The following is a 102,781-nucleotide window of genomic DNA, read 5'->3' as shown; positions in this document are numbered from 1 at the left end:
GCGGGATGGAGCAGCCCGGTAGCTCGTCAGGCTCATAACCTGAAGGTCGCAGGTTCAAATCCTGCTCCCGCAACCAAACTCAAAAAACTAAACTACAGCCCGAAAACCTAAACGGCCAACGGGAATGAAGTAAGATATGCGCGTAGTCAACGCGCGAAAAGTGCAGCGCGCCGCCGAAGAAATCTTAGAATTTTTCGAAACCCTCGTCAGCTCCGCGGCTCTTGGCACACCCGTCACAGTAACCAAAATATCGGTGTCTGCCCTCGGAACGGGACAGTCCGATCACAAGCCGATGGGTGAAAGTAGACCCTGATGATCTGTCGCTATCGGCAGCCGATCCGCCCGATAGGCCGATTGCTAGGACCGGGACTCAGCTGGTGCCTTCCGTGTGGGCCAGCATTTCCTTGCCGACCCGCCGATAGTTCACGAAGGAATTGGCGCTCATGACGACAAAGAAGCTGTCCATATCAATCATGACATAGCCCATTTCCAGAAGTTCGCGTGTCAGAGCCGTGATGTCCTCCTGGTACAGCCTTCTCCGGCCACACAGTTCACGCAGCAGCTTCTGCGGGATGCGATACCGGCCCGAGGCCTTTCCTCCGAATTCCCGGGTATAGAGCCCGGCCAGGGTTTCTGCGGCATTCGTGAAGTCAGACATTCTATATCTCACATATTTTTGTCTATAGACAAAAAATTATCACCTATATAAAGGAACGACAACCCAATTGAATGGCTAAGGCATGGACGGAAACGTAGACATTCCCTCAACCGACGAAGAGCTTTCGGTTCGGATCAAGGAAGCGGTCGAGCAGTCCAATGCGTCCGAGCTTGAGGCGCTTCTGGAACCGCTGACCAGCAGCGAAGCCCTGCGCGAAGTTCTTCAGCTGACACCGGCTGAGCGCGATACCGTTCTGGAGATCGTGCCCGTTGGGCTTGCCGCGGAACTGGTCGAAGAAGCGCCTAACGAGATGGCGGTCGAGCTTGTGGAACGCCTCAAGCCCGAGCGTGCTGCCGAGATCATCGAACAGCTGGATTCGGACATTCAGGCCGACGTTATCGGCGAGTTGGATACGCCGGATGCCGAGGCTATCCTGTCCGAAATGGACGCCGAAGAGGCTGCGGATGTCCGCCTGCTCAGCACGTTCGAGGATGATACCGCCGGCGGTCTGATGATGACCGAGGTGTTCAAGTTCCGCGACACGCAGACCGTTGGCAATGTCCTGCGCGAACTTGCTTCGGACGACGAGGATTTTGAAAGGTACCGCGGGCAGCACCCCTATATTGTCGATTCCGAGGGGCGCGCGGTGGGCGTGGTATCGCTGCGCAGCCTGCTGACCGCCAAGCGCAGCGAAAAGTTGACAAGCATCATGGTTCCACCACTGACCGTGACCGTGGATACCCCGTTGGAACAGCTGGAAGACGTGTTCAACGATCATCCTTTCCTGGGGGTGCCGGTGGTTTATGCCGACGGAGTCCTGGCGGGTGTCGTGTCCCGCACGGCGGTGGCAGAAGCCACTCTGGAACGCTCGGAAAGTGAAAGCCTCAAACGTCAGGGTGTGGTTGGCGACGAGTTGCGCTCGATGCCTTTGTCGGTGCGGTCCCGTCGCCGGCTGGCCTGGCTTGCGGCCAACATCGTACTCAACATCATCGCGGCCAGCGTGATCTCGGCCTACGAAGAAACACTGGCCGCCGTGATTGCGCTGGCCATCTTCCTGCCGATGGTATCTGACATGAGCGGCTGTTCCGGCAACCAGGCCGTTGGCGTCACCATGCGCGAACTGAGCCTTGGATTGGTGCGGCCGCAAGATGCCGTGCGGGTCTGGATCAAGGAAATTTCGGTCGGGGTCATCAACGGGATCGCGCTAGGTATTCTGATCGGGCTGGTCGCGTGGTTCTGGAAAGGCAATCCGGCCCTGGGTTTGGTGATTGGTACTGCGCTGGCACTCAACACGATGCTGGCGGTATCCATCGGCGGCGTTGTTCCTCTGCTGCTGAAGCGGATCGGACAGGACCCGGCCGCCGCAAGTGGCCCGCTGTTGACCACGATTACGGACATGGCCGGTTTCTTCTTCGTGCTGAGCCTTGCAACCCTTATGATGCCCTGGCTGGTGTGATCATGGCAAACGTATCGGACAAGGGTCAGCCGCAGATGCCGAAAGTCATTGGTTGGATGGAATACATCGACCTTCCCGACCTGCCATTGAAAGACATCAAGGCCAAGATCGACACCGGCGCCCGCACGTCAGCGCTGCATGCAACCGACATTCGGCGGTTTCAGCGGGACGGACATCACTGGGTGTCCTTCCTGACGGAGGTGCCGGGCGGAGAAGGCATGATCCGTATCGAGGCTCCGATCAAGGAACGGCGCAACATCAAGAACACCAGCGGAATTCCTGAAAACAGGATCGTCATCCGAACCACCATCCGGTTGGGCGACGAAACCTGGCCGCTGGACCTGTCTCTGACCGATCGCACGAACATGACCTTTCAGATGATCGTAGGCCGCGCGGCGCTGAAGAACCACGCAATCGCCGTTCACACCAAGCGCGCGCATCTTTTGCGCGGCAAACCAAAACACCAGGACAAAGGGGATTTGTCATGAAGATTGCCATGCTGGCGCGCAATGCCAACCTGTACACGCACCGCCGCCTCAAGGAAGCGGCCGAGGAGCGTGGGCATCAGCTCGACATCATCGACACCCTGCGGTGCTACATGAACATCGCAACCCGTCGCCCCGAGATCTACTACAACGGCGAAAAGCTGACGGGGTATGACGCGGTGATTCCGCGGATCGGTGCCTCGGTCACCTTCTACGGAACCGCAGTGCTGCGTCAGTTCGAAATGATGGGTGTCTACCCGTTGAACGAAAGCGTCGCCATCGGTCGGTCGCGCGACAAGCTGCGGTCGATGCAGTTGCTGGCCCGCGACGGTGTCGGCCTGCCTGTCACAACCTTTGCCCACGACCCCAAACAGACCGACGAGGTGCTGAGACTGGCCGGTGGCGCGCCCATCGTCATCAAGCTGCTGGAAGGGACGCAAGGCATCGGTGTGGTTCTGGCCGATACGGACCGGTCCGCCAAATCGGTTGTCGAGGCGTTCCGCGGCGCGGGTGTGAACATCCTGCTGCAGGAGTTCATCAAGGAAGCCGGCGGAACCGACATCCGGGCCATCGTGGTGGGCGGCAAGGTTGTCGCTGCGATGAAACGCACCGGTGCCGAGGGCGATTTCCGTTCGAACCTGCACCGTGGCGGTTCGGCCAAGGTGGTCAAGCTGACACCGGAAGAGCGTGCAACGGCCGTTCGCGCGGCCAAGTCGATGGGCCTGAATGCCTGCGGCGTCGACATGCTGCGCGCCAACCACGGCGCTGTGGTGATGGAGGTCAATTCCTCGCCGGGTCTGGAGGGCGTGGAAAAAGCCACGGGTCTGGATATTGCCGGAAAGATGATCGAGTTCCTGGAAAAGAACGCAAAAGCCGGAGCCACCAAGACCAAGGGCAAAGGGTAACGGCATGGCAAAGCGGCAGCCATTCACGATTGGCCACGCCACGGTGGCGCCGGGATCGCGGCTTACCGTGGATCTGCCGGTCAGCGTTCTGTCGGACCATACCCCAGTGACCATGTCCGCGCATGTGGTGCATGGTCGACAGGACGGGCCCACCGTCTTTGTCAGCGGTGGGGTGCATGGTGATGAGGTGATCGGCGTCGAGATCATTCGCCGTCTGTTGCGTGCGCCCAACCTGGCGACATTGAAAGGCACGCTGATCGCGGTGCCGATCGTGAATGCGTTCGGCTTCATCAACCATTCCCGCTATCTGCCCGACCGTCGCGACCTGAACCGGGTGTTTCCCGGCAGCGAGAACGGGTCGCTGGCCTCGCGGCTGGCGCATCTGTTCATGACCGAAATCGTCGCCCGCTCGGATCTGGGGATCGATCTGCATTCGGCGGCGATACATCGCACGAACTATCCGCAGATCCGGATCTCGCCCCACAACCCTCGGACCAAGGAACTGGCCAGCGTTTTCGGAGCACCGATCGTCATCCAATCGCCCCTGCGCGACGGATCATTGCGTGGCGCGGCGAAGGCGCAGGGTAAAGATATCCTGTTGTACGAAGCGGGCGAGGGTCTTCGCCTGGATGAACTGTCGATCCGCGCGGGCCTTGCGGGCATTCTGCGGGTACTGAGGCACATGGGGATGGTTCCCGCCAAGCGGATCTCCAAGCCCAAAGCGGCACCGCAGTTCTGTTCGTCCAGCAAGTGGTTGCGCGCCCCGATGGGCGGAATCCTCCGGATCTATAAAGCGGACGGTGAATTGGTTCGCAAAGGTGATCTGTTGGGTGCCGTATCGGACCCGTTCGGCGAAGCCAGCGAGGACATCATCGCTCCGTTCGACGGCTTGATCGTCGGGCGTGCGGTCATGCCTGTGGTGAATGAGGGCGATGCCGTTTTTCACCTGGGGCGGGTCGGGTCCGTGGAAAAGGCCGAAGACTCGATGGAAGACATCAACGCGCAGCTGGAAGATGATCCCATGTTCGACGAGGACGAGATCATCTGAACGGTCCGACACGGATAGGAGACTGGCAATCCAGACACTTGGGGCGGCCTTGGTCGCCCCTCTATTATCCCAGGCGTTTCTTGAACCTGAGCGTCGCAGCCAGCATCCCAAGGACGGCAAACCCGATCATCCACAGGATGTCACCGCGCAGAGCGTAAAGCGTTGCATCCCGCAGAACCACGCCGCGGATCATGTCCATGAAATGGGTGGCCGGCAGCACTTGGGCGATCACCTGAACCGGCTTGGGCATCCCGTCGAACGGGAACATGAATCCCGACATCAGGATCGAGGGCAGCAGAACGAAAATCGTCATCTGCATGGACTGCAGCTGGTTCTGGGCCAGTGTCGAGATCACTAGGCCAAGCGACAGGCTGGCGATGATGAACAGAAGCGTTACCACCAGCAGCGGGATCATCCCTCCGTTTATGGGGACGTCGAACAGGAAATGTCCCAGCCCGAGGATAATCGCGACCTGCAGCAAGCCCAAGAAGATGTAGGGAATGATCTTGCCGATCATCAGTTCGATGGATTTGACCGGGGTGTTGATCAGCATCTCCATGTTCCCCCGCTCGCGCTCTCGGACAATGGCGGCCGAGGTGAACAGGATCATGGTCATGGTCAGGATGACACCCACAAGCCCGGGCACGATGTTCACCGCCGATCGTTGCTCGGGATTGAAATACAGCGTGACCTCGAAGGTCGGGACCTGACGGTTTGGCGGCTGTCGCAGCAATTCGGTCAGTGGCATGCTGCGCAGGGATTTGATGGCGCTGGCCACCATGGTGTCCGACCCGTCCACGATCCAATGAGCCAAGGGGCGGCTGGATGTCTGGTTGGTGGCGTTGGGCAGGCCCAATCCGATGGACGGGCTTCGGGCAAGCCGGTCATCGACGTCGGGCGGAATGATGAACGCGGCACGCACGGTGGACTCGGTGATCGCCTGTTCGGCTTCTTCCGGGGTCGAGAAGACCTCGGTGATGGTCACGACCTGCGTGGCTTGAACGATCTGAGCCAAGGTCCGGGACAGCGACGAATCGGCCTGATCCACGATCCCGACCGGTATATGGCGGATGTTGGTGTTGATTGCGTATCCGAACAACAGCAGCTGGATCAGCGGGATCATGACGACCATGGCAAAGGTCATCCGGTCGCGCCGCAGTTGCAGCAGCTCTTTCTTGAGAACGGCGGTGATGCGGCGGAGCGGTTTCATTGGGCGGGCCCCTTCGTCGCGCTGACGAACACGTCTTCCAGATTGGGGCGCTGCACCGACATCGTCACGTTGGAAAAGTCCGAAAGGCGCGACGTGATCATCGCCATCGGTTCGGTTTCCGACTTGTCCACCAGAACGCGCAATCGGGCACCCACCTGCGCCGTCGACAGCACCTTGGGCGTGTCGTCCAGAAGGTGTTTGACCTGCCGCAGACCCTCGCCTTCGACCTCGATCACGGTGGCGTTCAGGTCTTCCATCAGTTGCCGGGGCGATCCATCCGCCTTTTTCACCCCATGCTCGAGAATGGCCAGCTTGTGACACCGTTCCGCCTCGTCCATGAAATGCGTGGACACGATCATCGTCGCGCCCTGATCGACCAAGTCGAACAGCTGTTCCCAGAAAGACCGGCGGGTTTCGGGGTCGACGGCCGATGTCGGCTCGTCCAGAAACAACAGCTTGGGGCCGTGCAGCACCGTGGCCGCCAGCGCCAGTTTCTGCCGCTGCCCGCCGCTCATGCTGCCGCTCAGTTGATTGGCGTTTTCGGTCAGGTCGTAGGTTGTCAGCAGTTCGTCGATCCGGTCGGCAGATTTGCGGCGCGGCATCCCATAGATCTCGGCGGCAAAGCGCAGGTTCTCAAGCACCGTCATGTCGCGGTAATACGAAAAGATCTGGGTCATGTATCCGATTTCATTCTTCAGCGGTTCGGCGTATTGCGGCATCGGCCGGCCCAGCACCGAGACGGATCCGCTGCTGGGCGTCAGCAGTCCGGTCAGCATTCGCATCGTCGTTGTCTTGCCGCAGCCGTTCGGGCCCAGAAACCCATAGATCTGACCCTGGCGTATCTCCAGGTCCAGGTTGCTGACGGCTGTCTTCTCTTTGAACCGGCGCGTCAGACCCTGGGTCGAGACCACCAGATCGCTCATGGCATCTTCACCTGAACGGGAACGCCCGCGGGCAGATCTCGGGCGGTTTCCGGCAGGTCGATTTCTGCCAGATAGACCAACCGCGTCCGATCATCCGTGTTCAACCCGTAGTAGGGGGTGAAGGACGGGTCGTCGCTGACCCATCGCACGGTGCCCGTCAGAGGTTGGTCCAGCCCATCGATCCGAACCTCGAGAGAGTCTCCGGGCGCGATGTCCACCCGGCTGGGTTCGGGGACATAGACGCGGGCGTAAGGGGCCGCGCCGGACACCAGCACCGCGACCGGGCTGCCCTGGGCGACCCGTTCCCCCAGGTTCCAGGGTAGGGAATCCAGGATGCCGTCCCGTGTCGCAACAACCGTTAGGTCATCAAGAACGGTCTGCTCGGCGGCAACCGCCGCTTCAGCCGCGCGCACATTGGCCCGGGCCACCGACAGATCTTCGGGGCGGGTTCCGTTTTCCAGTTCTTTCAGGGACTCCCGAGCGCTTTCCAGTGCCGCCCGAGCGGAATCGCGTGCGGCAATATCCTGGTCCAGGCGCGCCTGGCTGACGACCGAGTTGACGACCAACTGGGAATTTCTCTGATACACGGCCTCTGCGTCCAGCAGACGCGCCTCGGCGCCGGCGACGTTGGCGCGCGCGATCGCAATCTCTTCCACGCGCGGGCCGACTTCCAGTTTCAGCAGCGTGGCCTGCGATTTTTCCAGTTCCGCCTGCGCGAGGTTCAGCTTCGCGGTCTGCAGATCCGTGTCGAACCTGACCAGCACGTCGCCGACCTTGACCGGAGACCCTTCTGCAACAGGCAGTTCCACGATGATCTCATTGGCCGTCGCCGTCAGCGCCACCCGGTCCCGCGCCAGAACTCCCAGCGCGGTGCCGGTGTTCTGGCCCGAACATCGGTCCAGCAACGCAGCAGGGAAAATGGCCATGACCAGCAGCGGAATCGGCAGGGACAAATTCATCAAATCATCGTCTCCTTGGTCGGGGCGGTTTGGTATCGGTGTCAATTTCTGCCCCGGCTCAAAGGTTTAACAGACGACGGAGAAATCACAAAAGCCGAACCGAATGGGCCAATACCAAGCCATCCAAGGACGCCCAGGCAGCAAATTCAAAGGATTGGCCCCGCCCACGAACGGCTGAGTGCCGTCCTGACCGCGTTGCAGTGTTGGGCCAGAACACGGGCGCGCACAGGCCGCAAATAATCCTTGCAACCGGTTGCAAAAAAGAACATGCTCCCGCCAGAAATATACCCAGAGGTCACAATGCTCAGAATCGGATTGCTTGGAGCAGGGCGCATCGGAACCGTCCACGCGCAAGCCATTTCGGACCACCCGGACAGCACGCTTGTTGCGGTTTCGGACGCAATGGCAGACGCCGCTGCACGTCTGGCGCAAGCTCATGGTGCTGTGGCGCGCACGTCGGAGGACATCATCGCCGACCCGGATATCGACGCGGTGCTGATCGCCACGCCGACGGATACGCATTCGGACCTAATCGAGGCGGCGACGGCCGCGCGCAAGGCCGTTCTGTGCGAAAAGCCGGTCGATCTGGACCTGAACCGCGCCCTGGCCTGCCAGCAAGCCGTGGCAGGTACCGGTCAACCGGTCATGATCGGGTTCAACCGGCGTTTCGATCCGGGCTTCGGCGCATTGAAATCCGCCGTTCAGTCTGGCGAGATCGGAAGCCCGGAATTGCTGTCGATCACCTCGTTTGATCCGGCCCCGCCGCCGATTTCCTATGTCAAAGTCTCGGGCGGATTATTTCGGGACATGACGATACATGATTTCGACCTCGCCAATTTCATCATGGGTGACGTACCAGTCACTGTTTCGGCCGTTGGCACATCGACCGTGGACCCGGCCATCGCCGAGGCGGGGGATGTGGACACAGCCGTCGTCACCATGACCTACAAGGATGGTCGGATCGCCGTCATCAAGAATTCTCGCCGGGCCGTATACGGCTATGACCAACGGGTCGAGGTGTTGGGGTCCGGCGGGCTGCTGCAGGCGCGCAACGTGCTCGAGAACAACCTGGTGAAATCCACGTCCGATGGCGTGATCAGTGCTAAGCCGACCTACTTCTTCCTCGAACGCTACATGCCTGCCTATCGGGCGGAATGGGATGCGTTCGTGACTGCGGTCAAGACCGGATCCGCTGTGCCGGTGACGCTGGAAGACGGCGTCGCAGCGCTGGCCCTGGCCGAAGCTGCGACCCGGTCGGCCCGGACGGGTATTCCGGTAAAGCTGGAGGAAATTTTGAAACCGGTTGCAAAATGACGTGAAGTATTGAAACTGAAACGGCCCCGATGCGTATCGGAGCGACAGAGATTCGGCCTTGCCGGATGAATGGGTCCAGGACCCGGACAAGACAAAAATCTGTCCTAGTGGGAGGAAACGTAATGAACAAATTTTTCAAAGGTGCTTTGGCCGCCGGCGCGCTGGCGCTGGCCACTCCGGCCTTTGCGCAGGACATCGTCGTGGTATCGCACGGTCAGGCGAATGACGCGTTCTGGAACGTGGTCAAGAACGGGGTCGAGCAAGCCGGCACGGATATGGGCGTGAACGTCGAGTACCGTGCGCCCGAAACCTTCGACATGGTTGCCATGTCGCAGTTGATCGACGCTGCCGTAAACCAGGAGCCCGACGGGCTGATCGTCTCGATCCCTGACGCCGACGCGCTTGGCCCCTCGATCGAACGCGCGGTTGCCGCGGGTATCCCGGTGATCTCGATGAACTCGGGCTCGGACGTGTCCAAGGAGCTGGGCGCGGCGCTGCATGTCGGTCAGGATGAGTTCGACGCCGGCAAGGCCGCCGGTGAGAAGCTGGCCGAAATGGGCGGCAAGAATGCGATCTGTGTGAACCACGAGGTCGGCAATGTCGCGCTGGACCTGCGCTGTGCGGGCTTTGCTGAAGGCTTTGGCGGCAATGTGACCGTTCTGCCGACGTCCAACGATCCGTCCGAGATTGAGTCGAAAGTGTCGGCGGCTCTGGCTTCGGATGAAAGCGTCGATACCGTGATGGCGCTGGGCGCAAGCTCGGCCGGTGAGCCCACCGTGGCCGCCGTCAAAGGGTCGGGGCGCGACGTGAACGTGGCCTCGTTCGACCTGTCGGCCAACTTCCTGCAGTCGATCGTCGATGGTGACGCGGCCTTTGCGGTGGACCAGCAGCAGTATCTGCAGGGTTATCTGCCGGTCGTGTTCATGGCGCTGAACGCCAAGTACGGCCTGATGCCGGGCGGCAACGTGCCCTCGGGTCCGAACCTGATCACCGCCGACAAGGCCGGTCAGGTGGTCGAGCTGTCCGCTGAGGGCATCCGCTGATACCGGCGGGCTGAAAATCGGGGCGGCGTCAGGGCGCCGCCCCTGCCAAACGGGAGGAAACCATGACCGAGTCTGCACAAGTGGCGGTGGACGAACGGATCAAGAAGGAGCCGTTCCTGACCAAGCTGATGAAGCGGCCCGAACTGGGGGCCATCGCAGGGGCGATCCTTGTCTTCATCTTCTTCGCCATCACGGCCGATGAATCGATGTTCACGCTTGCCGGCATCATGAACTTCATGACCCCGGCCGCCCAACTGGGTATTCTGGCCATCGGCGCGGCGCTGCTGATGATCGGGGGCGAGTTTGACCTGTCGATTGGCTCCATGGTGGCCTTTGCCGGCCTGTTCTTCGGGGTCTGCGTGGTGACCTGGCAACTGCCCTTGGTGGCCGCGATCCCGATGACTTTTGTCTTTGCCGCCTTTGTCGGGGCAATCAACGGCACCATCGTCATCCGCTCGGGTTTGCCATCCTTCATCGTGACGCTGGCGTTTCTGTTCATTCTGCGCGGCTTGTCCCTGGTGGGGCTCAAGGCGGCAACCGGCGGGTCGACCCAGCTGCGCGGCGTGCGCGATCAGGTCGAAAATGACTGGCTCGCGCCGTTCTTTTCCGGCGAAGCCTTCGGCAGCCTGTTCAGCTGGCTGGCCGAAAAGGGCCTAATCGACACGTTCAAAAGTGGCGCGCCCAAAGTGCCGGGTGTCCCGGTTGAAATCCTGTGGTTCGTGGCCTTCGCCATTGCCGCCACCTATGTTCTGCTGCGTACCCCGGCCGGCAACTGGATCTTCGCCTCGGGCGGCGACCGGGTTGCGGCGTCGAACTCGGGCGTGCCGGTGAACCGGGTCAAGATTTCACTGTTCATGCTGACCGCCTGCTGTGCCGCGCTGGTGGCGATCATCACTGTGATCGATGCAGGCTCGACCGATGCGCGGCGCGGCTTCCAGAAGGAGTTCGAGGCGATCATCGCCGCAGTGATCGGCGGCTGTTTGCTGACCGGCGGGTATGGTTCGGCCATCGGGGCATTCTTCGGGGCGATTATCTTCGGCATGGTGGTCATCGGCCTGACCTATACCGATTTCGATCAGGACTGGTTCCAGGTGTTCCTGGGGGCGATGCTGCTGATCGCCGTTCTGTTCAACAACGCGATCCGCAAACGCGTAACCGGGGAGCGCTGACATGACCGAAGATACCAAGTTCCATCACGGCGATGCGGTCAAAGACGTGGCCCCGGTCGTCGAAATGAAAGAGATCGAAAAGCATTTCGGCAACATCATCGCGTTGGCGGGCGTCAGTTTCGACGTCAAGCCGGGTGAATGCCACTGCCTGCTGGGTGACAACGGGGCGGGCAAATCGACCTTCATCAAGACGATGTCGGGGGTGCACAAACCCACCAAGGGCGAGATCTATTTCGAAGGAAAACCGATGTCCTTCGACACGCCCCGCGACGCGATGGAGGCAGGCATCGCCACCGTGTTCCAGGACCTGGCGATGATCCCGCTGATGAGCGTCACCCGCAATTTCTTCATGGGGCGCGAGCCGACCAAGGGGAAGGGTCTGCTGAAACGGTTCGACATCGAACACGCCAACCAGGTCTGCATGGAAGAGATGCGAAAGATGGGCATCAACCTGCGCGGCCCCGATCAGGCGGTAGGCACCTTGTCGGGGGGCGAGCGTCAGACCGTGGCGATTGCCCGCGCGGTCTATTTCGGCGCCAAGATCCTGATCCTGGACGAACCGACCTCGGCGCTGGGCGTGCGGCAGACATCGAACGTGCTGGCCACCATCGACAAGGTGCGCCACCAGGGCATCGGCGTGGTCTTCATCAGCCACAACGTCCGGCACGCACTGGCCGTGGGCGACCGGTTCACGGTTCTGAACCGCGGCAAGACGCTGGGCACCGCCCGGCGCGGCGAGATCTCGCCCGAAGAGCTGCAGGACATGATGGCCGGCGGGCAGGAGATGGCCGAGCTGGAAGGGTCGCTAGGCGGTACCGTCTGAAGGTTTCTCCCCGGTGTCCCGCATCATGCGGGGCACCAAAATCACCAGGGTCCGGCAGGCCGGGCCACCCGGTCAGGGTGGTGGGCGTGTCGGATCCTTTCACGACAGAATGATTGCAACGGATTGCCCACAGCGGCCTCGTTCTGAAAGGGATCATGATGAGCAAGACAATCCGACTGACCGCGGCGCAGGCCCTGGTGCGTTACCTTGGCGCGCAGATGAACGAAGACGGCGAACCCTTCATCGCCGGTGTCTGGGCGATATTCGGCCATGGCAACGTGGCCGGTCTGGGCGAGGCGCTGCATGGAGTGCGCGACAGCCTGCCCACCTATCGCGGTCACAATGAACAGACCATGGCCCATTGCGCCATCGCCTATGCCAAGCAGATGCGGCGCAGCCGCGCCATGGCGGTCACCTCGTCGATCGGGCCCGGGGCGACCAACATGGTCACCGCCGCCGCGCTGGCGCATGTGAACCGCCTGCCGGTGCTGCTGTTGCCGGGGGACGTTTTCGCCACCCGCGGCCCCGACCCGGTGCTGCAACAGACCGAGGATTTCACCGACGGCACCGTCAGCGCCAATGACTGTTTCCGCCCGGTCAGCCGCTATTTCGACCGGATCACCCGGCCCGAACACCTGCTGACCGCCCTGCCGCGCGCCTTCCGCACCATGACCGACCCGGCTGATTGCGGGCCGGTGACCCTGGGCTTTTGCCAGGACGTGCAGGCCGAGGCCTATGACTATCCGCTCAGCTTCTTCGAGCCGCGCATCTGGCACCAGCGCCGCATCCGCCCTGACGCAGCCGAGCTGGCCCGCGCGGCCGAGGCCATCCGGTCAGCCAAACGCCCGATCATCGTGGCCGGCGGCGGTGTCCATTACTCCGGCGCGACCGACGCGCTGCAGGCCTTTGCCGAGACCCACAACATTCCCGTGGCCGAAACGCAGGCCGGCAAATCGGCCTTGGCCTGGGATCACCCGCTGAACCTGGGCCCCGTCGGCGTGACCGGGGGCGAACCCGCCAACGCCGTGTGCGCCGAGGCGGATCTGATCCTGGGCATCGGCACGCGGTTTCAGGACTTCACAACCGGGTCCTGGGGGCTGTTTTCCAACCCCGAGCGCAAGATGGTCTGCCTGAACACCGCCGCCTATGACGCCGCAAAACATGGCGCGATGCCGCTGCTGGCCGACGCACGGGTCGGGATCGAGGAATTGGGCGCAGCCCTGCAGGGCTATCGCGCCGACCCGGTGGCCGACACGCTCAAGGCCGAGTGGTTTGCCAAGGTCGATGCGCTGACCGATGCGCCGGGCGACGCCAACGCGCTGCCCACCGACATGCAGGTGGTGGGCGCGGTGCAGCGCGCGGCACATGACGACACGGTGGTGATGTGCGCGGCCGGCACCATGCCGGGCGAGCTGCACAAGCTGTGGAAGGCGCCGCGTCCGGGGGCCTATCACATGGAATACGGCTTCAGCTGCATGGGTTACGAGATCGCCGGTGCCATGGGCATCAAGATGGCCCAGCCCGACCGCGACGTGATCTGTTTCACCGGGGACGGCACCTACATGATGGCCAACTCGGAAATGGCGACGGCGGCGATGATGGGCGTGTCCTTCACCGTGGTGATCACCGACAACCGGGGCTTTGGCTGCATCAACCGGCTGCAGATGGGCACCGGCGGGGCCGAGTTCAACAACCTGCTGGACCATGCGGTGCACGAGACGCCCTCGGCCATCGACTTTGCGGCCCACGCGGCGGCGATGGGGGCGACCTCGGTCAAGGTCGCCTCGATCGCCGAGCTGGAAGAGGCGCTGGCCAAACGTGGCGAAGTCAAAGGCCCCTATGTGATTGTCATCGACACCGACCCGTACCCCTCGACCGAATATGGCGGCACATGGTGGGAAGTGGCGGTGCCCGAGGTCAGCACCCGCCCCGAAGTGAATGAAAAACGCGCGGCCTACGAGGCTGCCATCAAGGAAAGAAACACCAAATGAGCGTGAAGATCGGCATCTCTCCGATTGCGTGGCAAAATGACGACCTGCCGGACCTGACGGCGGCGTACACGATGGAACAGGCCCTGAAAGAGGCGCGTCAGATCGGTTATACCGGGGTCGAGCGTGGGCAGCGCATGCCTGCCGATACCGAAGGCCTGCGCGCCTATCTGGAAGAAAATGACCTTGCCCTGTGCGGCGGCTGGTGTTCGGGCAATTCGCTGGTCAATGACTTCGCCGCCGAACGCGACGCGGTGCGCGCACAGGTCGAACAGTTCGTGGCGCTGAACAGCCCCTGCATCGTCTATGCCGAATGCTCGAACACGGTTCAGGGCCAGATCGGCACCCCGGTCAATGACCGCCCGCAACTGTCGAAGGATGAGATCAGGGCCTATGGCGCCAGGATCACCGAACTGGCCAAGTGGATGGCCGATCAGGGCATGCCAATGGCCTATCACCACCACATGGGCACGATCATCGAAAGCGAAGATGACGTGAACTGGCTGATGGACGGATCCGGGCCGGAGGTGAAGCTGTGCTTTGACACCGGGCATCTGCTGTTTGGCGGCGGTGATGTGCTGGCCACGCTGAACCGCTGGGGCGACCGGGTGCATCATGTGCATTTCAAGAATATCCGCCCCGGCATCGTGCGCGACACCCGCGGCAACCGGCGCAGTTTCCTGGATGCGGTGATCGCAGGGGCCTTCACGGTGCCCGGCGATGGCTGCATCGACTTTCAGGAGGTCGCCCATGCGTTGAAAGCCCTGGATTACGAGGGCTGGATCGTGGTCGAGGCCGAGCAGGACCCGGCCAAGGCGCCGCCCTATGAATACTCGAAGATGGGCTATGACCACATCGTCGAGGTCTGCGGTCAGGCCGGATTGACGATCACGGCTTGATCTTTCGCCCCCCGGGGCGCCGCCATGGGAAAGGAGCGTTTCATGGTTCGTCAGCAACCCGGTTTCGCCGGCTATTTCGGCCCCGAGTCCTGTGATCTGGATGAATTCACGGTGCTGACCTCGCAGAGTCTGCGGCCCGAGCAGGTGCCCCACGCTGCCGCGGTGGAAAAGAACGTGCCGATCTATGACATGCACGCGCTGCGCCCCGCCTTGGAAACGCCCGACGCCCGGCGCGCCCTGCTGGCCGAATGGGGTTGGGTTCTGGGCCGATCGGCCGGGGTGATCGCGCTGAAAGGCGCCTATGCCGATGCCGCGGTCATCGACCGGGCGACCGAGGTGTTTCGCCGGATCATCGAAGATGAGCGTCAGGCCGGGGGCGGCGAAGGTGATCACTTTGCGGCTTCGGGCGCGAATGACCGGGTGTGGAACGCGCTTCAAAAGCAATGCCTGCGCGACCCCGAGGGTTTTGCGCTCTATTTCGGCAATACGGCGATTGCCGCCGCCTGCGAGGCCTGGCTGGGCCCCGATTATCAAATGACCGCGCAGATCAACCAGGTGCGGCCGGGCGGTAAGGCGCAGCAGGCGCATCGCGACTATCACCTGGGGTTCCAGACCGCGGACAGGGCGGCCCAGTTCCCGGCGCATGCCCATATGGTCACCGCCGCGCTGACCCTGCAGGGCGCGGTTGCCCATTGCGACATGCCCGTTGAGAGCGGCCCGACCAAACTGTTGCCCTTCTCGCAGCTGTATGGCCCGGGCTATGTCGCCTTTCATGACGATGCATATCGGGCGCATTTCGAACAGGCCTGCATCCAGTTGCCGCTGGCCAAGGGCGATGCGGTGTTCTTCAACCCGGCGCTGTTCCATGCCGCCGGCGAAAACAGCAGCGCCGACATCCACCGGATGGCAAACCTGCTGCAGGTTTCGTCGGCCTTCGGGCGCGCGATGGAGGCTGTGGACCGCAAGGCGATGTGTCTGGCCGTATTCCCGGCACTGATGGCGCTGAAACAGCGTGGCAATCTGGATGATGCCCGGATCGACGCCGCAATCGCGGCCACCGCCGAATGCTATCCCTTTCCGACCAATCTGGACACCGATCCGCCCGTGGGCGGAAACGCTCCGCCCAGCCAGGCCGACATCCTGCGCCGGGCGGTGTCGGAAAGTTGGACGCTGGCGCAGCTGGAACAGGCGCTGAACGCGCTGCGGTCGCGGCAGGCGGCATGACGGAACCCGGGCGGCCGGTGCTGCCCCAACACAGGTGAAACCGATGGCAGAACTGCTGAGAAAACCGTTCGGAACCCATGGCAAGGTGCATGACATCACGCCGGCCAGTGCCGGCTGGCGCTATGTGGGCTTTGGCCTTTATCACCTGCGGGCCGGCGAGCGCGCCGCCGAGGTCACCGGCGACCGCGAGGTCATTCTGGTGATGGTCGAGGGCAAGGCCCGGATCACCGGCGCCGGGCAGGATTGGGGCGTGTTGGGCGACCGGATGAACGTGTTCGAAAAGTCCCCGCCCCATTGCCTGTACCTGCCCAACGGCACCGACTGGGAGGCTACGGCCGAAACCGATTGCGTGATCGCCGTGTGCTCGGCCCCGGGCAAGGGCGGCCATGCCCCGCGCCGGATCGGGCCCGAGGGCATCACCCTGACCGAGCGCGGCAAGGGAACGAACACGCGCTATATCAACAACATCGCTATGGAGGCCGAGGACTACGCCGACAGCCTTCTGGTGACCGAAGTCTTCACCCCCAGCGGTCATTGGTCATCCTACCCCAGCCACCGGCATGACGAGGATGACTATCCCCGAATCACCTATCTGGAAGAGACCTATTACCACCGCCTGAACCCGGCCAGCGGCTTTGGCATCCAGAGGGTCTATACCGATGATGGCCAGTTGGACGAAACCATGGCCGTGTCCGATGGCGATGTGGTACTGGTGCCGCGCGGGCACCACCCTTGCGGGGCGCCCTACGGGTTCGAGATGTATTACCTGAACGTCATGGCCGGGCCGCTGCGCAAATGGCGTTTCGTTCCGGCGCCCGAAGTGGAATGGATCATGGAGCGCGACAAATGACCAAGGCCTTTGCCATCTATCCCGGCCTGAAAGGGCGCACCGTGTTCGTGACCGGCGGGGCCTCGGGCATCGGGCGCGAGATCGTGCGCGGCTTTGCCGAGCAGGGGGCCAAGGTCGGCTTTGTCGACATCAACGCCGAGGGCGGCAACACGCTGCTGGCCGAACTGGACGGAACCCACGCCTTTGCCGCCTGCGACCTGCGCGACATCGCGGCGCTGCGATCCGCTTTTGACAAATTGGCGGGTGCGCTGGGCGCGGCGGACGTTCTGGTCAACAACGCCGCGCATGACGACCGGCACGACTGGCGCGAGGTAACGCCAGACTACTGGGATGAGCGCATGGCGACCAACATCCGCCACATGTTTTTTGCCATCCAGTCCGTGGCGCCCGGCATGATCGACAAGGGCGCCGGGTCGATCATCAATATCGGCTCGAACTCGTGGTGGGAGGCCGGCGCGGGCTTTCCCGCCTATGCCACCGCGAAATCCGCTGTGCACGGCCTGACGCGCACCATGGCGCGCGAGCTGGGCGATCACCGGATCCGGGTCAACACGGTCGTGCCCGGCTGGATCATGACCCAGCGCCAGAAAGACCTGTGGGTCACCCCCGAGGCGCTGGCCAAACAGATCGACCGCCAATGCCTGCCCGACCCGATCGACCCGGTCTATGTGGCGCGGATGGTGCTGTTTCTGGCCTCGGACGACGCGGCCATGTGCAGTGCCGGGAACTTCATGGTCGAGGGCGGCTCGATCTGACGACCTTGGGGTCTTCCCTACCCGGAATCGACGTGCGCCGATGTGCTGGTGCCGGTTGACGGATCGACACCCTGCAAGGGAAGATGCGGCATGATTTCCTATGTCACGGTCGGCGCGGACGACATCGCGCGTGCAAAACGGTTTTACTGCGCCTTTCTGCCGGATCTCGGCTATGCGCTGGAGGAAGGCCCAGAAGGGCTGAGTTTCGCCCTGCCGGTGCCGCCGGGCCAGCAGCCGGTTCTGCCGGAATTTTATGTCAAACCGCCTTTTGACGGGGCCGCGGCCTCGGCCGGGAATGGTGCGATGGTCGCGTTCGAGGCGCGCAATCAGCAGCAGGTGTGCGACCTGCACGCCGCCGCGCTGCGGGCCGGCGGGTCTGACGAAGGCCAGCCGGGCTTTCGCGCCATGTACGGGCCGCGTTTCTATGTCGGCTATCTGCGGGACCCACAGGGCAACAAGATCGCCCTGTTTTCCAGCAATCCAAACGAACCGGGGCGCGACGACTAGGGCCCGCCAGCGCATTTTTCGGTATGGCATAGGTCGGAGCGGTTAGCGCTGCGGCGGCGCACCAAAGGCGCGGATCACGGTGCGGGCGGCGGCCTCAACCGGGTCATGGGTTTCCTTCAGGATCGTCACCCGGTCGAACCGGTCGGGGTCACGGTTGACGGCCTCGCGTAGGGCGGCGCCGAAGGCCATGCGCAGCTCGGTCCCGATGTTGAACTTGCAGATCGCGGTTTCACGCGCCAGCCGCGCGCGCTGTTCCACGGGCACGCCCGAACCGCCATGGATTACCAGCGGCACGTTGGTCACGGCCTGAATCCGGCGGATGCGGTCCTCGTCCAGTCCACCTTCCTTGTTCTGCTGCAGGTGGACGTTTCCGACCGAGATCGCCATCGCGTCCACGCCGGTCTGGGCGGCGAAGGTGGCTGCCTCGTCCGGATCGGTCCCGGCCGAGCCTTCGCCCCCGGAATAGCCGACGAAGCCGATCTCGCCTTCGCACGAAATCCCGGAGGCATGGGCCATTTCGGCAATCGCGGCGGTCTCGTCGATATTTTGCTGCAAGGGCTTGCGCGACCCGTCGAACATCAGCGAGGTGAACCCGCTGTCCAGCGCGATCTTGCACTCCTCGAAGGTATAGCCGTGGTCCAGGTGCGCCACGACGGGCACCGAGGCGTTTTCGGCCAGATACCGGAACATCTTGCCCAGGATCGGCAGCGGTGTGTGCTCGCGGCAGCTGGGTCCGGCCTGCAGGATCACCGGGGCGTTCTCGGCCTCGGCCGCGCCGACATAGGCGCGCATATCCTCCCAGCCCAGCGTCACCAGACCGCCGACGGCATAGCCCTGTTCATAGGCGGGTTGCAGGACGTCTTTGAGCGTAACGAGGGTCATTTGAACTTGGCGATCATGTCTTTGATGCCCGGGATCGTCTCGATCTGATAGGCATGGGTGGGTTGGAAATACTGTACCAGCGACCGCTGGGTTAGCCCGCCGAGGATGGTGAAGTAATACATCTCGTATCCCGGCAGCACGCAGCAGGGGTGATAGCCCTTGTCGATACAGATCGTCGAGCCATCGACGATGTGATAGGCATCGCCCGACTCGTTGTCCTCGCGCTGCAACATCTGTAGGCCCGAGCCCCAGTTGGGCTTGAAGCGGAAATTGTAGGTCTCGTCATGCCGGGTCTCGTCCGGCAGGCGGTTGGTGTCGTGCTTGTGGCTGGGAAAGCCTGACCAGCCGCCCTGACCCACGGTGAACAGCTCGCTCACCAGCAGGCGGCCGACCTCGTCATGCTGTTTCTGGCCCAGGATATGCTTGATCTTGCGATGGGTCTTGGTGTCGTCGCTGCCATATTGCACCAGATCGTGCTCGCGCACGTCGAACGGATCCAGCACCTTGTCATACTTTGCGCCGGCCACGAACACCTCGGCCGTCTCCGACACGCAGACCATCTGCGCCCTGGCCCCCGACGGGACATAGGCGCCCTCGGGCTCGCCATCCCAGACATCCTCGCCCCGGTTGCCCAGATGGGCAAAGCGCACGCCCTCGACATCCACGTCAACGCTGCCGGTGGCGGGCACGATGCAGGTCTCGTACCCCGGGACCTGGTATTCGAAGGCTTCGCCGCGCTTCAACTTGACGATGTTGAAATAGTTCAGCGGCACGGTCGGGTCATCGACATCGACGATGGGTTTGTTCTGGTTGTCGAACGGGGGGATGTGCATCGGGCTCTCCTATCCGGCCGCGGTGGGGCCGGGGTGGGACGCCAGGAAAGCGTCCAGATCTTCGGTGGTTGGCATGGCGGGCGCGCAGCCCGGTTTGGACACGACGATCGAGGCGCAGGCCGATCCGCGCAACACCGCCTGTTCCAGCGAATGGCCCGCGGCGATCGAGGCCAGCAGCCCGGCCATGAAACTGTCGCCCGCGCCGTTGGGTTTGACGGCGGTGACCGGGTAGATGCCGGTGTGGATCTCTTGCCCATCGGTCAGGGTGACGGCGCCCTTTTCGCCCATCTTGTAGATGACGATGCGGCCGGGTTTCTCGGCCAGATCGCAGGCTTTATGGAAGCCTTTCTCGATCCCGCCGGCCATGAAGCCGAATTCTTCGTCATTGCCGACGATCATGTCGCTGGCCTCGCCCGCGCGCGACAGCACGTCGGCCGCGACCTGCGCCGAGGGCCAGCTGTAGGGCCGGTAGTCGATGTCGAAGATCACCGGCAGACCGGCCTTGCGCGCATTGTCGAAGGCGCGGAAGGTGGCGCTGCGCGACGGTTCGGCGGCAAACACGGTTCCGGCCGAGATCGCCGCGCTGAAGCGGCCATAGTCGACACGGTCCATGTCGTCTTCGGTGACCTGAAAATCGACGGCGCCGTTGCGGTAGATGACGTTCTGAAAGTCCTCGATGCAGCTTTCATAGACCGCCAAGGACATGCGGTATTCACCGCCGACGACGCGAATGAAAGAGGTGTCGACACCATAGTGATGCAACTTGTTGAGGCAGAACCGCCCTACCGCGTCATCCGAGACGGAAGTGATCAGCGACGCCTGGCTGCCCAGCTTGACCAGACCCGCGCAGATATTCGCGGACGAACCGCCCAAGTCCGCGCGGAACATGTCGGCATGTTCGCTTTTGACACCGACCGGATCGGCGAACAGGTCCATGCCGGCGCGGCCGAAAACGGCAAACCGGTTTCCTTTGATGCCGTCGATCAAGTGACTCAAACTGTTCCTCCCAGGCATTTTGATCCCATCGATCCGATGGACCTTGCATTGGATCGATTCTCACGATACTGATTTTGCAACCGGTTGCAATCAGTATGTTCGGAGCCGCCCAAAATGCCAGAAATCGGAATTGGAATCGTCGGAGGCGGCTATATGGGCAAGGCCCATTCGGTGGCCATGTCCGCCGTGGGCGCCGTGTTCGACACCGCGCTCAGACCGCGGCTCGAGATGATCTGCGCCTCAAGCCCCGAAAGCGCCGAACGCTACCGCGCCGCCTACGGGTTCCGCCGTGCCACCGCCGACTGGCAGGCCTTGATCAAAGATCCGGCGGTCGAGGCCGTCGTGATTGCATCGCCCCAGTCCACCCACCGGCAGATCGCCGAGGCGGCGCTGGCGCTGGGCAAGCCGGTGCTGTGCGAAAAACCGCTGGGCGCGTCGCTCGAGGACAGCCGTGCCATGGTGGCGGCGGCCGAGGCCTCGGGCACCGTCAACATGGTTGGGTTCAACTATATCCGCACCCCGGCCAGCCAGTTTGCCCGCCAGCTGATCGCCGACGGCGCGATTGGCGACATCACATGGTTCCGCGGTGAACATACCGAGGATTTCTATGCCGACCCCGAGGCCCCGGCGACCTGGCGCACGACCGGCATGGCCAACGGCACTATCGGCGATCTGGCGCCGCACATGGTCAATGGCGCGCTAGCTTTGGTGGGACCGATCGCGCAGGTCATGGCCGATGTGGAAACCGTGCATCGCTCCCGTCCGGGCGGCGCGGTGACCAATGACGACCACGCCCAGATGATGTGCCGGTTTGAAAACGGCGTCATGGGGAACCTCTATTTCAGCCGCATCGCGACCGGGCGCAAGATGGGTTATGCCTATGAGATCTCGGGTACCAAGGGCGCGATCCGTTTTGACCAGGAGGATCAGAATGCCCTGTGGCTCTATCGCCGCGAAGGCCCCGAGGCCCAGCGCGGTTTCACCAAGATCCTGACCGGTCCGGCGCATCCCGACTATGAGCCCTTTTGCCAGGGTCCCGGCCACGGCACCGGTTATCAGGATCAGATCATCATCGAGGCCAAGGATTTTCTGACCGCCATTCACTCCGGCCGGAACATCTGGCCGACCTTCCGGGATGGGCACGAGGTCAACCGGGTGCTGGCGGCGGCGCTGGCTTCGGCCGACAGTCGCGGCTGGCAGGAAGTCAGCGTGTTCTAGCCCGGCACGTTTTCCAACATTGTTCGCAGAGAGACCAAGACCATGGCAAAGTTGAAATGGGGCATGATCGGGGGCGGAGAAGGCAGCCAGATCGGGCCCGCCCACCGTCTGGGCGCACAGGCCGACGGCCTGTTCGAATTCACCGCCGGCGCGCTGGATCACCGGCCCGAAGAGGGGCGCGCCTATGCGCAGCGGCTGGGTGTGCCCGCCGACCGCGCCTATGGCGACTGGCAGGAGATGCTGGCCGGCGAAAAGGACCGGCCCGACCGGATCGACCTTGTGACCATCGCCACCCCGAACGCGACCCATTTCGAGATCGCCAAGGCGTATCTCGAGGCCGGGTTCAACGTGCTGTGCGAAAAGCCCATGACCATGACCGTGGAAGAGGGCGAAGAGATCGTGCGCGTGGCCCGGGCCTCGGGTAAGATCTGCGCGGTCAACTACTGCTATTCGGCCTATCCGATGGTGCGGCAGGCCCGCGCCATGGTCCGCGCAGGAGAGATCGGCAAGGTGCGTCTGGTCGTCACCAATTTCAGCCACGGCCACCATGGGGATGCCACTGACGCGGACAATCCGCGCGTGCGCTGGCGCTATGATCCGGCCATGGCGGGCGTGTCGGGGCAATTCGCCGATTGCGGCATCCACGCGCTGCACATGGCCAGCTTCATCTGCGATGACGAGGTCGCGACGCTGTCGGCCGACATGGCCTCGACCATTCCCAGCCGCCAGCTGGAGGACGACGCGATGGTCATTTTTCGCATGGAGGGCGGCACCGTGGGCCGGCTGTGGACCTCGTCCGTGGCGATCGGGCGGCAACACGGGTTCGACATCCAGGTGTTCGGCGAAACCGGTGGGCTGCGCTGGGCCTCCGAACACCCCAACCAGCTGATCTACACCCCGGTCGGTGGACGAACCCAGATCATCGAAAAGGGCGAGGGCGGCTTGCATGAAGACGCGATGCGCCTGTCGCGCGTGGCGATTGCCCATCCCGAGGGCTTTCCGCTGGCCGTGGCCAATATCTATTGCGATCTGGCCGACGCGATCCGGGGTGAGCCGCGCGATGGGCTGCCCGATGCCGCCGATGGCGTCCGCTCGATTGCCGCGGTGCACGCAGCGGTGGCCTCGGCCCGGGCCGAGGGCACCTGGCAGGACGCGCGCCCGCCGATGTTCCGCTGATCAGGGGCGGGGCCGCAACGTGCCCCGCTCGATCACCCGACAGGGGAAGATCCGCGCCTCGGGGTAGCGATCCGGTGTCTTCAGCATCTCTTCGACCAGATCGACCGACGAGGTGATGATCTGCTTGATCGGCTGATGGATGGTCGTCAGGTTGATGTATTCCCAGCGCGACATTTCCATGTCGTTCAGGCCGATGATCCCGATGTCAGAACCCGGTTTCAGCCCGTGGTCGGCCAGCGCCGACAGCGCCCCGATCGACAGGATGTCGTCGCCGCAGAAATAGGCCTGCGCCGGGTCACCCGCCAGCAGGCGCAGCATCTCGGCCCGGCCGGCCTCGAAGGAGTAGGCCCCAGCGAAGGAGTGGCTGACGGGAACCTGCGGGTGGTTTGCCATTTCCTCGGTAAAGCCCCGTTGCCGGTCCCGCGCCGAGGTCGCATCGACCGGCCCGCCCAGATAGCCCACGCTGGCATAGCCCCGCGCGACCAGCTCGCGCGCGGCCATGCGTCCGCATTCGACGTTGTCGATTCCGACCACATGCACCTCGGGCGAAGTCGCCGAGCGCCCGAAGGTGTGCACCACCGGGACCCCTGCATCGTGGAACGCCTTGGCAAAGCTGGGTGGCAAGGTCGACGAGGCGACGATCACCGCATCCACCGAATACTGCCGCAGCATGCGCACGGAATTGGCGGGCTCGGTCTCGTCGGTCAGGTTCACGATCAGCGGGCGCAGCCCGCGTTCCTGCAGGGCGCGGGTGAACTGGTCGAAAACCTCAAGAAAGATGGGATTGTGGAAGTTGTTCGAGATCAGCCCGATCAGCTTGGTCCGCCCCGTCGTCAACGACGAGGCCAGCGCGTTGGGGCTGTAGCCCAGTTCCTTGGCGGCCTTTTCCACTTTGGCGCGGGTCTTGGCCGAGACCGAGGCGCCCGGCGTGAAGGTGCGCGATACGGCCGACCGCGACACCCCGGCCAAGGCCGCAACTTCCTTCAGCGTAACGCCCACCTGCCTGGTCTCCTTTGCGCGGTCGATCGGGTCTGTTGAATGTCGCATCATTGCAAAAATGGTGCAATCGGTTGCAAAGCATTTCCACCACTGACGTCAGGTTCCGAAGCGCTGCGGGCTGTGATCTGACATTGTGATTCAACTTTCGTCAATATGACGGAAAAGCTGCCCGTTTCGTCAACTCGATTGCTGTGCCCGGACGGCGGCGCGGTCATACTGGAACCAGAGCAGAGGAGGAGGCGCGCAATGAGTTGGAAAATCTGCGTCGTCGGGGCCGGAAAGATCGGACAGATGATCGCCGCCCTGTTGAAGAAATCGCACAACTATACCGTAACCGTGGCCGACCATGACCTGACGGCATTGTCGGCGTTGAACAGGCAGGGCATCACCACCCGGCAGATCGACGCGGGCGACGAAACCGGGCTGGCACAGGGGCTTGCGGGGTTCGACGCGGTGATCTCGGCCGCACCGTTTTTCCTGACGCCTGCCATCGCCAAGGCGGCCAAGGCCGCGGGTGCGCATTATTTTGACCTGACCGAGGATGTCGCCGCCACCAACGCCGTGCGCGAACTGGCCCGCGACAGTGACACCGCCTTCATGCCGCAATGCGGGTTGGCACCGGGTTTTGTCGGCATCGCGGGGGCCGCGCTGGCGGACGAATTCGACACGCTGGACAGCCTGCACATGCGGGTGGGCGCGCTGCCTCTCTATCCGACCAATGCGCTGAAATACAATCTGACCTGGTCCACTGACGGGCTGATCAACGAATACTGCAACCCCTGCGACGCCATCGTGAATGGCGAACGGGTCAAGACCGCGCCGCTCGAGGATCACGAGATCATCGGCCATGACGGTGTGGAATACGAATGCTTCAACACGTCGGGCGGCTTGGGCACCTTGCCCGAGACGCTGGCCGGCAAGGCGCGGGCGGTGTCCTATCGCTCGATCCGCTATCCCGGCCATCGCGACATCCTGAAACTGCTGTTGACCGACCTGGGCCTGGGTCAGCGCCGCGACCTGTTGAAGGACATCTTTGAAACCGCGCTGCCGCGCACCGATCAGGACGTGGTTCTGGTCTATTGCACGGCCAAGGGCATGATCGACGGGGCGCTGCGCGAGAAATCACTGATCAACAAATCCTTTGCGCGGACCATCGACGGCCAGATCTGGAGCGCGATCCAAATCACCACCGCCGCCGGCGTTCTGGGTGTGGTCGACCTGATGCGCACCGGCGCGCTGCCCACCCGGGGTTTCGTCCGGCAAGAGCAGGTCAGGCTGGATGACTTCCTGAACACCGAATTCGGCCAGCTGTACCGCGCTGGCGAAGTGACCCCCCAGAACAAGGCGGCCTGAACATGAAAGACGTAGTCATGACTGCAGAACACACACTCGAAAAACTGGGCCTGACGGCGGCCGAGCTGACCGGCGGGACGCTAGAGGTCCGCTCGCCCATCGACGGCCACGTGCTGGCGCGGGTGCATGAAACGCCCGTTGCCGACATGGACGCGGTCTTTGCCCGCGCCACGGCGGCCTTCAAGGCCTGGCGCACCGTGCCCGCCCCGCGCCGGGGCGAATTGATCCGCCTGCTGGGCGAGGAGCTGCGCGCGGCCAAGGAGGACCTGGGCGCGCTGGTCAGCTGGGAGGCCGGCAAGATCACCTCGGAAGGTCTGGGCGAAGTGCAGGAGATGATCGACATCTGCGACTTTGCCGTGGGTCTGTCACGGCAGCTGTACGGCCTGACCATCGCCTCGGAACGCCCCGGCCACCGGATGATGGAGACCTGGCACCCGGCCGGTCCGGTCGGCGTGATCTCGGCCTTCAACTTCCCGGTTGCGGTCTGGTCGTGGAACGCGGCGCTGGCGCTGGTCTGCGGCGATCCGGTGATCTGGAAACCGTCCGAGAAAACGCCCCTGACCGCGATGGGCTGTCAGAAGATCTTTGAAAAGGCCGTGGCCCGGTTCGGCGACGCGCCCGAGGGGCTGCTGCAACTGCTGATCGGCGGTGCCGATCTGGGCAAGGCGCTTGTGGCCAGCGAGGCGGTGCCGATCATTTCGGCCACCGGCTCGACCCGGATGGGCCGCGCGGTCGCGCCGATCGTGGCGCAGCGGTTCGGCAAGTGTATCCTGGAACTGGGCGGCAACAACGCCATGATCGTGGGCTCCTCGGCCGATCTGGAAATGGCGGTACGGGCCATCGTGTTCTCGGCCGTAGGGACAGCCGGTCAGCGCTGCACCACGCTGCGACGGCTGATCGTGCACAACTCGATCCGTGCCGATCTGGTTGCGCGGCTGAAAAAGGCCTATGCCGGTCTGCCCATCGGTGACCCGCTGGCCGAAGGCACCTTGGTCGGGCCGCTGGTGGACGAGGCTTCGGGGCAGGCGATGGAGGCCGCGCTGAAGGCGGCCGAGGCCGAGGGCGGCACCGTCTTCCGCGGCAAGCGCGTGACCGATGGCGTGCCCGAGGGCGGTGTCTACATGCAGCCCGCGATCGTCGAAATGCCGGACCAGACCGAGATCGTAAAGACCGAAACCTTTGCGCCGATCCTCTATGTGATGGGCTATGACGGTTTCGACGAGGCGCTTGAGATGCAGAACGACGTGCCGCAGGGCCTGTCGTCTTGCGTGTTCACGCTGAACATGCGCGAGGCGGAACAGTTCCTGTCGCCCGCCGGGTCCGATTGCGGCATCGCCAACGTGAATATCGGCCCCTCGGGCGCCGAGATCGGCGGCGCGTTCGGCGGTGAGAAGGAAACCGGTGGCGGACGCGAAAGCGGCTCGGATGCCTGGAAGGGCTATATGCGGCGCCAGACGAACACCGTGAACTACTCGGCCGAATTGCCGTTGGCGCAGGGCGTGAAGTTCGACATCTGAAAACCTGGCCCGGCGGCCTAGTGCGGCCGGGCCAACACTTGCGTTCAGTCCGTGAACAGGTAATCAAGCTGCATGATCGACTGGGCGGTTTCTTCGGAAACCCCTAGGAATCCTGCGATCGCGGCTACGTTATCGGCCGGGTCAGCGGTTTCTCGCAATCGGAAGAACCTCTCGATCCCGGCACCGCGCAGCCGTTCGGATTCATAGGCCAGATCGCTGCGAATCGTCGGCAAGAGGCGTTCGACGGTTGCGGCTGGGCTGTTTTCTCCGGCCAACCCGACCCGGTGGGCGTGGCCGACAAGATACGCGTCCGAATAGGTGCACTCGATTTCAAGAACATGGGTGCGCGCCTTGTCCGAGCAGAAATCCTGTACGATATCCAGACTGGCGGGATCGAGGCAGATCAGCATCCGGTCGGTCCCGAAGTGATCGTACAGCATCCGGGTGACCGCCCTGCGATGCCGGGATCGTTTGACCAGCGTGGTCTCCAAGCCCCCCAGATCGGGCAGCGGGGCGGCTTCCTCGTTAAACAGGTACTCGATGCAGGGCAGGTTGGTCTCAGAGGCGATCTGGTCGATCAGCCGCTTGGCTACATGCCACTTCTTGCAGACGACCATGTACAGATCGCGATCGGCGCCCAGCGTGTTGGCCGTCTCCCAGAAGCGGGGCGCATACCGGCGTCCCACGCGGCCACGGCCGGTCAGAAATCCGTGCAGATTCCGTCCCTCGTTCGATATCTGGAATTCGACCCCTTCGCTGGCATAGAGCGCACCCAATTTCTGCTTTAGCAACTGCGCCTCGGGGCTGATCTTGCGGGCGAACAGGTAATCTTGCGTCAGCAGAAGGTCGTAGTGATCGTTGTAAAACGTCACCGGCATCCCGTAGTCCGAGAACATCAGGAAAGTCAGCGTGCGGTTTTCGATTTCGGTTATGGGGATCAGGTGGCGCACGAGGGTCTGAAAGAACGTCTCGTCCGGAATCCAGGTGGTCGAGAAAAAACGGACCACGTCCCGACGCTGGCCCAGGAAATCCAGGATCATCTCGATTGTCCGGCGGCGCAGGCACCACCACTGGCTGCCGATCATGATCTGGAGATCCTCGGGGATCTCGCGGGTCAGGCCGAGACGTTTCTGGGCTTCGTAGGCGGCATAGAACAGTTTGCTCTGCGTGCGCTCGTTGAAATAGTGACGGTAGATCAGCCGGTCTTCCTTCATTCCGGTCTTGATCCAGTCGCTTTCGAAAAAGTCGTGGCTTTCGATGAAATCCTTGTCGGTTTCATCCAGAAACCGATGCGCATATTCCGCGGTCTTTATCGCCATGCAGTCGCCTGACAGCATGTAGAAATGGGTGGCTCGCGGGAAGGCCTCGACTGCGGCGTGCACCGCGTTCAGTGTGGCCTGCACCAGCGACCATTCCCCCCAACCACATTTGATCCGCCTGGCCGCGAAGATCACATTGGGATTGCTTTTCAGGGCCGTCTGGATCCGGTCAAAATCCCGGGCGGATGCGCTGGCATCGAAATGGATGGCCATGCAGTCCCCTGCGGCCGTCAGCCGTTCGGCCTGTGCGATAATCGCATCAGGGTCTTTGTGACACAGCAGAATGTAGGCGATCTTGGCCATTGGCGTTGCATGAAGTCCGTTACTGCCCGGTTCCAACCGTGATACTGAGGATGAGCGATTGAATAAACAGAATATTTTTGCTTCTCTGGCGTCAAAAGCTGGCGCATCACCTTGAGACTCGGCCGGCTAAGGAGGCATGGCAGATGGGATTTCCCGGTACATGGATGACCGAAAGCGAAAGCATGGTCTATCGCGTGGTGCCCAAATGCGCCTGCTCGACCATCGGGCAGATCATGTATTACTCCGATCACGGTCGGTTCTTTGACGGCGATATCCACGACGCCAAAGACGGGATGCACAAATGGGCGTTTGACCACAGCCAGGATGTGATCTCGGCCAATGTGCGCGGACACAAGTCGTTCGCGTTCACCTGCGTGCGCAACCCCTACACGCGGATCCTCAGCTCGTTCTTCGACAAGATCTGCGGGATCCAGCGCAACGGGAAACGGTACCGTGGCAATCTGGTGCCGACGCTGATCTACAATTACGGGATCGAGGTCGGGGGCGAGGATGGCAAGGGCGAATTCGACCAGATTGCCAGCTTCCGCCGGTTTCTTCTGTTTGCCCGCGACACGATCCGTTGGCGGCGGCCGATGGACCCGGACATTCACTGGTCGGCCATGTCGGGGCATGTGTCGACCTTCATCGTGAATGGCGGACGCTATGACCGGGTTTTCTGGACCGAGAAATTCAACGACGGGATGCAAGGCGTGCTGGACGCGCTGGAAACCCCGCATCCCGTGACCCTGTCCGAAATTCCGCGCTTCAACGAATCCGAGGGCCACGGCCCCAAACGTGCGCACCCGGTCGAGGACTATTTCGACGACCTGTCGATGCATCTGGTCTATGAGATCTACAAACAGGATTTCGAACTGTTCAAATACGATTTCGAGAACCCGGCCAACAAGATGCCGACAGGTGAAATCGACCTGGATGAGATTCACGCCAAGCTGGGTGATTGATCCCACAGGCAGGGGCGCTCCCGCCCATCGTCGAGGTCTCTGGCGAGACATCTCCTCTGGTTGGGCCGGGCGCCGCGCACAGCGCGGCGCCCGGCCCAAGACTGAAGGAGGCAGCGGCGCAGCCGATGGGTCCTGTCAGGCGCGGGAGCACTTCGGTTTCAGGCAACGGACCGGCCCGCATGACGCGGGCCGTCAGCGTTCAGACCTGACGCACCGCGCCTTTTGCAGCGCTGGTGGCCAGCTTGGCATAGGCCTTCAGTGCTGTGGACACCTTGCGCTTGCGCGGTGCAGCGGGAACCCAGCCTTTTTCGTCCTGGACTTCCCGGCGGGCTGCCAGCTCTTCGTCGGACACGGCCAGGTGGATCGAGCGGTTTGGGATGTCGATTTCGATCGTGTCCCCGTTCTGCACCAGGCCGATCTCGCCGCCTTCGGCCGCCTCGGGCGAGACGTGCCCGATCGACAGACCCGAAGTGCCGCCCGAGAAGCGACCGTCGGTCAGCAGCGCGCAGGCTTTGCCCAGACCTTTGGATTTCAGGTACGAGGTCGGGTACAGCATCTCTTGCATACCAGGCCCGCCGCGTGGGCCTTCATACCGGATCACGACCACGTCGCCTTCCTTGACCTTGCCAGTCAGGATGTCGTTCACCGCCTGGTCCTGACTTTCGCAGACATAGGCGGTGCCGGTGAATTTCAGGATGTTCTCATCCACACCTGCGGTCTTCACGATGCAGCCGTCGCGCGCGATGTTGCCGAACAGAACGGCCAGACCGCCATCCTGGCTGAACGCATGGTCCTTGGATCGGATCACGCCGTTTGCCCGGTCGGTGTCCAGTTCCTTGTAGCGGTTCGACTGGCTGAACGCCTGGGTCGTGCGCACGCCACCGGGGGCGGCCTTGAACAGCTCTTGCGCTTTGGGGTTGTTGGTCACCGTGATGTCCCAGTTGGCGATGGCCTCGGCCATGGTGGCCGAATGCACCGTGCAGCAGTCGTCATGCAGCAGACCGGCGCGGCTCAACTCGCCCAGGATCGAGAAGATGCCGCCGGCGCGATGCACATCCTCCATGTGGACATTCTCGGTGTTGGGCGCGACCTTGCACAGGCAGGGCACCTTGCGGCTCAGCCGGTCCATGTCGGACATTGTGAAATCCACCCCGCCCTCATGCGCGATGGCCAGCAGGTGCAGCACCGTGTTGGTCGAGCCGCCCATGGCGATGTCCAGGCTCATGGCGTTTTCGAAGGCCTCAAAGGTCGCGATCTCGCGCGGGAGGAAGCCTTTCTCGTTCAGCTCATAGTGACGCTTGGTAATCTCGACGATGCGGCGGCCGGCCTCCAGGAACAGCTCCTTGCGGTCGGCATGGGTGGCCAGGGTCGAGCCATTGCCCGGCAGCGCCAGACCCAGCGCCTCGGCCAGGCAGTTCATCGAGTTCGCAGTGAACATGCCCGAGCACGATCCGCAGGTGGGGCAGGCGTTTTCCTCGATATGTTTGACCTGCTCGTCGGTGTATTTGTCATCGGCGGCGGCGATCATGGCATCGACCAGGTCGATCTTCTTCACGTCCAGATCGGCGATGTCGATCTTGCCGGCCTCCATCGGCCCGCCCGAGACGAAGATGGCCGGGATGTTCAGCCGCATCGCCGCCATCAGCATGCCCGGGGTGATCTTGTCGCAGTTCGAGATGCAGACCATCGCGTCAGCGCAATGGGCGTTGACCATATATTCGACGCTGTCGGCGATGATCTCGCGCGATGGCAGCGAATACAGCATCCCGTCATGGCCCATGGCGATGCCGTCATCGACGGCGATGGTGTTGAACTCTTTGGCTACACCGCCGGCAGCCTCGACCTCGCGGGCGACCATCTGACCCAGATCCTTGAGGTGGACGTGCCCCGGTACGAATTGCGTGAACGAGTTGACGATGGCGATGATCGGCTTGCCGAAATCGTCGTCGCCCATCCCGGTGGCGCGCCACAGGCCGCGGGCACCGGCCATGTTGCGGCCATGGGTCGAGGTTCTGGATCGGTACATTGGCATGATGCTGTTTCCCTTTTGCCCGGTTGCAAAACCGGGGGTGCGTGCGTTATAGCGCACGTAGCACATGTGCGTTATAACGCACAAGGTAAATCGCGGGACGTGGCCATGGATTCGGACGACATCACCCTGAAACTCAGAGACGTCCGGGCAGCATCGGGGCTGAGCCTGGCCAAAGCGGCCGAGTTGACCGGAGTCAGCAAGGCGATGCTGGGCCAGATCGAACGCGGCGAATCAAGCCCCACCATCGCGACGCTGTGGAAGATCGCCAAGGGGTTCCAGATGCCGCTGAGCGCGCTGATCGGAACCAGCGCCCTGCGCGATCCGGCGGATGCGGCCCGGTTCCGCACCGTGACCTTTCCCGGCAGTCTGAAGGTCAAGATCGTCTTTCCCTTCGACCCGGTTCTGGGGGCCGAGACCTTTCACGTCGAACTGGACCGCAACCAATGCCACGAATCCCCTGCCCATGCCGCCGGCGTGACCGAGGAAGTCTTTGTGCTGAGCGGCGCGCTCGAGGTGCTGCGGAACGGCGAATGGGTGCCGTTGAACGCGGGCCAGGGGTTGCGCTTTTCGGCCGATCTGCCGCATGGCTATCGCGCCGGGCCCGAGGGCGCGGCGTTTCTGAACATGCATCACTACGGACACCGGTCCGCGACCGCCGCGGCCGGTTGATACGGCAGAAGGAGATGACCCGATGACGGAATTCCTTAACGGCCTGACGTTGGCCGATGGCATCGGGTCCTTCGGGGCGCTGATCGTGGTCGCGGCTTATTTCGCCACCCAGATGCGGATGATGAATTCCGACGATCTGGCGTTTCCGGTCGTCAACCTGGTGGGGTCGGTTCTGATCGTCTATTCGCTGCTGCAGAACTTCAACCTGGCCTCGATGCTGATCGAAAGTTTCTGGATCGCCATCAGCGTGATCGGCATCATCCAGCATTTCCGCCTGCGACGGGCGCGATAGGGCCGCAGGGACCCGATCCAGCCTTGAACCCGCACCCTTGCGCGTATAGGGAAATCCCTGCGCGTAAAGGGGAGGCTTTGATGCTGGACGATCCAAAAACCCTGGTTTCCACCGAGTGGCTTGCCGCCCACCTCAAGGACCCGGATCTGCGGATCCTCGACGCCTCGTGGTACCTGCCGCAGCAGGGGTGCGACGCCCGCGCCGAATACGAGGCCGGACATATTCCCGGCGCAAGGTTCTTCGATATCGACGAGATATCGGACCACCGCTCGGACCTGCCGCACATGGCGCCTCCGGTCGAGAAATTCATGTCGCGCCTGCGGGTCATGGGCGTGGGCGACGGCCATCAGGTCGTGGTCTATGACGGCGCGGGCCTGTTTTCGGCCGCACGGGTCTGGTGGCTGTTCCGCCTGATGGGGCAGGAAAACATCGCCGTTCTGGACGGCGGCCTTCCCAAATGGGTCGCCGAAGGACGCGAAATCGAGGATCTGCCCCCTGTCATCCGCGATCGCCACATGACCGTGCGCGTGCAGAACCACCTGGTCCGCGACGTGACCCAGGTCTCAGCCGCCGCCAAGCTGGCCGATCACGAAATCATCGATGCCCGCGCCGCCGACCGATTTGCCGGATCCCAGCCTGAACCGCGCGAGGGTTTGCGGGCGGGGCACATCCCCGGTTCGCGCAACGTGCCGTTCGGACAGTTGCTGAACCCCGATGGCACCATGAAATCGCCCGAGGACTGCCGCGCGGTGTTCGAAGCCGCAGGCGTCGATCTGTCGAAACCCGCCATCACCACCTGCGGGTCGGGCGTGACCGCCGCGATCCTCAGCCTTGCGCTCGAGCGCATGGGCAAGAAAGACCATTCGCTTTATGACGGCAGCTGGGCCGAATGGGGCGCCTTCCCGACCCTGCCCGTCGCAACCGGAGACTCCTGATGTTTGAAAACCTCAAGCCGCAGCCAGCCGACAAGATCCTGGCCCTGATGCAGATGTATCGCGAGGACCCGCGCGAGCAGAAGATTGATTTGGGTGTCGGCGTCTACAAAGACGCCAATGGGGTGACCCCAGTGATGCGGGCGGTCAAGGCCGCCGAGCAGCGGATCTGGGAAGAGCAGGACTCAAAGGCCTATACCGGGCTGGCCGGTGATCCGGTCTATGCCGATGCGATGATCACGCTGATTCTGGGCACCAGCGTCCCGCGCGCCAACATCGCCGCCGTGGCCACGCCGGGCGGCACCGGCGCCTGCCGTCAGGCGTTCGAGCTGATCCGCATGGCCAACCCCTCGGCCCGGGTGTTCGTGTCGAACCCGACCTGGCCGAACCACATCTCGATCTTGAACTACCTGGGCATCGAAACCGTCGCTTACCGCTATTTCGACGAGGAAACCCGTGGCGTCGATTTCGACGGCATGATCGAGGACCTCAAGACCGCCAAAGCGGGCGACTTGGTGCTGCTGCATGGCTGCTGCCACAACCCGACCGGCGCCAACCTGAACATGGTCCAGTGGCAAGAGGTGGTGAACCTGATCAACGACCGCGGCTTGGTGGCGATGATCGACATCGCCTATCAGGGCTTTGGCGACGGTCTGAACGAGGATGCGCAGGCGACCCGGCTTGTCGCTTCGTCGGTCAAGGAATGCCTGATCGCGGCGTCCTGCTCGAAGAATTTCGGTGTCTATCGCGAGCGGACCGGCCTGTTGATGGCCATAAGCGCCGATGCGGGCCAGACTGCGCTGAACCAGGGCACGCTGGCGTTTCTGAACCGCCAGAACTACTCGTTCCCGCCGGATCACGGCGCGCGCGTGGTGACCACGATCCTGATGGATGAGGGCCTGCGCGCCGATTGGATGGCCGAACTTGAGGAGGTGCGCCTGTCGATGCTGGGCCTGCGCCGCCAACTGGCGGACGAGCTGCAGCGGCTGAGCGGATCGGACCGGTTCGGCTTCCTTGCCCAGCATCGCGGCATGTTCTCGCGCCTGGGCGCCGCGCCCGAACTGGTCCAGAAACTGCGGGTTGAGCACGGCATCTACATGGTCGGCGACAGCCGTATGAACATTGCCGGGTTGAACGAGGCCACCGTGCCGATCCTGGCCAAGGCCATCATCGACGTCGGCGTCTGAGGTCAGGCATTTCAAAAAAAGAAACCCGGGCACGAATGCCCGGGTTTTTTGTTTGGATTGAAAGGGGCTCAGCCCTTCGAGAACTCGGGATAGGCTTCCATGCCCAGCTCGCCCATGTCGAGGCCGTTGATCTCTTCTTCCTCGCCAACCCGCAGGCCGACGGTGGCTTTGAGGATCGAGAACAGGATGTAGCTGACCACGAAGACGAAGATCCCGATGGCCGCAAAGCCGATGATCTGGGTCACGAAGGACGCGTCGCCGTTGGTCCAGGCCACGATGAAGGTGCCCCAGAAGCCCGCGATCAGGTGAACCGGGATGGCGCCGACCACGTCGTCGATCTTCATCTTGTCCAGCAGCGGCACGGTGTAGACCACGATCACGCCGCCGATGCCGCCGATGATCAGTGCCTGGAACAGCGACGGTGCCAGCGGTTCGGCGGTGATCGAGACCAGCCCGGCCAGCGCACCGTTCAGCACCATGGTCAGGTCGACCTTGCCATACATCACCTGGGTCAGGATCAGGGCAGCGACGGCGCCGGAGGCTGCGGCCATGTTGGTGTTGGCGAAGATGCGGCTGATGTCAGCCATGTCGCCGATCGTGCCCATGGCCAGCTGCGAGCCGCCATTGAAGCCGAACCAGCCCAGCCACAGGATGAACGTACCCAGGGTGGCAAGCGCCAGGTTCGAGCCGGGGATCGGAACGACCTTGCCGTCCTTGCTGTACTTGCCGATCCGGGGGCCCAGCACGATGGCACCGGCCAGCGCGGCAAAGCCACCTGCGGCGTGCACCAGGGTCGAGCCTGCGAAATCGCTGAAGCCCATATCGGACAGCCAGCCGCCGCCCCACTGCCACGATGCTTCGATCGGGTAGATGACACCGGTCAGGACGATCACGAAGATGAAGAAGGGCCACAGCTTGACCCGCTCGGCCATGGTGCCCGACACGATCGAGGCAGTGGTGGCGCAGAACATCAGCTGGAAGAAGAAGTCCGAACCGACCGACGCATAGGACAGATCGGTTTCGACGCCATCAAGGCCGACCGGTTCCAGCGAGGTGGGCGAGAAGGCGCCCAGAATGTTGGTGATGGTCCAGCCGTCGCCCGGATACATCAGGTTGAAGCCAACCAGCCAGTACATGATGGCGGCAAAGGAAAACAGGCCGATGTTCTTGACCAGCTGCATGGCCACGTTCTTGGAGCGCACCAGACCGGCCTCGAGCATGGCAAAGCCCGCGGCCATCCAGAACACCAGGAAGCCGCCCATCAGGAACAGCAGCGAGGTCAGTATGTATTGCGTATGCTGCGCGGTTTCGCCGGTTGCGGCGGCCTCCTGCGCCAGGCCCATCTGCGGCAGCGCGACGATCGCGGCGGCAGGGATGAGTGATTTCATCAGGTTCATGTTCAGTCCTCGAATGATTGTCGGTCGCGGCGCCTTACAGCGCCTCCTCGTTGAGTTCCCCGGTCCGCACGCGCAGGGCCTGCTCGACATCGAGGACAAAGATCTTGCCGTCGCCGATCTTGCCGGTCTTGGCGGTTTTGGTGATGGTTTCGACGATCTGGTCGGTCATCGCGGCGGGCACCACGATTTCCAGCTTGATCTTGGGCACGAAGTTCACCGCGTATTCGGCGCCCCGATAGATTTCGGTGTGACCGGATTGCGAGCCGAAGCCCTTGATCTCGGTCACCATCATGCCGCGCACGCCCGCCTCGGTCAGTGCCTCGCGCACCTCCTCGAGCTTGAACGGCTTGATTGTCGCAATGATCAGTTTCACGTCTTTCCCCTCTTCTGTTCCGGTGGGTCCGGCTTTGCACCTGCAGAAAAAGAGCCCGACATGGCCGCTCAAGGAACGATTTCGGCAAAAAGACGCTGGGGAAGAGGGGCAAAGTTGCACATTTTTTGCACAAAAGCGGCAAAGTGATTAAAAAATACGCAAGTGTGAGAGGGAAATTCGCGCTATTTCACACCTCTACATAGGCGCGACAGCACGGTATGGTGCCACAAAAGCAAAAACGGGCAGAGTTTGAGCATGACTGAGTCCAAGCGTCGAAAACCGCTGGTGGCGGACAAACGGTATCCGTCCGGAGGCCGCAAGACCTCGTCTGCCAAGCGGACGGCGAAACCGGCGGGCAAGAAGGCGACGGCGCGCAAGACTACGACCCGAAAGACCAGCCGCAAGCCCCGGCGCAAACGTTCGGGAGGCGGGCAGGGCGGCTTCTTTCGTCGGCTGTTCCGCTGGATATGGCACCTGATCTGGGGGCTGACCTGGCGGGTGGGTGCGATAGCCGCTCTGCTGCTGGCGCTTGCCGTTGGGGTTGTCTACTCCACCTTGCCCGAGGTCGATGCCCTGCTGGACGGGCGCGCGCGCGGGTCGGTCACCCTGCTGGACCGGGACGGCAAGGTCTTTGCATGGCGGGGTGATCAGTTCGGCGGCGTTATCACCACCGACACCGTGTCGCCGCATCTGAAGAATGCGGTAGTCGCGACCGAGGACAAGCGATTTTATCGTCACTTCGGCGTAAGCCCGCGCGGCATTGCCAGTGCGGTGAAGATCAACCTGTCCGAGGGGCGTGGCCCACTGTCGGGGCATGGCGGTTCGACCATCACCCAGCAAACGGCCAAGCTGCTGTGTCTGGGCGTGCCGTACGATCCGACCGAGTGGGAATCGGAAGCGGCGTACGAGGCTGACTGTCGTCAGGGCTCGCTGTGGCGCAAGGCCAAGGAAGCGATCTACGCGATGGCGATGGAGGCCAAATACTCCAAGGACGAGATCCTGACCATCTATCTGAACCGGGCGTTTCTGGGGGCCGGGGCCCGCGGGTTCGAAGCGGCCAGCCAGCGCTATTTCGGCAAGTCCGCAGCCGAGGTGGACCCGGCCGAGGCGGCGATGCTGGCGGGGCTGCTGGTTGCGCCCACGCGCTATGCACCCACCAACAACCTGCAACGCTCGCAGGACCGGGCCAAGGTGGTCATCAGCCTGATGGAGGATCAGGGTTACCTGACCACGTCACAGGCAACTGCGGCCCGCAACAACCCGGCCGAGCTGTCCGAGGCCGCCGCCGCCCGCGCCGGGGGCTATTTTGCCGACTGGGTCATGGCCAGCGGCCCCGAGTTCTTTACCCGCAACACCACCGAGGACGTGGTTATCAAGACCACGCTGGACCAGCGGATCCAGCAGGCGGCCGAGGCGGCGCTGAAACAGGTGTTCGACGAAAAGGTCAGCGAAGGCTCGAAAGCGCAGGCCGCGATCGTGGTGATGTCGGCCGATGGTGCGGTCCGGGCCATGGTGGGCGGACGCAAGACCAAGGTGTCGGGCGCGTTCAACCGCGCGACGCAGGCGCTGCGCCAGACCGGGTCTTCGTTCAAGCCCTTCGTCTATGCCACCGCTCTGGAACTGGGCTATTCGCCATTGGCCACGGTGGTGGACGAACCCTATTGCATCGACATCCCGGGGTCCGGCCAGTGGTGCCCCAAGAACTATACCAACAAGTTCTACGGCCGCGTGACCCTGGCGGATGCGCTCAAGAGCTCGCTGAACATCCCAGCCGTCAAGGTGGCCGAGGTTGCCGGGCTGGACAATGTGCGCACGGTGGCCAGCGGGTTCGGCATCGAAAGCGATCTGGCGGCGGGTCCTGCGCTGGCGCTGGGCGCGTCGGAAAGCACGCTGATCGAAATGACTGGCGCCTATGCCGGTATCCTGAATGGTGGCTCGTCCGTGGAGCCGTACGGCCTGACCGAGTTGAAACTGCTGGGTGATGATGCCCCGATGATGGTGACAACGACCGGGATTGGCGAGCGAGTGATCCGAGACGAAGCTGCCAAGCAACTGACCTGGATGATGGAACGCGTGGTATCCGAGGGAACTGGACAACGCGCCAAGTTGCCGGGATGGCAGGTTGCAGGCAAAACAGGCACGACCCAGGCCGCCCGGGATGCGTGGTTCATCGGCTTTACCGCGGACTATGTGGCCGGTGTCTGGATGGGCTATGACGACAACACACCGTTGTCGGGCGTGACCGGCGGTGGGCTGCCAGCCGAGATTTGGAAGGAAACCATGGTGCGGGTCACCGAAGGTATGACGCCGACACCGCTGCCGATGCTGGCTCCGGCCGCTCCGGTCCAGACGACTCAGCAATCCCAGCCACGCCGCAGGCAGCAGGGTGGCTTTGCCAAGGCCGTCGACAGTCTGTTGAAGGATCTCTTTGGCGGCAACTAGACCGCAGATGATCAGACGGGCGGCGCTGGGCGCCGCCCGGATCGGTCGTTACAGGCTTTCGTCCAGCGCGGCGACGATCGCATCGCCCATTTCGCTGGTCGAAACCGGCTGAACGCCTTCTTCGGCCAGCAGATCAGCCGTGCGGACACCATCGGCCAGAACCTTTTCGACCGCAGCTTCCAGGCGATCGGCCTCGGCGCCTTGGTCAAAGCTGTAGCGCAGCGCCATCGCAAAGCTGAGGATACAGGCGATCGGGTTGGCCTTGCCCTGGCCGGCGATGTCGGGGGCCGAGCCGTGGACGGGCTCGTACAGCGCCTTGGGCCGGCCATTGGCCATCGGTGCGCCCAGCGAGGCCGAGGGCAGCATGCCCAGCGATCCGGTCAGCATTGCAGCGCAATCCGACAGGATGTCGCCGAACAGGTTGTCGGTCAGGATTACGTCGAACTGCTTGGGCGCGCGCACTAGCTGCATGGCGCCGTTGTCGGCATACATATGGCTCAGCTCGACCTCGGGATAGTCCTGGCCCACGCGGGTCACCACCTCGCGCCACAGGATGCCCGATTCCATCACGTTGGCCTTCTCCATCGAGCACAGCTTCTTGTTGCGGCGCATCGCCAGTTCAAAGGCCGAACGCGCGGCGCGTTCGATCTCGGATTCGGTGTAGCGCTGGGTGTTGATGCCCACGCGCTCGTTGCCTTCCTCGAAGATGCCGCGCGGCTCGCCGAAATAGACGCCCGAGGTCAGTTCGCGCACGATCATGATATCGAGGCCGGCAACCACGTCCTTTTTCAGCGACGAGAAATCGGCCAGCGCGTCAAAGCACTGTGCCGGGCGCAGGTTGGAATACAGGTCCATTTCCTTGCGCAGGCGCAGCAGGCCGCGCTCGGGCTTCACGCTGAAATCCAGATCGTCGTATTTCGGGCCGCCCACGGCGCCCAGCAGAACCGCGTCGACCTCTTGCGCCTTGGCCATCGTCTCGTCCGACAGGGGCTTGCCGTGCACGTCATAGGCGGCACCGCCGACCAGATCCTCGCTCACGTCGAATTCAAGGCCGCGCTTGGCGCCGAACCAGCCGATGATCTTGCGCACTTCGGCCATGACTTCGGGGCCAATTCCGTCTCCGGGCAGGATGAGGAGCGAGGGGTTGGACATGAACGGTCTCCTTGCGTTTTTCAGCATCGGGCCTAGCGTTTGCGGTGCATCTGGTCAATGAGGCGATCTGGTCAAAATGCGCGGATTCTGGGCCGTACGGCGCGAAAAACGCCGCTGAACATGCGCCTGGCACCCGATCTGGGTTACAAGCTGGCTTTCAGCCCTTCTGCCAGCAGGTCCCAGACCCGGCGAATGCGCGGTGTCTGCCGCATGGCCTGCGGCGCAGCCAGCCAGACCGGCAGGACCGGGATGTCCACACCCAACGGGAGAATTTCGACCGCAGGATCAGCCTCGGCCACTTGAACCTGGCTGAAACCGATGCCGCAACCCGCACGGATCAACTCCCAATAGGCGCTTTGAAGATCGCAACGGGTGGCAAAGTTTTCCTTGCTGGCAGGCCAACCCTTGGCCTGCATCTTCGCGATGATCAGGTCGTTGGAGTCGAATCCCACCAGGTCATGCTGAAACAACTCTTCGGGGGTGGTTGGACGACCGGCGCGATCCAGATACGACCGGGCTGCGCAGAAACACAACGGTACGTCGCCCAGATGCCGGGTCACGATATCGACCTGCTCGGGGCGGTACATGCGAACTGCGATATCAGCTTCGCGGAACAACAGGTTCTCGCTGATGTCGGTGGCGACCAGTTCCAACTGGATCGAAGGTTCTTGCCTGCGGATGTCCGCCAGAATGGGCGGCAGGATATGGTGCGATGCGAAGACCGACGCGGTGATGCGGACCGTACCGCCCAGCTGTTGCGACTGCCCGGCGGCGGCCAGGCTCAGCTGACGCATGGCCGCGTGCATCTGTTGCGCCATCGGCAGCAATTGCTGGCCGGCGGCGCTGAGCTTCAGGCCTCGCGCATGGCGATCGAACAGCGACACGCCCAAATCCGTCTCGAGCGCCTGCACCTGGCGACCAAGCGTCGGTTGACTGCGCCCCAGTTCCCGCGCGGCCGCCGACAACGATCCCGTTTCCGCAACTGCCAGAAAGCTCTGCACCAAAGACCAATCAGAAAGAGCCAAGGTTTTATCCATGCGCAGATGAATACATGCTCTGCGTTTTTCGGCAATTCCCAAAGGTGCATGAATGGATATCTTTTGTTCAACCGCCAGGGCTGACAGGAGGTTGCGATGACGGGAAAGGTGCTGATCCTGGGATCTTCGGGGCGTTTTGGCCGCAATGCCGCAGACGCGTTTCAAGCGGCCGGATGGACGGTGCGGGGATTTGACCGCGCGAGGGATGATCTGTCCACCGCCGCCAGAGGCACGGATGTCATCGTGAATGGCTGGAACCCGCCATACACCGAGTGGGCGCGGCAGGTGCCGGAGTTGCATGCTCAGGTCATCGGTGCGGCACAGGCAACCGGGGCGACCGTGATCGTGCCCGGGAACGTCTATGTTTTCGGGGCCGATACGCCCGGGCCGTGGGCGGCAGATACGCCGCATCTTGCAACCAACCCTCTGGGCCAGATTCGGATCCGGATGGAGGAGGCCTATCGGTCGTCGGGCGTGCGCATTGTGATACTGCGCGCCGGGGATTTCCTCGACACGCAAGCCTCTGGCAATTGGTTCGACCAGATCATGATCAAGCCGCTGGCCAAGGGGCGTTTCGTCTATCCCGGTGACCCTGACATTGCCCATGCCTGGGCCTACCTGCCGGATCTGGCCCGCGCTGCGGTTCTGTTGGCCGAGATGCGGGATGACTTGCCGCGCTATTGCGACATTCCTTTTGCCGGATACACGCTGACCGGCCGGCAATTGGCACAGGCCTTGACGGAAGTGACCGGGGCTCCGCTGCGCCTGAAGCAGATGAACTGGTGGCCAATTGTTCTGGCACAGCCGTTCTGGAAACTGGCCCCGCATTTGCTTGAGATGCGCTATCTGTGGGACACGCCGCACCGCTTGGATGGCTCGTTCTTCGATTCTTTGGTCAGCGATTTCGCATCCACGCCGCTGCACGAGGCTTTGAAAACCGCTGTGCTGTCCGTGTGGCATGATAGCCCGCGAACCACAGACGTGGATCGAGTTCAGGGCCTGTCATAGGCCCGGCCGCATGTCCGGGTGTGACAGGTCAACCCAAATCAGACGATGTCGGCTGGCCTTGCGGGCCGCGGCAAGGGGCACACCGTTGGCGTCGGTCCAGTGGATGCCGGCGTCTTCAACCACCCAGTCGGCCGATGGCAGCAGATAGTCAACACGCCGTTCGCCCACCGCTTTCCAAACCACCGTTACAGCCGAGCCTGCGCCATCCACGGGTTGCGGATCCTGCAGGCTGGGGTGCTGTAACAGATCGCGTATGGCTTCATTGCGCCCCTCGCCCAGGTTCGGGTCAAGATTGGCGTCCCCGGCAATGATGAAACGACTTTTCGGGGTTGGACCCAGCCCGCCGTCAAGCAACACCGACCACAGCCGGATCTCATCGCGATTGCGCAATCCGTTGCGATCCTCAGGCCCGTCAAAGACAGGAGGGGTGGCGTGAAAGGTCATCAGGTTCAGGCTGCCTTGAGGCGTCTCCACCGGAACGATCCAATGGGCGGTCGAAGACAGGCGCTGAACCGCGCGGGCCTGTTCAGACGGGAAGGGCAACCCGCCACGGGTGGGTAGCGTCGCGCCGGGCAGGTCCTTCCACAGCAGCGTCGAAAGGTCACGAACCTGATCCTTTGCGATCGGATAACGGGACAGCACGGCCAGCCCGCCATTCCCGGTAAAACGGCCCCATCCCTGAGCGTCCCCGGGTCCGCCCCGTTCTCCGTCCCCGTCCAGATCAAGCGATGTCATCAGCCCCGAGTTGGGCTGGCCAGCGAAGAGATGCGGGTAATCCAGCCCTGCCGCGCGCAACCGATCAGCCAGAGCGGACAGGGCCAGGTTGTCATGGTCCCAGTCGATACCTTGCAAGGCCAGAACATCGGGGGCAGTGGCGGTCAGAACGTCAATCACGGCCTGCACCTGGGGATCATCACGCCGAAGATCACGCAGCAGCAGGCCCGGACCTTTCCGGCCTAGCTCAGCATTGAAGCTGGCAACGCGCACTGGCTCTGCTTGCGCCGCAAACGGCAGCAACAGCAGAACAAGAATACGGATCATGCGGTTTGGGTCGTCTCGGCGGTCGAGTAGGCGCGGCGTTTTTCCACGATCAGCCCGGCAATGCGCAGGGTTGCCATCCCGCGCATGATCATGCTGGCCGGCAGGAAGGCCCACGCGCTCATGGTCCAGATCAGCGTCTGCGGATTGGACAACGACAGCGGATCAATGAAATCCGTGAGCAGCTTGATCAGGGCCGGAATCAGGAACGGCAGGAGAACGCCGACCGAGATGTTCAGTCGACCGTCGCGCTGCAGGCGGGTCACCACGTCTCCACCCTTGGTGGGGTCGAACAGGGGCAGGTTGGTCCAGACATTGAACGCCCCATTGCCAGTGGGCCATCCACGCAGTTTGACCGCGTAGGCGAAGCTGGCGATCGTGACCAAAGCGGCGACATAGGCGACACTTGCCGTTATGCGCACCAACTCGACCAGGGGTTGGCTCGCGTCAGCAGGCAGCATCAACACCACCAGGCGGACAGGCGAATAGGGGAAGTCGACGACATTCGCGACGGCCAGGCCGACCGAATACACGGTGCTGGTCAGTTCCGTCGGCGCATAGGCGTTCTTGCAGATCAAGGTCAGGAACGAGATCATCGACATCAGGCCGACAAAGCGCAGTCTGTTCACGGGCGGCGCATCGCGGAATTCGATAAAGCTGGGAAAGGCCGAGTTGTATTCGGCGAATGTTAGGATGAATGCCAGGATTGCCAGAAAGACAACGATCTCGGTCCCGTTGGACGTAGATGCGGGCAGATACAATGCGGGTGTCAGCACCAGAAGTGCCACCAACAATCCCCGTATCGCAGCCCCTGTTGTGCGAGCAATCACTATCCGAACCCTTTCCAAACCGGACCAGTCGATTCTTTGCCGACTTGGTTCCAACTTGATGCCCGCCAATCTCGATATTTGGCGGATGCCCCTTTAGCGCCATCATTGGCGATAAGCGGCATTTCGCTCAAGCCGAGGTGCAGAAAACACGTGATTTCGGGCAAAAAGATGGCGAAACTGGTGCGGCTTTGCATCATTCACGTCGCAAATTCGACGTGTAATGGAAATGGTTCTCTACATGTTGTGGTTGCTTTGACTTTAACCCCAAGAATGCGAACGGGGCCGCCTTGGCGACCCCGTCAGGTTGAGTATCCACAGGTTCTTCCCCAGAATCACACCCAGGGGCGCGCCTGGCTGGCATGGGACTCGAACGAGTCGATGTGGTGATCTTTTTCCATCGTCAGGCCGATATCGTCCAGACCGTTCAGCAGGCAATGCTTGCGGTGCGGGTCGATATCAAACTCGATCACGACGCCGTCCGAGGTGACGATCTGCTGATCTTCCAGATGCACGGTCATGCGCGCGTTCTCGCCCTTGTGGGCATCCTCCATCAGCATGACGTGGTGGTGTTCTTCGACCACAATGGGCAGGATGCCGTTCTTGAAGCAGTTGTTGAAAAAGATATCGGCGAAGCTGGTCGAGATGACCACCTTGATACCGAAATCCTTGATCGCCCAAGGCGCGTGTTCCCGAGATGAGCCGCATCCGAAGTTGTCGCCGGCCACCAGAATCTCGGCGTTGCGATAAGCGGGTTTGTTCAGGACGAACTCTTCGTTTTCGCGCCCGTCATCGTGATAGCGCATCTCGTCGAACAGCACGACGCCGAGGCCGGACCGTTTGATCGTTTTCAGGTGCACCTTGGGAATGATCATATCGGTGTCGATATTGATCAGGGGCATGGGGGCTGCCACACCGTGGACTTTTTCAAACTTTTCCATGTTCACACTCCTGCGGGAGAGGTCAGGCCCCATGCCCCGCGTTTCAAGCTTGTTGAGCTTCTGTAGTTTCGTCTTTGGGCGCGTTCTTGACGAAGAACGCCATGAAGACCAACCCGAACCCGTTGAACAGCATCTCGATGCCCAGCAGGATACCCAGAAGGCTCAGCAAAGCGGCAGGTTCGCTGCTTGCATAAGACCAGATGATGCCTGCCAGGATGATCGACAAGATGCCCGAGATCAGGGTTGGCCAGAAAAATGACGTGCCTCGCATCTGAAACGAGAGAATGATCCGTGCGATCCCGCCTGCCATGAACAGGATAAGCACGACTGTTGCCAGCGTCAGAGTGCCCGCCAGCGGATGGTCCAGAAACGACCAGCCCAGGAACAGCATGACCGCACCCATAATGAAGGCCAGGATCTTGTTGCCGGTTCCTTCGACGGTGAAACCGCCGACGACTTGCAGAACGCCGGATACCAGCAAAAGGACGCCGGTGACCACGGTAACTGCCACGGATGCCACGACCGGTGCGCCCAGCACGAATATGCCGAACACTATCGATAGAAGCCCCATCAGGAGCCATTTGACCCATTCACTCATTTCAGTCTCTCCCTCAAATATCTAGATATGAGGGGACCTTACATCAATTCGCGCACATCTGTCAGCTTTCCCGTGATTGCCGCTGCGGCAGCCATTGCGGGGCTCAGCAGATGGGTGCGTCCGCCGCGGCCCTGACGGCCCTCGAAATTGCGGTTCGAGGTGGCGGCGCAGCGTTCGCCCGGGGTCAGCTGGTCGGGGTTCATGGCCAGGCACATCGAGCAGCCCGCAAGACGCCATTCGAACCCGGCCTGCTTGAATATCTCGGCAATGCCTTCCTCTTCGGCCTGGGCGCGGACGAGGCCCGAGCCGGGCACGACCATGGCGCGGATGCCGTCCTTGATCTTTTTGCCCTTCAGGATCTCGGCGGCGGCGCGCAGATCCTCGATCCGGCCGTTAGTGCAGGAGCCGATGAAGACGGTGTCGATCTCGATGTCGCTCAGTTTCTGACCCGGCTGCAGACCCATGTATTCGATCGAGCGGCGCGCGGCCTCGACCTTGCCGCCCTCGAAATCCTCGGGGTTGGGCACGGTCGCGGTGATCGGCAGAACGTCTTCGGGGCTGGTGCCCCAAGTGACCACGGGGGCGATGTCCTCGCCACGGATGGTGACGACCTTGTCCCAATGGGCGTCGTCATCGGAATAGAGCGTCTTCCACCAGGCCAGGGCGGCCTCCCACTGCGCGCCCTTGGGGGCGTGCGGGCGGCCCTTGACGTATTCAAAGGTCTTTTCGTCCGGCGCGATCAGGCCGGCGCGGGCGCCGCCCTCGATGGCCATGTTGCAGACGGTCATGCGGCCTTCCATCGACAGGTCGCGGATCGCTTCGCCGCAATATTCGATGACATAGCCGGTACCGCCGGCGGTGCCGGTTTTGCCGATCACGGCCAGGGTGATGTCCTTGGCGGTCACGCCCGGCTGCAGCTTGCCGGTGATCTCGACCTTCATGTTCTTGGACTTCTTCTGGATCAGCGTCTGGGTGGCCAGAACATGCTCGACCTCGGAGGTGCCGATGCCGTGGGCCAGCGCGCCGAAAGCGCCGTGGGTGGCGGTGTGGCTGTCGCCGCAGACCACGGTCATGCCCGGCAGGGTCCAGCCCTGTTCGGGGCCGACGATGTGGACGATGCCCTGACGAATATCATTCACCGGGTAGTAGTGAATGCCGAATTCGCGGGCGTTCTTGTCCAGCGCTTCGACCTGGATGCGCGATTCGGGGTTTTCGATCCCGTTCACGCGGTCGGGCGTGGTGGGCACGTTGTGGTCCGGCACGGCGATGGTCTTTTCCGGCGCGCGCACCTTGCGGCCCGCCATGCGCAGGCCTTCGAACGCCTGTGGGCTGGTGACTTCGTGCACCAGGTGGCGGTCGATATAAAGCAGGCAGGTGCCATCGTCGGCTTCGTGCACGACATGGGCATCCCAGATCTTGTCATAGAGTGTTTTGGGGGACATCGGTCCTCTCCCGTCTGTATTGAGAAATGCTGGCGAGTGGCTGGGCGCCGATTATAGGCGGGCCAGAACCGTGCGGGCGGCCCCGAAGAACCGTTCACGCAGGCGCGCGCGGTCTTGCAGGTTCGGAGCAGGGGCCTGATGGAATCTCATGCGATCCAGATATATCGCGCCCCCTCGTCAATCAAGGCTCAATCCGCGTCCCGGGACAGGTCGGTGGGCCTTGCAAGCCGCCACATTGCTGTTCAATCTGGCGGCAGGAGACCCGCATGGACAATGATTTGATCCCAAGTTCGATTTCAGAGCTGTTCGACAACATGGCCGAGGCCTTTCTGTTGCAGCTTGGGAACCTGGTCGAGCTGATCGTGACTCCGGGGTGGAGGCAGTATCAGATCGCCATCATCCTAGGGCTGGTGGCGCTGTCCTTCCTTTTGACTCTGCTGACAAAAAGCCGGTGGGAAGCCTGGGCGCGGGCACGCAGTGGATGGCCAAAATGGCGGTTGCGGGTTCTGGTTCAGCTGATGCAGCGGATGACGCTGGTCTACTTCGTCGTGCTGGCCTGGGGCGTTTATCTGGTGATGCAGCAGGTCACCTGGCCATCGCGGAGTTACATCATCGGTGTTCTGGCAACGCTGGCAACCGCGTGGCTGGCGATCGCGCTGATTTCGCGACTGGTCCGCAACCGGACGATTCGGCGCATCTTCCGCTGGTCGATGTGGATCTACGCCACGCTGGTCGCGCTGAGTCTGACCGATGACGTAGCCGAGTTTCTGGACGGCGTGGCCATTTCGATCGGCAGCCTTCACATCTCGGCATTGGGGATTCTCAAGGCCATTCTGCTAATTGGCACGTTGTTGGTGCTGGCGCGGCTTGGCACCCGGGCGGCTGAACGCGGGCTGAAAAGCAATGACGACATCTCGCCTTCTATGCAGGTGCTGCTGGCCAAGGGTATCCAGGTCGCGTTTTACGGGCTGGTCTTTCTGGTCGGGATCCGGACGCTGGGATTCGACCTGACCGGGATCGCGCTGTTGTCCGGTGCGGTCGGCGTGGGCATCGGCTTCGGCCTGCAAAAGGTCGTGTCGAACCTGATCTCGGGGATCATCATCCTGATGGACCGGTCGATCAAGCCGGGCGACGTGATCTCGCTGGGCGATACGTTCGGTTGGATCAACGCGCTGGGCGCCCGCTACGTCTCGGTCGTTACCCGCGACGGGCGCGAATACCTGATCCCGAACGAGGATCTGATTACCGGGCAGGTGGTGAACTGGTCCCATTCCGACGAGTTCGTCCGCCTCGATCTGACCTTCGGCACCAGCTACGGCGACGACCCGCACAAGGTGCGCGAGACCGCCGTGCGAACGGTGAAATCAGTCAAACGCGTTCTGAGCGGCGGCAAGCACGAACCGGTCTGCCACATCACCGGGTTCGGCGACAGCAGCGTCGATTACGTGCTGCGGTTCTGGATCCGGGACCCGACGGCCGGCCTGACCAACATCCGCGGCAATGTCTATCTGGCGCTGTGGGATGCATTCCAGGCCGAGGGCATTTCGATTCCCTTCCCGCAGCGCGAAGTGCGCCTGCTGGGGCAGGGCGCCACCGACACCTCTGTGCCACATCTGGACACGGATTGATCAACCCCGTGCCATCAACGGTTGCCGTTCATTGAAATGTTGCAATTGCCTTGCTACCTTAATAGTACCCCGGCGCCGGGGTTACGCGGCGCTTTAGCAAGGAGGACCATGTCCTGTCTCTACACACACAGGCGGGTTTGCCCGCCGATGAAGGGGCCGCTGTGATGGCCCGCTCTCAGTCAATCAGCGACAAGCTGCTTGAACGCATCCTTTCCTCACTTTCCGATGACAAGGCCGAAGATGTTGTGCAGATCAACCTGCAGGGCAAGTCTTCGGTGGCCGACTACATGGTCATCGCTTCGGGCCGGTCGACGCGTCAGGTGTCGGCGATGGCGGAAAAGCTGACGGATCGCATCAAGCAGGAATTCGGTTTCACCTCGAAGGTCGAAGGCAAGGATGCCGGCGACTGGGTGCTGATCGATACGGGCGACGTGATCGTCCATATCTTCCGCCCCGAAGTGCGCGAATTCTACCAGCTGGAAAAGATGTGGCTGCCTCAGGGCGGCAGCGCCTCGGCCAACTGAGGCGCCATCCCGGCCCGTATTGAAGGGCCGGCGGCGAGAGCGACATGCGTATCAGCATTTGTGCGGTCGGGCGATTGCGTGCCGGACCGGAGAAGAACCTGCTTGACGACTATCTGACCCGTTTCGACCGGACCGGCCGCGGCCTAGGCCTGGGGCCTGCGCGCGTGATCGAGGTCGAAGACAAGAAGAACGCCGGTATGGGCGCCGAGGCCGGCTTGCTGCGCAAGGCGATGCCCACTGGGGCGGTGATCTGCACATTGGACGAGCGGGGAAAGGTGATGTCGTCACCCGATTTCGCGCAGAAACTGGCCGGGTGGCGTGACATGGGCCGGCAGGATCTGGCCTTTGTCATCGGTGGTGCCGACGGGATCGACCCGGCGCTGCGGGCTGAGGCTGATTTTTCGATTTCTTTCGGCGCGATGGTCTGGCCGCATATGCTGGTCCGGGTGATGCTGTCCGAACAACTCTATCGTGCCGCGACGATCCTGTCGGGCGGCCCGTACCATCGGGCCTGACCGCCGTGGCCCGTCTGCTGATCGTCTACCATTCCCGCACCGGCGGAAGCCGGCAGATGGCCGAGGCGGCCGCACGGGCGGCCGGCGCCGAGGCCGAGGTCAGCCTGAAACCCGCCGACCAGGCGGGGCCCGACGATCTGCTCGCGGCCGACGGATACATCTTTTGCGCGCCCGAGAACCTGGCGGCGCTGTCAGGCGTCATGAAGGACTTCTTCGACCGATGCTACTATCCGGTTCTGGGCCGGATCGAGGGGCGGCCCTATGCGCAGATGATCTGCGCCGGGTCCGACGGTCAGAACGCGGCGCGGCAACTGGCACGCATCGCCACCGGTTGGCGTTTGAAAGAGGTGCAGCCGCCCCTCATCGTCTGCACCCATGCCCAGACGCCCGAGGCGATATTGGCGGAAAAGACCATCCCCGAGGATGAACTGGACAAATGTCGCGAGATCGGCGCGGCGCTGGGCGCCGGGTTGTCGCTGGGCGTGTTCTGACGATCAGTCCAGAGCCACAAGCGTGGTGTCCGCGTTCCAACCATCGACACTGCACCGGGCCTGTACCTGAACCTGACTCGCGCCTTCGGGGATCGCGACCCCGCCCAGCGATCGGGTAAAGGGCTGCTCGGTCTCGTGCGGGTGATGCAGCACCCGCATCCCCAGCTCGGTCCCGTCCATCGCCAGAACACGCCAGCCATCGGCATAGTGGTCCCACCCGGTATCGGGGTGGCGGATGGTCACGTCGAATCGCCAGGTCTCGCCCGTGCGCGTCGCGGTGACATTTTCGACCATCGGCGGGTCGGCGAGGGCCGGGGCGGCCAGAAGCAGGCAGGGGATCAGGTGTCGCATTTCGCCAGTCTATGATCTGATCGGGCGGGGCGCGATCACGTCTGCGTGTCCGGCGGCAGGCTCAGCAGGATCGCGCGGGAATGCGAGGCAAACTCGCGTCGGTACAGCACTCCCAGCGTCAGAAGCGTGCCGATGATCAGCGCGATCGGGCCCAGGATCCAGGCCAGCGACGCCAGCGCGAAATAGGTGGAGCGCAGGGCACGGTTGAAGCTGCGCGCGGCGGTCACGCAGATCTCGGCCGCCTGCGCCGCGCGGGGATAGGCCTGCGGATCCTCTGGGTCGTTCGGCACCGCCGCCATCAGCACCGCGCAGTAGCCGAACAACCGATGCGCCCAGACGTATTTCAGAAAGGCATTCGACAGAAACAGCAGCACGATCAGGATTTTGACCTCCCACACCATGGCCGGCGCGCTGCCTATCGCCAGATCCTTGGCGACGCCCGACAGCCGCTCGGTATTGCCCAGAAGGGCCAGCCCACCCCCGATGGCGATCATCGTGGTCGAGGCAAAGAACGTGCTGCCCTGACGCATCGTGCCCACGACCTGGGCGTCGAACATGCGGGGCTGACGGGTCACCATTTCGCGCATCCAGCAGCGGCGGAATTCATCCATCATCACCGCGACCGAGCGCTTGCCGGGCGCGGGGTTCTCGATCCGCCATCCGATCCATTGCCAGGCGATCAGCAACAGCAGGACGGCGGCGTAGTCCAGGGGCGAAAACAGCAGGGCGCGTTCGGTCAATGTCATGGCGCGACAGTACGTCCGACGAAGGCAACTTGCCAGACGCAGAAATTGGTAATATTATTTTACCAAATCGGAGGACTCGCCATGGACATGCCACAGCCCAACCCCGACGTTCTGGCCCGCAAGGCCAGCGTGCTTGCCCGTCTGCGGCAGGTCCTGCCCGAAGATGCCATCATCGCCGATCCGGCCGAAACCCGCGCCTATGAATGCGACGCCCTGACCGCCTACAAATGCGCGCCAATGATCGCGGTTCTGCCGTCCTCGACGCAGGAGGTCTCGGACATTCTGGGCATCTGCCATGACGAAGGCGTGCCGGTCGTGCCGCGCGGGGCCGGGACCTCGCTGGCCGGTGGGGCGCTGCCTACGGCCGATTGCGTGATCCTGGGCGTGGCCCGCATGAACGAGGTGCTTGAGGTCGACTATGACAACCGCTTCATCCGCGTGCAGACCGGCCGCACCAATCTGAGCGTCACCGGCGCGGTCGAGGAGCAGGATTTCTTCTATGCGCCCGATCCGTCGTCGCAGCTGGCCTGCGCCATCGCGGGCAATATCGCGATGAACTCGGGCGGGGCGCATTGCCTGAAATACGGCGTGACTACCAACAACCTGCTGGGCGTGACCATGGTGCTGATGGATGGCCGCGTGGTCGAGATCGGCGGCGCGCATCTGGATTCCGGCGGGCTGGACCTGCTGGGAGTGATCTGCGGCTCGGAAGGTCAGCTGGGGGTCGTCACCGAGGCGACGCTGCGCATCCTCCGCAAGCCCGAGGGCGCGCGCCCGGTCCTGATGGGCTTTGATGACAATGCGGTGGCGGGCGAATGCGTTTCGGACATCATCAAGTCGGGCATCCTGCCCGTGGCGATCGAGTTCATGGACCGGCTGTGCATCGAAGCCTGCGAGAATTTTGCCCATGCCGGCTATCCGAATTGCGAGGCGCTGCTGATCGTCGAAGTCGAAGGCTCGGACGCCGAGATCGATAGCCAGTTGGCCAAGATCGTCGAGATCGCCAAACGCCACAACCCGGTCGAGCTGCGCGAAAGCCAGTCGGCCGAGGAAAGCGCCCGCATCTGGCTGGGCCGGAAGTCGGCTTTTGGCGCGATGGGGCAGATCAACGACTATATGTGCCTGGACGGAACGATCCCGGTGTCGGCCCTGCCGGACGTGCTGCGCCGCATCGGCGAACTGAGCAAGGAATACGGTCTGGCGGTGGGCAACGTGTTCCACGCCGGCGACGGCAACATGCACCCGCTGATCCTGTTCGATGCGAACAAGCCCGGCGATCTGGAAAAATGTGAGGCCTTCGGGGCCGAGATCCTGAAACTGTGCGTCGACGCCGGCGGCTGCCTGACCGGCGAGCATGGGGTGGGCATCGAAAAACGCGACCTGATGCATCACCAATACGCGCCGCAGGACCTTGAGGCGCAGATGGCCGTCAAGGACGTGTTCGACCCGAAATGGCTGCTGAACCCCGCCAAGGTGTTCCCGCTGGATGCCAGTGCACCCCGCCGCACCCTGAAGATGGCGGCGGAATGAATTCCCAACACAGAACGGACCCCGCAATGAGACCTGAATCAGAGTCTGAACTGGCCGAAATCGTGGCCGGGCTGAACGGCCCGGTGCGGATCAAGGGCGGGGGAACCCGTGGCGTGGACGGCCCCGACCAGGTGCTGAGCACCGAGGGGCTGCGCGGGATCACCCTGTACGAGCCGGGGGCGCTGACGCTTGTGGCGCAGGCCGGAACCCCGCTGGCCGAGATCGAGGCCGCGTTGGAGGCCGAAGGTCAGCAGCTGGCGTTCGAGCCGATGGATCATCGCGCCTTGCTGGGGTCCACGGGCGCGCCCACGATCGGCGGTGTCGTGGCCGCCAACGTCTCGGGGCCGCGCAGGATCCAGGCCGGGGCCTGCCGCGATTTCCTACTGGGTGTGCGCTTTGTCGACGGGCGGGGGCAGGTCATCAAGAATGGCGGCCGGGTGATGAAGAACGTCACCGGCTATGATCTGGTCAAGCTGATGGCCGGGTCCTGGGGCACGCTGGGCGTGCTGACCGAGGTATCGCTGAAGGTGCTGCCCAAACCCGAGGCCAGCGCGACGCTGGCCATACCCGCCAAGGACGCCGCGACCGCAGTTCGCATCCTGTCCGAGGCGCTGAAATCACCCTTTGAGGTCACCGGCGCGGCCTATGATCCGCAGCAGCAGCGCGCCTTAATCCGGATCGAGGGGTTTGCGGAATCGGTCTCGTACCGCACCGGGCGCCTGCAGGAGTTGCTGGGCCAGTTCGGCGCGGTTGATCCGGCAGAGCCGTCGGACGCCCTGTGGCAGAGGGTCCGCGATGCAGCCGATTTCGCCGACACGCCCGGCGATGTCTGGCGGATCTCGGTCAAACCCGGCGACGCGCCCGAAATCGCCGCGCGGGCCGAGGCTGATCGGACCCTGTTCGACTGGGGCGGGGGGCTGATCTGGGCGCTGGTGCCCGCAGGCACCGACCTGCGCGCGCGCATTGGCGCGTTTTCCGGCCACGCCACGCTGGTGCGGGCCGGGGCCGATACCCTTGCCCGGCTGGGCCGGTTCCAGCCGGAACCGCAGGGCATTGCGGCTCTGACACAGGGGATTCGACAGAAATTCGACCCGCGCGGCGTGTTCAACCCCGGGCTGATGGGATAGGGCGATGCAGACCACATTCACCGAAGACCAGTTGAAAGACCCCGGCACCCGTCGCGCAAACGAGATTTTGCGCAACTGCGTGCATTGCGGGTTCTGCACCGCCACCTGCCCGACCTATCAGGTCCTGGGCGACGAATTGGACAGCCCCCGCGGGCGCATCTACCTGATCAAGGACATGCTGGAAAACGAGCGTGTGCCGGATGAAAAGACCGTCAAGCATATTGACCGCTGCCTGTCCTGCCTGGCCTGCATGACGACCTGCCCGTCGGGCGTGCATTACATGCATCTGGTCGATCACGCGCGTGAATATATCGAAAACCGCTACACGCGCCCCTTCTCGGACCGGGCGCTGCGGTGGGTTCTGGCGCGGATCCTGCCCTATCCGATGCGATTCCGCTGGGCGCTGATCGGGGCCAAGCTGGGGCGGCCGTTCCGCTTTCTGATGCCCGACGCGCGCCTGAAGGCGATGCTGGACATGGCGCCGAAACACATCCCGCCGGTCAGCCGCAATGACGAGCCCCAAAGCTTTGCGCCCAAGGGGCAGGCGATCAAACGCGTGGCTCTGATGACGGGCTGTGCGCAAAAGGCGCTGAACACCGACATCAACGATGCCACGATCCGCCTGCTGACCCGGCTGGGCTGCGAGGTCGTCGTGGCCGAGGGCGCCGGCTGCTGCGGAGCGTTGACCCATCACATGGGCAAGACCCGCGAAAGCCATGCCACCGCCGCCGCCAATATCCGTGCCTGGACGCGCGAGATGGACGGCAAGGGATTGGATGCGATCGTCATCAACACCTCGGGCTGCGGCACCACCGTCAAGGATTACGGGCACATGTTCCGCGACGATCCGCTGGCCGAGGACGCGGCGCGGGTGTCGGGCATTGCCATGGATGTCAGCGAGATCCTGATGCAGCTGGACTTGCCGCTGGGTGACGACAAGGGACTGACGGTGGCCTATCACGCGGCCTGCTCGCTGCAACACGGGCAGCAGATCAAGACCTATCCCAAAGACCTGCTGAAAAGGGCGGGGTTCACCGTGGTCGAACCCGCCGACAGCCACCTGTGCTGTGGCAGCGCGGGCACCTACAACCTGATGCAGCCCGAGATCTCGGCCAAGTTGAAACAGCGCAAGGTGCGTACGCTCGAGGCCAAGAACCCCGATCTGATCGCGGCCGGCAACATCGGCTGCATGATGCAGATCGGGTCGGGCACCCGACTGCCCATCGTGCATACGGTCGAGCTGTTGGATTGGGCCACGGGCGGGCCTCGGCCCCCTGCACTGGATCGGGCCGGACACCCTGCGGATACGGTGCCGATCCTGCGGTGATCGGGCCTGATGCGCCGACGCATCAGTCTGGTGCGGATTAGGCGCGGTCCGGCTCTGCCCTATTTTCGCCAAACGCCACGCGTAAGTAGATTGGCCGATACCTCATGCCGGAGAACCGCGTGCGCACATGGATCAGGGCGATAGCGTTATGTGTTCTGCCATTGGCAGCCACGGCGCAGGATACTGGGCTACAAAGCCTTGAAACCTCGGATTCCGGGCGCGAATGGATGGCGGTCGGACGGCTGAACATCGACGGCACCGGCTTCTGCACTGGTGCGCTGATCTCTCCCACGCTTGTTCTGACCGCAGCGCATTGTCTGTTCGACCAAGCGACCCGCCAACGAATTGATCCGGGCCAAATCGAGTTTCTGGCGGGGTGGCGACACGGCCGCGCATCGGCCTATCGCACGGCGCGCCAGGCGGTCATTCATCCGGAGTACGAGTATGACCGCGCCGCATCCGTCAGCCGCGTGCGCCACGACGTCGCGCTGATCGAGTTGTGGCAGCCGATCCGAAATACGACCGTGATCCCGTTTGAAACCGGCTACCGGCCAACGCGTGGCGAGGATGTCGGAGTGGTTTCGTACGCCCACAACCGCGCAGAAGCCCCTTCTCTGCAACAGGTCTGCTCGGTCATGGCGCAGCAATCGGGGGTGCTGGTCATGTCCTGTGACGTGGATTTGGGTGCGTCCGGCGCGCCGATCTTCTCGTTCTCAGGGGATCACCCCCGGATCGTATCGGTCGTGTCCGCGAAGGCCGAATTGGAAGGCCGGCGGGTATCGTTGGGAACAGCGCTGGAAGAGTCGCTGGAGGTGCTGCGCACCGAGCTGTCCGCAGGGAATGGATTCGGCGCGTCCGGCAAGACGCTCGAGCCGGGAAAGAACGTCGGCGCAAGGTTTGTCCGGCCATGACCTGCCGTATCGTGACAGCGGCCCTGATTTTGGCCGGGATTGCTGCGTCGGCGGTGGCCCAGGACAGTGGCAAGCGCCGGCTGACCGATCGGGACGACCTGTATGGTTGGGAGGCGATCGGGCGGCTGGACATCGGAGACCGCTCATTCTGCACCGGCACGCTGATCGCGCAGGATCTTGTTCTGACCGCAGCCCATTGTGCGACGGACAAGGCCACCGGCCGGACCTATGCACCCGGCGAAGTCACCTTTCGCGCAGGTCTGAGCGATGGACATGCGCTTGCCGAAGGCACGGTCGTGCAGATCGCCGTCCTTCCCGACTATGATCCCCGGGTTGGCCTGTCACCCGAGATGGTCCGGGTCGATGTCGCCCTGATGCGACTCGATCAACCGATCCCGTATACCGTCGCCAACCCATTTGCTTTGCACAGTGGCCGGGTCGCCGGGGATGAAATCAGCATCGCTTCGTACGGGCGCGGCCGATCCGAGGCAATCACGCGCCAGCGGTCCTGCCGGATTCTGGAGCGGCGCCAAGGCCTGATTACCTTCAATTGCGATGTCACGTTCGGATCCTCCGGTTCGGCCATTCTGGCGCGAAACGGGCCGCGTTGGCAGATCCTTTCTGTGGTATCGGCGGTTGGTACCGACGGCCGTCGCAAGGTCGTGTTCGGCATGGAACTTGAGGGGATCGTCTCGGACCTCAAGGCGATCATGCGGCGGGATGCGCCGCAGCCAAAGGCCAAGATCCGGCGGCTGCAGGTCGGCTCGGGCAAATCCAGCTCGGGCGCGAAATTCATCAGCTCCGGCGGGTCTTGAACTCAGCCAGATCCTTTCCCATCTCATGTGTGTCGGGCAGCCAAACCGGGGTCCGACGATCGCCAACGCCCGTCCAATCGGAGGGCAAAACTCGTAAATCGCTCTGAACATGAGGATAACGAACATGCGTAGCTTTGATTTTGCACCACTGCACCGTGCAACCGTCGGCTTTGACCAGATTGCCGACATCATGGATCGGGTCATGACCAGCGACGTGTCACAACCCAGCTATCCCCCGTACAACATCGAAAAAACCGATGCCGATGCGTATCGCATTTCGATCGCAGTCGCCGGCTTTGCCGAAGATGACCTGACGATCGAAGTCAAGGAAAACGCGCTGGTCGTGGCCGGCAAGAAAGCCACCGAAGACACCAAGCGCACCTATCTGCATCGCGGCATCGCCACCCGCGCTTTCGAGCGTCGTTTTGCCCTGGCTGACCATGTCCGCGTGACCGGCGCCAGCCTGGAAAACGGTATGCTGCACATCGACCTGAAGCGCGAGGTGCCCGAGGCGCTGAAACCGCGCCGGATCGAGATCACCTCGACCAAGGCGATCGAAAAGGACGTGGTTGACGCCAAGCCCGTGAACTGAGGCTGAGACCGCCCAAGCGGCGATAATCGTCTCCTCCCTCGGTTGTCGCACAACCCCGCGTTCCTCCGGACGCGGGGTTTTTTCATGACGCTTGAAAAGAAAAAGGGCGCCCAAAGGCGCCCTTGTCTCATGGTCCGTCCGATCAGACCGCCATGCAGATGTATTTCATCTCAAGATAGTCTTCCATGCCGTGGTGGCTGCCTTCACGGCCAAGGCCGGATTGCTTAACGCCACCAAACGGACCCAGTTCCGAGCTGATGATCCCGGTGTTGATGCCGACGATGCCGTATTCCAGCGCCTCGGCCACCTTGTACACGCGGCTCAGATCCTTGGCGTAGAAATACGAGGCGAGGCCGAAGATCGTGTCATTGGCCATGGCGATGACCTCGTCCTCGTCCTCGAACTTGAACAGGGGCGCCAGCGGGCCAAAGGTTTCTTCCTGCGCGACCTTCATGTCCTGGGTCACGTTGGTGATAATCGTCGGCTGGAAGAAGGTGCCGCCCAGATCGTGCGGCAGGCCACCGGTCAGGATCGCGCCGCCATTGGCCGTGGCATCGGCGATATGTTCCTGCACCTTGGCCACCGCCTCGTCGCTAATCAGCGGGCCGGTCGTTGTGCCATCGGACAAGCCGTCGCCGATTTTCAACGCCTCGACCGCGGCCTTGAGCTTGGCGGCAAAGGCGTCATAGACACCGGCCTGAACATAGATGCGGTTGGCGCAGACGCAGGTCTGGCCGTTGTTGCGGAACTTGCACAGCATCGCGCCTTCGACGGCGGCATCCAGATCGGCGTCGTCGAACACGATGAACGGCGCGTTGCCGCCCAACTCCATCGAGCATTTCATGACCTGGTCCGCGGCTTGGCGCAGCAGGATCCGGCCCACCTCGGTCGAGCCGGTAAAGGTCAGCTTGCGCACGCCGGGGTTCTCGCAGAACTCCTTGCCGATCTCGCTGGCCTGTGACGAGGGCACCACGTTGAACACACCCGCCGGAACGCCGGCCTGTTCGGCCAGCAGCGCCAGCACCAGCGCCGACAGGGGCGTTTCAGTGGCCGGGCGCGCGACAAAGGCGCAGCCGGCGGCCAGTGCCGGGCCTGCCTTGCGCGTGATCATCGCGTTGGGGAAGTTCCACGGCGTGATCGAGGCCGCCACCCCGATCGGCTGTTTCAGCACCATGATCCGCTTGTCGCGCTGATGGCCGGGGATGGTCTCGCCATAGACCCGCTTGGCCTCTTCGCCGAAGAATTCGATGAAGGACGCGCCATAGGCGATCTCGCCCACCGCCTCGGCCAGGGGTTTGCCCTGTTCGGCGGTCAGGATCTTGCCCAGATCCTCGGCGTTTTCCATCATCAGGTCGAACCACCGGCGCAGGATCGCGGCGCGCTCCTTGCCGGTCAGCTTGGCCCATTCCTTCTGTGCCGCCTCGGCCTGCGCGATGGCACCGGCCACCTGGGCGCGGCTGACATCCGCGACCTCGGCGATCACGTCGCCGCGGGCCGGGTTGGTGACGGCAAAGGTGCCGTTGTCACCATCGACCCACTGCCCGCCGATATAGGCCTTGGTGACCAGAAGGTCGGGGTTCTTCAAAAGCGATTTCAGGTCGGTCGTGGTATCCAGCATGGGTCGGCCTCCGGGCAGGGAAAGAATTTGCGCGTACCCAATCAGGTGGCGCAGAACATGTCTAGGGCCACCCGGGGGCGTCAATCAATCCAGATTTGATCAAAAAATCGGTCGGCGTGCGTTGCAAGGACCAGAAAGCATCAAAAGCCAGCCAGCTGTTGGTTTTGACGCCTATCTTTTTCGATAGGGTTTTGCCAAAGTTCCGGTGATTTGAGAGACCCAAGGGGATGTAAATCGTTATAACATTCCCTATCTTGTTGGGTAGATAAGAAAAACAAGGATTGGACAGATGTCGAACCAGCAATTCGAAGCATTGATCGAGGAAACCCAGGCCAAGGTGCGCGAAAGCCAGTCGCAGATCGAAGGGCTGACCTCGCGGATCGAGGCCGCACGCGCCAAGATCGGAACGGCCGAAGCGGATATCGACATCGAAAATGCCACGCTTGAAGACGTGCACGCCCATACCGAGGTGATGAACGCGAACATCGCCGAATTGATCATGGGGCTGGACGACGTCACCAGCGCGTTTTCCAAGGATTTCGATGAGATGCGCTCGAAGACCGGGTGGGAATCGTTCGTGGGCATCTTCTCGAAGGGTAAATCCGAGTCCATGCGCCAAGAACGGATGCGCTCAGCCAATATCGACGACAAGCTGCAGGACCTGATCGCGAAATCAGACGTGATCGTGAAGCTGCTGGAAGGACAACTGGCCGTGCTGGAAGAGCAGCGCGTGAAGGTAGAGAACAACCTGACCGTCACGCTGGACGACCGCGAGGCGACCGTGGCTGAACTTGAAGCGTTGCGTGCCGAGATTCAGGGCATGGACCCGGCGATCATCACGCTGGAAAACAAGATCAGTGTCGAGCAGGACGCCGCCGCGCGCACCAAGCTCGAAACCGAACTGGCCGAACTGAACAAGCAATACAACGCCAAGATTCAGGAAGAGCAGGTCAAGCTGGCCAAGTCCCAGACGCTGGAGCGCTATATCGAAAAGGGCAAGACCTGGGTCGATTCACTGCAGAACCAGGCAGCGACGCAGATGGTGCTGATCAACAAGCTGCAGACAGACACGCAACAGCGTGTGGTGCTGTATGACGCCCTGACCAAATCGCTGAAAACCGCGCAGCAGCAGGACGTGGCCCACCGCATCAACGAGATCGGCGTGCAGACCGACCAGGAGGCGCAAACCGCCATGGCCGCCATCGGCACCGCGACCAACCAGAAAATGGCCGACATGCTTGAGGCGCATGAGGACCACATGGTCTTTGCCCGCGACGTGTTGGAGAAAAAGGCCAAGGCGGATGAGCGGTTCGCGCGCCGGTTTGCCTCGATTGTCGAGAAGCATGACAAGAATTTGTATGGTGGTTGAGAGCGTGCGTTATTCTGCGCGAGATATCTCTCTAGCCGTACTGGCAATTCTAACGGTGGCCCTAACGATTGCATTTGGCGTCGGGCTGATTGCAAGTATCCCAACTCTAAGTGTGGTCGCGATTTGGACCATGCTACCCGGTCAGCTTCTGATCTCTTACTTTGTGAAGTCCCCACCAGACGCTGCTGAGGATTGGGGGGACGAGTTTACGTTTGAAAAAGCAATTCTCTCAAAAGCTCTCTGGCGTCAGTACAGAAAAGAGTGGGCACTGCCCTTCGCAGGTATGTTTCTTGGAATTCCACTGTTTTTGCAGTGGGGACTACCGGTGAGCGGCGTCATTGGGCTCTACCTCTTCATTTTTGTAGCCCAACTTGAAGATTGCAGGACAAAAATTTGTCGCTCACGTATGCCCAATGACTGACCCCACCCAAGACCATGTCGGTCTGACCGACACCTTCGCCTCGCGCCGCTATTTCCGCAAATTCGAGGTTATCACCGTCCACCTCCTACGCGTGGCCGCGACGATGGAGGCCGAAGGTGCGATCAGCAAACAAGAGGTGCGGATCGTGTCGCGCTACCTTTCGGGGCTGCTTTACACCTTCCGCGCGCTCAGCATGAAATACCTGCTGGTCGGGCGTGATACCGGGCGGTTCTTTGGCAGCCTCGCCATGGACAAGCGCGACAGCGGGTTTCCGGTGGCGGCCGAGTTGCTGACCATGGCCAATGACGCGCAGCAGGCGCAGGTACATCTGGCGAATATGCCCTCGGAAGATGACCTGAAAACCGAGATGGTGCGGACCATCATCAGCGACAGGGAAATCCCCACCAAGCTGCAATTCGCGCTGTCTCAAAGACTCTATTACGAGGAATTGCTGAAAGGTCAGTTGTTCTGGGCCCGCAATGATCCGGAGTGCCATTGGATCGAGACCGAGGGCGAACGTAGGAAATTCCTGATTCATTGGGCGGTCTATGACAGCCAGATCAACCTGCCGGTCATCTACCTGATGCAGTTGGAGGACAGCGGTAAAACGGCCCTGCCCAAGGACCAGCGTCGCTGGCCCGAAGTGCAGGCGCATCTGATGGCGCAGTCGCTTGGTGGCTTGAAACTGGTGACCATCGCCAAAGGCTTCGATCAGGATTTCGACGACCTGCACCCCAAACACCTACGCCGCATTCATGTGGGTCCGATGTATTCCTCGGCTTATACCGAGCAGTCCGGCCCTCTGCGGCAGGTGCTGGAAGACGCGCAAGCCCCCGCGGGGCAGGACTGGGCACTGGCCTGGACCACCGAAGAGCTGCACAGCGAAGAGGTCATCGAAGAACGCGCCGGATGGTTCTCGACCGTCGAGCGCGAGGTCTTTGCGTTGGACCCCTTCGGCGGACAGGGGGCCGAGACCGGGGCCACACGCACCCAGCGCTCGATCATCCTTCCCCAGCGTCCGTTCCAGGTTCTGGCCGAACGCAATCCGCCGGGCTTTGCGGATGTGCGCAAGTTCGTGGTCAGCAAGTCTGGGCAGGTTCTGCGATATTGATAATACAAAGGCGATTTTGAAATGAGTTTGACGTCAGACCAGATGGAATTGCGCGAAGACGATATTCGCAAGCACTATCCTGCCGCCACCGCATTGCTGAACGGGTTCGAGCATGCGCCGCGTATAGCCAAACCCGCCGAGGCCGCCGCCGAACGGTCTCCGGGTGTGTCGACGGGGCGGCGGTTCCGGTCGACCACGCCGGGGTTGGTAACCCGCCGCACTGCGCGGGCCGATGGGGTGCATCTGGTCGAACGGATCGAGGCCGCGGATGACGGCGACGCGCTGGTGTCCCCACAGCAGGCGACCACACAGCAGGCGATCCGCCGGGCGATTGCCATCGCTTTAGCCGTGGCCGAAACCTATGCGGACCAGACCCCGCTGGCCGATCTGAAACGCGCCAATCTGGCCGGACATCTTGCCGCCGCGCGCAAGACCGAATTCTCGGATCTGCTGACCGCCGAAGCGTTGATCACCTTGCACACCTTCGGTAATGCGTTGGCCTATCTGATGTCCTCGCATCTGGGGGAGACCACGGTCGAAATCGGTGAAATCGAAGAGGTCCTGACAGACAACGGCCAACTCGCCCTGCACGGTGCCCTGTGGGAGCTGGATCAGGTTCTGGCCAAGCACGCGCCAGATGATGCCCATCTGATCGCGGCCACCAGTGCCTATGCAGAGCAACTGATGGAAAAAGCTGCTCTGCGCGCGCAAACGGCTGATCATCTGGCCCCGTTCCAGAACGCCGCCTGGCATATCGAGGCCGACGATCTGACGATCCGGGGGTTTGAGCCCGCGTCGAAGGCCAAGTCCACCACGCTCACCATGACGTTCAAGAAACCGAACGAGGTGGTGGGCAACCATATCGCCAAGTATCAGGCCATGAAGCTGGCCAAGATGCTGATGGCTTATGATTTTGACCGCCGCCTGAATCCGTTCGCGGAGCTTGGCGGGTTCATCTTTACCTTCATGGGCGACGGCAAGCCGGGCACCGGCAAGACGACCCTGATCCAGATGATGGCCGGGCTGATCAATGACTACTGCCAGAACGCGGGCTATCCGTTCCGCTATCAGAACCTGAGCACCGACAATATCGACAGCTATCAGGGCAAATCCGGCCAGAACGCCAAGGCGTTCATCAACACGATCATCGACCCCTCGGTCATCGGTTTTGGCACGATCGACGATATAGATCAGCTGGCGGGCAAACGCGGCGACCGGCAGTCCAGCGCGGGCCAGCTGGAAATCACTGCCGTGCTGATGGAGAGCTTTGCCGGCGCCAACACTGTCGTGCGCGGCAACTGCACCTTTGGCATGTTCTCGAACTACCCCGAGAATGTTGATGACGCCCTTCGCCAGCGGGCGGGCGCGCGGTTTCTGGTGGACGGGCCACAAACGCGCGAGGATTATATCGACATCCTGCACCTGCTGATGGGCCGCAACCACGACATCCCGCTGGGCGAACACGACGCTTATGCCGCCCAGGAAATCAAGAAGGCCGTCGCCGCCAGTTTCGAAAGCCATTCCCGCCCGCATGAGGACGCCTTGCTGCAGGTTTATGACCGGGTGTCTGGCGAGATCGGCCAGATGGACACCATTGCCAAGCTGGGCACCTACCTCAAGGCGATCCAGCAGGCGGATGAGCGTTTTACCGGCCGCGCCATCAAGAACATTACCGACGCGGTCAAGGTCCGCGCGATGGACTTCGAACTGCCCGACGAGTGGATGGAAAACCCCGACCTGTTCCTGTTCCGCGACTACGACACCAAGAAGGCGATGATCGAGGAGCTGCGCCAGCCGATCACGGTGGACATGGTGATGCAAGAGATCAACCGCTACGCCGACAGCGAGTTCCGATATGCCGACAAGAGCGACGAGGTCGCCATCGAAAACGCCGTCCGTGAGATGGGCCGGATGGAAGAGGCCAAGCGGCGGTATCTGGAGGGGAAGGGGTGAGCGGCGAAAACTACTCTGCTCTACACTTTAAGGAATTGCCTCTGAATGTGGGCGAACTAAGCCACGTTTCCCGAGACAGTTTGGCTTTATTTGCGGTGAGTAGTTTTGCAGTTACAGAGTTGAACGTTATCGCGCGTATGGTTCTATCTACTTCTCAGACTTCCGAAAAAGACGAACCAATAAACGTTGCTGCTTTCATTCAACAAAGCTGCATCTTGAGGATTTGGACTTTGAAACTCTTCGAGTTTCATGAGTGCATCAAGAAATTGGTCAACGGCAAAGATTCTGCTGAGAGCGAGGTAAGACGCGTTGCCGAATACTGCTTGCGCAAGTTCAAGGAAGAACTTCAACTAGATGAATCGTATTCACTCGCGAGAGATGTAAGAAACGAGGCTGCGGGGCATTACTCGTTCGGCGCCGCAAAAAAACCTAGACCACGTAAAGAACGAGGGCGTTGCTAGCATGTTTGTACACAAGCAAGCTGGAAATTCGTTCTATCCTTTCGGCGAAGAGGTCATGTTTGCTGGCAGGTTAAACCGACACGGTGCCTCTCCTTCTAATGCAGCATCGAGAGACAAACTAATTGACGAGCTGTTTAGTTGGAATTTGAAGGCAAACAGCTGGGTGAGAAACTCCCATTTGCACGTTTTTTCTAAATTGGTAGCGCCAGAACTTCCTGGCAAGTTTCTAAAAAAGTGCGTGTTTTGGGTTACGTCAGAGAAGGTTGGAGACGTTTCCGATTTTCGTGTCCCGCTGTTTGTATGCCGAGATTTTGGGGAAGAATTATGATCCGCCTCATCGAAAAAGGCCTGATGTTCGGCAATCTCGTCCACATCTCCAGCCCGGCTCTGGTCGAGCGGTATAACCGCGTGTTGCAGCATCTGGCGGGCAAGACCACGGCGCTGACGGATTTCCATGTCGATATCTCGGGTTATTCGCCCGAGGTGGGGATTGAACTGGACGATGCGCTCTACCTCAACCCCAACGGGGTCAACCGGCAGTTCATCCTGCTGACGACCGAGCAAAAACGCGCGCCACTGCTGAACGTCAAGTTTTCGACCTCGCGCGATATCCTGCGTGAGTTCATCGAGATGAATGAGGCGCAACTGTTTGCTCTGACCGCCACCGATGCGGTGGCCGGAGAGTTGGTGAACTCGGTCTTCAAACTCACGACGCCGCGCGACCTGCTGAACCTGCGCAAGATTGAAATCGAGGCCGACACCGTGGGCGGTACTCTGCGCAAGGCAGAGCAACTGGCGGGCATGGTCGAGCGGTTCAAGACCGAAGAAGACGCCTGGTTCGACGATGTGCTGATTGCGAAGATGATCGAAACGGCGAAAGAAACCGGCGACGTCACCCGCAACCCTGTCCGGCTGCGCCACACGGTGTTTGAACAGCGCAACTTCTGGACGGCGCATTTCGGCGGCATGTATCTGTTCCCGGATCTGGATCACCCGGCGGCGATCTGCATGGGTGAAAGGCCAGAGGATTTGCCGATCAAATATGTCTTTGATCCGTCGCAGCGAAACCAGATTGCCAAATTTCTGAATTACAACGATCTGGTCGAGCCGATCGTCAAGGCCCGCGGCGTGGATGCCGCCGCGATCCTGCAACAGAAGATGGATTTTCTGACCGTTAACGCCGCCGCGGATGCGGGCATTGATCTGACCGGGCTGGACCGCAGCGACATGCGGCGTTTGGCGCGCAATCACGCGGATCGCTTGCCCGAAGCCTATCATGGCCTCGCGCAATTGTTGCGCTGGGCGACCGATGGCGGGCCTTGGCCGCGTATCACCTCGGATCATCCGGCCTATTTCTATTCGCTGCGCGCCGCCAATACCCCGAACCGCGATCTTGTGAATATGCTGCTGGCCGAGCTTGCCCCGCTGGACCCGCGCCAGATGTTCATTTGCCACAAGGAACTGTTCTACCGTACCTATGGTGGCTGGTCGGAGCCAAAAAAGGCCTATGTGGCCGAGTTTCTTGCCCGTGAATATCAAGTGGACAAGGCCGGGGCCCGCGCCGCACTGTTCGGGCATGAACCCGACATGAGCGGCGAGGACCGGGTCAGCGAGGCGGTGATCGCACGGGTCGGCCCCTGGGGCGCGGTAAGGAAAGAGTGATATGTTCGGAGCAATGCGCCTGTTTCTCGGTCTGCTCGTCGTTCAGACGATTGCCTACTTTGCCTTGTCTCTTTATTCGCGTCGCGTCCGGCGACAAAAGCTTGAGACATGGTGGGAAGAGAAGGGCAAGACCGGCAACAAGGAAGCCTTCGTCGAACGCGGATTGCACGTCTATGACAATTCGTTCCGTCGCAAACTGATCTTGGGTGTTTATATCGTGCCTTGGGTGGCGATCGCCGCGCTGATCTATGTCGTGAACTACATGTGAGGTTTTGGGAATGGTCTACATCAAATGGGCGTTCATCCTGATTTTCTGGATCACGCTGGGTGCGATCCTGCAATACTCGCTGCCGCAGCACGACATTGTCCGCATCGTGAACACCTACGAAGAGCGGCAGGATCTGACGGATTGGACCCGCATTTTCTGGTCCGAGCCCGATGATCAGTCGACCAGCCTTTCGAACCGCGATGTGCAGTTCATCCAAGCCGTGCGGGCGAACGGCAAGCCGATCGTATATCGGAACGAAGATACCAGCTGGGGTTGGCCACCCTATTTCAAGTTCGATACCGCCAACCTATACACCGAAGCCAACGACGCAATCTCGGACAAGGATGATCCGGATTGGGTTGTCGTGACACACTACGGCTGGCGCAACGAGTTTCTGTCGATCTTCCCGAATGCCATTTTCATCAAACATGTCGAAGGACCTGACGTCCGCATCATTCCCTGGTTCAACATCGTTTTCCTCACCGTGTTTTTTGCGCTCGTCTGGGCGCTTTGGGTGCGTTGGCGCAGGTTTCGCGAAGCCCGCATCGACCCCATGCTTGAAAGCGTCGAGGATGGTCTCTACGCCGCTGGGGATGCAATCGATGAGCGAAGATCCAGCTTCCGGCGCTGGCTGGACAGTTGGAAGTCAAAATAGGTCAGAACCGGAAACCTGTCTGACCATCGGCTACCCGCCTATGCGCACCGCTATCTGACGACAAACTCGGCATGAAGAGCCCCGGCCGCTTTGATGGTTTTGAGGATGTCGATCATATCCCGCGGGGACACGCCCAACGAGTTCAGGCCGGCAACCACCTGCGACAGCGTCGTCGCTTCGGGTATCTCTGCCAACCCGGTGCCGGCGTCCTCTTCAATCCCTGCGATGGTTCGTGGAACAACAACGGTCTCCCCTCTGGCAAAGGGGTTGGGCTGAACGGCGATCGGAGATTCCTCTACCCGAAGTGTCAGGTTGCCTTGGGAAACCGCAACACGTGAGATTCGGACCTCCTGCCCCATGACGATCGTGCCGGAGCGCTGATCAACAACCACGCGAGCCTTGGTTTCGGGTTCAATCAGGATGTTTTCGATCCGGCCGATCGCATGCGCGGTGGAAGGAGCCCGCGTTTCCGGGATGCTCAATTCCACCGTGCCCGAGTCGCGCATGACCGCAACGGCGCGATTGAACTCGCGGTTGATGGCCGCTTCGATCCGACCGGCGGTTGTAAAGTCCGGCTCGCGCAGAGCCAACCGCAATTGGGAAAGACCTGACAGTTCAAAATCGATCTCCTGCTCGACCCGCGCCCCGGCGGGGATGACACCGGATGTCGGCACCCCCTGAACAACCGATGCAGCGTCGCCCTCGGCGACTGCACCACCTGCCAGAACTGTGCCCTGCGCAACTGCATAGATCTGCCCATCTGCGGCATTCAAGGGTGTCATGACGAGGGTGCCGCCCAGCAGGCTTTTGGAATCTCCGATCGCCGAAACGGTCACATCGATCTGCCCACCAACCCGCGCAAAGGGCGGAAGGGTGGCGGTGACAAGAACGGCGGCGACATTCTTGGGGCGAAAGTCCTCGCCAGTGACGTTTACGCCCAACCGTTCAAGTATGTTCGACATGATTTCTTCGGTGAACGGGGAATTGCGCAACCCGTCACCGGTTCCGTTCAGTCCAACGACAAGGCCATATCCCACCAGATCATTGCCGCGTACACCGTCAAAATTCACCAGATCCTTGAGCCGAACAGCCCCGGAAACCGCCACCGAAGGCAGCATGATCAGAAGTAAGGCCAGAAGTCTCATCTCAGGAAATTCACCAATGATAGGGCCGAATTGCGGACGGTGACCGAATAGAGGCTTTCAAGCTGGAACTGCACGGTCTGCAGGTGTGCCGCAGTTTCGTAGGGATCGGCGGCGACAAGTTCGTTGCGCGCGTATTCAAAACTGGTCCTGGCCGCCGCATTTCGTGTTTCGGCCTGTTCGATGCGGGCTTGCGCCGCTCCGATCTGAGCGCGCATCGTCACGACGTCATCCTTGGTGTTGGCCAGAGCCACGCCCAGATCGGTGAACAAGGCAGTTTGCAGGTCTGGTGGCCATCCCAGCGCGCCCTCCGTTGCCAGCGCCGCAAGCGCGACATCGCGCAATCCATCCCGAAGTTTCGGATCATTGGACGTGAACTGCATGTTCACCCGCTCGGTTTCCGAAATCTGCATAGGTGCGAGGGTCGTGTTGGAACCGTTGTACATGACCGCCTCAAACCCGGCAGGATCATTGAACCAATCTTCGGCCGCCTGGCGAATATCGTTCAGGGTTGTCAGCCCCGCCAATTCGGTTCGCAGAGCAGCCAGTAGCGTGTCCGTCGACTGCAGCGGGGAGGCATCCGTGGCGGTTCCCGCGAACAAGCTGCGGCCACCGACCCGCGTGTTCAATGAAGAAATCATCGTGTCCAGTTCGTTGCGCGCCTGAGCCGAGGCCTGAGCATGCGATGTTGCTTGGTTGGATGTCCCAAACGCGAGCAGAGAAGCCGAAACCTCGCCAATCGAGGTTTCAAACGTCTCGAGGCTGATCTGAGTGGCATCAGCAAACAGATTTGCCTCAGCGGTCGCCGTAGAGAAGGCGTCCAGCTGTGCAATTTTTCGATCCAGGTCCAGCAGATGCGAGTAATCGCCACTGAGACGCCCAGAAATGTCAGCGGTTTGACCCGTAGACATCTCATAGGACAGGGTTTCGATCTGCGTTTTGATCTCGGTGCTGCGCGCGCGCAAGGTCAGACCGCGGGCCAGATCACCAATCGAGTTCAAGGTCATGGTTACATCCTCAGCAGCAAATCCATCAATTCGTCGACAACAGTGATGATCCGCGCATTGGCGGCATAGGCCTGTTCAATCTGCATCATGCGCTGCAATTCGGTGTCACTGTCCACGCCCTGCTCGGCCACTAATTGTTCCATTTGGAGTTGCGCGTTGGATGCGTAGCTTTGGCGCGATTGAGCTGTATGGGCAGCTGTGCCTGCTTTGGACAAAAGCGCCGCCGACACCTCACTGGCCCGCAGGGTCCCAGTGCCGAAAGCCGGGGCAGGGCGTGGCGTGGTCAATACGGCGCCAAAAGCCTGCAGCTGGGTTGCCTCGCCGGGGTCGTTGGGTGCAACGGCCCCCAACCCCGCGCGCAATTTCCAACTTTCGCCGCCGGCATCAGGATCGACAATAGGGTTGAGCTCAAGACGGGACGCGAGCCCCGCCGGCGCCGTGGCATCGAAACGGGCACCGGCATCGGTGAACAAGCCCGGATCAGTCGGCATCGCGGTCGGGTCCATGCCGGCAGTTTCGAACCGTTCGATGAGATCGCGGGCGACTGCATCCAGGTCCTCATGTGCGTCGATGGCCAACACGTCGCGAATGTCAAACTGGGCTGCTAGAGCGCCGCCGCGGATTTGTGCGGAATCACCGGATGTGCGGACTGGCCGTCCGTTGAGTTCGAGCCCGGACAGCAGTCCGTTTCCTACGGTCATGCGCGGTTTGGTCTCACCGGTGACCGAGAACGCGAACTCTGCGGCTGATCCTTCCAAAAGTATCAGCCCACCGTCGGAATACAGTGAGACGCGGTTGTTGTCGCGCGCCACGACATTGACCGGAACCAGCTGGTTGACTTGGTCAATGAGAACCTGGCGTTGATCCAGCAACCCATTGATATCGCCGCCTGCGTTCTCAACAGCCGGGATCTCGGCATTCAATGCTGCGATATCTTTCAGGGTCGTATTCAGTGTTTCGACATACGTCCCGATTGTTCGGTCCGCGTCAGAACGCATCTTGCTGAGGCCGTCGGACGCCTTATTCAGATCGGCAACCAGATCCCCAGCTGCGCGCGCCGCCAGATCTAGACGCTCGACCGAGCCGGGATTGCTTGCGGCCGTGATCAAGCTGTTCTCGAATGCGCCCAAAGATACCGCGATCGATCTGCCGTCATCGGGGGTACCGACCAATGCTTCGAATTGCGAGTAAAATTCCGAGATTGCCGAGGCCGCCGCGTTATCCGCTGTTGCCGCGCGCAGGTTCGCCATCAGAACAGGGTCTTGATGGCGGGTGATTCCCACGACCCTGACGCCGTTGCCGGAAATAGAGTTGGTGGTCAGCTCCAACGTCCGCTTGGCGTAGCCGGGCGTCAGCGCATTGGCTATGTTGCCCGAGACGACGGCGGCGCCGCGGCTTGCCGCGCCCAACCCACCCAGCGCGTTATTCAGGGCCGTTGACATGTTCATGAGGCCGTTCCTTTCCGCTTTGCAGGTTCAGATCAGCGCTTGATGTTGGTTGTTTCCTGCAACATCTCGTCGACTGTCTGGATCACCTTTGCGCTTGACGAATAGGCGCGCTGGGTTTGGATCATCGACGTCAGTTCAGTCGCAACGTCGGTCGTCGATTCTTCGCGCGCGAAGGAAATCAATTCTCCCGTCGGACCTTCGCCGGCATCCCACAGGAAATAAGTTCCACTGTCGCGTGACGGCGCATATGTCTGGCTGTCGAGTGCGGTCAGCCCATTCGGGTTGGGGACGTCCGCCAGCGGTATCTGGTACATCCGACGGGTAACACCCGTGTCATACAGCGCGTAGACGTATCCGTTTTCATCGACCTGAACGCTGGACATGGTTCCGACTGCAGATCCGTCCCGGGTGATCGAAACCGGCGCAAACGTGTCAGAAAGTTGAGTGATTCCGTCGCTGTCACCGACCAGGCCGATATTGACCTCCATCGGGCCGCCGGCGACGTTGACGACAAAGCTGCCCGTGGTCGGATCATATGTGCCGCCGGACACGGTGGTCACACTGGCAAGGGTACCACCTGCCGTTCTGCTGTCCGTAAATGTCAGCGTATATTCACCGATCACGGTTCCGCCCGAAGCGGAATCGCGCAAGATCATCGTCCATTCGTTGCTGGACCCGGTGGCCGGCACCGTCGGGATAAGTTCGATATCGACATTCTCGGGTTTGCCCAAATTGTCGAAATATTCGACGGACAAGGGCTGCGTGTCACCAGGTGCGCCGGTATCGGTGGCCGTGGCGGGCAGGTTCATGCGCAGATTCATCGCGGTGGTCGGCGAGCCGGACAGTTGATTGACGCTGAGTTGAACCGGCTGCAACGCTGCGGGTGTGTCGCGCGAAACGTTGGGAATGGACCCATCGGCGTTGGCGGGCCAGCCCAGCAGCACAAGTCCGGACTCGGTAACCAGATATCCTTCCGCATTGGTTCGGAAGGATCCGGTGGTGGTCAGAAGCATTTCGTTTGAATCGGTGCCGATCTGGGAACTTGGGCGAACCGGCAGCATGCCCCGGCCGCGCACGGCCAGGTCGGTTGAGTTGTTGGTGGTAACCAGCGAGCCGCGCTGATCGATCAGACGTTGACTGGTGGTCCGGACTCCGCCCGCCGAATAGCTTCCGCCCTGGCCCGACGTCACCATCGAATGAAAATCCGTCTCAACCCGCTTGTAACCGTAGGTCGAAGAGTTGGCGATATTGTCCGATATGGTCGCCAACCTGTTCGCGTTGGCCTTCAGGCTGGCCACACCGGCATTCAGCGAAGAGGAAATTGTCATCGGCACGCCCTTCTGTTGCGTCAATCGTTCCTGCAACAGCTAACGCGCTGGGCCTTAACAGCGCGCTAACAAGTAAAATGCCAGATATCCTCCAATCTCAGGGATTGCGCAGAAACACGATCTCGATCCGGTTGTTGCGGGCTGCCATCGGGTTTTTCACCGCCAGCTTGCGATCGGCATGACCCGTGACCCGTTCAAGCCGTTTGGCGCCGACCCCCTTGTCCTGAAGCATCTGCCGTACCACCTGCGCGCGCGAAGTCGACAGGTCCCACGACGGATTTCTGGCCAGAACCACCGGAGAGGAATGAACGTGACCCTCGACCGAGATGGAATTCGTCACCATGTCCGATGAACGTGCAACCAGCAGAACTAGTGCACGCATCATTGGGGTTGGAGAATCGGAACCTCCCTCGAACAGCGGCTCATCTTCGGTATCGAACAGTTCGACAATCAGCCCCTCGTCCGTCACCCGAGTGACAATATGCTTCAGGGCCTTTTTGGACACCATGCTTTCGCCGGACCGCCCCAGCAGTCGCGCCTCGAGCGACGAAAAGTCTTCGAACGCGCCGCGCCCGCCGCCATCGGCATCCACACCGGTCGATCCCCGTGCGCGTTTGGCCTCGGTCGGGTTCTTGTTCGTCGCTCCCGAGCCGTCCATCACCATGGTTTTTTCCGAGAACATATTGTCGCCCCCAAAGGCCCCGTCGCCCCCGCCGGAAACGGGATTGATCGGAATTGTCGGAGAGAAGTAGTCCGCCAAACCCTTGCGTTGCTTTTCGGTCGTTGCGTTCAGCAGCCACATCAACATGAAGAACGCCATCATGGCCGTCACGAAGTCCGCATAAGCGACCTTCCAGGCGCCGCCGTGATGGCCATCGCCACCCGAAACGCGCTTCTTCTTGATGATGATCGGCGCCGCATTTGATTGCGCACCCATCTAAACCACCCTTTTTCACCCACCCATTGGATTAGCAGTGCGGGGATTAAGGGCGGCTTAATATATAAAACTGTTCAGACCTTTCCCGACCCGCTCATTGGGTCATCGCGGCGCTGGCCCGACGCAGGATGACCGAAAGGCGGTTGAAACTGTTCTGGATTCCGTCCGGATCGAGTTTGCCGAAAAAGCCGTCAAGCTCGTCATGGATGCGAACCGCCTGATCCAGGAGGGGGTCAGTGCCCGGCGTGTACAGACCCGCCTTGATCATCACTTCCGACTGCTCATAGCTTCCGACCAGCCGGCGGGCTTCAGCGATCAGCTTGTTTTCCTCGGGTGTCGCCGCAGCCGGTAAAGAGCGCGAAACCGACCGGCTGAGCGCGATGGCTGGAAAGCGCCCTCGCTCGGCGATCTCGCGACTTAGCACGATATGCCCGTCAAGAACGCCGCGCAGAATGTCGGCCACCGGTTCATCCATGTCCGAACCCGCGACCAGAACACTGAACACGGCGGTTATGTCGCCCTGATCGGCGGTTCCCGGACCGGCGCGTTCACAAAGGCCGGCGATCATAGGTGTAACCGAAGGTGGAAAGCCCCGCAGGGACGGGGCCTCACCCATGGCTACGGCGATCTCGCGATGCGCCTCGGCGAACCGGGTGACCGAGTCGCATAGGAACAGAACGCTCAGACCCTGATCCCGCAAAAACTCGGCCGCTGTCATTGCAGACCAGGCGCAGCGCCGCCGGGCCAGTGCTGATTGGTCGGACGTGGCCGCAACCACGATCGAGCGCCTCAGACCTTCGGCGCCCAACGCGGTCTCGACGAATTCATTCACCTCGCGCCCGCGTTCGCCTACCAGCGCGACGACCACGGCATCGGCTTGCATGGATCTGGCCAGCGTTGCCAGCAAACTTGATTTTCCCACACCCGACCCCGCAAAGAGACCGACACGCTGCCCCTGGACGATCGGAAGCAGGGTGTTCAAAATCGCCAACCCGGTGGGCATACGGTCTCCCAGCGGTTTGCGGTCGACGGCCCGGGGTGGCGCGGACATGACGTTGCGGGCCTGCGCCCCGGGCAGAAGCGGTTTGCCGTCTAGCGGTTTGCCGAACGGATCGACCACGCGACCAAGCCAATGCAAACCGGGTGCAAAAACCGGAGTCGGCTCAAGATAGACCCGGTCTCCCAAGCGCACGCCGTCAGGGGCTGTGCCAGGCAGCATGTGAACAGCGCCGGCCTCGACCTGCAGCACTTCGCCAGCCAACGGTTGGTCGTGGCGTCGCTGCAAAATCAGATGGTCGCCGATGCGCGCTTGTTCCGCCAGCCCTTCGACTTCGATCACCCCACCGGAAACACCCGCGACCAGACCCATATGCCGCACCGGAGAAAGCCGTTCGAACTGGCACTTCAGAATCGAGGGATCGAGGTCGGACATGGCGTCGGCTCCAATTGGTTTCTGAAAACGGTTTCTAAAGGAATCGGGGTTAAGCCTTGATTGAAATTGATCGAGGGAGAAGCCCCGATGTTCTCGGACCTGAACGTCTTTAAAGTTGCGTACGCCCTGGCAACCCATGCCGGACAACGGCAGGCCGTCATCTCGCGCAACATGGCCAATGCGGATACGCCCGGCTACCGGGCTCGCGATATTGAGCCTTTCGCGGAAGCCTTTGAAAAATCCAGTGCCACCAGCGCAATGAGCGCGACCCGCGAAGGTCATCTGAACGGTGTCGGGCCGGGCGGCATGACTTGGGCCGAACATATGCGCGGCGGCGCCGTCGATCCCAATGGCAATGGTGTTTCGCTTGAAGAAGAAATGCTGAATGCGGTCGAGGTCAAGCGACAGCATGACCGCGCGCTGGCCATCTACAAATCCTCGATCGGGATCCTGCGCACCGGTCTGGGCAAGGCGTGAGGAGGCCGTCATGAGCGATTTCTCCAAATCCCTGGCCGTCACCGCCAGCGCGCTGCGGGCGGAAGCCGCGCGCCTGCGCCATGTTTCGGAAAACATCTCGAACGCGGATACTCCGGGTTACCGGCGCAAATCGGTTCCTTTCGAGACGGTGCAAAAAGACGGCACTGAATTGGTTCAGGCCGGTCGGGTCAGGCTGGACCGGCGGGCGTTGCCCCGGATCTATGATCCCAGTCACCCGATGGCGGATGCCAGCGGGTATTACGCAGGGTCCAATGTCGATCTGATGGTCGAGATCGCCGACGCGCGTGAAGCGCAACGCAGTTACGAAGCAAACCTCAAGATGTTCGACCAGACCCGACAAATGTCGGCCAGCCTCATGGAATTGTTGAGAAAATAAAGGAAAGCCAGAATGGATATCCGATCGATCACCGCGGCTCAGAGCTATGCGCATGCCCGCCCGGCCACCCAACCGGATCCGGAATCAAGTGACGCGGCACAAGGGCTGCGCACAACCTTTCAGGACTTTGCGGCAACCCTGAAACACAGCGAAGAGGTCGCCAATGCCGCCATGATTGGCCAGGCCGACCCACATGCCCTCGTGCAGGCACTGGCCCAGACCGAACTTGCTGTCGAAACAGCGGTTGTCGTGCGCAACAAGGTCGTTGAGGCCTACCAGGAAATTCTGCGGATGCCGGTCTGAACGATGCTCAGCGAAGGTCTGTTCTATGACGTCGTGCGTCAGGCCCTGTGGATTGCCGTAATCACATCAGTTCCGATTCTGACGGTTGCGCTGGTCACGGGTTTGGCCGTGGGCTTGTTCCAGGCCCTGACGTCCATCCAAGAGATGACCCTGACCTTCGTTCCCAAGTTGGTGGCCATTGTTATCGTGTTCTGGGTCTCGATGGGGTTCATGACCCAGACGCTGGTCACATTCTTCACCTCGACACTGGTTCCGCTGATTGCAGGAGGCCGCTGATGGATACAGCCTACGTCACCTTGTCCCGTCAAACCGGGCTGATGAACGAAATGCGTCTGGTCGCGAACAATATCGCCAATGCGCACACGACGGGTTACCGGCAGCAGGGTTTGGTGTTTTCCGAGTTTGTGCGGGACCTTCCCGGCAGCCCCTCTCTGTCCATGAGCCGCGCTCAGGCGCGCAACACGTCTTTTACGCAAGGCGTGCTGACGGAAACCGGTGGGCAATTCGATTTTGCAATCGAAGGCAGTGGATTTTTCTTGGTTGAAACTCCGTCCGGCAACCGTCTGACCCGGGCGGGAAGCTTTTCACCGGACGCCAATGGCGATCTGGTTACGATGGATGGGCACCGCGTACTGGACAGCAACGGGGCCCCAGTCTTCATTCCACCGGACGCAGCAACCATTGATGTGGGCGGCGACGGGACGCTCAGCGTGAATGGACAGGCTTTGGGGCAGATCGGGGTGGTTCAGCCCGCGGAAGGCACCGAGTTGGTGCGGGAAGGCAGCACCCTGTTCAATCCGGAAGGCGAGGTCGAGCCGGTCGAGCGGCCGGTGGTTCTCAACCGGTTTCTGGAGGGTTCGAACGTCAACGCCATCGGCCAGGTGGCCCGACTGATCGAAATCCAGCGTGCCTACGAGCTGGGTCAGAGTTTTCTGGACGCCGAAGATGAAAGGGTCCGCGGCGCCGTGAAGACCCTGATGCGCTGATCTGAAACTGCAGGAGAAACCGAAATGCGAGCCCTGAAAATTGCCGCGACCGGAATGGCGGCGCAACAAATGCGGGTCGAGACGATCTCGAACAACCTGGCGAACATGTCGACCACGGGCTACAACGCCCGGCGGGCTGAATTTGCGGATCTGCACTATCAGCAGATGGCTCGCGCCGGCACGGTGAACGCCGCGGACGGGACTGTCCTGCCGACGGGAATACAGCTTGGTCTGGGTGTTCGTCCTGCAGCCGTGACCGTCGAGTTGGCCCAAGGCGCGTTGTCCGCGACGGGCAGTGACCTGGACATTGCGATCGAAGGGCGCGGGTATCTCGAGGTGGTGCTGCCAAACGGTCAGTCGGCCTATACCCGTGACGGCAGTCTGAAGCGATCAGCCGAAGGCCTCATCGTCACGTCGGACGGGTTTGCGGTCGCCCCCGAAATCACTATCCCGGACGACGCGCGGTCGATTTCCATCAACGCGTCCGGCGAGGTCTACGCCTATTTTGACGACACCGCGGAAGGGCAACTGCTGGGGGAATTCACGCTGGCCAGCTTTTCCAATGCCAAGGGCCTCGAGGCCATCGGCAGCAACCTGTTCAAGGAAACCGAGGCTTCAGGCGCACCGATCGTGGGCACCCCAGGCGAGGACGGGCTCGGAATGCTGCGTCAAGGCTATTTGGAAGACAGCTCGGTTGATGCGGTACGTGAGGTGACCGATCTGATCGAGGCGCAGCGCGCTTATGAAATGAATGCCAAGGTGATTTCGGCCGTCGACCAGATGATGGGCGCGACGACACAGGTACGCTGATGCGGGTCGTGGGCTTCATATCCCTGTGGCTTCTTCCGGTTGCCGCCTTCGCTGACATAGTCGTGCCGACCAGAACGATCCGGGCCAAGGAGATCATTGAATCCGCTGATCTTCAGGTGAAATCCGGTGAGGCGCCCGGCGCGGTAAATGATCCTGCAGACCTGATCGGGAAGGAAGCCAAAACCGCTTTGTATCCCGGTCGGCCAATTCTGAAGGCAAGTGTCGGCCCTCCCGCTCTGGTCGATCGAAACGATCTGGTGACGCTTGTCTTCGTGAAAGGTGGACTGTCCATCGCGGTCGAAGGGCGTGCGCTGGGCCGCGGAGCGGCCGGAGATCGCATCCGCGTCATGAACCTGTCGTCACGAACGACGGTAACCGGAAAAATCCGTCCCGACGGCCAAATCGAGGTGTTTTGATCATGAAACTGTCCAGATCCCTGTTGCTGGCCATCCTGTCCCTTTCCGCCTGCGGGCGTTTGGACCATCTGGGCAAACCGCCCAGCCTGTCGCCAACTACGGAAACTCCGGAACACGTGGCGATGTTGTGGCCGGGTTTGCCGTTGCACACTCAATCCCAGCGCGCGGTGGACCGCGCGTCTCTGTGGAGTGGGGGTCAGCAGTCTCTGCTGGGCGATCAGCGCGCCATCAAGAAGGGCGATATTCTGACTGTCGTGATCGAGCTGGATGAAAAGGCCGAAATCTCGAACGATACAAACCGGTCGCGCGGCAGCTCGGAAGATCTCAAGGTTCCCGGCCTCTTGGGATTGCCCCAGCGCGCAGCGAAACACCTGCCTGATGGTGCGTCACTGGACGAGGCGGTTTCGATCGATTCCGCGTCGGTCAGCAAGGGCAAGGGGTCGGTGAAACGCAAGGAAAAGCTGACGCTGCGCGTCGCCGCAACGGTGATCGATGTCCTGCCGAACGGCGTCCTGTCGATTTCAGGAACACAGGAACTGAGGGTGAATTTCGAACTTCGCGAGCTGCTGGTGTCTGGTTATGTGCGTCCGCAGGACATCTCGCGCCAGAACGAGATTACCTATGACAAGATCGCGTCTGCACGGGTGTCCTATGGCGGCCGCGGCCAGATCACGGATGTTCAGCAGCCACGATACGGGCAACAGGTGCTAGACGCGCTGTTGCCATTCTAAGGTGTTCAAATGATGAAGAAACTGCTCCCCGTTCTCTTTTTGATTGCAGGTCTCGGAGCCGGCGCTGCGGCTGGGCTTTTTTTGACACCGGGATCAGCGGATACCGAGGCCGATGCCAAAGCGCCGGAGCGCCACGTCGAGGAGACAACAGACAAGGCGAACAAAACCTCCGGCCACAGTGAGACGTCCGGCAAGGCCGGTCCCTATGAGTATCTCAAGTTGACCAAACAGTTCGTCGTTCCGGTCGTCGAAGAAAACGAAATCTCTGCTCTGGTGACCATGTCGCTGAGCCTGGAAACCCGGCCGGGCATCTCGGAGGAGTTCTACGAAATCGAACCGAAACTGCGGGACGGGTTTCTTCAAGTTCTGTTTGATCACGCGAATATTGGTGGGTTCGACGGCGAATTCACGCAATCGGACAATCTTAAGGTGCTGCGAAGGTCTCTGTTGGAGGTTGCCCGAAAGGACCTTGGCGATGACGTGTCCCGTGTTTTGATCATGAGCGTAAGCCGCCAGGACACCTGACGCCAAAGGTCGGGCTTCAGCTTTCGGTTTACTGGTTCATCAGTTTCCTGGCGCGTGCAATGCGCAGCGCGGTTTCTTGATCGCGCTGCAACGACTCAACCGCTTGCTTGCGGCCGAATGCTCGGCGAAGGCCCTCCATCATTGCCAGTTTCCGGGATCTGACGCGCGCCAATTCAGTGTTGAGGTCACGCCGGGTTCTGGACTCCCACCCGTGCCACAAGACGTCCGCGCCGGCGATCTGGTACCCAGGGGTTTGCGCGGCGTCCGACGCCGTTTGGGCGACCTGAGCGTTCAGCGCGCTGATCTGTGCCTGAATGCGGCGTTCGGCCTCAAGTATCGGTTTCAGTTTCTGAAACTCTCGTTCGAAAGAAGCCGCCGTGACCGCCGCTAGATCCCTTAGCTTCGCGCGCGTCATCCGACCGCTCCCTTCGCGCGTTTTCGCATGGCTTCGGCAAATCGGATGGCCGCAGCGACCGGGCGATACAGGTCTTCCGTTATCTCCTTTCCGATCTCGACGGTCGCATGCAGGGCCCGCGCCGTCGGCGGATCCGAGTGAATCGGAACTCCTGACTCCATCGCCGTTCGGCGGATTGTCGCGGCAACTTCGTCAACGCCCTTTGCGACGCAGACGGGTGCTGTTCCACGGGCGCGGGTCCATTTCAATGCCACCGCAAAATGGGTGGGATTGACGATGACCACATCGGCCTTTGGCACCTCGGCCATCATCTGGTTGGTCGCAATTTCTTGCGCGCGCTGGCGTCTTTGCTGTTTGACATGCGGATCGCCTTCCGAGTCTTTCGTCTCGTCCTGCAGTTCTTTGCGCGACATTCGATTTTTGCGCATGTGCTCGGAATACTGCCACAGGTAGTCGATGACCCCGATGGCCAGCGTGACGGCGACGACGATGAACAGGAACCGAAACAGAAGGTTCATCATCAGCGGGATAGAGGCTCGTACGGGGCTGGCTGCAGCGGTCAGGATGTCCGCCAGGTTGGATTTCAAAAACACGGCAAGGCATATGCTGTAGATCACCAGCTTGATGAAGCTTTTGAAGAACTCAAAAAGCCCGGCACGGCCGAACTTGTTCTTGGCATTGGATGGGATCGAAATGCGTGACGTCTTCGGCGTCAGCTTGCTTGGGGCAAACACCAGGGCGCGCTGCGCCAGCAAATTCAACAAGACAAGCGCCGCTGGAACCGCCAACAGAATGCCTGCGGAAACGGCAACCTTTTTCATCAGCCCGCCGACGGGCGCAGCCGCGCTGCCAGACGCCAACAACAGTGAAAGTTCCGGGGCCTGATCAATCAGGACCATCAGGGATGATCCCAAATGTTCGGTCGAAAACTGCCCGACCGCCAAAAGAGCGATTGTCAGGCCGGAATAGGCGGCAACGGCGGACAGGTCATTTGATTTGACGACCTCACCCTTTTCCCGAGCCTTCTGCAGTTTCTGTGGTGTCGCCTCGAAGGACTTGTCAGTGTCGTCGTCCGTGCTGCTCATTCCGGTGCTCCGATCGGATCAAGCAAGTACTGGAACAGGACGTCAGACCAGACCGCAAGGATGATCGGCGCTCCCGCGAACAAAAGGAACAATCCGGCAAAGGTGATCGCCGGCGCGCCCACAAAAGCGACCATCAGTTGAGGCATGGCCCGGTTGATGACACCCAGGGCCAGGTTGTAGATCAATGATGCAATGACAAACGGCATGGCCAGTCCAAAGGCCAATGCAAAGCTGCGCGATACCTGCGACACCCCCCAACGGGAAAGATCGGTCGCTGTCGGGGCGGCACCCACCGGGAATAGTGAATAGCTGTCGATCAGGAATTGGGCCGCCCGGATGTGAACGCCCATCAGTGTGGCAAGGGCCAACCCGGACAGGGTCAAAAAATGTCCCATCGCCGGGGCCGGATCGGCAGCCGCGCCACCCAGGATCTGCGACAACGACGTGGCTTGCGCGGCCATCGACCCGGCGGTTTGCAGGGCGAGCACAAGTAGCCGAAGTCCGATCCCGAGGGTCAGGCCGATCAGGATTTCGGTCAGTACCAATTGAACCAGCGGCATCAGGCCCCCGTCGGGCACGGCAATGGAAACCGACGGCGCGACGACCAGCGTGAATACCATTGCGACCCCCAGCTTTACGCGGGTTGGAATGCTGCGCTCTCCGAAAGCTGGCAGCAGGGAAACCAGCGCTGAAACCCTGAGAAAAACCGCAAACGAGGACCACAGCACGCCCCCCAGCTGAGCCAGCAAGTCCGGCGGCAGCCCAATCACGCCGGCACCGTTCCAACCAAGGCCGGCCGCGCTTCGAGCCCGATTTCTTCGAACGACAGGACAGGATTCGAAATTCCCCGCGCGTGTATGATAGTACGCAGCAACCTGCGCCGCCGCGTCGAGGTTACCAACGCCGGGAACACGCCCTGATCCGCGCTGCGTGTTATCGTCGTGACGATTCCATCGGCCAATTTGTTGAACAGATTGGGAGGCAGCGCCACATCCAATGCAGCATTCGGAGTGTCGATCTGGTAGGTGGAGAAGGTCTCCTCCCATTCCGGCGCCAGCTGGATCAGGGGGATCGAGCCGTCGCCGCGCTTCAGGTCCGCCACCAACTGGAAGCCCAGTCGCTGGCGCACGATCTCGCAGATCGCCTCAGGCTGTGTCGTGGTCATCCGCGCCTCGGCCACGCTTTCAAGGATCAGCGCCATGTTGCGGATCGAAACCCGTTCTTCGAGCAGCAGCCTCAAAACCGCATGCAGGGTGTCAATCGGAACTTTGTCGGGGATCAGCTCGTCCAGCAGCTTTCGGTTCGCCTCGGCCCGGACCGGGTCGCTGAGGCGGGTCATCTCGGACAGGAGCCGACGCAGGGATTTTAGGGTCAGCAGGCGCGGGAAGTTCTGCTTGATGATTTCCAGCAAATGGGTGGCCAGAATCTCGGGCGGGGTGACGATGGTTGCGCCGCTCAGCGCGGCGGCCTCTTGATCCTTGGGCAGGATCCATCGGGCGGGCGCGCCGTAGACGGGTTCGGTGACGTCATTGCCTTCCGGCAACAGGTCCAGCCCGTCCTGCACCAGCGCCAGGATCAGGTCGGGGTGAAGCACCCCCCGGGCCTGTTCGACGCCCTGAACACGAATGACGTAAGTGCCCGTCGGCAAGTCGGCCCGGTCTGTCAGTCGGATCTCCGGCAGGATCAGTCCAAAGCTCGACGCCACGTAGGTCCGCATGTTGGCGATCCGGGCGTCCAATCCGGTGCCAGGGTTCAACACCATACTGACCAGATCCGGGGCAAATTCGAGGTGAACGTCGTCGAGGTCAAGGACGTCTCCGATGCCTTGTGATGCCTTGGGCTCGGCGTCCGAAGCCGGCATCTGTGCCGCCTCTGTGGCAGCTGATTGCTTTTTGTGAACAACGAAGGCCGCATAGCCCAGGATCACGCCACCGAGAATGAATGGCAGAAAAGGCAACCCGGGCACCAGCGCAAACAGCACCATCAGGATCGCAACGGTTGCCAGCGCAGCCGGATGCCGCCCCAGTTGCGAGAACAAGGCGGTGTCGGTTGCACCCTGCGTGCCACCGCGGGCCAGCAACAGGGCGGATGCGATGGAGATGATGACAGCCGGTATCTGCGTGACCAACCCGTCACCAACAGTCAGGATCGCATAGGTTTCAAACGCCGAGGCGACCGGCATACTGTGCACGATCACCCCCATGATCAACCCCATCACCAGGTTGAGCAGGGTAATCAGCAGCCCTGCAATTGCATCGCCCTTGACGAATTTGGATGCCCCGTCCAGCGACCCGAAAAAGGTGGTTTCCTGTTGCTCAAGCTCGCGCCGTTCCTTGGCTTGCTGATGGTCGATGGCGCCGGCAGACATGTCGCTGTCGATGGCAAGCTGTTTGCCCGGCATTCCGTCAAGGGCAAAGCGGGCCCCGACTTCGGCCATGCGCGCCGCACCTTTGGTGATCACCATGAAGTTCACGATCAGCAGCACACCGAATACCACGAGGCCCAGGAAGATGCTGCCGCTCATGACGAATTGGGCAAAGCCCTCGATGACGTCACCGGCCGCGTTCGGCCCGGTATGACCCTGCCCGATGATCAGCTTGGTCGACGACACGTTGAGCGACAGGCGCAGCATCAGCGAGGCCAGCAGGATCGTTGGAAAGGACGAGAAATCCAGCGGCCGCTCGATGAACAGGATCAGGGTGAAAATCAGGATGGCCAGTGCGAACGAGGCCGCAAGGCCAATGTCCAGTACCCAGGATGGCATTGGTAGGATCATCATGACGATCACCGTCATCAAGGCCAACGCCAGTAAAACGGTGGGTGAAAACAGGGATCGGGCGTCAAGCTTTGGCACGCGTCACTCCTGATCAAACGCGATGAAGGCGGCAGCAGCGGCTGAGGCGGGAACCAATGAGCCCAAGCGGCCCGGCCCGGTTCGGCCACGACCGGGCGGGATCAAAGGCGCGGCCGCCCGTGAAAACGGATCGCGCCCCGTGTGTCTCGGTTGCGCCGACGGTACGCCGTCGAGATTGGCCAGGATGGTTTCAAACCGGTCCGTATAAGCCTGTGCAAGGCCCGGCGTACGCGAGTGATAGGCGCCAACCGCATGCCTCCACGAACCCTGTTCGGCATGGAGCGTCTTCAGGAACTGCGCCGCGTAGGCGGCGTTCTGGTCCGGGTCAAACATAGCGTCTATGGACCGGAAGGCTTTGCCATGCCAGCGGTAGTTGATCTGGAAACAGCCAATATCAAAACTGCGGGCACCCGCTTTGAACACGTCGAAGACAAAGGCTTTGGCCTCGGTCTCGGTAGCGAACCAGTACCCTTTGCCCTCGACATTGACGGTCCAGGGCCAGGGTGTCAGGCGGCCCTTCATCGTGCGCCCGGTCTCGGTTCGGGTGACGGCCAACAGGATATCCTGCGGCACACCTTCGGCCATTGCCGCCCGTCTCGCGGCCCGGTCGCAGACATCTATCGCGTGGCCATCCGACCATGCCATGGCAGCAGGCGCGGCGGCGGCCAGCCAAACGGCGATCGAGATGAAAAACTTGAGCTCTGGCATTCTGCCGGTCCGGGGATTCTTAAGTCCGGGCCAAGCTAGCCAGTTTTGGGTTTACAGAGGGTTATCGGGACCTCAGCCCCGATCGATGCGGCGGCCGAACACCACGCTGGTGTTGGTCCGCAGCACGCCCGGGATCGCCGCAAGCTCATCAACCAGAATATCCAGATCCTCGATCCGCGGCGCTTCGGCGGACAGCAACAGATCGAATTCTCCATTGATCGACAGGCACAGCTTGACCTCTGGATAGGTTTCGAGCCGCTTGATGATGCGGGCGGTTTCTTTCTGCTGTACCTCCAGCAGGACAACGACCTGGACCTTGGGCGTGTCCTCGGCCTGACGCAGGATCACTGAATATCCGGCGATCACACCGTTTCTCTCCATCCGGCTGATACGTTCATGCACCGTAGTCCGCGCCACCCCGAGCGTTGCCGCGATATGGGTGGTCGAGGCGCGCGCGTTGTGTTGCAGCGCGGCAATGATGCGGCGATCAAGCTGGTCCATCGATGCTCCGTGTTCCGAAGGGATGGTTCGGGTGTATGCCAGTTTGGCGCCTGCGCTCAAGGCTGATGCGGGTAACGGGGGTGAAGGTCGTCGATGATGATCGGGTGTGCGTGCTCTGCCGATCCCGACAGGTGCGGATGGTCGATCGGCAGGTCCGGATGCTGGTGGATGACCGCTCCCGGCTCGGCGCGAGGCCATGCCAACAAGGCTCCGACCAGACCGCACAGCGACAGAACGGTCAACAAAGCCATTGCTACGGTCGCACCGAACGCTGTCATGACCCATCCGGCCAGCGGGTAGAGAACCAACCAGCAGGCATGCGACAGGGTGAACTGGGCGGCGAATACGGCCGGGCGGTCTTCGGCATGGGCCGAACGGGTCAGCAGGCGCCCCGATGGGGTTAGGGTCGCCGAGTATCCGAAGCCGACCAGTGCCCAGATTGCGGACAGCCCGGCAAGGCTCATGGGTACAGCTGCAGACAGGATTGCAGCAAACGCCAAGGCCGCTGTGGCAATCGTCGCACCCGTCAGCATCACTTTGCGGTCCTCGGACCGCCGCAAAACCGCCGGCAAGGCAAATGCCGCCAGCATTGACCCGCTGCCGAATCCGGCCAGCGCGATGGCCACGGCACTATCGGACAGCCCCAGGCTTGCACGCACGATGACGACGGTATTGACCAAGACCATCGCGCTGAGTGCTGCGGCGCTCCAGCTCAAAGCCAGCAATCCCCGCAGGCGTGGTGTGGCCAGATAGATCCGCAGGCCGCGGGTCGTGCGGTCGAAGATCCCGCGCGGCCGGACGGGCGTGGGTGAGGGAAGGGCAACCGACATGACCAACAAGGCCGAGGCGACAAAGCCGAGGCTTGTCCCCAGAAACAGGCTGTCGAAGCTGACGAAGACAAGCAGGAACGCGGCCAGCATCGGGCTCACCAGACTTTCCAGATCATAGGCCAGGCGCGACAGCGACAGCGCCTTGGTATAATCCTGCTGGTCGGTCAGAACGTCTGGTATCGTGGCCTGAAACGCCGGGGTGAACCCGGCTGAGGCAGATTGCAGAACGAAGATCAGAACGTAGACCTGCCAGATGTCGGTCACGAACGGCAGGCACAGCGCCACTGCGGCGCGGATGAGGTCCAGCGTCACAAGCAGTTTTCGCCGGTTTAGCCGTTCCGCAATGGCCGCCGCCACCGGTGCGACCGTAACATAGGCAACCATCTTTATCGTCAGTGCCGTACCCAGAACCAGGGCCGCAGAGCTTCCGGCCAGATCGTAGGCCAGAAGCCCCAGGGCCACCGTGGCAAGACCGGTGCCCGTCAAGGCCACGATTTGCGCCGCAAGCAGGTGACGATAGACCCGGTTTTGCAAAACGCTCAGCATCACAGGTACTTGGTGATGGTCTTGAAGGCGTCGACCGAGTCGGCGTCGCCCGAAGCCAGGCAATGGTCGACATGATCATGGATCATTGTCCGCTTGGCATTCGTGATCGCCTTTTCCACGGCGAAAAGCTGCTGAGCGATATCCGGACAGGGCTCTTGGTCGTCCAGCATGGCGATGACCTTGGCCAGATGCCCATGTGCGCGTTTCAGGCGCGCGATGATCTGCGGGTATGTTGAATGCTTGTGAAGGTTCATGTATTAACCCTATCCTCCCCATGGGGATGCATCAAGCCGGCCGGAGATCAATCGTGGCATCGGTCCGGATGGCGTTGAGTTTGCAGGCCAAACACCCTATTTCGGGGACGATACCGAACGAAGGAAGCACGTGTGGCGAACCATCTGTACAAGAACGACCTGCCCGATGGGCTGGATCTGGGCCCGATCGTGGCCATTGATTGTGAGACCATGGGTCTCAACCCGCACCGGGATCGCCTGTGCGTGATTCAGATGTCCGGGGGTGACGGCGATTGCCATATCGTGCAGGTCAAAAAGGGCCAAACCTCGGCGCCGAACCTGAGTGCCATGCTGGAAAACCCGGATGTGCTGAAGCTGTTTCATTTCGGGCGGTTCGACATTGCCGCGATGTATCATGCCTTCGGGGCGTTGGCCGCTCCGGTGTATTGCACCAAGATCGCCAGCCGCCTTGTGCGCACCTATACCGATCGTCATGGTCTCAAGAACCTGTGTCAGGAGTTGCTGGGCGTCGATATCTCGAAACAGCAACAGATGAGCGACTGGGGTGCCGAGACCCTGACCGAGGCCCAACTGGATTATGCGGCCTCCGACGTCCTGTATCTGCACCGTCTGCGTGATGCCTTGAACGCGCGTCTGGAGCGTGAAGGGCGCACCGAAATGGCGCAGGCCTGTTTTGACTTCCTGCCGATGCGTGCCAGACTGGATCTGGCCGGATGGCCTGAAACGGATATTTTTGCGCACTCATGACAGACAATGAATCCTTTCTGAAGGTTGCCCGTCAGGTAATCACCGACGAAGCCCGGGCGTTGGATGTTTTGGCCGACAGCCTTGACGACCGGTTTGCCGAAGCCGTTCAGCTGATCCTGCAGGCCACAGGGCGGATCATCATCAGCGGCATCGGCAAGTCGGGACACATCGGCCACAAGATCGCCGCAACCCTGGCCAGCACCGGCACGCCGGCCTATTTCGTTCATCCGGCCGAGGCCAGCCACGGCGATCTGGGGATGGTGTCGAAAGGAGACGTGGTTCTGGCGATCTCCAATTCGGGCGAGGCGCCGGAACTGGCCAATCTTCTGGCCTTCACTCGCCGGTTCGGCATTCCGTTGATCGGCCTGTCCAGCAAGCCCGAAAGCTCGTTGATGAAACAGGCGGACGTTCATTTGCTGATCCCCTCTCTTGGCGAGGCCTGCGGTTATGGGATGGTGCCGTCGATTTCGACCACGCTGACACTGGCCATGGGTGATGCGCTGGCGATTGCACTGATGAAATATCGTGACTTCAAGCCAGAAGATTTCCGCGCCTTCCATCCGGGCGGCAAACTGGGCGCGCAGCTGAGCGCAGTACGCGATCTGATGCACAGTGGCGATGCGGTGCCGCTTGTCTCTGCCGATACACCCATGAGCGACGCGTTGATCGAGATCAGCCAGAAAGGCTTTGGCGTGGTCGGGGTGACGGACGCGGATGGCAAGCTTGCCGGCATCATCACCGACGGCGACCTGCGGCGCCACATGGAGGGGCTGCTGGACAATACAGCCGCTCAGGTCATGACACGCAATCCGACCACGATCGCACCGGATTCTCTGGCCGAAGAAGCCGTGGCGATCATGAACGCGCGCAAGATCACCTCGTTGTTCGTGGTCGACCCCGAACAGCCGGGATTGGCGCAGGGCCTTCTGCATATTCACGATTGCCTGCGCGTCGGGCTGGGCTGACAGGAGGCGCAGGTGGACCGCTATTCCCGAATGGTGCAGTTCCTGAAGGTTCTGTTGCCGCTGGCGGCGATTCTGCTGCTGTCCACGGTATTCCTGCTGTCGCGCAGCATCGAAACCAACGTCTCGGGTCCGTTCACCCAGCAGGATATCGACGAACGGCTTGAGGGGCAGCTTGTGACCCGCCCGAACTATCGCGGGACCACCCGCAAGGGCGAAGATGTCCAGGTCGAGGCGGTACGGGCCAGCCAGGGAACTGCCGACAGCGATCCAAGAGCAACGGAATTCCGTGGCCGGTTCGGCCTGCTGAACGGTGGGGTGATCACGCTGGATTCCAACTCGGGGTCGATCCGACCGGACAAGGCGACGGCCACCTTCACCGGGGACGTGGTGATCACCACCACGGACGGTATACGGGTGACGACAGACCTGTTGAATACTTCATTGGACGAGATCCGGGGCGATACGCCAGGTCAGGTGCAGGGAACGGGGCCAATCGGCAATTTCTCGGCCGGGCGGATGACATTTGGCGCTGAAAAAGAGGGTGGACCGGTCCATATTCTTTTTACAGATGGCGTTAAGCTGTTATATGAGCCGAAAAAAGCCGAAAGATAGACTGTGTTTGATTTTCGTTTCGTCCTCGTTTGTTTCGCCTTGGCCGCGGGTTCGGTGCCAGCGTCCGCGCAGGAAGCGCAGGTGGCCTTTGGGTCGGTGAAGGCCGATCCCAGTCTGCCGGTCGAAGTGACATCCGAGACACTGAACGTAAATCAAGAGGACGGTTCGGCCGAGTTTCTTGGCAACGTCATTGTCGTTCAGGGCGAAATGCGCCTGTCCGCCGGTCGCGTGTTGGTGATCTACAACCAGGATCGGTCGGGGATCGAACGCATGGAGGCGTCGGAAAACGTCGTGCTTGTCAGCCCGCCGGATGCCGCCGAGGGGGACTGGGCGGAATACACCATCGACTCGGGTGTGATCGTGATGAAGGGCAATGTTCTGCTGACGCAGGGGCCCAGCACGATCAGCGGCGACCAGATGATTGCGAACATGACAAGCGGAACCGCGACCATGTCGGGGCGGGTCAAGACGATCCTTCAGCAGGGCGGCAATTGATGGCGGGCCCGCAACTGTCCGTTGCCGAAGGATCTCAGGGTCTGAAGATTCAGAAACTGCGCAAATCCTATCGCAAAAAGACCGTGATCCGGGACGTGTCGATGACACTGGACCGGTCCGAGGTCGTTGCGTTGCTAGGGCCGAACGGCTCGGGCAAGACGACCACGTTCTATTCCGTTGCCGGGCTGGTGTTCCCCGAGGCCGGAACGGTCACGTTGGACGGTCAGAATGTGACCACGCTGCCGATGTATCGCCGGGCGCGCATGGGCATCGGGTATCTGCCGCAGGAAATGTCGATCTTTCGCGGCTTGAGTGTCGAGGACAATATCTCGGCCGTGCTCGACATTGCGGTGAAGCATGTGCACCGCCGCAAGGAACGTCTGGAAGAGCTGCTCTCGGACTTTTCGATCGAGCATTTGCGGCGGGCGCCTGCACTTGCATTGTCGGGCGGTGAGCGCCGTCGCGTCGAGATAGCCCGCTGTCTGGCCGCCGACCCCAAATACCTGCTGCTGGACGAGCCGTTTGCCGGCGTCGACCCGATCAGCGTGGGCGATATCCGGCATCTGGTGGCGGCTCTGAAAAAGCGTGGAATCGGCGTACTGATCACCGACCACAACGTGCGGGAAACGCTGGAAATTGTGGACCGCGCCTACATCCTGCACGACGGCCAGGTGCTGATGTCCGGATCGCCCGACGAGGTGGTGGAAAACGAAAATGTCCGCCGCGTGTATCTGGGTGAAAATTTCAAGATTTCATAGACTTAGTTGTCATTGCGCCAGGCGCATGACAGAATTCGCGTATATACACTCCTGTTTTGATTGACTCTTCTGCCGCCTCTTGGCTCAATTGGGACATGGCATTTTCGCGGTTCCAGACTGGATCTCGATCTCCCTTCTCCGAAGGGCCTTACCGAGGACAACCGCGAAACATGTCTCTACCCCCCACCCGATAAAAACAAGCATGTCACCCGACGTGACGTCATAATGGGTGTGAATTGTGAAGGAGATCACATGCGTTACCAAATCAGCGGCAAACAGATCGACATTGGTGCAGCCTTGCAGACACACGTGCAGGACGCATTGGGCGAGGTCGTGAGCAAATATGCCCAGCGACCGACGGATGCCAACGTCGTCTTTTCCCGTTCAGCGCATGAGTATGTGTGCGAAACCACCATACATATGTCCACGGGCCTGACAGCCCAGGCCAAGGCACATGCAACCGAAATCTATGCAGCATTCGAGGCGTGCTGTGAAAAGATGGAGAAACAGCTGCGTCGCTACAAGCGTCGCCTCAAGGACCACCATCGTGAACGGGCTCAGCCGGTTGAACTCTTCGGAGCGTCATCTTATATCCTCGCCTCGAACGAATCGGACGTGGCCGACGAACCCGACTCATTGCAGCCCATCATCGTGGCTGAGATGGAAACCAAGATCCCATCGTTGAGTGTCGGCGAAGCTGTCATGCAAATGGAATTGGCCGGCGCCCCGGTGCTGGTGTTCAGGAATGAAAACAAGGACGGATTGAACGTCGTGTATCGCCGGGATGACGGCAATATCGGCTGGATCGATCCGTAACAGGCAAGAATTGGGCGGGGCCCCCGGATTCTGGGGGCGTCGCCGTGGAGCAAAACATGGATTTGTCGAGCATACTGAAGCCCGAGGCGGTGCGCGTGCTATCTGCAGCGTCCAGCAAAAAGCGGTTGTTTCAGGAAATCGGTGACGTTGCCGCGGGCGCACTCGGACTTGATCCGCAGACTATCGTAGACTGCCTGCTGGAGCGGGAAAGCCTTGGGCCGACCGGCGTTGGCCATGGTGTTGCCCTGCCACACGCCCGTTTGTCCGAGATCGACTCGGTTGCCGGCGTGTTCGTCATGCTGGAAAAGCCCATCGACTTCGGATCGGTCGACCGTCAGCCCGTGGATCTGGCCTTTGCACTGTTCGCCCCGGAAGACGCCGGTGTCGAGCATCTCAAGGCCTTGGCGCTGGTATCGCGCACGCTGCGCGACAGCGCGGTCTGCTCGAAGCTTCGGGCCAACCCGGATCCGGTCAAGCTGTATGCGATCCTGACCACAGCCCAGTCCATGCAAGCTGCCTGAGACCTGTTAGAAAGAAAAAAGCCCCCGGTTTTCGGGGGCTTTTTTTGTCTGGGCCATGCTTAACCGCCAGTTCCCATCTCGAGCGTCCACCAGATCTTCCCGCCGTTTTCCTGATGCCATGCAAACCCCATCTGGGTTGCTTGCGGGTCCATGATCACCGATCGCGGACCCGGTTCCTGCATCCACGCGGCCAGGGTTTCGGTTTCGGTCTCGTAGGTCTCGGAAATCGCTTCACCCAGGAAACGGCCCGCATAACCGGCACGGGCCACCCGATCGAGTGGCGAAGATCCGTCCGAGCCGAAATGCCAGGGTCGGTTCTGCCGCGACATGTCCTTGGCGTGTGTCGCTGCCGCTGCGTTCAGCTGCGCGTTCAACTGCACCGACTGCAGTCCAGACGCCTGCCGAAGGGCGTTTACGGAATCAAGCATGCGGAACTGCAGTTTTTCGGGATTGCCCCGGATCTTGTAGGCTTTGGGCAGCGGGCGTCCATCCGCGCCAAGGGTTGAAGTGCCGCTCACGTCGGTACATGCCGCCAGTGCGACAAGGCAAATCAAGAGCAGGGAAAAAATGCGCGTCATGATGAGTCCGGTTTGCTTGTTTCCAATTGGCAATACCCTGCCAGCGGCCCATGAGCAAAGGCTCAAATGCACGAACCCGCATGATTCTGCCGGTTTGATTTGCGACTGAAGCATTCTGGCAATAACATAGAGCGGATTCTTGCACATCTTTCGCAGAGGACCTGTCACCATGGTCAAGAAACGCGTTTTCTCTTCGTCCCGCCGCGGATTCCTCGCAGGCGCATCGTCTTTGCTCGCCAGCCCGGCGATCGCCCAATACATCCCGGGCGACCCATTGCGCCCTGCACCCGAGGCTGAACCGGCCGTTCGCCGCAATGTGTCGGGCTTCAAGGCGCAGCAATGGCAGCCCTACTTCTCGAACACCCGGAACGGGGCGATTCTGGTCGACACCGTTTCCCGCGCTTTGCACTACTGGTCGGAAGACCAAACCGTCTACAAGCTGTACCCGTCGTCGGTTCCGCTGACCGAAGAACTGACCCGCCGCGGTCGCACGAGTGTCATCCGCAAGGTCGAGGGGCCCAGCTGGTCGCCGACGCCGTCGATGAAGAAAAGAAACCCGGAATGGCCGGATTACATCCCTCCGGGGCCCGATAACCCGCTGGGGACGCACGCTTTGTATCTCAGCTGGAAGTATTACCGGATCCACGGAACCCACGATACGCGGAAAATTGGCCGCCGGTCGTCGAACGGGTGCATCGGGTTGTTCAACGAGAACATCGCAGAGCTGTACGCCATGGCGAAGGTCGGGACGCAAGTGTTGCTAATTTGACGACATTTTCGCGCGCCAACCCGCTTGCACTGCAAGTTGCAATTGCATTCGTTCTGCTTTGCTGATTAGAAAAAACCACGAGGTAAGTCTTAGGTGTGTGGTTCCGCAATTGGGATCGCGCAAACTCTGGAGGTTAATATGAAGAAACTTGTACTCGCTGCTGCACTGACCGCTGCTGCTTCGACCGCATATGCTGGCAACCTGGAAGAGCCGGTTGTTGAGGCACCTGTTGTCGTCGAAGAAACCCAGGGCTCGTCGCAGGGCATCATCCTGCCGCTGATCCTGCTGGTCGTTGTTGCCGCAGCTGTTGCCGCAGGCTAAGTCCAACGGACTACGACAAAAAAGAAAGGCGGTGGATCTCCACCGCCTTTTTTCGTGCTTAATCCCGGGCCGATTCAGTCCAGCCAGCCCTTGAGGTTGTCCTCGACAACCTTGCCCAAGGCGGCGATATGCGCGTCCTCGTCGTTAAGGCAGGGAATGTAGGTAAAGCTTTCACCGCCGGCGTGCTCAAAGCTTTCGCGGATCTCTTCGTTGATCTCTTCCAGCGTTTCAATGCAGTCCGAAGAAAATGCCGGGGCAATTACGGCTATGTTCTTTTTGCCCTGCCGGGCCAGTTCCGCGACGTGGTCGACAGTGTAGGGCTTCAGCCATTCCTCGGGTCCGAATCGCGACTGGAAGGTGGTCACCAGCTGATCATCCGCCCAGCCCAGCCGCTCTTTCAGCAGCCGTGACGTCTTGGCGCACTGGCAGTGGTACGGATCACCCTGCATCAGATAGCGTTCCGGCATGCCGTGATAGGAACAGACCAGAACGTCCGGCTTGGTCTCCATGGCCGCATAGGCGCGCTCGACCGACTGCGCCAGGGCGTCGATATAGGCCGGCTCGTCGAAATAGGCCGGTACCGTGCGGCTGGCGGGCTGCCACGCCTCGTCCATCAGTGCGCGAAAGAACTGGTCGTTCGCGGTTGCGGTCGTGGCGCCGGCATATTGCGGATACAGCGGGAAGAACAGGATGCGGTCGCAGCCCTCGGCCACCATTTGGCGAACCTTCGACTTGGTCGAGGGGTTTCCGTAACGCATGCAGAACTCCACCATGACCTTGTCACCATAGCGTTCCTGCATCGCCGCACGCATCTTGGCAGTCTGGTCCTTGGTGATGGTCATCAACGGGCTTTCACCCTTGTCGTGGTTCCAGATCGACTTGTACGCCGCGCCCGAGCTGAAGGGACGTTTGGTCAGGATGATGGCCTGCAGGATCGGCTGCCATTTCCAGGCCGGATAGTCGATCACCCGCCGGTCGGACAGGAACTCGTTCAGATAGCGGCGCATCGGCCAATAGCTGTAGTCATCCGGCGTGCCGAGATTGGCCAGAAGAACGCCGACGCGGCCCATCTTCACTTTTGGGTGGTCTGCCGGAGCGTGTTCCGGGCGGGTGGCATCGAACATTGTAAGCTTCCTGAATTTTCGTTTAGAAGCTGACATAATCGGTTCCGTCAGCGGGTCAATCGGACAGTTTGCCTTCTTTCGTGCCAAGGGCGTCGGCCAGTCTCATCTGGGCCGAGCCCGGGCGCAGCGGCTTCGGCTGGCTGGCATCCGGCGCCCAGCCCGTCAGGCAGATCAGCTCGAACGTGGCAGCCAGCCGGCCTTCGGGCGACGTGAAATGCGCGGCGTAAACCTCTTGGGCCCGGGAAAATAGCGCGCGGCGCGACGGGTGTTTCAACCGCTGGGTCATGGCGTTGGTTTCACCCATCGCGCGCAGGTCCCGCATCAAGTGCCACAGGTCGCGGTACGTCGCAGTCAGGGGCACTTTGTCCGCAACAGGTAATGCAAAACCCGCACGCTGCAGCAGTGCGCCAAGATCTCGCAACTCGGCCATCGGCGCGACACGGGGGCTGAGACCGCCGGTCACCTCGACCTCGGCCTGACCCAGCGCTGCCCGCAATTCGTGCAGGGTTTCACCGCCCAGACACACCACCAACAACAAACCGTCCGGCTGCAGCGCGCGGACACATTGAATCAGCTGGCCCACCGGATCGTTGGCCCAATGCAGGGCCATCGCATGAACCACCAAGTCATGCGCAGCGGGATTGAGATCCAACACGTCGTCATCGGCCACGACCCTGGCGCCCGGCAGGACCGGCGCCCAGATGTCGGGGCAGGGGGTTACGATCGCTGGCGCGGTAAAGGATTTGTTAACCATGGAAAGGCGATCCTGCACCTCGTCCATGGCGGCGTGGTGAAGAAACAGGGCCTCGTCGCTGATCCGCGCGCGGTGTGCCGCAAGCGCTTTGCGATCGAACAGCGAGGGTGCATTGGGTGCTGGCAAATCCATAGGCCGCAATTATCGCATATGGCAGCGGATTCAAACCGCGATCGAGGTCGTATATCCCCCGCGCTGCATCGGCTGCGGCGAGATGGCGGCCTCGGATTTCGGCTTGTGCGGGCCGTGCTGGCGCGAAACCCCGTTCATTGGCGGAACGGTTTGCCACAGTTGCGGTGCGCCCGTTCCTGGCAGCGATGATGGTCACCGAATCAACTGCGATGATTGCTTGCGCCGCCCGCAACCGTGGGCCGAGGGTCGCGCGGCATTGCTGTATCAGGGGCGGGCGCGGTCACTGGTTCTGGCCCTGAAGCACGGGGATCGTTCCGAACTGGCAAAACCTGCGGCGCGTTGGATGGCGCAGGCAGGTCGCACGCTGTTTCGACCGGATACGGTGATCGCTCCGGTGCCGCTGCATTGGTCGCGGCTGCTGAAGCGCCGATACAACCAGTCCGCGCTCTTGTCGCTCCACTTGGGAAAGGAGGCGGGCCTGCCGGTCTGTCCGGATCTGTTGAGACGCAAGCGGCGCACCCCACCGCTGGAAGGCAAAACGGCGGCCGAGCGTGCCGAAACGCTGCGCGAAGCAATCACATTGCATCCGCGCCGCGGTCAGGTTCTGCGCGGGCGGTCTGTTCTGCTGGTGGATGATGTCATGACGTCGGGCGCGACGCTGGCGGCCTGTAGCCGGGCCTGCCAAGCGGCCGGGGCGGCTGATATTTCCGTGTTGGTACTGGCGCGCGTTGCCAAGGATGCCTAATTCCCCCTAGATTGCGCGAAATCCAAGGGAACGGACCATGAAACCGGTTGTCATCTATACCTCGCCGCTATGCGGCTTTTGCCACGCGGCCAAACGGCTGCTGAACCAGAAAGGCGTCGCCTTCGAGGAAATCGACGTTTTGATGAACCCCAAACGCAAGCCCGAGATGATCCAGCGGGCGGGCGGACGGCGCACGGTGCCGCAGATCTTCATCGGTGACACTCATGTCGGTGGCTGCGACGACCTGTACGAACTCGAACAGGCCGGCAAGCTGGACCCGCTGTTGGCCGCCTGATGAGAACCGCGCTGCTGCAGATCACCTCGTCGGACGACCCGGCTGCGAACCTGGACATGGTGCGCGCCATGATGGCCGAGGCCGCGAGCGGGGGCGCGAGGTTCATCCTGACGCCCGAGGTCACCAACTGCGTCTCGACCAGCGGAACGCGCCAGCGCGAGGTGTTGCAGCACGAGGAAGACGACAAGACCTTGGGGGGGCTGCGCGAACAGGCGGCGGAATTGGGCGTGTGGCTGCTGATCGGATCACTGGGGCTGAAGACTCATGACGCCGACGGGCGGTTCGCCAACCGGAGCTTCATGATAGACCCGCAGGGCGGGATCGTCGCGCGCTATGACAAGATCCACATGTTCGACGTGCAGGTTACCGAGACCGAGACCTTTCGCGAATCGGCCAGCTATCGCCCCGGGTCGCGGGCGGTGATCGCCGAGACCGCCTTCGGCAAGGTCGGCATGACCATCTGCTATGACATCCGGTTCCCGCATCTGCACGCCGCGCTGGCGCAGGGCGGGGCCACGATCCTGACGGTTCCGGCGGCGTTTTCTCCGGTGACCGGCGCGGCCCATTGGGAACCGCTGCTGCGCGCCCGCGCAATCGAGACTGGCTGTTGGGTCATTGCCCCCGCGCAGACCGGAGAACACCCCAAGACCCGGGGCAAGACGCGCCATACCCACGGGCACAGCATGGTCGTATCGCCCTGGGGCGAGGTGCTGATCGACGCAGGCACTCAGACCGGCATTCACTTTTTTGATCTGGATGATAGGTCTGTTACAGAGGCACGGCGGCGCGTGCCGTCCCTGACACATGTTCGCCCGTTCGACGGGCCCTGATCCAGAACCGGGTAATGACTGACGAAACCAACGCCCTGGCGGTCGCGCTGTTCAGCGAGATCCTGACCGCGGACCAATTGCTGCGGAACCGGCTGAGCCGGGTCCTGCCCAAGGGCATGGAAATTTCGCATTTCTCGGTGCTGAACCACCTGGTGTTCGTGGGGGGCGAGCGGACGCCTGCCCAACTGGCCAGCACATTCCACGTGACCCGTGGGGCGATGACCAACACCTTGGCCAAGCTGGAATGGGCCGGATACATCCACATCCGCCCCGATTGGGACGATGCCCGCCGCAAGATGGTGGCGATCAGCCCGGCCGGCCGCCGAGCGCGCGATCAGGCGATCTCGGCCATCGCGCCTCTGATCAACCGGGTCGTGGGCGAGCTGGGCCTTGAGCGTGTGCGCACGACCCTGCCGGTTCTGCGCGACCTGCGCATGAAGCTGGAAGAGGAATAGGCCTCAGCCCGGCTTCACGCTGGCGGTGACGTAGTTCACGCTCAGATCCCGGTCCGAGATCGACCAGCTCCAGGTGATCGGGTTGAACACGAATCCCTTTCGGTCCACCGGGTCCAGACCGGCCTGACGCAGCAGATCGAACAGCTCGTCCGGGGTGATGAACTTGGACCATTCATGCGTGCCGCGCGGCAGCCAGCGCATGACGACCTCGGCCCCGAAAATCGCCATCGCATAGGATTTCGGATTGCGGTTGATGGTCGAACAGATTTCCAGCCCGCCGGGTTTCAGCAGCTGTTGCGTGGCGGTCAGATAGGCCAGCGGGTCGGCCACATGCTCGACAACCTCCATGTTCAGGACCACGTCGAACTGTTCACCCGCGTCGGCCAATGCCTCGGCGGTGGTGTGGCGATAGTCGATCTGCAGGCCGGATTGCTCGGCGTGGATGCGGGCCACGGGCAGGTTGCGCTCGGCGGCGTCGGCGCCCACGACCTCGGCCCCCAGCCGCGCCATCGGCTCGCTCAGCAGCCCGCCGCCGCAGCCGATATCCAGCAGGCGCAGGCCCTGGAACGGTTTCGCAGCCGTCAGATCCCGGTCAAATTCGCCCGCGATCTGCTGTGTGATATAATCCAGACGGCTCGGATTGAGCATGTGCAGAGGTTTGAATTTCCCGTGCGGGTCCCACCATTCAGCGGCCATGGCCTCGAATTTTGCGATCTCGGACGGATCCACCGTGTTCGGATGCGCTTGCATTCCTGTCTCCGTGTGCTCTTTTACGCTGTAGGACTATATAGGGCCATAATGGACAAGTACCCGGACCAAAAGCGCGCAGTGCAATATCTTTACCCGCCGGTCGATCCGTTCGACCAGCGCGTGGTGGATATGGGCGACGGGCACCGCATATATGTGGAACAATGCGGCAATCCCGACGGGATTCCCGTGGTGGTTCTGCATGGCGGCCCCGGCGGCGGCTGCAGCCCGGCCATGCGGCGCTATTTCGACCCCGAGGTCTACCGGGTGATTCTGTTCGACCAGCGCGGCTGCGGCCGGTCGCGGCCCACGGCCTCGGTCGAGAACAACACGACGTGGCACCTGGTGGCCGATATCGAGCGTCTTCGGAAACTGTTCGAGATCGACGACTGGATCGTATTCGGCGGCAGCTGGGGCGCCACGCTGGCGCTGATCTATGCCCAAACCCATCCCGACCGGGTGACCCGCCTGGTTCTGCGTGGCGTGTTTCTGGCCACGCAGGCGGAACTCGACTGGTTCTATGGCGGCGGGGCCGGCAAGTTCTGGCCCGAGCAATGGGCGCGCTTCACCTCGCTGCTGCGCGACTCGGAACTGTCCGACACCATCGGCGCCTACAACAAGCGGTTGTTTTCGGGCGATCGCGCGACCGAAATCCTGTACGCCCGCGCCTGGTCGCATTGGGAAAACGCGCTGGCCTCGATCCACACGAACGGCGCCGTCGGTGAAAGCCCCGGCGAATATGCGCGCACCTTCGCGCGGCTCGAGAATCACTATTTCATAAACAAGGCGTTTCTGGAGTATGACGGCCAGATTCTGGACCGGATGGACCGGATCGCGCATATCCCCGGCCATATCGTGCAGGGCCGTTACGATATGATCTGCCCCCCGCAGGCGGCCTGGAGCCTGGCCGAGAAATGGCCCGAGGCCGAGCTGAAGATGGTGCGGCAGGCTGGTCACGCCCTGTCGGAGCCCGGGATCAGCGCCGAACTGGTGCGCATCATGGACCGAACCGCGCAGGAGGTGGCATGACCCGCATCGACCGCCGTGCCCTGTTCACCTCGGGTGCCGCTGCAGCCCTGCTGGCCGCGACGGGGGCCTCGCTGGCGGATACGCCGAAATCGGGCGGCGTGCTGCGCATCGCCGTGCCGCGTGACGACAGCCTGGACCGGCTGGCCCGGGGTGCGGTGTTCGACACCCTGACCGAGATCGCGCCGGACGGCACTCTGCGCGGCGAGCTGGCGACCGCATGGCAGACCGATTCCGAGGCCCGGGTCTGGACCTTCGACCTGCGTGCCGATGCGGTGTTTCACGACGGTGTGGCGCTGACGGCCGGAGATGTTCTGGCGGTCCTGTCCGAGGTCGGGCGCGCCGAAGCCCTGGCGCCGGACCGCATCCGGATCGAACTGGCCGAGGCCAACCCCGGCCTGCCTTTCATGCTGGCCGATACCCGGTTCGTCATCACCCGCGACGGGCAGAGCGTTTCGCCGCTGCAGCAGGCAAACGGCACCGGGTGTTACCGGGTCGAACGCGCCGAGGACGGGCGCCATTTCCGCGGCCGCCGGGTCGCGGGCCACTACAAGGATGGCCATGCCGGCTGGCTGGAGGCGGTCGACATCATCGTGATCCCCGACCCGGTCGTGCGCGCCGAGGCGCTGCGTGACCGATACGTGGACGTGTCGGTGCTGCCGGCAGCGAAAGGGCTGCGCGGTCTGGGTGGCGTGCGGTTCTTCCCAAGCGAATCGGAGATGTCGCTGGCGATCTCCGGCTCCGTGGGTCTGCCGCGCCGGATCGGGCGGGGCGCGCCGTTGGACGATGGGCGCGTCGCGGAACGCTGGTGGATGGCCTGAAACCGGCCTGAAAACCGACGCGGATTGTCCGTTGGTTGACGGCAGGGGTTGCAGACTCGGGGCGTCCTGCGTATATGCAGTTGCAACAGCGGCGCGTCGGACTTCTGGTCCGAGGCTCCACCGGAAAATTCGACGGGCCGCGCGCCCGTTTTTTTGTGCCCGATCGAAGGGTAGAGCACCATATGACAAATGACCTGATAGCCAAGGCGGCGATCGACCGACGACTGGCCGAGATCATCACTCCGGTGATCGAGGATCTGGGGTATGAGCTGGTCCGTATCCGTCTGATGAGCGGCAAGCAGACCACGCTGCAGATCATGGCCGACAAGCCCGATGGCGGCATCGAGGTGGATGATTGCGCCGAGATCTCGAACGCGGTCAGCGCTACGCTGGACGTCGAGGACCCGATCCTTGACGCCTATACGCTCGAGGTGTCCAGCCCCGGCATCGACCGCCCGCTGACGCGGCTGAAGGATTTCGAGATGTTCGAGGGCTACGAGGCCAAGCTGGAAACGACCGAACTGATCGACGGCCGCCGCCGCTTCAAGGGGGAACTGGCCGGTGTCGAGGGGGATGAGGTTCTGGTCAACATCCCCAACGGCGAAGAGACCGTGACCATCGGTCTGCAATTCGACTGGCTGAGCGACGCTAAGCTGGTCCTGACCGATGACCTGATCAAGGAAATGCTGCGCCAGCGCAAAGACGCCGGCGCCCTGAACGAAAACGCTTTCGACGAGATTGAGACCGAAGGGTCCGAAGAGGAGACGAACTGATGGCAATCACCTCAGCCAACCAGCTGGAGCTGCTGCAGACCGCCGAGGCCGTGGCCCGCGAAAAGATGATCGACCCCGGTCTGGTCGTCGAAGCGATGGAGGAATCGCTCGCCCGTGCCGCCAAGAGCCGTTACGGCGCCGAGATGGACATTCGCGTGTCCATCGATCGCAAGACCGGTAAGGCAACCTTTACTCGGGTCCGCACCGTGGTCGCGGATGACGAGCTTGAGAACTATCAGGCCGAGATGACCGTCGAGCAGGCCAAGCAATACATGGAATCGCCCGAGATTGGTGATGTATTCGTGGAAGAGGTCCCGCCGGTGGAAATGGGCCGGATCGCGGCTCAGTCGGCCAAGCAGGTGATCCTGCAGAAGGTTCGTGAGGCCGAGCGTGACCGCCAGTACGAAGACTTCAAGGATCGTGTCGGCACCATCATCAACGGCGCCGTCAAGCGTGAGGAATTCGGCAACGTGATCGTCGATCTGGGTGGGGCCGAGGCTGTTCTGCGCCGCAACGACAAGATCGGTCGCGAAAGCTATCGCCCCAATGACCGGGTGCGCGCCTACATCAAGGAAGTGCGCCGCGAAACGCGCGGTCACCAGATCTTCCTGTCGCGCACGGCGCCCGAGTTCATGGCCGAGCTGTTCAAGATGGAAGTGCCGGAAATCTATGACGGCATCATCGAGGTCAAGGCCGTGGCCCGTGACCCCGGTTCGCGTGCCAAGATCGCGGTCATCTCGTATGACAACTCGATCGACCCCGTCGGCGCCTGCGTTGGTATGCGCGGCAGCCGCGTGCAGGCCGTCGTGAACGAGCTGCAGGGTGAAAAGATCGACATCATCCCGTGGAATGAAGACCAGCCGACATTCCTTGTGAACGCGCTGCAGCCTGCGGAAGTGTCGAAGGTGGTTCTGGACGAAGAAGCCGGCAAGATCGAAGTTGTGGTTCCCGAAGAGCAACTGAGCCTCGCCATCGGTCGCCGTGGTCAGAACGTGCGTCTGGCCAGCCAGTTGACCGGTCTGGACATCGACATCATGACCGAGGCCGAAGAATCGGCACGCCGTCAGAAGGAGTTCGAAGCCCGCACGCAGCTGTTCATGGACAGCCTGGACCTGGACGAGTTCTTTGCCCAGCTGCTGGTCTCGGAAGGCTTCACCAACCTGGAAGAAGTGGCCTATGTCGAGCTGGACGAACTGCTGGTGATCGATGGCGTCGACGAAGGCACCGCAAACGAGCTGCAAGCGCGTGCGCGCGAATTCCTCGAGGCGCAGGCCAAGGCGGCGCTGGACAGCGCCCGCAGCCTGGGTGCCGAGGACAGCCTTATTGAATTTGAGGGTCTGACACCCCAAATGGTTGAGGCGCTTGCCAAGGACGGCGTCAAGACGCTGGAAGACTTTGCAACCTGCGCTGACTGGGAACTGGCCGGAGGCTGGACCACGGTTGATGGCCAGCGGGTCAAGGATGACGGTATTCTCGAACCCTTTGGCGTGACGCTGGAAGAGGCGCAGGATCTGGTGATGACCGCTCGGGTCATGTTGGGCTGGGTCGACCCCGCCGATCTGGAGCAGCCCGAGGCAGACGTCGAGGACGAAGCAGCAGACGAGGAGGCCGAGGCCTGATTCCAGGCCTCGGGTGGCACACATGGGTCGCGGTGGCGTCCAAAAGGAACGGTCCGAAGGGCCAGAGCGGAAATGCATCGCCACGGGCGAGGTGCAGCCTCGGTACGGGCTGATCCGCTTTGTAACCGGCCCGGATGGGCAGGTTTTCCCGGATGTCGCGTCCAAGTTGCCGGGTCGGGGCGTTTATGTCTCGGCGGATCGCAAGGCGCTGGACACGGCCATCGGCAAGAAGCTGTTTGCACGCGGGTTCAAGGCGCAGGTGACTGTACCGCAGAACCTTGTCGACGAGGTGGAGCGTCAATTGTCGCGCCGCGTGATCGAGTTGATCAGTCTGGCGCGAAAATCCGGCGATGCGGTCGCCGGGTATGAAAAGGTCAAGTCCTGGCTTGATCGCGAAGAGGCCTGGGTTCTGATTCAGGCGGTCGATGGTTCCGGGCGCGGCAAGTCCAAGCTGAGCACGCCGCATTTCGGGAAATACATCGGCTGGCTGACCGCAGACGAGCTTGGGGCGGCATTTGGGCGCCAAACGG

111 protein-coding genes (1 of these 111 only partly in view) are annotated in these 102,781 nt (G+C 61.8%); 70 read left to right on the top strand and 41 right to left on the bottom strand.

Annotation, left to right across the window (positions count from 1 at the left end; all coding sequences use genetic code 11):
• Positions 1–370 precede the first annotated feature (370 nt).
• Positions 371–658: a hypothetical protein gene (locus tag AC2FNL_RS02910; RefSeq protein ID WP_170589195.1), complete on the bottom strand. Its 288-nt coding sequence runs from the start codon at positions 656–658 to the stop codon at positions 371–373.
• Between the two features lie 82 nt (positions 659–740).
• Between AC2FNL_RS02910 and mgtE the strand changes: the two genes are divergently transcribed.
• Genes mgtE through AC2FNL_RS02890 form a run of 4 tightly spaced genes read left to right on the top strand, consistent with a single transcriptional unit; the run spans position 741 to position 4,552 of the window.
• A complete protein-coding gene (gene mgtE, locus AC2FNL_RS02905) occupies positions 741–2,114 on the top strand; it encodes a magnesium transporter (RefSeq protein WP_170589198.1) in 1,374 nt (457 codons plus the stop codon).
• Positions 2,115–2,116: 2 nt separating this feature from the next.
• Complete coding sequence (locus AC2FNL_RS02900) at positions 2,117–2,602, top strand: ATP-dependent zinc protease family protein (protein WP_170391681.1); 486 nt, start codon at positions 2,117–2,119, stop codon at positions 2,600–2,602.
• On the top strand, positions 2,599–3,504 hold the full coding sequence (gene rimK / locus AC2FNL_RS02895; RefSeq protein ID WP_093963715.1) for a 30S ribosomal protein S6--L-glutamate ligase: 906 nt from the start codon (positions 2,599–2,601) through the stop codon (positions 3,502–3,504). Before AC2FNL_RS02900 ends, rimK begins: the two co-directional genes overlap by 4 nt.
• A 4-nt stretch (positions 3,505–3,508) precedes the next feature.
• On the top strand, positions 3,509–4,552 hold the full coding sequence (locus AC2FNL_RS02890) for a succinylglutamate desuccinylase/aspartoacylase family protein (RefSeq protein ID WP_093963714.1): 1,044 nt from the start codon (positions 3,509–3,511) through the stop codon (positions 4,550–4,552).
• A gap of 64 nt (positions 4,553–4,616) precedes the next feature.
• Here AC2FNL_RS02890 and AC2FNL_RS02885 read toward each other — a convergent pair whose 3' ends face one another.
• Genes AC2FNL_RS02885 through AC2FNL_RS02875 form a run of 3 tightly spaced genes read right to left on the bottom strand, consistent with a single transcriptional unit; the run spans position 4,617 to position 7,644 of the window.
• The gene (locus AC2FNL_RS02885) at positions 4,617–5,762 is read right to left on the bottom strand and encodes an ABC transporter permease (protein WP_496832255.1); all 1,146 of its coding nucleotides are present in this window, start codon (positions 5,760–5,762) and stop codon (positions 4,617–4,619) included.
• Positions 5,759–6,685: an ABC transporter ATP-binding protein gene (locus AC2FNL_RS02880; RefSeq protein WP_093963712.1), complete on the bottom strand. Its 927-nt coding sequence runs from the start codon at positions 6,683–6,685 to the stop codon at positions 5,759–5,761. The genes AC2FNL_RS02885 and AC2FNL_RS02880 overlap by 4 nt, the downstream gene beginning before the upstream one ends.
• Positions 6,682–7,644, bottom strand: a complete 963-nt coding sequence (locus AC2FNL_RS02875; RefSeq protein WP_496832253.1) for an HlyD family secretion protein — start codon at positions 7,642–7,644, stop codon at positions 6,682–6,684. Before AC2FNL_RS02875 ends, AC2FNL_RS02880 begins: the two co-directional genes overlap by 4 nt.
• 300 nt (positions 7,645–7,944) lie before the next feature.
• Here AC2FNL_RS02875 and iolG point away from each other — a divergent pair, with 300 nt between their 5' ends.
• The 10 genes from iolG (at position 7,945) to AC2FNL_RS02825 (ending at position 18,216) form a co-directional block, all read left to right on the top strand.
• On the top strand, positions 7,945–8,958 hold the full coding sequence (gene iolG, locus AC2FNL_RS02870) for an inositol 2-dehydrogenase (protein WP_496832251.1): 1,014 nt from the start codon (positions 7,945–7,947) through the stop codon (positions 8,956–8,958).
• A gap of 122 nt (positions 8,959–9,080) precedes the next feature.
• A complete protein-coding gene (locus AC2FNL_RS02865; RefSeq protein WP_496832249.1) occupies positions 9,081–10,001 on the top strand; it encodes a sugar ABC transporter substrate-binding protein in 921 nt (306 codons plus the stop codon).
• A 62-nt stretch (positions 10,002–10,063) separates the two neighbouring features.
• Positions 10,064–11,170: an ABC transporter permease gene (locus tag AC2FNL_RS02860; RefSeq protein ID WP_170342564.1), complete on the top strand. Its 1,107-nt coding sequence runs from the start codon at positions 10,064–10,066 to the stop codon at positions 11,168–11,170.
• A 1-nt stretch (position 11,171) separates the two neighbouring features.
• Entirely contained in the window at positions 11,172–11,993 is an 822-nt protein-coding gene (locus tag AC2FNL_RS02855; RefSeq protein WP_496832247.1) for an ATP-binding cassette domain-containing protein, read from the top strand.
• 158 nt (positions 11,994–12,151) lie between these two features.
• A complete protein-coding gene (gene iolD, locus AC2FNL_RS02850) occupies positions 12,152–13,984 on the top strand; it encodes a 3D-(3,5/4)-trihydroxycyclohexane-1,2-dione acylhydrolase (decyclizing) (protein ID WP_496832245.1) in 1,833 nt (610 codons plus the stop codon).
• Positions 13,981–14,880, top strand: coding sequence for a myo-inosose-2 dehydratase (gene iolE, locus AC2FNL_RS02845; RefSeq protein WP_496832243.1), 900 nt, complete (start codon positions 13,981–13,983; stop codon positions 14,878–14,880). Before iolD ends, iolE begins: the two co-directional genes overlap by 4 nt.
• 42 nt (positions 14,881–14,922) lie before the next feature.
• Positions 14,923–16,104 carry a phytanoyl-CoA dioxygenase family protein gene (locus AC2FNL_RS02840; protein ID WP_496832241.1) on the top strand — a complete coding sequence of 394 codons (1,182 nt, stop codon included), beginning with the start codon at positions 14,923–14,925 and terminating at the stop codon, positions 16,102–16,104.
• Between the two features lie 43 nt (positions 16,105–16,147).
• Positions 16,148–16,954, top strand: a complete 807-nt coding sequence (gene iolB / locus AC2FNL_RS02835; RefSeq protein ID WP_496832239.1) for a 5-deoxy-glucuronate isomerase — start codon at positions 16,148–16,150, stop codon at positions 16,952–16,954.
• Positions 16,951–17,709, top strand: a complete 759-nt coding sequence (locus AC2FNL_RS02830) for an SDR family NAD(P)-dependent oxidoreductase (protein ID WP_093963704.1) — start codon at positions 16,951–16,953, stop codon at positions 17,707–17,709. The genes iolB and AC2FNL_RS02830 overlap by 4 nt, the downstream gene beginning before the upstream one ends.
• A 90-nt stretch (positions 17,710–17,799) precedes the next feature.
• Positions 17,800–18,216: a VOC family protein gene (locus AC2FNL_RS02825; protein ID WP_170342554.1), complete on the top strand. Its 417-nt coding sequence runs from the start codon at positions 17,800–17,802 to the stop codon at positions 18,214–18,216.
• 42 nt (positions 18,217–18,258) lie between these two features.
• Here AC2FNL_RS02825 and AC2FNL_RS02820 read toward each other — a convergent pair whose 3' ends face one another.
• From AC2FNL_RS02820 to AC2FNL_RS02810, 3 genes are read right to left on the bottom strand one after another with little or no spacing between them, the layout of a single operon-like run.
• Positions 18,259–19,098, bottom strand: coding sequence for a class II fructose-bisphosphate aldolase (locus AC2FNL_RS02820; protein WP_496832237.1), 840 nt, complete (start codon positions 19,096–19,098; stop codon positions 18,259–18,261).
• Positions 19,095–19,931 (bottom strand): 5-deoxy-glucuronate isomerase, encoded by an 837-nt coding sequence (locus AC2FNL_RS02815; protein ID WP_496832235.1) that lies wholly within the window; start codon positions 19,929–19,931, stop codon positions 19,095–19,097. The genes AC2FNL_RS02820 and AC2FNL_RS02815 overlap by 4 nt, the downstream gene beginning before the upstream one ends.
• Positions 19,932–19,940: 9 nt before the next feature.
• A complete protein-coding gene (locus AC2FNL_RS02810; protein WP_496832233.1) occupies positions 19,941–20,945 on the bottom strand; it encodes a PfkB family carbohydrate kinase in 1,005 nt (334 codons plus the stop codon).
• A gap of 96 nt (positions 20,946–21,041) precedes the next feature.
• Here AC2FNL_RS02810 and AC2FNL_RS02805 point away from each other — a divergent pair, with 96 nt between their 5' ends.
• Together AC2FNL_RS02805 and AC2FNL_RS02800 are read left to right on the top strand one after the other, a co-directional pair.
• Entirely contained in the window at positions 21,042–22,145 is a 1,104-nt protein-coding gene (locus tag AC2FNL_RS02805) for a Gfo/Idh/MocA family protein (RefSeq protein ID WP_496832231.1), read from the top strand.
• Between the two features lie 42 nt (positions 22,146–22,187).
• Positions 22,188–23,321, top strand: a complete 1,134-nt coding sequence (locus AC2FNL_RS02800; RefSeq protein WP_496832229.1) for a Gfo/Idh/MocA family protein — start codon at positions 22,188–22,190, stop codon at positions 23,319–23,321.
• Here AC2FNL_RS02800 and AC2FNL_RS02795 read toward each other — a convergent pair whose 3' ends face one another.
• A complete protein-coding gene (locus tag AC2FNL_RS02795; RefSeq protein ID WP_480754747.1) occupies positions 23,322–24,320 on the bottom strand; it encodes a LacI family DNA-binding transcriptional regulator in 999 nt (332 codons plus the stop codon). It abuts the gene before it with no gap.
• A gap of 246 nt (positions 24,321–24,566) precedes the next feature.
• Here AC2FNL_RS02795 and AC2FNL_RS02790 point away from each other — a divergent pair, with 246 nt between their 5' ends.
• Together AC2FNL_RS02790 and amaB are read left to right on the top strand one after the other, a co-directional pair.
• Entirely contained in the window at positions 24,567–25,673 is a 1,107-nt protein-coding gene (locus AC2FNL_RS02790) for a saccharopine dehydrogenase family protein (RefSeq protein WP_496832227.1), read from the top strand.
• Between the two features lie 17 nt (positions 25,674–25,690).
• Positions 25,691–27,190, top strand: a complete 1,500-nt coding sequence (amaB, locus tag AC2FNL_RS02785) for an L-piperidine-6-carboxylate dehydrogenase (RefSeq protein ID WP_496832271.1) — start codon at positions 25,691–25,693, stop codon at positions 27,188–27,190.
• Between the two features lie 44 nt (positions 27,191–27,234).
• On the opposite strand, the gene AC2FNL_RS02780 is transcribed toward amaB, so the two are convergent.
• Entirely contained in the window at positions 27,235–28,812 is a 1,578-nt protein-coding gene (locus AC2FNL_RS02780; RefSeq protein ID WP_496832225.1) for a DUF5928 domain-containing protein, read from the bottom strand.
• Positions 28,813–28,955: 143 nt separating this feature from the next.
• On the opposite strand from AC2FNL_RS02780, the gene AC2FNL_RS02775 reads away from it, so the two are divergent.
• Positions 28,956–29,774, top strand: coding sequence for a sulfotransferase family protein (locus AC2FNL_RS02775; RefSeq protein ID WP_170359822.1), 819 nt, complete (start codon positions 28,956–28,958; stop codon positions 29,772–29,774).
• A gap of 199 nt (positions 29,775–29,973) precedes the next feature.
• On the opposite strand, the gene ilvD is transcribed toward AC2FNL_RS02775, so the two are convergent.
• Entirely contained in the window at positions 29,974–31,806 is a 1,833-nt protein-coding gene (gene ilvD, locus AC2FNL_RS02770; RefSeq protein ID WP_496832223.1) for a dihydroxy-acid dehydratase, read from the bottom strand.
• Positions 31,807–31,911: 105 nt separating this feature from the next.
• On the opposite strand from ilvD, the gene AC2FNL_RS02765 reads away from it, so the two are divergent.
• The 4 genes from AC2FNL_RS02765 to AC2FNL_RS02750 all read left to right on the top strand — a co-directional run bounded on the left by AC2FNL_RS02765 (position 31,912) and on the right by AC2FNL_RS02750 (position 34,886).
• The gene (locus AC2FNL_RS02765) at positions 31,912–32,475 is read left to right on the top strand and encodes a helix-turn-helix domain-containing protein (RefSeq protein ID WP_496832221.1); all 564 of its coding nucleotides are present in this window, start codon (positions 31,912–31,914) and stop codon (positions 32,473–32,475) included.
• A 22-nt stretch (positions 32,476–32,497) separates the two neighbouring features.
• Complete coding sequence (locus AC2FNL_RS02760) at positions 32,498–32,767, top strand: CBU_0592 family membrane protein (RefSeq protein WP_005979445.1); 270 nt, start codon at positions 32,498–32,500, stop codon at positions 32,765–32,767.
• A gap of 80 nt (positions 32,768–32,847) precedes the next feature.
• Positions 32,848–33,702 (top strand): 3-mercaptopyruvate sulfurtransferase, encoded by an 855-nt coding sequence (gene sseA, locus AC2FNL_RS02755; protein WP_496832219.1) that lies wholly within the window; start codon positions 32,848–32,850, stop codon positions 33,700–33,702.
• Positions 33,702–34,886, top strand: coding sequence for an amino acid aminotransferase (locus tag AC2FNL_RS02750; protein ID WP_496832217.1), 1,185 nt, complete (start codon positions 33,702–33,704; stop codon positions 34,884–34,886). Before sseA ends, AC2FNL_RS02750 begins: the two co-directional genes overlap by 1 nt.
• A gap of 68 nt (positions 34,887–34,954) precedes the next feature.
• On the opposite strand, the gene AC2FNL_RS02745 is transcribed toward AC2FNL_RS02750, so the two are convergent.
• Both AC2FNL_RS02745 and AC2FNL_RS02740 read right to left on the bottom strand, forming a co-directional pair.
• A complete protein-coding gene (locus AC2FNL_RS02745; protein ID WP_496832215.1) occupies positions 34,955–36,283 on the bottom strand; it encodes an ammonium transporter in 1,329 nt (442 codons plus the stop codon).
• A gap of 34 nt (positions 36,284–36,317) precedes the next feature.
• Positions 36,318–36,656 (bottom strand): P-II family nitrogen regulator, encoded by a 339-nt coding sequence (locus AC2FNL_RS02740; protein WP_093963790.1) that lies wholly within the window; start codon positions 36,654–36,656, stop codon positions 36,318–36,320.
• Between the two features lie 255 nt (positions 36,657–36,911).
• Between AC2FNL_RS02740 and AC2FNL_RS02735 the strand changes: the two genes are divergently transcribed.
• A complete protein-coding gene (locus tag AC2FNL_RS02735) occupies positions 36,912–39,098 on the top strand; it encodes a transglycosylase domain-containing protein (RefSeq protein ID WP_496832212.1) in 2,187 nt (728 codons plus the stop codon).
• Positions 39,099–39,146: 48 nt separating this feature from the next.
• On the opposite strand, the gene leuB is transcribed toward AC2FNL_RS02735, so the two are convergent.
• Positions 39,147–40,250 carry a 3-isopropylmalate dehydrogenase gene (leuB, locus tag AC2FNL_RS02730; RefSeq protein ID WP_093963789.1) on the bottom strand — a complete coding sequence of 368 codons (1,104 nt, stop codon included), beginning with the start codon at positions 40,248–40,250 and terminating at the stop codon, positions 39,147–39,149.
• Positions 40,251–40,393: 143 nt separating this feature from the next.
• Complete coding sequence (locus AC2FNL_RS02725; protein ID WP_496832210.1) at positions 40,394–41,287, bottom strand: LysR family transcriptional regulator; 894 nt, start codon at positions 41,285–41,287, stop codon at positions 40,394–40,396.
• Between the two features lie 96 nt (positions 41,288–41,383).
• Between AC2FNL_RS02725 and AC2FNL_RS02720 the strand changes: the two genes are divergently transcribed.
• On the top strand, positions 41,384–42,295 hold the full coding sequence (locus AC2FNL_RS02720) for a Rossmann-fold NAD(P)-binding domain-containing protein (protein ID WP_496832208.1): 912 nt from the start codon (positions 41,384–41,386) through the stop codon (positions 42,293–42,295).
• Here the strand turns inward: AC2FNL_RS02720 and AC2FNL_RS02715 are convergent.
• From AC2FNL_RS02715 to AC2FNL_RS02690, 6 genes are all read right to left on the bottom strand, one after another.
• Positions 42,290–43,336, bottom strand: coding sequence for an endonuclease/exonuclease/phosphatase family protein (locus AC2FNL_RS02715; RefSeq protein ID WP_496832206.1), 1,047 nt, complete (start codon positions 43,334–43,336; stop codon positions 42,290–42,292). The genes AC2FNL_RS02720 and AC2FNL_RS02715 overlap by 6 nt on opposite strands.
• Complete coding sequence (locus AC2FNL_RS02710) at positions 43,333–44,163, bottom strand: hypothetical protein (RefSeq protein WP_093963685.1); 831 nt, start codon at positions 44,161–44,163, stop codon at positions 43,333–43,335. The genes AC2FNL_RS02715 and AC2FNL_RS02710 overlap by 4 nt, the downstream gene beginning before the upstream one ends.
• A gap of 332 nt (positions 44,164–44,495) precedes the next feature.
• A complete protein-coding gene (leuD, locus tag AC2FNL_RS02705; protein ID WP_170342515.1) occupies positions 44,496–45,101 on the bottom strand; it encodes a 3-isopropylmalate dehydratase small subunit in 606 nt (201 codons plus the stop codon).
• Between the two features lie 43 nt (positions 45,102–45,144).
• Positions 45,145–45,699 carry an HdeD family acid-resistance protein gene (locus tag AC2FNL_RS02700; RefSeq protein WP_093963682.1) on the bottom strand — a complete coding sequence of 185 codons (555 nt, stop codon included), beginning with the start codon at positions 45,697–45,699 and terminating at the stop codon, positions 45,145–45,147.
• A 38-nt stretch (positions 45,700–45,737) separates the two neighbouring features.
• The gene (leuC, locus tag AC2FNL_RS02695) at positions 45,738–47,141 is read right to left on the bottom strand and encodes a 3-isopropylmalate dehydratase large subunit (RefSeq protein ID WP_093963681.1); all 1,404 of its coding nucleotides are present in this window, start codon (positions 47,139–47,141) and stop codon (positions 45,738–45,740) included.
• A 51-nt stretch (positions 47,142–47,192) separates the two neighbouring features.
• Complete coding sequence (locus tag AC2FNL_RS02690; RefSeq protein ID WP_141138497.1) at positions 47,193–47,291, bottom strand: isopropylmalate isomerase; 99 nt, start codon at positions 47,289–47,291, stop codon at positions 47,193–47,195.
• Positions 47,292–47,407: 116 nt separating this feature from the next.
• On the opposite strand from AC2FNL_RS02690, the gene AC2FNL_RS02685 reads away from it, so the two are divergent.
• The 4 genes from AC2FNL_RS02685 to AC2FNL_RS02670 all read left to right on the top strand — a co-directional run bounded on the left by AC2FNL_RS02685 (position 47,408) and on the right by AC2FNL_RS02670 (position 50,299).
• Positions 47,408–48,769, top strand: a complete 1,362-nt coding sequence (locus AC2FNL_RS02685) for a mechanosensitive ion channel family protein (protein ID WP_496832202.1) — start codon at positions 47,408–47,410, stop codon at positions 48,767–48,769.
• 164 nt (positions 48,770–48,933) lie between these two features.
• Positions 48,934–49,293, top strand: a complete 360-nt coding sequence (gene rsfS / locus AC2FNL_RS02680; RefSeq protein WP_093963679.1) for a ribosome silencing factor — start codon at positions 48,934–48,936, stop codon at positions 49,291–49,293.
• Between the two features lie 44 nt (positions 49,294–49,337).
• Positions 49,338–49,808, top strand: coding sequence for a 23S rRNA (pseudouridine(1915)-N(3))-methyltransferase RlmH (rlmH, locus tag AC2FNL_RS02675; RefSeq protein ID WP_496832199.1), 471 nt, complete (start codon positions 49,338–49,340; stop codon positions 49,806–49,808).
• Positions 49,809–49,813: 5 nt separating this feature from the next.
• The gene (locus AC2FNL_RS02670) at positions 49,814–50,299 is read left to right on the top strand and encodes a flavodoxin family protein (RefSeq protein WP_170343172.1); all 486 of its coding nucleotides are present in this window, start codon (positions 49,814–49,816) and stop codon (positions 50,297–50,299) included.
• Between the two features lie 3 nt (positions 50,300–50,302).
• On the opposite strand, the gene AC2FNL_RS02665 is transcribed toward AC2FNL_RS02670, so the two are convergent.
• Positions 50,303–50,650 (bottom strand): hypothetical protein, encoded by a 348-nt coding sequence (locus tag AC2FNL_RS02665; protein ID WP_170343171.1) that lies wholly within the window; start codon positions 50,648–50,650, stop codon positions 50,303–50,305.
• Between the two features lie 35 nt (positions 50,651–50,685).
• Positions 50,686–51,396 carry a DUF599 domain-containing protein gene (locus tag AC2FNL_RS02660; RefSeq protein WP_170343170.1) on the bottom strand — a complete coding sequence of 237 codons (711 nt, stop codon included), beginning with the start codon at positions 51,394–51,396 and terminating at the stop codon, positions 50,686–50,688.
• Positions 51,397–51,477: 81 nt separating this feature from the next.
• On the opposite strand from AC2FNL_RS02660, the gene AC2FNL_RS02655 reads away from it, so the two are divergent.
• The 6 genes from AC2FNL_RS02655 (at position 51,478) to AC2FNL_RS02630 (ending at position 57,698) form a co-directional block, all read left to right on the top strand.
• Positions 51,478–52,926 carry an FAD-linked oxidase C-terminal domain-containing protein gene (locus AC2FNL_RS02655; protein ID WP_496832196.1) on the top strand — a complete coding sequence of 483 codons (1,449 nt, stop codon included), beginning with the start codon at positions 51,478–51,480 and terminating at the stop codon, positions 52,924–52,926.
• A 26-nt stretch (positions 52,927–52,952) separates the two neighbouring features.
• Complete coding sequence (gene glcE / locus AC2FNL_RS02650) at positions 52,953–54,053, top strand: glycolate oxidase subunit GlcE (protein ID WP_496832194.1); 1,101 nt, start codon at positions 52,953–52,955, stop codon at positions 54,051–54,053.
• Between the two features lie 4 nt (positions 54,054–54,057).
• Positions 54,058–55,380: a glycolate oxidase subunit GlcF gene (gene glcF / locus AC2FNL_RS02645; protein ID WP_496832192.1), complete on the top strand. Its 1,323-nt coding sequence runs from the start codon at positions 54,058–54,060 to the stop codon at positions 55,378–55,380.
• 104 nt (positions 55,381–55,484) lie between these two features.
• A complete protein-coding gene (locus tag AC2FNL_RS02640; RefSeq protein WP_170343167.1) occupies positions 55,485–56,291 on the top strand; it encodes a trypsin-like serine peptidase in 807 nt (268 codons plus the stop codon).
• Entirely contained in the window at positions 56,288–57,106 is an 819-nt protein-coding gene (locus AC2FNL_RS02635; RefSeq protein WP_496832190.1) for a trypsin-like serine peptidase, read from the top strand. Before AC2FNL_RS02640 ends, AC2FNL_RS02635 begins: the two co-directional genes overlap by 4 nt.
• Before the next feature lie 124 nt (positions 57,107–57,230).
• Positions 57,231–57,698 (top strand): Hsp20 family protein, encoded by a 468-nt coding sequence (locus tag AC2FNL_RS02630; protein WP_496832188.1) that lies wholly within the window; start codon positions 57,231–57,233, stop codon positions 57,696–57,698.
• Between the two features lie 142 nt (positions 57,699–57,840).
• Here the strand turns inward: AC2FNL_RS02630 and AC2FNL_RS02625 are convergent, their stop codons facing one another.
• On the bottom strand, positions 57,841–59,316 hold the full coding sequence (locus AC2FNL_RS02625) for an NAD-dependent succinate-semialdehyde dehydrogenase (protein ID WP_093963669.1): 1,476 nt from the start codon (positions 59,314–59,316) through the stop codon (positions 57,841–57,843).
• 289 nt (positions 59,317–59,605) lie between these two features.
• Here AC2FNL_RS02625 and AC2FNL_RS02620 point away from each other — a divergent pair, with 289 nt between their 5' ends.
• The 8 genes from AC2FNL_RS02620 to AC2FNL_RS02585 all read left to right on the top strand — a co-directional run bounded on the left by AC2FNL_RS02620 (position 59,606) and on the right by AC2FNL_RS02585 (position 67,216).
• Positions 59,606–60,685 (top strand): hypothetical protein, encoded by a 1,080-nt coding sequence (locus AC2FNL_RS02620; RefSeq protein ID WP_496832185.1) that lies wholly within the window; start codon positions 59,606–59,608, stop codon positions 60,683–60,685.
• Entirely contained in the window at positions 60,675–61,106 is a 432-nt protein-coding gene (locus AC2FNL_RS02615; RefSeq protein ID WP_093963667.1) for a hypothetical protein, read from the top strand. Before AC2FNL_RS02620 ends, AC2FNL_RS02615 begins: the two co-directional genes overlap by 11 nt.
• Entirely contained in the window at positions 61,099–62,217 is a 1,119-nt protein-coding gene (locus AC2FNL_RS02610) for a hypothetical protein (protein ID WP_496832183.1), read from the top strand. Before AC2FNL_RS02615 ends, AC2FNL_RS02610 begins: the two co-directional genes overlap by 8 nt.
• A gap of 21 nt (positions 62,218–62,238) precedes the next feature.
• Positions 62,239–64,170 carry an AAA family ATPase gene (locus AC2FNL_RS02605; RefSeq protein WP_496832181.1) on the top strand — a complete coding sequence of 644 codons (1,932 nt, stop codon included), beginning with the start codon at positions 62,239–62,241 and terminating at the stop codon, positions 64,168–64,170.
• A complete protein-coding gene (locus AC2FNL_RS02600; RefSeq protein ID WP_496832179.1) occupies positions 64,167–64,631 on the top strand; it encodes a hypothetical protein in 465 nt (154 codons plus the stop codon). The genes AC2FNL_RS02605 and AC2FNL_RS02600 overlap by 4 nt, the downstream gene beginning before the upstream one ends.
• 324 nt (positions 64,632–64,955) lie before the next feature.
• Entirely contained in the window at positions 64,956–66,293 is a 1,338-nt protein-coding gene (locus AC2FNL_RS02595; RefSeq protein ID WP_496832177.1) for a DUF6638 family protein, read from the top strand.
• A gap of 1 nt (position 66,294) precedes the next feature.
• Positions 66,295–66,561, top strand: a complete 267-nt coding sequence (locus tag AC2FNL_RS02590) for a hypothetical protein (RefSeq protein ID WP_093963662.1) — start codon at positions 66,295–66,297, stop codon at positions 66,559–66,561.
• 10 nt (positions 66,562–66,571) lie between these two features.
• Positions 66,572–67,216, top strand: coding sequence for a DUF1523 family protein (locus tag AC2FNL_RS02585; protein WP_170589268.1), 645 nt, complete (start codon positions 66,572–66,574; stop codon positions 67,214–67,216).
• Between the two features lie 50 nt (positions 67,217–67,266).
• On the opposite strand, the gene AC2FNL_RS02580 is transcribed toward AC2FNL_RS02585, so the two are convergent.
• From AC2FNL_RS02580 to AC2FNL_RS02555, 6 genes are all read right to left on the bottom strand, one after another.
• On the bottom strand, positions 67,267–68,361 hold the full coding sequence (locus tag AC2FNL_RS02580) for a flagellar basal body P-ring protein FlgI (protein WP_496832174.1): 1,095 nt from the start codon (positions 68,359–68,361) through the stop codon (positions 67,267–67,269).
• Positions 68,358–69,365: a flagellin gene (locus tag AC2FNL_RS02575; protein ID WP_496832172.1), complete on the bottom strand. Its 1,008-nt coding sequence runs from the start codon at positions 69,363–69,365 to the stop codon at positions 68,358–68,360. Before AC2FNL_RS02575 ends, AC2FNL_RS02580 begins: the two co-directional genes overlap by 4 nt.
• A gap of 2 nt (positions 69,366–69,367) precedes the next feature.
• On the bottom strand, positions 69,368–70,807 hold the full coding sequence (gene flgK, locus AC2FNL_RS02570) for a flagellar hook-associated protein FlgK (protein WP_496832269.1): 1,440 nt from the start codon (positions 70,805–70,807) through the stop codon (positions 69,368–69,370).
• Positions 70,808–70,845: 38 nt separating this feature from the next.
• Positions 70,846–72,141 carry a flagellar hook protein FlgE gene (locus AC2FNL_RS02565; RefSeq protein WP_170369934.1) on the bottom strand — a complete coding sequence of 432 codons (1,296 nt, stop codon included), beginning with the start codon at positions 72,139–72,141 and terminating at the stop codon, positions 70,846–70,848.
• A 97-nt stretch (positions 72,142–72,238) separates the two neighbouring features.
• On the bottom strand, positions 72,239–73,078 hold the full coding sequence (locus AC2FNL_RS02560; protein WP_496832170.1) for a flagellar motor protein MotB: 840 nt from the start codon (positions 73,076–73,078) through the stop codon (positions 72,239–72,241).
• A 94-nt stretch (positions 73,079–73,172) separates the two neighbouring features.
• Positions 73,173–74,510 carry a FliI/YscN family ATPase gene (locus tag AC2FNL_RS02555; RefSeq protein WP_496832168.1) on the bottom strand — a complete coding sequence of 446 codons (1,338 nt, stop codon included), beginning with the start codon at positions 74,508–74,510 and terminating at the stop codon, positions 73,173–73,175.
• Positions 74,511–74,597: 87 nt separating this feature from the next.
• On the opposite strand from AC2FNL_RS02555, the gene AC2FNL_RS02550 reads away from it, so the two are divergent.
• The 9 genes from AC2FNL_RS02550 to AC2FNL_RS02510 are packed head-to-tail and all read left to right on the top strand — an operon-like array spanning position 74,598 to position 79,155.
• Positions 74,598–74,987: a FlgB family protein gene (locus AC2FNL_RS02550; protein ID WP_170359880.1), complete on the top strand. Its 390-nt coding sequence runs from the start codon at positions 74,598–74,600 to the stop codon at positions 74,985–74,987.
• A gap of 10 nt (positions 74,988–74,997) precedes the next feature.
• The gene (flgC, locus tag AC2FNL_RS02545) at positions 74,998–75,384 is read left to right on the top strand and encodes a flagellar basal body rod protein FlgC (RefSeq protein WP_480633932.1); all 387 of its coding nucleotides are present in this window, start codon (positions 74,998–75,000) and stop codon (positions 75,382–75,384) included.
• A 12-nt stretch (positions 75,385–75,396) separates the two neighbouring features.
• The gene (gene fliE, locus AC2FNL_RS02540; protein WP_170407017.1) at positions 75,397–75,687 is read left to right on the top strand and encodes a flagellar hook-basal body complex protein FliE; all 291 of its coding nucleotides are present in this window, start codon (positions 75,397–75,399) and stop codon (positions 75,685–75,687) included.
• A gap of 3 nt (positions 75,688–75,690) precedes the next feature.
• On the top strand, positions 75,691–75,963 hold the full coding sequence (locus AC2FNL_RS02535; protein ID WP_093963653.1) for a flagellar biosynthetic protein FliQ: 273 nt from the start codon (positions 75,691–75,693) through the stop codon (positions 75,961–75,963).
• On the top strand, positions 75,963–76,673 hold the full coding sequence (locus AC2FNL_RS02530) for a flagellar hook-basal body complex protein (protein WP_496832165.1): 711 nt from the start codon (positions 75,963–75,965) through the stop codon (positions 76,671–76,673). Before AC2FNL_RS02535 ends, AC2FNL_RS02530 begins: the two co-directional genes overlap by 1 nt.
• Positions 76,674–76,697: 24 nt before the next feature.
• On the top strand, positions 76,698–77,483 hold the full coding sequence (flgG, locus tag AC2FNL_RS02525; protein ID WP_093963652.1) for a flagellar basal-body rod protein FlgG: 786 nt from the start codon (positions 76,698–76,700) through the stop codon (positions 77,481–77,483).
• A complete protein-coding gene (gene flgA, locus AC2FNL_RS02520) occupies positions 77,483–77,899 on the top strand; it encodes a flagellar basal body P-ring formation chaperone FlgA (protein ID WP_170369929.1) in 417 nt (138 codons plus the stop codon). Before flgG ends, flgA begins: the two co-directional genes overlap by 1 nt.
• Before the next feature lie 2 nt (positions 77,900–77,901).
• Positions 77,902–78,630, top strand: coding sequence for a flagellar basal body L-ring protein FlgH (flgH, locus tag AC2FNL_RS02515; RefSeq protein WP_170369927.1), 729 nt, complete (start codon positions 77,902–77,904; stop codon positions 78,628–78,630).
• Positions 78,631–78,639: 9 nt separating this feature from the next.
• The gene (locus AC2FNL_RS02510) at positions 78,640–79,155 is read left to right on the top strand and encodes a flagellar basal body-associated protein FliL (protein ID WP_496832162.1); all 516 of its coding nucleotides are present in this window, start codon (positions 78,640–78,642) and stop codon (positions 79,153–79,155) included.
• A 28-nt stretch (positions 79,156–79,183) separates the two neighbouring features.
• Here the strand turns inward: AC2FNL_RS02510 and AC2FNL_RS02505 are convergent, their stop codons facing one another.
• The 8 genes from AC2FNL_RS02505 to AC2FNL_RS02470 form a co-directional block, all read right to left on the bottom strand.
• Positions 79,184–79,570, bottom strand: a complete 387-nt coding sequence (locus AC2FNL_RS02505) for a hypothetical protein (protein WP_496832160.1) — start codon at positions 79,568–79,570, stop codon at positions 79,184–79,186.
• A complete protein-coding gene (gene flhB / locus AC2FNL_RS02500) occupies positions 79,567–80,655 on the bottom strand; it encodes a flagellar type III secretion system protein FlhB (RefSeq protein WP_496832158.1) in 1,089 nt (362 codons plus the stop codon). Before flhB ends, AC2FNL_RS02505 begins: the two co-directional genes overlap by 4 nt.
• On the bottom strand, positions 80,652–81,425 hold the full coding sequence (locus tag AC2FNL_RS02495) for a flagellar biosynthetic protein FliR (protein WP_496832156.1): 774 nt from the start codon (positions 81,423–81,425) through the stop codon (positions 80,652–80,654). Before AC2FNL_RS02495 ends, flhB begins: the two co-directional genes overlap by 4 nt.
• Positions 81,422–83,449, bottom strand: a complete 2,028-nt coding sequence (gene flhA / locus AC2FNL_RS02490) for a flagellar biosynthesis protein FlhA (RefSeq protein WP_496832267.1) — start codon at positions 83,447–83,449, stop codon at positions 81,422–81,424. Before flhA ends, AC2FNL_RS02495 begins: the two co-directional genes overlap by 4 nt.
• 63 nt (positions 83,450–83,512) lie before the next feature.
• Positions 83,513–84,217 carry a transglycosylase SLT domain-containing protein gene (locus AC2FNL_RS02485; RefSeq protein WP_496832154.1) on the bottom strand — a complete coding sequence of 235 codons (705 nt, stop codon included), beginning with the start codon at positions 84,215–84,217 and terminating at the stop codon, positions 83,513–83,515.
• Between the two features lie 72 nt (positions 84,218–84,289).
• A complete protein-coding gene (locus AC2FNL_RS02480) occupies positions 84,290–84,718 on the bottom strand; it encodes an Lrp/AsnC family transcriptional regulator (RefSeq protein ID WP_496832152.1) in 429 nt (142 codons plus the stop codon).
• 56 nt (positions 84,719–84,774) lie between these two features.
• Positions 84,775–86,094, bottom strand: coding sequence for an MFS transporter (locus tag AC2FNL_RS02475; RefSeq protein ID WP_496832150.1), 1,320 nt, complete (start codon positions 86,092–86,094; stop codon positions 84,775–84,777).
• Complete coding sequence (locus tag AC2FNL_RS02470) at positions 86,094–86,348, bottom strand: metal-sensing transcriptional repressor (protein WP_496832148.1); 255 nt, start codon at positions 86,346–86,348, stop codon at positions 86,094–86,096. The genes AC2FNL_RS02475 and AC2FNL_RS02470 overlap by 1 nt, the downstream gene beginning before the upstream one ends.
• Positions 86,349–86,480: 132 nt before the next feature.
• Here AC2FNL_RS02470 and AC2FNL_RS02465 point away from each other — a divergent pair, with 132 nt between their 5' ends.
• From AC2FNL_RS02465 to ptsN, 7 genes are all read left to right on the top strand, one after another.
• Complete coding sequence (locus tag AC2FNL_RS02465) at positions 86,481–87,095, top strand: ribonuclease D (RefSeq protein ID WP_496832146.1); 615 nt, start codon at positions 86,481–86,483, stop codon at positions 87,093–87,095.
• Positions 87,092–88,060: a KpsF/GutQ family sugar-phosphate isomerase gene (locus AC2FNL_RS02460; RefSeq protein WP_170342439.1), complete on the top strand. Its 969-nt coding sequence runs from the start codon at positions 87,092–87,094 to the stop codon at positions 88,058–88,060. The genes AC2FNL_RS02465 and AC2FNL_RS02460 overlap by 4 nt, the downstream gene beginning before the upstream one ends.
• 12 nt (positions 88,061–88,072) lie before the next feature.
• Positions 88,073–88,672, top strand: coding sequence for an LPS export ABC transporter periplasmic protein LptC (gene lptC, locus AC2FNL_RS02455; protein WP_093963640.1), 600 nt, complete (start codon positions 88,073–88,075; stop codon positions 88,670–88,672).
• Positions 88,673–88,726: 54 nt separating this feature from the next.
• A complete protein-coding gene (locus tag AC2FNL_RS02450) occupies positions 88,727–89,167 on the top strand; it encodes an LptA/OstA family protein (protein WP_254920180.1) in 441 nt (146 codons plus the stop codon).
• The gene (lptB, locus tag AC2FNL_RS02445) at positions 89,167–89,925 is read left to right on the top strand and encodes an LPS export ABC transporter ATP-binding protein (RefSeq protein WP_496832143.1); all 759 of its coding nucleotides are present in this window, start codon (positions 89,167–89,169) and stop codon (positions 89,923–89,925) included. Before AC2FNL_RS02450 ends, lptB begins: the two co-directional genes overlap by 1 nt.
• A gap of 252 nt (positions 89,926–90,177) precedes the next feature.
• Positions 90,178–90,741: a ribosome hibernation-promoting factor, HPF/YfiA family gene (gene hpf, locus AC2FNL_RS02440; protein WP_170342438.1), complete on the top strand. Its 564-nt coding sequence runs from the start codon at positions 90,178–90,180 to the stop codon at positions 90,739–90,741.
• Positions 90,742–90,797: 56 nt separating this feature from the next.
• Positions 90,798–91,262 (top strand): PTS IIA-like nitrogen regulatory protein PtsN, encoded by a 465-nt coding sequence (gene ptsN, locus AC2FNL_RS02435; RefSeq protein ID WP_093963782.1) that lies wholly within the window; start codon positions 90,798–90,800, stop codon positions 91,260–91,262.
• 59 nt (positions 91,263–91,321) lie between these two features.
• Here ptsN and dalA read toward each other — a convergent pair whose 3' ends face one another.
• A complete protein-coding gene (gene dalA / locus AC2FNL_RS02430; RefSeq protein ID WP_093963636.1) occupies positions 91,322–91,840 on the bottom strand; it encodes a divisome-associated lipoprotein DalA in 519 nt (172 codons plus the stop codon).
• Positions 91,841–92,009: 169 nt separating this feature from the next.
• On the opposite strand from dalA, the gene AC2FNL_RS02425 reads away from it, so the two are divergent.
• Entirely contained in the window at positions 92,010–92,609 is a 600-nt protein-coding gene (locus AC2FNL_RS02425) for a L,D-transpeptidase (protein WP_093963635.1), read from the top strand.
• A gap of 138 nt (positions 92,610–92,747) precedes the next feature.
• Positions 92,748–92,930, top strand: a complete 183-nt coding sequence (locus AC2FNL_RS02420; RefSeq protein WP_005979327.1) for a hypothetical protein — start codon at positions 92,748–92,750, stop codon at positions 92,928–92,930.
• Positions 92,931–93,004: 74 nt separating this feature from the next.
• Here AC2FNL_RS02420 and hemH read toward each other — a convergent pair whose 3' ends face one another.
• Positions 93,005–94,054 carry a ferrochelatase gene (gene hemH / locus AC2FNL_RS02415; protein WP_496832139.1) on the bottom strand — a complete coding sequence of 350 codons (1,050 nt, stop codon included), beginning with the start codon at positions 94,052–94,054 and terminating at the stop codon, positions 93,005–93,007.
• A 55-nt stretch (positions 94,055–94,109) separates the two neighbouring features.
• Positions 94,110–94,940, bottom strand: coding sequence for a methyltransferase domain-containing protein (locus AC2FNL_RS02410; RefSeq protein WP_170596180.1), 831 nt, complete (start codon positions 94,938–94,940; stop codon positions 94,110–94,112).
• A gap of 82 nt (positions 94,941–95,022) precedes the next feature.
• Here AC2FNL_RS02410 and AC2FNL_RS02405 point away from each other — a divergent pair, with 82 nt between their 5' ends.
• The 4 genes from AC2FNL_RS02405 to AC2FNL_RS02390 are packed head-to-tail and all read left to right on the top strand — an operon-like array spanning position 95,023 to position 97,265.
• Entirely contained in the window at positions 95,023–95,685 is a 663-nt protein-coding gene (locus AC2FNL_RS02405) for a ComF family protein (protein WP_496832265.1), read from the top strand.
• 37 nt (positions 95,686–95,722) lie between these two features.
• Positions 95,723–95,980, top strand: coding sequence for a glutaredoxin 3 (gene grxC, locus AC2FNL_RS02400; RefSeq protein ID WP_170342430.1), 258 nt, complete (start codon positions 95,723–95,725; stop codon positions 95,978–95,980).
• Positions 95,980–96,810 (top strand): carbon-nitrogen hydrolase family protein, encoded by an 831-nt coding sequence (locus AC2FNL_RS02395; RefSeq protein ID WP_496832136.1) that lies wholly within the window; start codon positions 95,980–95,982, stop codon positions 96,808–96,810. The genes grxC and AC2FNL_RS02395 overlap by 1 nt, the downstream gene beginning before the upstream one ends.
• Positions 96,811–96,824: 14 nt before the next feature.
• On the top strand, positions 96,825–97,265 hold the full coding sequence (locus AC2FNL_RS02390; RefSeq protein ID WP_170343133.1) for a MarR family winged helix-turn-helix transcriptional regulator: 441 nt from the start codon (positions 96,825–96,827) through the stop codon (positions 97,263–97,265).
• A 3-nt stretch (positions 97,266–97,268) separates the two neighbouring features.
• Here the strand turns inward: AC2FNL_RS02390 and ubiG are convergent, their stop codons facing one another.
• Complete coding sequence (gene ubiG, locus AC2FNL_RS02385) at positions 97,269–98,015, bottom strand: bifunctional 2-polyprenyl-6-hydroxyphenol methylase/3-demethylubiquinol 3-O-methyltransferase UbiG (protein WP_496832134.1); 747 nt, start codon at positions 98,013–98,015, stop codon at positions 97,269–97,271.
• Between the two features lie 48 nt (positions 98,016–98,063).
• Here ubiG and pip point away from each other — a divergent pair, with 48 nt between their 5' ends.
• From pip to AC2FNL_RS02360, 5 genes are all read left to right on the top strand, one after another.
• On the top strand, positions 98,064–99,041 hold the full coding sequence (gene pip, locus AC2FNL_RS02380) for a prolyl aminopeptidase (RefSeq protein WP_496832132.1): 978 nt from the start codon (positions 98,064–98,066) through the stop codon (positions 99,039–99,041).
• Positions 99,038–99,859 carry an ABC transporter substrate-binding protein gene (locus AC2FNL_RS02375; protein WP_496832130.1) on the top strand — a complete coding sequence of 274 codons (822 nt, stop codon included), beginning with the start codon at positions 99,038–99,040 and terminating at the stop codon, positions 99,857–99,859. The genes pip and AC2FNL_RS02375 overlap by 4 nt, the downstream gene beginning before the upstream one ends.
• 182 nt (positions 99,860–100,041) lie before the next feature.
• The gene (gene rimP, locus AC2FNL_RS02370) at positions 100,042–100,632 is read left to right on the top strand and encodes a ribosome maturation factor RimP (RefSeq protein WP_093963625.1); all 591 of its coding nucleotides are present in this window, start codon (positions 100,042–100,044) and stop codon (positions 100,630–100,632) included.
• Entirely contained in the window at positions 100,632–102,251 is a 1,620-nt protein-coding gene (nusA, locus tag AC2FNL_RS02365) for a transcription termination factor NusA (protein ID WP_093963624.1), read from the top strand. The genes rimP and nusA overlap by 1 nt, the downstream gene beginning before the upstream one ends.
• Before the next feature lie 22 nt (positions 102,252–102,273).
• A protein-coding gene (locus AC2FNL_RS02360) for an RNA-binding protein (protein ID WP_496832127.1) crosses the window boundary here: on the top strand, positions 102,274–102,781 show its 5' portion. It continues 116 nt past the right edge of the window; 508 of the gene's 624 nt are visible here — the first part of the coding sequence; the start codon lies at positions 102,274–102,276; the stop codon falls past the right edge of the window.

It is taken from the genome of Ruegeria sp. CRTD044 (assembly GCF_059613485.1).
Note: the sequence above shows the minus strand (reverse complement) of the source record. Positions and strands in the feature narration are given on the sequence as shown.

Excerpts from the sequence above, each read along its gene's own strand:
- AC2FNL_RS02890 (WP_093963714.1), top strand. The coding sequence starts at position 3,509 with ATGGCAAAGCGGCAGCCATTCACGATTGGCCACGCCACGGTGGCGCCG.
- AC2FNL_RS02640 (WP_170343167.1), top strand. The coding sequence starts at position 55,485 with ATGCCGGAGAACCGCGTGCGCACATGGATCAGGGCGATAGCGTTATGT.
- AC2FNL_RS02875 (WP_496832253.1), bottom strand. The coding sequence starts at position 7,644 with ATGAATTTGTCCCTGCCGATTCCGCTGCTGGTCATGGCCATTTTCCCT.
- AC2FNL_RS02535 (WP_093963653.1), top strand. The coding sequence starts at position 75,691 with ATGCTCAGCGAAGGTCTGTTCTATGACGTCGTGCGTCAGGCCCTGTGG.
- pip (WP_496832132.1), top strand. The coding sequence starts at position 98,064 with ATGGACAAGTACCCGGACCAAAAGCGCGCAGTGCAATATCTTTACCCG.
- rlmH (WP_496832199.1), top strand. The coding sequence starts at position 49,338 with ATGCGTATCAGCATTTGTGCGGTCGGGCGATTGCGTGCCGGACCGGAG.
- AC2FNL_RS02395 (WP_496832136.1), top strand. The coding sequence starts at position 95,980 with ATGAGAACCGCGCTGCTGCAGATCACCTCGTCGGACGACCCGGCTGCG.
- iolD (WP_496832245.1), top strand. The coding sequence starts at position 12,152 with ATGAGCAAGACAATCCGACTGACCGCGGCGCAGGCCCTGGTGCGTTAC.
- AC2FNL_RS02880 (WP_093963712.1), bottom strand. The coding sequence starts at position 6,685 with ATGAGCGATCTGGTGGTCTCGACCCAGGGTCTGACGCGCCGGTTCAAA.
- AC2FNL_RS02810 (WP_496832233.1), bottom strand. The coding sequence starts at position 20,945 with ATGCCTGGGAGGAACAGTTTGAGTCACTTGATCGACGGCATCAAAGGA.
- AC2FNL_RS02860 (WP_170342564.1), top strand. The coding sequence starts at position 10,064 with ATGACCGAGTCTGCACAAGTGGCGGTGGACGAACGGATCAAGAAGGAG.
- AC2FNL_RS02885 (WP_496832255.1), bottom strand. The coding sequence starts at position 5,762 with ATGAAACCGCTCCGCCGCATCACCGCCGTTCTCAAGAAAGAGCTGCTG.
- AC2FNL_RS02725 (WP_496832210.1), bottom strand. The coding sequence starts at position 41,287 with ATGGATAAAACCTTGGCTCTTTCTGATTGGTCTTTGGTGCAGAGCTTT.
- AC2FNL_RS02790 (WP_496832227.1), top strand. The coding sequence starts at position 24,567 with ATGAGTTGGAAAATCTGCGTCGTCGGGGCCGGAAAGATCGGACAGATG.
- AC2FNL_RS02700 (WP_093963682.1), bottom strand. The coding sequence starts at position 45,699 with ATGAGTGAATGGGTCAAATGGCTCCTGATGGGGCTTCTATCGATAGTG.
- AC2FNL_RS02720 (WP_496832208.1), top strand. The coding sequence starts at position 41,384 with ATGACGGGAAAGGTGCTGATCCTGGGATCTTCGGGGCGTTTTGGCCGC.
- AC2FNL_RS02510 (WP_496832162.1), top strand. The coding sequence starts at position 78,640 with ATGATGAAGAAACTGCTCCCCGTTCTCTTTTTGATTGCAGGTCTCGGA.
- rimK (WP_093963715.1), top strand. The coding sequence starts at position 2,599 with ATGAAGATTGCCATGCTGGCGCGCAATGCCAACCTGTACACGCACCGC.
- AC2FNL_RS02805 (WP_496832231.1), top strand. The coding sequence starts at position 21,042 with ATGCCAGAAATCGGAATTGGAATCGTCGGAGGCGGCTATATGGGCAAG.
- AC2FNL_RS02800 (WP_496832229.1), top strand. The coding sequence starts at position 22,188 with ATGGCAAAGTTGAAATGGGGCATGATCGGGGGCGGAGAAGGCAGCCAG.
- AC2FNL_RS02410 (WP_170596180.1), bottom strand. The coding sequence starts at position 94,940 with ATGGATTTGCCAGCACCCAATGCACCCTCGCTGTTCGATCGCAAAGCG.
- flhB (WP_496832158.1), bottom strand. The coding sequence starts at position 80,655 with ATGAGCAGCACGGACGACGACACTGACAAGTCCTTCGAGGCGACACCA.
- AC2FNL_RS02590 (WP_093963662.1), top strand. The coding sequence starts at position 66,295 with ATGTTCGGAGCAATGCGCCTGTTTCTCGGTCTGCTCGTCGTTCAGACG.
- flgK (WP_496832269.1), bottom strand. The coding sequence starts at position 70,807 with ATGTCAACGGCCCTGAATAACGCGCTGGGTGGGTTGGGCGCGGCAAGC.
- nusA (WP_093963624.1), top strand. The coding sequence starts at position 100,632 with ATGGCAATCACCTCAGCCAACCAGCTGGAGCTGCTGCAGACCGCCGAG.
- AC2FNL_RS02575 (WP_496832172.1), bottom strand. The coding sequence starts at position 69,365 with ATGACCTTGAACTCGATTGGTGATCTGGCCCGCGGTCTGACCTTGCGC.
- hpf (WP_170342438.1), top strand. The coding sequence starts at position 90,178 with ATGCGTTACCAAATCAGCGGCAAACAGATCGACATTGGTGCAGCCTTG.
- amaB (WP_496832271.1), top strand. The coding sequence starts at position 25,691 with ATGACTGCAGAACACACACTCGAAAAACTGGGCCTGACGGCGGCCGAG.
- AC2FNL_RS02815 (WP_496832235.1), bottom strand. The coding sequence starts at position 19,931 with ATGCACATCCCCCCGTTCGACAACCAGAACAAACCCATCGTCGATGTC.
- AC2FNL_RS02470 (WP_496832148.1), bottom strand. The coding sequence starts at position 86,348 with ATGAACCTTCACAAGCATTCAACATACCCGCAGATCATCGCGCGCCTG.
- leuD (WP_170342515.1), bottom strand. The coding sequence starts at position 45,101 with ATGGAAAAGTTTGAAAAAGTCCACGGTGTGGCAGCCCCCATGCCCCTG.
- AC2FNL_RS02630 (WP_496832188.1), top strand. The coding sequence starts at position 57,231 with ATGCGTAGCTTTGATTTTGCACCACTGCACCGTGCAACCGTCGGCTTT.
- ubiG (WP_496832134.1), bottom strand. The coding sequence starts at position 98,015 with ATGCAAGCGCATCCGAACACGGTGGATCCGTCCGAGATCGCAAAATTC.
- leuC (WP_093963681.1), bottom strand. The coding sequence starts at position 47,141 with ATGTCCCCCAAAACACTCTATGACAAGATCTGGGATGCCCATGTCGTG.
- AC2FNL_RS02585 (WP_170589268.1), top strand. The coding sequence starts at position 66,572 with ATGGTCTACATCAAATGGGCGTTCATCCTGATTTTCTGGATCACGCTG.
- dalA (WP_093963636.1), bottom strand. The coding sequence starts at position 91,840 with ATGACGCGCATTTTTTCCCTGCTCTTGATTTGCCTTGTCGCACTGGCG.
- AC2FNL_RS02620 (WP_496832185.1), top strand. The coding sequence starts at position 59,606 with ATGTCGAACCAGCAATTCGAAGCATTGATCGAGGAAACCCAGGCCAAG.
- AC2FNL_RS02775 (WP_170359822.1), top strand. The coding sequence starts at position 28,956 with ATGGGATTTCCCGGTACATGGATGACCGAAAGCGAAAGCATGGTCTAT.
- AC2FNL_RS02475 (WP_496832150.1), bottom strand. The coding sequence starts at position 86,094 with ATGCTGAGCGTTTTGCAAAACCGGGTCTATCGTCACCTGCTTGCGGCG.
- AC2FNL_RS02485 (WP_496832154.1), bottom strand. The coding sequence starts at position 84,217 with ATGCCAGAGCTCAAGTTTTTCATCTCGATCGCCGTTTGGCTGGCCGCC.
- flhA (WP_496832267.1), bottom strand. The coding sequence starts at position 83,449 with ATGACGGTGATCGTCATGATGATCCTACCAATGCCATCCTGGGTACTG.
- AC2FNL_RS02780 (WP_496832225.1), bottom strand. The coding sequence starts at position 28,812 with ATGGCCAAGATCGCCTACATTCTGCTGTGTCACAAAGACCCTGATGCG.
- AC2FNL_RS02765 (WP_496832221.1), top strand. The coding sequence starts at position 31,912 with ATGGATTCGGACGACATCACCCTGAAACTCAGAGACGTCCGGGCAGCA.
- flgC (WP_480633932.1), top strand. The coding sequence starts at position 74,998 with ATGAGCGATTTCTCCAAATCCCTGGCCGTCACCGCCAGCGCGCTGCGG.
- AC2FNL_RS02565 (WP_170369934.1), bottom strand. The coding sequence starts at position 72,141 with ATGACAATTTCCTCTTCGCTGAATGCCGGTGTGGCCAGCCTGAAGGCC.
- AC2FNL_RS02405 (WP_496832265.1), top strand. The coding sequence starts at position 95,023 with ATGGCGGCCTCGGATTTCGGCTTGTGCGGGCCGTGCTGGCGCGAAACC.
- AC2FNL_RS02580 (WP_496832174.1), bottom strand. The coding sequence starts at position 68,361 with ATGAGACTTCTGGCCTTACTTCTGATCATGCTGCCTTCGGTGGCGGTT.
- sseA (WP_496832219.1), top strand. The coding sequence starts at position 32,848 with ATGCTGGACGATCCAAAAACCCTGGTTTCCACCGAGTGGCTTGCCGCC.
- AC2FNL_RS02865 (WP_496832249.1), top strand. The coding sequence starts at position 9,081 with ATGAACAAATTTTTCAAAGGTGCTTTGGCCGCCGGCGCGCTGGCGCTG.
- AC2FNL_RS02855 (WP_496832247.1), top strand. The coding sequence starts at position 11,172 with ATGACCGAAGATACCAAGTTCCATCACGGCGATGCGGTCAAAGACGTG.
- glcE (WP_496832194.1), top strand. The coding sequence starts at position 52,953 with ATGAGACCTGAATCAGAGTCTGAACTGGCCGAAATCGTGGCCGGGCTG.
- AC2FNL_RS02550 (WP_170359880.1), top strand. The coding sequence starts at position 74,598 with ATGTTCTCGGACCTGAACGTCTTTAAAGTTGCGTACGCCCTGGCAACC.
- iolE (WP_496832243.1), top strand. The coding sequence starts at position 13,981 with ATGAGCGTGAAGATCGGCATCTCTCCGATTGCGTGGCAAAATGACGAC.
- AC2FNL_RS02745 (WP_496832215.1), bottom strand. The coding sequence starts at position 36,283 with ATGAACCTGATGAAATCACTCATCCCTGCCGCCGCGATCGTCGCGCTG.
- AC2FNL_RS02830 (WP_093963704.1), top strand. The coding sequence starts at position 16,951 with ATGACCAAGGCCTTTGCCATCTATCCCGGCCTGAAAGGGCGCACCGTG.
- AC2FNL_RS02480 (WP_496832152.1), bottom strand. The coding sequence starts at position 84,718 with ATGGACCAGCTTGATCGCCGCATCATTGCCGCGCTGCAACACAACGCG.
- hemH (WP_496832139.1), bottom strand. The coding sequence starts at position 94,054 with ATGTTCGATGCCACCCGCCCGGAACACGCTCCGGCAGACCACCCAAAA.
- AC2FNL_RS02760 (WP_005979445.1), top strand. The coding sequence starts at position 32,498 with ATGACGGAATTCCTTAACGGCCTGACGTTGGCCGATGGCATCGGGTCC.
- iolG (WP_496832251.1), top strand. The coding sequence starts at position 7,945 with ATGCTCAGAATCGGATTGCTTGGAGCAGGGCGCATCGGAACCGTCCAC.
- AC2FNL_RS02610 (WP_496832183.1), top strand. The coding sequence starts at position 61,099 with ATGACTGACCCCACCCAAGACCATGTCGGTCTGACCGACACCTTCGCC.
- AC2FNL_RS02390 (WP_170343133.1), top strand. The coding sequence starts at position 96,825 with ATGACTGACGAAACCAACGCCCTGGCGGTCGCGCTGTTCAGCGAGATC.
- AC2FNL_RS02560 (WP_496832170.1), bottom strand. The coding sequence starts at position 73,078 with ATGGGTGCGCAATCAAATGCGGCGCCGATCATCATCAAGAAGAAGCGC.
- leuB (WP_093963789.1), bottom strand. The coding sequence starts at position 40,250 with ATGTCCAACCCCTCGCTCCTCATCCTGCCCGGAGACGGAATTGGCCCC.
- AC2FNL_RS02690 (WP_141138497.1), bottom strand. The coding sequence starts at position 47,291 with ATGAGATTCCATCAGGCCCCTGCTCCGAACCTGCAAGACCGCGCGCGC.
- fliE (WP_170407017.1), top strand. The coding sequence starts at position 75,397 with ATGGATATCCGATCGATCACCGCGGCTCAGAGCTATGCGCATGCCCGC.
- flgG (WP_093963652.1), top strand. The coding sequence starts at position 76,698 with ATGCGAGCCCTGAAAATTGCCGCGACCGGAATGGCGGCGCAACAAATG.
- AC2FNL_RS02595 (WP_496832177.1), top strand. The coding sequence starts at position 64,956 with ATGATCCGCCTCATCGAAAAAGGCCTGATGTTCGGCAATCTCGTCCAC.
- iolB (WP_496832239.1), top strand. The coding sequence starts at position 16,148 with ATGGCAGAACTGCTGAGAAAACCGTTCGGAACCCATGGCAAGGTGCAT.
- AC2FNL_RS02820 (WP_496832237.1), bottom strand. The coding sequence starts at position 19,098 with ATGACCCTCGTTACGCTCAAAGACGTCCTGCAACCCGCCTATGAACAG.
- AC2FNL_RS02900 (WP_170391681.1), top strand. The coding sequence starts at position 2,117 with ATGGCAAACGTATCGGACAAGGGTCAGCCGCAGATGCCGAAAGTCATT.
- AC2FNL_RS02715 (WP_496832206.1), bottom strand. The coding sequence starts at position 43,336 with ATGATCCGTATTCTTGTTCTGCTGTTGCTGCCGTTTGCGGCGCAAGCA.
- AC2FNL_RS02825 (WP_170342554.1), top strand. The coding sequence starts at position 17,800 with ATGATTTCCTATGTCACGGTCGGCGCGGACGACATCGCGCGTGCAAAA.
- AC2FNL_RS02910 (WP_170589195.1), bottom strand. The coding sequence starts at position 658 with ATGTCTGACTTCACGAATGCCGCAGAAACCCTGGCCGGGCTCTATACC.
- AC2FNL_RS02555 (WP_496832168.1), bottom strand. The coding sequence starts at position 74,510 with ATGTCCGACCTCGATCCCTCGATTCTGAAGTGCCAGTTCGAACGGCTT.
- flgA (WP_170369929.1), top strand. The coding sequence starts at position 77,483 with ATGCGGGTCGTGGGCTTCATATCCCTGTGGCTTCTTCCGGTTGCCGCC.
- glcF (WP_496832192.1), top strand. The coding sequence starts at position 54,058 with ATGCAGACCACATTCACCGAAGACCAGTTGAAAGACCCCGGCACCCGT.
- AC2FNL_RS02660 (WP_170343170.1), bottom strand. The coding sequence starts at position 51,396 with ATGACATTGACCGAACGCGCCCTGCTGTTTTCGCCCCTGGACTACGCC.
- AC2FNL_RS02655 (WP_496832196.1), top strand. The coding sequence starts at position 51,478 with ATGGACATGCCACAGCCCAACCCCGACGTTCTGGCCCGCAAGGCCAGC.
- AC2FNL_RS02605 (WP_496832181.1), top strand. The coding sequence starts at position 62,239 with ATGAGTTTGACGTCAGACCAGATGGAATTGCGCGAAGACGATATTCGC.
- AC2FNL_RS02420 (WP_005979327.1), top strand. The coding sequence starts at position 92,748 with ATGAAGAAACTTGTACTCGCTGCTGCACTGACCGCTGCTGCTTCGACC.
- AC2FNL_RS02615 (WP_093963667.1), top strand. The coding sequence starts at position 60,675 with ATGGTGGTTGAGAGCGTGCGTTATTCTGCGCGAGATATCTCTCTAGCC.
- rimP (WP_093963625.1), top strand. The coding sequence starts at position 100,042 with ATGACAAATGACCTGATAGCCAAGGCGGCGATCGACCGACGACTGGCC.
- AC2FNL_RS02635 (WP_496832190.1), top strand. The coding sequence starts at position 56,288 with ATGACCTGCCGTATCGTGACAGCGGCCCTGATTTTGGCCGGGATTGCT.
- AC2FNL_RS02530 (WP_496832165.1), top strand. The coding sequence starts at position 75,963 with ATGGATACAGCCTACGTCACCTTGTCCCGTCAAACCGGGCTGATGAAC.
- ptsN (WP_093963782.1), top strand. The coding sequence starts at position 90,798 with ATGGATTTGTCGAGCATACTGAAGCCCGAGGCGGTGCGCGTGCTATCT.
- flgH (WP_170369927.1), top strand. The coding sequence starts at position 77,902 with ATGAAACTGTCCAGATCCCTGTTGCTGGCCATCCTGTCCCTTTCCGCC.
- AC2FNL_RS02505 (WP_496832160.1), bottom strand. The coding sequence starts at position 79,570 with ATGACGCGCGCGAAGCTAAGGGATCTAGCGGCGGTCACGGCGGCTTCT.
- AC2FNL_RS02460 (WP_170342439.1), top strand. The coding sequence starts at position 87,092 with ATGACAGACAATGAATCCTTTCTGAAGGTTGCCCGTCAGGTAATCACC.
- AC2FNL_RS02375 (WP_496832130.1), top strand. The coding sequence starts at position 99,038 with ATGACCCGCATCGACCGCCGTGCCCTGTTCACCTCGGGTGCCGCTGCA.
- AC2FNL_RS02840 (WP_496832241.1), top strand. The coding sequence starts at position 14,923 with ATGGTTCGTCAGCAACCCGGTTTCGCCGGCTATTTCGGCCCCGAGTCC.
- AC2FNL_RS02685 (WP_496832202.1), top strand. The coding sequence starts at position 47,408 with ATGGACAATGATTTGATCCCAAGTTCGATTTCAGAGCTGTTCGACAAC.
- grxC (WP_170342430.1), top strand. The coding sequence starts at position 95,723 with ATGAAACCGGTTGTCATCTATACCTCGCCGCTATGCGGCTTTTGCCAC.
- ilvD (WP_496832223.1), bottom strand. The coding sequence starts at position 31,806 with ATGCCAATGTACCGATCCAGAACCTCGACCCATGGCCGCAACATGGCC.
- rsfS (WP_093963679.1), top strand. The coding sequence starts at position 48,934 with ATGGCCCGCTCTCAGTCAATCAGCGACAAGCTGCTTGAACGCATCCTT.
- AC2FNL_RS02735 (WP_496832212.1), top strand. The coding sequence starts at position 36,912 with ATGACTGAGTCCAAGCGTCGAAAACCGCTGGTGGCGGACAAACGGTAT.
- AC2FNL_RS02625 (WP_093963669.1), bottom strand. The coding sequence starts at position 59,316 with ATGCTGGATACCACGACCGACCTGAAATCGCTTTTGAAGAACCCCGAC.
- AC2FNL_RS02425 (WP_093963635.1), top strand. The coding sequence starts at position 92,010 with ATGGTCAAGAAACGCGTTTTCTCTTCGTCCCGCCGCGGATTCCTCGCA.
- lptB (WP_496832143.1), top strand. The coding sequence starts at position 89,167 with ATGGCGGGCCCGCAACTGTCCGTTGCCGAAGGATCTCAGGGTCTGAAG.
- AC2FNL_RS02665 (WP_170343171.1), bottom strand. The coding sequence starts at position 50,650 with ATGCGACACCTGATCCCCTGCCTGCTTCTGGCCGCCCCGGCCCTCGCC.
- AC2FNL_RS02750 (WP_496832217.1), top strand. The coding sequence starts at position 33,702 with ATGTTTGAAAACCTCAAGCCGCAGCCAGCCGACAAGATCCTGGCCCTG.
- mgtE (WP_170589198.1), top strand. The coding sequence starts at position 741 with ATGGACGGAAACGTAGACATTCCCTCAACCGACGAAGAGCTTTCGGTT.